At 64.4% G+C, this 113808-nt stretch carries 111 protein-coding genes (2 of these 111 running past the window's edge); 62 read left to right on the top strand and 49 right to left on the bottom strand.

The genetic code is table 11. The features are described 5' to 3' along the window. From AC07PT_RS19645 to AC07PT_RS19625, 5 genes are all read right to left on the bottom strand, one after another. A protein-coding gene (locus AC07PT_RS19645; RefSeq protein WP_492349318.1) for a CheR family methyltransferase crosses the window boundary here: on the bottom strand, positions 1-298 show its start. Its footprint begins 539 nt before the window's first position; only the first 298 of its 837 coding nucleotides appear in the window; the start codon lies at positions 296-298; its stop codon lies off the left edge, out of view. Positions 299-440: 142 nt separating this feature from the next. Beyond that, on the bottom strand, positions 441-926 hold the full coding sequence (locus AC07PT_RS19640; RefSeq protein WP_027476347.1) for a chemotaxis protein CheW: 486 nt from the start codon (positions 924-926) through the stop codon (positions 441-443). Between the two features lie 27 nt (positions 927-953). Continuing rightward, positions 954-3122: a chemotaxis protein CheW gene (locus AC07PT_RS19635; protein ID WP_494657792.1), complete on the bottom strand. Its 2169-nt coding sequence runs from the start codon at positions 3120-3122 to the stop codon at positions 954-956. Between the two features lie 39 nt (positions 3123-3161). After that, positions 3162-3524 (bottom strand): response regulator, encoded by a 363-nt coding sequence (locus AC07PT_RS19630; protein WP_027476349.1) that lies wholly within the window; start codon positions 3522-3524, stop codon positions 3162-3164. A gap of 55 nt (positions 3525-3579) precedes the next feature. Then, positions 3580-4026, bottom strand: a complete 447-nt coding sequence (locus AC07PT_RS19625; protein ID WP_492349169.1) for a hypothetical protein — start codon at positions 4024-4026, stop codon at positions 3580-3582. Between the two features lie 204 nt (positions 4027-4230). Between AC07PT_RS19625 and AC07PT_RS19620 the strand changes: the two genes are divergently transcribed. Together AC07PT_RS19620 and AC07PT_RS19615 are read left to right on the top strand one after the other, a co-directional pair. Beyond that, positions 4231-5358 (top strand): hybrid sensor histidine kinase/response regulator, encoded by a 1128-nt coding sequence (locus tag AC07PT_RS19620; protein WP_492349170.1) that lies wholly within the window; start codon positions 4231-4233, stop codon positions 5356-5358. Beyond that, positions 5355-5984 carry a response regulator gene (locus tag AC07PT_RS19615; protein WP_492349171.1) on the top strand — a complete coding sequence of 210 codons (630 nt, stop codon included), beginning with the start codon at positions 5355-5357 and terminating at the stop codon, positions 5982-5984. The genes AC07PT_RS19620 and AC07PT_RS19615 overlap by 4 nt, the downstream gene beginning before the upstream one ends. 37 nt (positions 5985-6021) lie before the next feature. Here AC07PT_RS19615 and fliR read toward each other — a convergent pair whose 3' ends face one another. From fliR to fliF, 13 genes are all read right to left on the bottom strand, one after another. Beyond that, positions 6022-6789: a flagellar biosynthetic protein FliR gene (gene fliR / locus AC07PT_RS19610; protein ID WP_492349172.1), complete on the bottom strand. Its 768-nt coding sequence runs from the start codon at positions 6787-6789 to the stop codon at positions 6022-6024. Between the two features lie 2 nt (positions 6790-6791). Continuing rightward, positions 6792-7061, bottom strand: coding sequence for a flagellar biosynthesis protein FliQ (gene fliQ, locus AC07PT_RS19605; protein WP_492349173.1), 270 nt, complete (start codon positions 7059-7061; stop codon positions 6792-6794). A gap of 23 nt (positions 7062-7084) precedes the next feature. Further along, complete coding sequence (gene fliP / locus AC07PT_RS19600) at positions 7085-7795, bottom strand: flagellar type III secretion system pore protein FliP (RefSeq protein ID WP_492349319.1); 711 nt, start codon at positions 7793-7795, stop codon at positions 7085-7087. A gap of 85 nt (positions 7796-7880) precedes the next feature. Beyond that, positions 7881-8231 (bottom strand): FliO/MopB family protein, encoded by a 351-nt coding sequence (locus AC07PT_RS19595; RefSeq protein WP_494657791.1) that lies wholly within the window; start codon positions 8229-8231, stop codon positions 7881-7883. A gap of 4 nt (positions 8232-8235) precedes the next feature. Further along, complete coding sequence (gene fliN / locus AC07PT_RS19590; protein WP_492349175.1) at positions 8236-8676, bottom strand: flagellar motor switch protein FliN; 441 nt, start codon at positions 8674-8676, stop codon at positions 8236-8238. Then, entirely contained in the window at positions 8666-9670 is a 1005-nt protein-coding gene (fliM, locus tag AC07PT_RS19585; RefSeq protein ID WP_027476357.1) for a flagellar motor switch protein FliM, read from the bottom strand. Before fliM ends, fliN begins: the two co-directional genes overlap by 11 nt. 9 nt (positions 9671-9679) lie before the next feature. Further along, positions 9680-10237 carry a flagellar basal body-associated FliL family protein gene (locus AC07PT_RS19580; RefSeq protein ID WP_494657790.1) on the bottom strand — a complete coding sequence of 186 codons (558 nt, stop codon included), beginning with the start codon at positions 10235-10237 and terminating at the stop codon, positions 9680-9682. A 189-nt stretch (positions 10238-10426) separates the two neighbouring features. Next, positions 10427-11842 carry a flagellar hook-length control protein FliK gene (locus AC07PT_RS19575; RefSeq protein WP_494657789.1) on the bottom strand — a complete coding sequence of 472 codons (1416 nt, stop codon included), beginning with the start codon at positions 11840-11842 and terminating at the stop codon, positions 10427-10429. Positions 11843-11853: 11 nt separating this feature from the next. Beyond that, positions 11854-12306: a flagellar export protein FliJ gene (gene fliJ / locus AC07PT_RS19570; protein ID WP_492349178.1), complete on the bottom strand. Its 453-nt coding sequence runs from the start codon at positions 12304-12306 to the stop codon at positions 11854-11856. A 15-nt stretch (positions 12307-12321) separates the two neighbouring features. Continuing rightward, positions 12322-13698, bottom strand: a complete 1377-nt coding sequence (fliI, locus tag AC07PT_RS19565) for a flagellar protein export ATPase FliI (protein ID WP_494657797.1) — start codon at positions 13696-13698, stop codon at positions 12322-12324. Between the two features lie 31 nt (positions 13699-13729). Continuing rightward, complete coding sequence (locus AC07PT_RS19560; protein WP_494657788.1) at positions 13730-14452, bottom strand: FliH/SctL family protein; 723 nt, start codon at positions 14450-14452, stop codon at positions 13730-13732. Then, positions 14433-15428, bottom strand: a complete 996-nt coding sequence (gene fliG, locus AC07PT_RS19555) for a flagellar motor switch protein FliG (RefSeq protein ID WP_492349180.1) — start codon at positions 15426-15428, stop codon at positions 14433-14435. The genes AC07PT_RS19560 and fliG overlap by 20 nt, the downstream gene beginning before the upstream one ends. 24 nt (positions 15429-15452) lie before the next feature. Next, positions 15453-17147 carry a flagellar basal-body MS-ring/collar protein FliF gene (gene fliF, locus AC07PT_RS19550; protein WP_494657787.1) on the bottom strand — a complete coding sequence of 565 codons (1695 nt, stop codon included), beginning with the start codon at positions 17145-17147 and terminating at the stop codon, positions 15453-15455. Between the two features lie 169 nt (positions 17148-17316). On the opposite strand from fliF, the gene fliE reads away from it, so the two are divergent. Next, entirely contained in the window at positions 17317-17649 is a 333-nt protein-coding gene (gene fliE / locus AC07PT_RS19545; protein WP_492349182.1) for a flagellar hook-basal body complex protein FliE, read from the top strand. Positions 17650-17778: 129 nt separating this feature from the next. Here fliE and AC07PT_RS19540 read toward each other — a convergent pair whose 3' ends face one another. Both AC07PT_RS19540 and fliS read right to left on the bottom strand, forming a co-directional pair. Then, a complete protein-coding gene (locus AC07PT_RS19540; protein ID WP_492349183.1) occupies positions 17779-18081 on the bottom strand; it encodes a flagellar protein FliT in 303 nt (100 codons plus the stop codon). 18 nt (positions 18082-18099) lie between these two features. After that, positions 18100-18489, bottom strand: a complete 390-nt coding sequence (gene fliS / locus AC07PT_RS19535) for a flagellar export chaperone FliS (protein ID WP_492349184.1) — start codon at positions 18487-18489, stop codon at positions 18100-18102. A gap of 375 nt (positions 18490-18864) precedes the next feature. Between fliS and AC07PT_RS19530 the strand changes: the two genes are divergently transcribed. The 15 genes from AC07PT_RS19530 (at position 18865) to AC07PT_RS19460 (ending at position 41235) form a co-directional block, all read left to right on the top strand. Beyond that, a complete protein-coding gene (locus tag AC07PT_RS19530) occupies positions 18865-19713 on the top strand; it encodes a flagellin N-terminal helical domain-containing protein (RefSeq protein WP_494657786.1) in 849 nt (282 codons plus the stop codon). A gap of 139 nt (positions 19714-19852) precedes the next feature. Next, complete coding sequence (gene fliD / locus AC07PT_RS19525; protein WP_494657785.1) at positions 19853-21292, top strand: flagellar filament capping protein FliD; 1440 nt, start codon at positions 19853-19855, stop codon at positions 21290-21292. Between the two features lie 292 nt (positions 21293-21584). Continuing rightward, positions 21585-22436, top strand: a complete 852-nt coding sequence (locus AC07PT_RS19520; RefSeq protein ID WP_494657784.1) for a flagellin N-terminal helical domain-containing protein — start codon at positions 21585-21587, stop codon at positions 22434-22436. Between the two features lie 249 nt (positions 22437-22685). After that, positions 22686-26321: a glycosyltransferase gene (locus AC07PT_RS19515; protein WP_494657783.1), complete on the top strand. Its 3636-nt coding sequence runs from the start codon at positions 22686-22688 to the stop codon at positions 26319-26321. 120 nt (positions 26322-26441) lie between these two features. Continuing rightward, complete coding sequence (gene rfbF, locus AC07PT_RS19510; protein WP_492349189.1) at positions 26442-27212, top strand: glucose-1-phosphate cytidylyltransferase; 771 nt, start codon at positions 26442-26444, stop codon at positions 27210-27212. Beyond that, on the top strand, positions 27197-28264 hold the full coding sequence (rfbG, locus tag AC07PT_RS19505; RefSeq protein WP_494657782.1) for a CDP-glucose 4,6-dehydratase: 1068 nt from the start codon (positions 27197-27199) through the stop codon (positions 28262-28264). Before rfbF ends, rfbG begins: the two co-directional genes overlap by 16 nt. Beyond that, positions 28261-29625 (top strand): lipopolysaccharide biosynthesis protein RfbH, encoded by a 1365-nt coding sequence (gene rfbH, locus AC07PT_RS19500; RefSeq protein WP_494657781.1) that lies wholly within the window; start codon positions 28261-28263, stop codon positions 29623-29625. The genes rfbG and rfbH overlap by 4 nt, the downstream gene beginning before the upstream one ends. Positions 29626-29635: 10 nt before the next feature. After that, a complete protein-coding gene (locus AC07PT_RS19495; RefSeq protein ID WP_494657780.1) occupies positions 29636-30880 on the top strand; it encodes a methyltransferase domain-containing protein in 1245 nt (414 codons plus the stop codon). Further along, positions 30877-32658 carry a thiamine pyrophosphate-binding protein gene (locus tag AC07PT_RS19490; protein ID WP_494657779.1) on the top strand — a complete coding sequence of 594 codons (1782 nt, stop codon included), beginning with the start codon at positions 30877-30879 and terminating at the stop codon, positions 32656-32658. Before AC07PT_RS19495 ends, AC07PT_RS19490 begins: the two co-directional genes overlap by 4 nt. 12 nt (positions 32659-32670) lie before the next feature. Next, positions 32671-33777: an FkbM family methyltransferase gene (locus AC07PT_RS19485; RefSeq protein WP_494657778.1), complete on the top strand. Its 1107-nt coding sequence runs from the start codon at positions 32671-32673 to the stop codon at positions 33775-33777. Beyond that, positions 33767-34873, top strand: coding sequence for an N-acetylneuraminate synthase family protein (locus AC07PT_RS19480; RefSeq protein ID WP_494657776.1), 1107 nt, complete (start codon positions 33767-33769; stop codon positions 34871-34873). The genes AC07PT_RS19485 and AC07PT_RS19480 overlap by 11 nt, the downstream gene beginning before the upstream one ends. A gap of 20 nt (positions 34874-34893) precedes the next feature. Then, on the top strand, positions 34894-35946 hold the full coding sequence (locus tag AC07PT_RS19475) for an NAD-dependent epimerase/dehydratase family protein (RefSeq protein WP_494657775.1): 1053 nt from the start codon (positions 34894-34896) through the stop codon (positions 35944-35946). 2 nt (positions 35947-35948) lie between these two features. After that, entirely contained in the window at positions 35949-39011 is a 3063-nt protein-coding gene (locus AC07PT_RS19470; protein ID WP_494657774.1) for a glycosyltransferase family 2 protein, read from the top strand. A gap of 37 nt (positions 39012-39048) precedes the next feature. Continuing rightward, positions 39049-40065, top strand: a complete 1017-nt coding sequence (locus AC07PT_RS19465; RefSeq protein ID WP_494657773.1) for a glycosyltransferase family 2 protein — start codon at positions 39049-39051, stop codon at positions 40063-40065. 60 nt (positions 40066-40125) lie between these two features. Continuing rightward, positions 40126-41235, top strand: a complete 1110-nt coding sequence (locus AC07PT_RS19460) for a DegT/DnrJ/EryC1/StrS family aminotransferase (protein ID WP_494657772.1) — start codon at positions 40126-40128, stop codon at positions 41233-41235. Between the two features lie 26 nt (positions 41236-41261). Here AC07PT_RS19460 and AC07PT_RS19455 read toward each other — a convergent pair whose 3' ends face one another. The 10 genes from AC07PT_RS19455 to AC07PT_RS19410 are packed head-to-tail and all read right to left on the bottom strand — an operon-like array spanning position 41262 to position 50249. Beyond that, positions 41262-42230, bottom strand: a complete 969-nt coding sequence (locus AC07PT_RS19455; RefSeq protein WP_494657771.1) for a transketolase family protein — start codon at positions 42228-42230, stop codon at positions 41262-41264. Further along, positions 42223-43047: a transketolase gene (locus AC07PT_RS19450; RefSeq protein ID WP_492349201.1), complete on the bottom strand. Its 825-nt coding sequence runs from the start codon at positions 43045-43047 to the stop codon at positions 42223-42225. The genes AC07PT_RS19455 and AC07PT_RS19450 overlap by 8 nt, the downstream gene beginning before the upstream one ends. Before the next feature lie 13 nt (positions 43048-43060). After that, positions 43061-43813 (bottom strand): SDR family NAD(P)-dependent oxidoreductase, encoded by a 753-nt coding sequence (locus tag AC07PT_RS19445; RefSeq protein ID WP_494657770.1) that lies wholly within the window; start codon positions 43811-43813, stop codon positions 43061-43063. Further along, positions 43810-44238: a gluconate 2-dehydrogenase subunit 3 family protein gene (locus AC07PT_RS19440; protein ID WP_494657769.1), complete on the bottom strand. Its 429-nt coding sequence runs from the start codon at positions 44236-44238 to the stop codon at positions 43810-43812. The genes AC07PT_RS19445 and AC07PT_RS19440 overlap by 4 nt, the downstream gene beginning before the upstream one ends. After that, positions 44232-45842 (bottom strand): GMC family oxidoreductase, encoded by a 1611-nt coding sequence (locus tag AC07PT_RS19435; protein ID WP_494657768.1) that lies wholly within the window; start codon positions 45840-45842, stop codon positions 44232-44234. The genes AC07PT_RS19440 and AC07PT_RS19435 overlap by 7 nt, the downstream gene beginning before the upstream one ends. 9 nt (positions 45843-45851) lie before the next feature. Then, positions 45852-46319 carry a 3-hydroxyacyl-ACP dehydratase FabZ gene (gene fabZ / locus AC07PT_RS19430; RefSeq protein WP_492349205.1) on the bottom strand — a complete coding sequence of 156 codons (468 nt, stop codon included), beginning with the start codon at positions 46317-46319 and terminating at the stop codon, positions 45852-45854. A gap of 13 nt (positions 46320-46332) precedes the next feature. Further along, positions 46333-47547, bottom strand: coding sequence for an acyl-CoA reductase (locus AC07PT_RS19425; RefSeq protein ID WP_494657767.1), 1215 nt, complete (start codon positions 47545-47547; stop codon positions 46333-46335). Beyond that, the gene (locus AC07PT_RS19420) at positions 47528-48589 is read right to left on the bottom strand and encodes a LuxE/PaaK family acyltransferase (protein ID WP_492349207.1); all 1062 of its coding nucleotides are present in this window, start codon (positions 48587-48589) and stop codon (positions 47528-47530) included. The genes AC07PT_RS19425 and AC07PT_RS19420 overlap by 20 nt, the downstream gene beginning before the upstream one ends. Beyond that, on the bottom strand, positions 48589-50007 hold the full coding sequence (locus tag AC07PT_RS19415; protein ID WP_494657766.1) for an AMP-binding protein: 1419 nt from the start codon (positions 50005-50007) through the stop codon (positions 48589-48591). Before AC07PT_RS19415 ends, AC07PT_RS19420 begins: the two co-directional genes overlap by 1 nt. Beyond that, positions 50004-50249 (bottom strand): acyl carrier protein, encoded by a 246-nt coding sequence (locus AC07PT_RS19410; RefSeq protein ID WP_492349209.1) that lies wholly within the window; start codon positions 50247-50249, stop codon positions 50004-50006. The genes AC07PT_RS19415 and AC07PT_RS19410 overlap by 4 nt, the downstream gene beginning before the upstream one ends. A 700-nt stretch (positions 50250-50949) precedes the next feature. Here AC07PT_RS19410 and AC07PT_RS19405 point away from each other — a divergent pair. From AC07PT_RS19405 to AC07PT_RS19350, 12 genes are all read left to right on the top strand, one after another. Beyond that, positions 50950-52623, top strand: coding sequence for a B12-binding domain-containing radical SAM protein (locus AC07PT_RS19405; RefSeq protein WP_494657765.1), 1674 nt, complete (start codon positions 50950-50952; stop codon positions 52621-52623). Between the two features lie 10 nt (positions 52624-52633). Next, on the top strand, positions 52634-53302 hold the full coding sequence (locus AC07PT_RS19400; RefSeq protein ID WP_494657764.1) for an acetyltransferase: 669 nt from the start codon (positions 52634-52636) through the stop codon (positions 53300-53302). Positions 53303-53454: 152 nt separating this feature from the next. Continuing rightward, positions 53455-54534 (top strand): FkbM family methyltransferase, encoded by a 1080-nt coding sequence (locus tag AC07PT_RS19395; protein WP_492349212.1) that lies wholly within the window; start codon positions 53455-53457, stop codon positions 54532-54534. Between the two features lie 167 nt (positions 54535-54701). Next, positions 54702-55562: a flagellar motor stator protein MotA gene (gene motA / locus AC07PT_RS19390; RefSeq protein ID WP_027476382.1), complete on the top strand. Its 861-nt coding sequence runs from the start codon at positions 54702-54704 to the stop codon at positions 55560-55562. A 25-nt stretch (positions 55563-55587) separates the two neighbouring features. Next, a complete protein-coding gene (gene motB, locus AC07PT_RS19385) occupies positions 55588-56535 on the top strand; it encodes a flagellar motor protein MotB (RefSeq protein ID WP_492349213.1) in 948 nt (315 codons plus the stop codon). Positions 56536-56595: 60 nt separating this feature from the next. Next, a complete protein-coding gene (cheY, locus tag AC07PT_RS19380; protein ID WP_492349214.1) occupies positions 56596-56982 on the top strand; it encodes a chemotaxis response regulator CheY in 387 nt (128 codons plus the stop codon). Positions 56983-56989: 7 nt separating this feature from the next. Further along, positions 56990-57625, top strand: a complete 636-nt coding sequence (locus tag AC07PT_RS19375) for a protein phosphatase CheZ (RefSeq protein WP_492349215.1) — start codon at positions 56990-56992, stop codon at positions 57623-57625. A gap of 215 nt (positions 57626-57840) precedes the next feature. Beyond that, positions 57841-58989, top strand: a complete 1149-nt coding sequence (locus tag AC07PT_RS19370) for an EscU/YscU/HrcU family type III secretion system export apparatus switch protein (protein WP_492349216.1) — start codon at positions 57841-57843, stop codon at positions 58987-58989. Continuing rightward, positions 58986-61070 (top strand): flagellar biosynthesis protein FlhA, encoded by a 2085-nt coding sequence (gene flhA, locus AC07PT_RS19365; RefSeq protein WP_492349217.1) that lies wholly within the window; start codon positions 58986-58988, stop codon positions 61068-61070. The genes AC07PT_RS19370 and flhA overlap by 4 nt, the downstream gene beginning before the upstream one ends. Next, positions 61067-62572 carry a flagellar biosynthesis GTPase FlhF gene (gene flhF, locus AC07PT_RS19360; RefSeq protein ID WP_492349218.1) on the top strand — a complete coding sequence of 502 codons (1506 nt, stop codon included), beginning with the start codon at positions 61067-61069 and terminating at the stop codon, positions 62570-62572. The genes flhA and flhF overlap by 4 nt, the downstream gene beginning before the upstream one ends. Continuing rightward, on the top strand, positions 62565-63359 hold the full coding sequence (locus tag AC07PT_RS19355) for a hypothetical protein (protein ID WP_492349219.1): 795 nt from the start codon (positions 62565-62567) through the stop codon (positions 63357-63359). Before flhF ends, AC07PT_RS19355 begins: the two co-directional genes overlap by 8 nt. Further along, complete coding sequence (locus AC07PT_RS19350) at positions 63359-64075, top strand: RNA polymerase sigma factor FliA (protein ID WP_492349220.1); 717 nt, start codon at positions 63359-63361, stop codon at positions 64073-64075. Before AC07PT_RS19355 ends, AC07PT_RS19350 begins: the two co-directional genes overlap by 1 nt. A 98-nt stretch (positions 64076-64173) precedes the next feature. Here the strand turns inward: AC07PT_RS19350 and AC07PT_RS19345 are convergent, their stop codons facing one another. From AC07PT_RS19345 to flgA, 3 genes are all read right to left on the bottom strand, one after another. Beyond that, on the bottom strand, positions 64174-64542 hold the full coding sequence (locus AC07PT_RS19345; RefSeq protein WP_492349221.1) for a hypothetical protein: 369 nt from the start codon (positions 64540-64542) through the stop codon (positions 64174-64176). Positions 64543-64572: 30 nt separating this feature from the next. Next, entirely contained in the window at positions 64573-64881 is a 309-nt protein-coding gene (gene flgM, locus AC07PT_RS19340; protein WP_494657763.1) for a flagellar biosynthesis anti-sigma factor FlgM, read from the bottom strand. Positions 64882-64993: 112 nt separating this feature from the next. Further along, complete coding sequence (flgA, locus tag AC07PT_RS19335; protein ID WP_494657762.1) at positions 64994-65764, bottom strand: flagellar basal body P-ring formation chaperone FlgA; 771 nt, start codon at positions 65762-65764, stop codon at positions 64994-64996. A gap of 192 nt (positions 65765-65956) precedes the next feature. Here flgA and flgB point away from each other — a divergent pair, with 192 nt between their 5' ends. The 12 genes from flgB to AC07PT_RS19275 are packed head-to-tail and all read left to right on the top strand — an operon-like array spanning position 65957 to position 77870. After that, positions 65957-66412, top strand: a complete 456-nt coding sequence (flgB, locus tag AC07PT_RS19330) for a flagellar basal body rod protein FlgB (protein ID WP_494657761.1) — start codon at positions 65957-65959, stop codon at positions 66410-66412. 28 nt (positions 66413-66440) lie between these two features. Beyond that, a complete protein-coding gene (gene flgC, locus AC07PT_RS19325) occupies positions 66441-66848 on the top strand; it encodes a flagellar basal body rod protein FlgC (RefSeq protein ID WP_492349225.1) in 408 nt (135 codons plus the stop codon). 24 nt (positions 66849-66872) lie between these two features. Continuing rightward, entirely contained in the window at positions 66873-67598 is a 726-nt protein-coding gene (locus tag AC07PT_RS19320; protein ID WP_494657760.1) for a flagellar hook assembly protein FlgD, read from the top strand. Positions 67599-67634: 36 nt separating this feature from the next. After that, positions 67635-68900, top strand: a complete 1266-nt coding sequence (flgE, locus tag AC07PT_RS19315; protein ID WP_494657759.1) for a flagellar hook protein FlgE — start codon at positions 67635-67637, stop codon at positions 68898-68900. A gap of 43 nt (positions 68901-68943) precedes the next feature. Beyond that, the gene (locus tag AC07PT_RS19310; RefSeq protein WP_494657758.1) at positions 68944-69684 is read left to right on the top strand and encodes a flagellar basal body rod protein FlgF; all 741 of its coding nucleotides are present in this window, start codon (positions 68944-68946) and stop codon (positions 69682-69684) included. A gap of 26 nt (positions 69685-69710) precedes the next feature. Continuing rightward, positions 69711-70493: a flagellar basal-body rod protein FlgG gene (flgG, locus tag AC07PT_RS19305; protein ID WP_494657757.1), complete on the top strand. Its 783-nt coding sequence runs from the start codon at positions 69711-69713 to the stop codon at positions 70491-70493. A 38-nt stretch (positions 70494-70531) separates the two neighbouring features. Then, the gene (locus AC07PT_RS19300) at positions 70532-71242 is read left to right on the top strand and encodes a flagellar basal body L-ring protein FlgH (protein ID WP_494657756.1); all 711 of its coding nucleotides are present in this window, start codon (positions 70532-70534) and stop codon (positions 71240-71242) included. A gap of 20 nt (positions 71243-71262) precedes the next feature. Then, positions 71263-72417 carry a flagellar basal body P-ring protein FlgI gene (locus tag AC07PT_RS19295; protein ID WP_492349230.1) on the top strand — a complete coding sequence of 385 codons (1155 nt, stop codon included), beginning with the start codon at positions 71263-71265 and terminating at the stop codon, positions 72415-72417. A gap of 1 nt (position 72418) precedes the next feature. Continuing rightward, positions 72419-73339: a flagellar assembly peptidoglycan hydrolase FlgJ gene (flgJ, locus tag AC07PT_RS19290; protein WP_492349231.1), complete on the top strand. Its 921-nt coding sequence runs from the start codon at positions 72419-72421 to the stop codon at positions 73337-73339. Further along, a complete protein-coding gene (gene flgK, locus AC07PT_RS19285; RefSeq protein WP_494657755.1) occupies positions 73336-75354 on the top strand; it encodes a flagellar hook-associated protein FlgK in 2019 nt (672 codons plus the stop codon). Before flgJ ends, flgK begins: the two co-directional genes overlap by 4 nt. A gap of 33 nt (positions 75355-75387) precedes the next feature. Then, the gene (gene flgL, locus AC07PT_RS19280) at positions 75388-76608 is read left to right on the top strand and encodes a flagellar hook-associated protein FlgL (protein ID WP_494657754.1); all 1221 of its coding nucleotides are present in this window, start codon (positions 75388-75390) and stop codon (positions 76606-76608) included. An 8-nt stretch (positions 76609-76616) separates the two neighbouring features. After that, positions 76617-77870, top strand: a complete 1254-nt coding sequence (locus AC07PT_RS19275) for an HDOD domain-containing protein (protein ID WP_494657753.1) — start codon at positions 76617-76619, stop codon at positions 77868-77870. 28 nt (positions 77871-77898) lie between these two features. Here the strand turns inward: AC07PT_RS19275 and AC07PT_RS19270 are convergent, their stop codons facing one another. Continuing rightward, positions 77899-79338, bottom strand: a complete 1440-nt coding sequence (locus AC07PT_RS19270) for an aminotransferase-like domain-containing protein (protein WP_494657752.1) — start codon at positions 79336-79338, stop codon at positions 77899-77901. Positions 79339-79436: 98 nt separating this feature from the next. Between AC07PT_RS19270 and AC07PT_RS19265 the strand changes: the two genes are divergently transcribed. From AC07PT_RS19265 to AC07PT_RS19210, 12 genes are all read left to right on the top strand, one after another. After that, complete coding sequence (locus AC07PT_RS19265) at positions 79437-80042, top strand: LysE family translocator (protein WP_494657751.1); 606 nt, start codon at positions 79437-79439, stop codon at positions 80040-80042. Next, a complete protein-coding gene (locus AC07PT_RS19260) occupies positions 80039-81007 on the top strand; it encodes a DMT family transporter (RefSeq protein ID WP_492349237.1) in 969 nt (322 codons plus the stop codon). Before AC07PT_RS19265 ends, AC07PT_RS19260 begins: the two co-directional genes overlap by 4 nt. After that, positions 81004-82200 (top strand): aminotransferase-like domain-containing protein, encoded by a 1197-nt coding sequence (locus tag AC07PT_RS19255; RefSeq protein WP_492349238.1) that lies wholly within the window; start codon positions 81004-81006, stop codon positions 82198-82200. Before AC07PT_RS19260 ends, AC07PT_RS19255 begins: the two co-directional genes overlap by 4 nt. 78 nt (positions 82201-82278) lie before the next feature. Beyond that, positions 82279-83235, top strand: a complete 957-nt coding sequence (locus tag AC07PT_RS19250; RefSeq protein WP_492349239.1) for a PhzF family phenazine biosynthesis protein — start codon at positions 82279-82281, stop codon at positions 83233-83235. Then, positions 83232-84215, top strand: coding sequence for a threonine dehydratase (locus tag AC07PT_RS19245; protein ID WP_494657750.1), 984 nt, complete (start codon positions 83232-83234; stop codon positions 84213-84215). The genes AC07PT_RS19250 and AC07PT_RS19245 overlap by 4 nt, the downstream gene beginning before the upstream one ends. A 101-nt stretch (positions 84216-84316) precedes the next feature. After that, positions 84317-84985: a histidine phosphatase family protein gene (locus AC07PT_RS19240; RefSeq protein ID WP_492349241.1), complete on the top strand. Its 669-nt coding sequence runs from the start codon at positions 84317-84319 to the stop codon at positions 84983-84985. A gap of 92 nt (positions 84986-85077) precedes the next feature. Next, complete coding sequence (locus AC07PT_RS19235) at positions 85078-86097, top strand: TGL-type protein-glutamine gamma-glutamyltransferase (protein ID WP_494657749.1); 1020 nt, start codon at positions 85078-85080, stop codon at positions 86095-86097. A 44-nt stretch (positions 86098-86141) separates the two neighbouring features. Further along, a complete protein-coding gene (locus AC07PT_RS19230; RefSeq protein WP_494657748.1) occupies positions 86142-87794 on the top strand; it encodes a sigma-54 interaction domain-containing protein in 1653 nt (550 codons plus the stop codon). A gap of 216 nt (positions 87795-88010) precedes the next feature. After that, complete coding sequence (locus AC07PT_RS19225; RefSeq protein ID WP_492349244.1) at positions 88011-88574, top strand: OsmC family protein; 564 nt, start codon at positions 88011-88013, stop codon at positions 88572-88574. Between the two features lie 53 nt (positions 88575-88627). Beyond that, a complete protein-coding gene (locus AC07PT_RS19220; RefSeq protein WP_494657747.1) occupies positions 88628-89767 on the top strand; it encodes an acyl-CoA dehydrogenase family protein in 1140 nt (379 codons plus the stop codon). After that, complete coding sequence (locus tag AC07PT_RS19215) at positions 89764-91059, top strand: FAD-dependent oxidoreductase (protein WP_494657746.1); 1296 nt, start codon at positions 89764-89766, stop codon at positions 91057-91059. Before AC07PT_RS19220 ends, AC07PT_RS19215 begins: the two co-directional genes overlap by 4 nt. A gap of 135 nt (positions 91060-91194) precedes the next feature. Further along, positions 91195-91800, top strand: coding sequence for a hypothetical protein (locus tag AC07PT_RS19210; protein ID WP_494657744.1), 606 nt, complete (start codon positions 91195-91197; stop codon positions 91798-91800). A gap of 8 nt (positions 91801-91808) precedes the next feature. Here AC07PT_RS19210 and AC07PT_RS19205 read toward each other — a convergent pair whose 3' ends face one another. The 8 genes from AC07PT_RS19205 to AC07PT_RS19170 all read right to left on the bottom strand — a co-directional run bounded on the left by AC07PT_RS19205 (position 91809) and on the right by AC07PT_RS19170 (position 99254). Further along, positions 91809-92864 (bottom strand): RNA methyltransferase, encoded by a 1056-nt coding sequence (locus AC07PT_RS19205; RefSeq protein WP_494657743.1) that lies wholly within the window; start codon positions 92862-92864, stop codon positions 91809-91811. A 68-nt stretch (positions 92865-92932) separates the two neighbouring features. After that, the gene (cynS, locus tag AC07PT_RS19200) at positions 92933-93376 is read right to left on the bottom strand and encodes a cyanase (protein WP_492349249.1); all 444 of its coding nucleotides are present in this window, start codon (positions 93374-93376) and stop codon (positions 92933-92935) included. A 109-nt stretch (positions 93377-93485) separates the two neighbouring features. Then, the gene (locus AC07PT_RS19195) at positions 93486-94355 is read right to left on the bottom strand and encodes an ABC transporter ATP-binding protein (RefSeq protein ID WP_492349250.1); all 870 of its coding nucleotides are present in this window, start codon (positions 94353-94355) and stop codon (positions 93486-93488) included. After that, complete coding sequence (gene ntrB / locus AC07PT_RS19190) at positions 94345-95241, bottom strand: nitrate ABC transporter permease (RefSeq protein ID WP_494657742.1); 897 nt, start codon at positions 95239-95241, stop codon at positions 94345-94347. Before ntrB ends, AC07PT_RS19195 begins: the two co-directional genes overlap by 11 nt. Positions 95242-95244: 3 nt before the next feature. Further along, positions 95245-96663 (bottom strand): CmpA/NrtA family ABC transporter substrate-binding protein, encoded by a 1419-nt coding sequence (locus AC07PT_RS19185; RefSeq protein ID WP_492349252.1) that lies wholly within the window; start codon positions 96661-96663, stop codon positions 95245-95247. 155 nt (positions 96664-96818) lie between these two features. Next, the gene (locus AC07PT_RS19180; RefSeq protein ID WP_492349253.1) at positions 96819-97523 is read right to left on the bottom strand and encodes a response regulator; all 705 of its coding nucleotides are present in this window, start codon (positions 97521-97523) and stop codon (positions 96819-96821) included. Beyond that, on the bottom strand, positions 97520-98725 hold the full coding sequence (locus tag AC07PT_RS19175; protein WP_494657741.1) for a sensor histidine kinase: 1206 nt from the start codon (positions 98723-98725) through the stop codon (positions 97520-97522). The genes AC07PT_RS19180 and AC07PT_RS19175 overlap by 4 nt, the downstream gene beginning before the upstream one ends. A 61-nt stretch (positions 98726-98786) precedes the next feature. Further along, complete coding sequence (locus AC07PT_RS19170) at positions 98787-99254, bottom strand: nuclear transport factor 2 family protein (protein ID WP_494657740.1); 468 nt, start codon at positions 99252-99254, stop codon at positions 98787-98789. A 107-nt stretch (positions 99255-99361) separates the two neighbouring features. Between AC07PT_RS19170 and AC07PT_RS19165 the strand changes: the two genes are divergently transcribed. Beyond that, positions 99362-99973 carry a TetR/AcrR family transcriptional regulator gene (locus AC07PT_RS19165; protein ID WP_494657739.1) on the top strand — a complete coding sequence of 204 codons (612 nt, stop codon included), beginning with the start codon at positions 99362-99364 and terminating at the stop codon, positions 99971-99973. A 16-nt stretch (positions 99974-99989) separates the two neighbouring features. Here AC07PT_RS19165 and AC07PT_RS19160 read toward each other — a convergent pair whose 3' ends face one another. After that, positions 99990-101309 carry a sulfatase family protein gene (locus tag AC07PT_RS19160; RefSeq protein ID WP_494657738.1) on the bottom strand — a complete coding sequence of 440 codons (1320 nt, stop codon included), beginning with the start codon at positions 101307-101309 and terminating at the stop codon, positions 99990-99992. Further along, a complete protein-coding gene (locus AC07PT_RS19155) occupies positions 101306-102292 on the bottom strand; it encodes a Bug family tripartite tricarboxylate transporter substrate binding protein (protein WP_494657737.1) in 987 nt (328 codons plus the stop codon). Before AC07PT_RS19155 ends, AC07PT_RS19160 begins: the two co-directional genes overlap by 4 nt. 219 nt (positions 102293-102511) lie before the next feature. On the opposite strand from AC07PT_RS19155, the gene AC07PT_RS19150 reads away from it, so the two are divergent. From AC07PT_RS19150 to AC07PT_RS19120, 7 genes are all read left to right on the top strand, one after another. Next, the gene (locus AC07PT_RS19150) at positions 102512-103471 is read left to right on the top strand and encodes a GSU2403 family nucleotidyltransferase fold protein (protein WP_494657736.1); all 960 of its coding nucleotides are present in this window, start codon (positions 102512-102514) and stop codon (positions 103469-103471) included. After that, on the top strand, positions 103468-103995 hold the full coding sequence (locus tag AC07PT_RS19145) for a MarR family winged helix-turn-helix transcriptional regulator (protein WP_494657735.1): 528 nt from the start codon (positions 103468-103470) through the stop codon (positions 103993-103995). The genes AC07PT_RS19150 and AC07PT_RS19145 overlap by 4 nt, the downstream gene beginning before the upstream one ends. Positions 103996-104082: 87 nt before the next feature. Further along, on the top strand, positions 104083-105315 hold the full coding sequence (locus tag AC07PT_RS19140) for a CaiB/BaiF CoA transferase family protein (protein ID WP_494657734.1): 1233 nt from the start codon (positions 104083-104085) through the stop codon (positions 105313-105315). A gap of 8 nt (positions 105316-105323) precedes the next feature. Beyond that, positions 105324-106232, top strand: a complete 909-nt coding sequence (locus AC07PT_RS19135) for a hydroxymethylglutaryl-CoA lyase (RefSeq protein ID WP_494657795.1) — start codon at positions 105324-105326, stop codon at positions 106230-106232. Between the two features lie 124 nt (positions 106233-106356). After that, on the top strand, positions 106357-106749 hold the full coding sequence (locus AC07PT_RS19130; RefSeq protein ID WP_492349262.1) for a VOC family protein: 393 nt from the start codon (positions 106357-106359) through the stop codon (positions 106747-106749). A gap of 42 nt (positions 106750-106791) precedes the next feature. After that, complete coding sequence (locus AC07PT_RS19125) at positions 106792-107772, top strand: Bug family tripartite tricarboxylate transporter substrate binding protein (RefSeq protein ID WP_494657733.1); 981 nt, start codon at positions 106792-106794, stop codon at positions 107770-107772. A gap of 82 nt (positions 107773-107854) precedes the next feature. After that, positions 107855-108316: a GNAT family N-acetyltransferase gene (locus AC07PT_RS19120; protein ID WP_494657732.1), complete on the top strand. Its 462-nt coding sequence runs from the start codon at positions 107855-107857 to the stop codon at positions 108314-108316. Positions 108317-108338: 22 nt separating this feature from the next. Here AC07PT_RS19120 and AC07PT_RS19115 read toward each other — a convergent pair whose 3' ends face one another. From AC07PT_RS19115 to AC07PT_RS19095, 5 genes are all read right to left on the bottom strand, one after another. Continuing rightward, on the bottom strand, positions 108339-109664 hold the full coding sequence (locus tag AC07PT_RS19115) for a cadherin-like beta sandwich domain-containing protein (RefSeq protein WP_494657731.1): 1326 nt from the start codon (positions 109662-109664) through the stop codon (positions 108339-108341). A 106-nt stretch (positions 109665-109770) separates the two neighbouring features. After that, on the bottom strand, positions 109771-110025 hold the full coding sequence (locus AC07PT_RS19110; protein WP_492349266.1) for an acyl-CoA-binding protein: 255 nt from the start codon (positions 110023-110025) through the stop codon (positions 109771-109773). 123 nt (positions 110026-110148) lie between these two features. Continuing rightward, positions 110149-111489, bottom strand: coding sequence for a glutamate carboxypeptidase (locus AC07PT_RS19105; RefSeq protein WP_494657730.1), 1341 nt, complete (start codon positions 111487-111489; stop codon positions 110149-110151). A 40-nt stretch (positions 111490-111529) separates the two neighbouring features. After that, on the bottom strand, positions 111530-112624 hold the full coding sequence (locus AC07PT_RS19100) for a M14 family metallopeptidase (RefSeq protein WP_494657729.1): 1095 nt from the start codon (positions 112622-112624) through the stop codon (positions 111530-111532). Between the two features lie 2 nt (positions 112625-112626). Continuing rightward, positions 112627-113808, bottom strand: partial view of a M20 aminoacylase family protein gene (locus AC07PT_RS19095; protein ID WP_494657728.1) — the 3' portion only. It continues 21 nt past the right edge of the window; 1182 of the gene's 1203 nt are visible here — the last part of the coding sequence; the start codon falls outside the window, past its right edge — the gene reads right to left on this strand; its stop codon occupies positions 112627-112629.

Here is a 113808-nt window from a genome sequence, read left to right as displayed (position 1 = left end):
CAAAAATCTCGAAATGGTGTTGTTCACGGAAGAACGCCGTCAGATTGGTCGTCAAGGCATTGACGAACTCCTGCCATTCGGGACCATCATGCGTTTCCAACCAACTCAGGTAGTCACGAAAACTAGTGTGCCCGGTTTCGCGCAGGCGCCGCGAGAGACGGCTATAGACCATCGCATGCTTGCCATCGTGAAGGTTGATGCCAGCGCGCTGGTAGATCAGCGACTGCACCCGCGAGAAGTCCGCATCGGTCCAGACGAACTCTCGTCCTTGCATGACCGGGCCATTGGTGGCGGGCATGGCCGGCGCCTTGTCTTTGACAGAGGAACTTCCGGCATCAACTCGGTGCATGCTGGACATCATTGGGCATCCTTATCTGCGAGCACACCCCAAGCGGGAAGATGACTCGCCGAGGCAGTCTCAAACGGGAACAAAGAAAGGCTCAAATGGCCGCCACCAAACCCATGTCCACACCCGACATCAGCTTCTCGATGTCCAGCAGGATCAGCATCCGCTCACCCACCGAACCCAGACCCAGAATGCAACCGTTGTCGATCACGCTCTCAATGTCTGGTGCAGCCTTGATGTTGTCGGGCGACAACTCCATCACATCGCTCACCGAATCCACCACGATACCCACCACACGGGTGCGCAGGTTCAGGATGATCACCACCGTGAAGTTGTTGTACTCAGCGTTGGCACAGTTGAACTTCAGACGCATGTCCACAATGGGCACGATCGTGCCGCGGAGGTTCACAACACCCTTGATGAATTCAGGGGCATTGGCAATGCGTGTCGGGGGCTCATAGCCCCGGATTTCCTGCACCTTCAGGATGTCGATCCCGTACTCCTCCTGATCCAGGCGAAAGGTCAGGTACTCACGAGCACCGGCCGGGGCACCTTCAGAAGTTTTACCGATCACACTCATGATGTTCTCCTTCAAAGACTCACAGACTCAATGACGAGCGCGCCGCACCAGGCCCGCCGTATCCAGGATCAAGGCCACCTTGCCGTCGCCCAGGATGGTGGCACCCGACACGTTTGGAACCTTGCGGTAATTGGTTTCCAGGTTCTTCACCACCACCTGATGCTGGCCCAGCAGTTCATCCACCAACAGCGCCACACGGCTGCCCTCGGCCTCGACCACCACCATGATGCTGCTGCTCTTCTCGAAATCGAAGCGCGGCACCTGGAAAACCTTCTCCAACTCGATCACCGGCATGTACTCTTCACGCACCTTGACCAGCTGCGAGCCCTGCGCAACGGTGCTGACAGAGTCGTCATTCACCTGGAAGGACTCCACCACCGACGACAAGGGCAGGATGTAGACCTCGTCGCCGACCCCCACCGACATGCCATCCATGATGGCCAGCGTCAGCGGCAGACGCACCGACACCTTCATGCCGTAGCCTTCGGCCGAATCGATCTCCACCGTGCCATTCAGGGCCAGGATGTTCTTCTTCACCACATCCATGCCGACGCCGCGGCCAGACACATCGGTCACCACCTCAGCGGTCGAGAAGCCCGGGGCAAAAATCAGCTGCCAAACATCGGCATCACTCATCTGGTCGGAAACATCCAGGCCACGCTCACGCGCCTTGCCCAAAATTTTCTCGCGCGACAGGCCTCGTCCGTCATCGCGCACCTCGATCACGATCGAGCCACCCTGGTGTGCCGCAGACAATGTGATGGTGCCCTGAGCCGACTTGCCTTTGGCCAGACGCTCCTCGGGCAACTCGATGCCATGGTCGCAACTGTTGCGAACCAGGTGGGTCAGCGGATCAGTGATCTTTTCCACCAGTCCCTTGTCCAGCTCAGTGGCCTCGCCCTGGGTGATCAGGTCCACCTTCTTGCCCAGTTTGTTGGCCAGGTCACGCAACATCCGCGGGAAGCGGCTGAACACGATGGACATGGGGATCATGCGGATCGACATGACCGATTCCTGCAGGTCGCGGGTGTTTCGGTCAAGATCGGCCAAGCCGGCCAGCAACTGCTGGTTGAGAGCCGGGTCCAGGCTGCGGCTGTTTTGCGCCAACATCGCCTGAGTGATCACCAGTTCGCCCACCAGGTTGATCAGTTGATCCACCTTGTTCACCGCCACACGGATCGTCGCGGCCTCCAATTGAGCCTGCGTATGGGCTTTGGGCTCGGCAGCCTTGGCAGGCACAGATGACTTGACCACCTCGGTCTCGACCACCTTCGCCACCGGTGCTGCAGCCGCTTCCGGAACACCGGGCGCGCCGGCAAAGAAACCGAAGCCCGAAGCGGGTGCCGGCGAAGCCGATGCGGACGGCACCACGGCCGGGGGTTCTACCGGATCGAACAATCCAAAGCCAGGGATTTCCGGCGCAGGTGCCGCCGCAGGTGCTGCGGCCAAGTCACGGATCTTGACCTGATCCTTGGCCACATGGAAGACAAACAAATCCAGCAACTCGTCATCCGATGAAGCTGTTTCCACGGCAAAAACGCGCAGGTCCGCCTGCGAGCTCGGGCGTGCCTCGATGGTGCCCAAACCAGGGATATCGCGGAACAACTCCGGGATGGCGTCGGCCTGTTCCGGACGACCCAAGGGGCCGATCACGATCTCAAGCGAACGGATCCCACCCGCTGCTGCGGTCGCAGGGGCTGCAACAGGTGCCGGCGCCGCCACGGGTGCTGGCGCCGCTGCGGCCACCGGTGCGGGCGCGGGTGCCGCAGGTACACCACCCGAGGCCAGTTCACTGATACGCCGCACCAAGTCTTCGGTGGACGGAGGCGTTCCTTCTCCACCCGCCTGATGCACTGCCAACAGCCCGCGGGAGGCGTCAGCCGACTCCAGCAGAACGTCCACCATCTGGGGAATCGGCTTCAACTCACGCCGGCGCAACTTGTCCAGCAGAGATTCCATGTGATGGGTCAACTCGGCCACATCGGAGAAACCGAACGTCGCAGCCCCCCCCTTGATCGAATGGGCGCAACGGAAGATGCCGTTGAGCTCTTCGTCATCGGCACTGGCCAGATCCAACTCCAGAAGCATCTGCTCCATCAAGTCAAGATTCTCACCAGCTTCCTCAAAGAAAATTTGATAAAACTGACTAAGATCAAAGTCCGCACCAGAACTTCCACCGTCATGCACTTCAGCCATGCCTTGCTCCTGAAAACGTCAACTGAAGAAAGTGTCCGGTCATCGAATGACCTTCTGGATGACTTCGATCAAGCGATTGGGGTCAAATGGTTTGACCAACCAGCCGGTCGCGCCTGCACTGCGCCCCGCCTGTTTCATCTGGTCACTCGACTCGGTGGTCAGAATCAAGATAGGAATGGTCTTGAATTTGGGATGCTCACGCAACTTACGCGTCAGGCCGATGCCATCCAACCGGGGCATGTTCTGGTCGGCCAGAACCAGGTCGATGTGGTGGGTTTGAGCCTTTTCAAAAGCGTCTTGACCATCCACGGCCTCCACCACGTTGTACCCAGCACCCGTCAAGGTGAAGGACACCATCTTGCGCATGGACGGAGAGTCATCAACGGCGAGAATCGATTGCATTTAAGGCTCCAGCAACTATATTTATCAGCTTGGTTAGGGGGAACAGGCGCGGGCGTCAGAAAAGGTCGATCGACCCTGCGTCCATTTCGCTCTGAGTGACGGGATTTGGCCGCTCCGGCATCTGATCGGCATAAGGCGCAGCTTCTTCGCCCTCGTCATTGCCCATGGATTCGGAGGCCAGTCGGAATGCGCATCCTTGCAGGATCTTGGTGGTGTGCGTGATCAACTGGGTCGCCATGTCATGGAACTGCAGTTCCGTGACCGCACTTTTCAGTGCATCTCGCACCCGACCTATCGATTCCGAACTCGCCACATCCAACTCGGACAGACTCTGATTGGCCACACCAAAGCGATCCAACAGATTGTCAGCCGCATGGTTGAGCAAGCCTTCAAGGCGGTGTAGGTCATGCATCACCACCAACAATGAATCTTGTATCTCGGCCACCGCCATGACGGGGAGGTGAACAGCCGGTTCGTTGGAATTTTCTAGCGCTGGTTGCATTTTTTCTCCGTCGCCACGACACACTTTCTAGCGTTTGCAATTCACCGTTACTGCCAAAGCATTTTGCAATAGGCGCATGACCTGCGCCCGATCAAGACCACAAAAAAGCCAGGCGGCAGCCCTGATTTTGCGAAAAAGCTGCGCAAACTGCACCCCGGACATACACCCATGAAGATGATCATGCGTGCTCTATCATATTGAGCTATGCCTCACGAATCGACCGGCCCATCGCTGCGCATCCTTCATCTGGAAGACTCCCCAGTCGACCATGACCTGGCTCGACTGGCCCTGCAGCGCGCCGGCCTGCAGTTTTCCATTGAGCGCGTCGACACCCTGGAAGACTTTGACCGGGCCCTGGCCTCCCGCCCCGACATCGTTCTGGCTGACTACCAATTGCCTGGCTTCAACGCACTGGATGCCTGGCAGCATGTGCAAAAAGCAGGCCTGGCCAGTCAGATGCCGGTGATCCTGCTTTCAGGCGCCATCGGTGAGACAGCCGCCGTGCAAGCCATTCAACAAGGCATCAGCGACTACCTGCTCAAGGACAGCATCGGCAAGCTGGCGCACACCATCACCCGGGCACTTGAAATCCACCAGGCCCATCGCGAACGAGAACATGCGGCACGCGAATTGGCGGCCTCGCAGCAAAGGCTGGCCGAGTTGGCGGAACACTTGCAAAGCTCGATCGAACAAGAGCGCAGCGCGATCGCGCGCGAGATCCACGACGACATCGGCGGCGCCCTCACCGCCGTGAAGTTCGACTTGGCCTGGCTGAGCCGACACAGCACCAGCGAACCCATGGACGCCCATATCCGAGCGGCCTCGGACATGCTCCAGCACGCCCTGGGCGCCAGCCAGCGCATCATGCTGAACCTGCGCCCACCCATCCTGGATCAAGGTTTGGTGCCTGCCCTGCAATGGCTGGCAGACAGTTTCTCCCGCCGCACCGGCATTCCGGCACGCCTGCAGGCACGCCTTGAGGGAGGCACCAGCAGCCGGGCATCGCGCGACGTCCAGTTGGTGGCCTACCGAACCGCCCAGGAATCCCTGACCAACATCACGAAATACGCTCAATGCAGCCGGGTCGACATCGATATTGCCGAAGACCGGGCTGCCTTGACCCTGGAAGTCTCGGACAATGGCCGGGGCATTCAGGGCGACGAACTCGAAAAGCCCAAGTCGTTCGGCCTCAAAGGTTTGCAGGAGCGCGCCAGAATGGCCGGTGGCTGGCTGGACATCAGCAGCCAGCCCGGGCGTGGCACCGCGATCACGCTCACGGTTCCCATGGACGATGCGCCCGACCAGCCCCCCAACGAAGAGGACAACCCATGATCCGCGTGATGCTTTGCGACGACCATGCCATGCTGCGCCGCGGCATCCGCGACACACTGGCAGAGGCCGTGGACATCCAGGTCACGGCCGAGGCCGGAAGCTACCCTGAATTGCGCGAAGCCCTGCGCAACTCCCCTTGCGACGTGCTGCTGCTGGACCTGAACATGCCGGGCCGAGGGGGCCTGGAGGTGCTCGCCAGCCTGAAGGAAACCCACCCTGAGATCAAGGTGCTGATTGTCTCGATGTACCCGGAGGATCAGTACGCGCTGCGATGCCTCAAGGCCGGGGCCCAGGGCTACCTGAACAAGGCGGGCGACCCTGAAGACCTGATCAAGGCGGTGCGCACCGTGATGGAGGGTCGCAAGCACCTCACGCCCGAAGTGGCCCAGTTGCTGGCCGACAGCCTGTCGCGCCCCGCCCATGAGGCGCCCCACGCCACCTTGTCCGAGCGCGAGCTGCAAACCCTGTTGAAGATTGCCTCGGGCAAGCGCCTGTCTGACATTGCCGAAGAGCTGATGCTCAGCCCCAAGACCGTCAGCGTGTACAGAACCCGGGTGCTGGAAAAGCTGAGCCTCAGCAACAATGCGGAACTGACGGTCTACGCGATACGCAACAACCTGGTCTGACCCACCCCGCAGGCTCGGCGGTGGATCCGCAAGCGCCCTAATGCACCCCGAACAGGTCCATGACGCGCTCCAGCAAGGCCAGCACCGGTTGATCCAGCATCGGGGTGATCAGCGATACGCCCAGCAAACCGATGCTGAGCGTGACCGGAAACCCCACCGAGAAGATGTTCATCTGGGGCGCCACGCGCGAGATCACCCCCAGCATCAGGTTGACGAACAACAGCAACCCGATCACCGGCAAGGCAATCCACAGAGCGCTCGCAAACAGATCCGCCCCGAGTTGATACAGCTTCAATTGCGCCAGGGCCTCCAGGAAGTTGCCATCGGCCGGGAACGCCTCAAAGCTTTTGATCACCGCCATCAACAGCATCAAGTGCCCGTTGATCACCACAAACAGCAAAGTGGCGATGTTGCCCATGAAAGACGACACCGCGCTGGATTGCCGACTGGTCATGGGGTCAAAGAAAGACGCGAAGCTCAGGCCCATCTGCAGGCCAATCAGTTCACCGGCCAACTCGACACAGCCAAACACCAGGCGCGCCGCAAAACCAATCGCCAGGCCCACCCCCACCTGCTGCAGCACCGCGCCCAGTGCCTGGGAGCTGTTGACCGAGATCATGGGTTGATCCACCAACACGGCCTGGGCTGACAAAGCCACCAAAAAAGCCAGCCCGATCTTGGCCCGCATGGGGATCGAGCGCACCGAATAGACCGGCGCCACCGAGAACATGGCCAGGACGCGCAGAAAAGGCCACAGGATCGGGGATATCCAGGCGACGATCTGCGCCTCGGAAAACGAGATCACGCCTAGCCCGCCATGGTCGGGATCGACTCGATCATGCGTCGCAGATAGTCCACCAGCGTGGTCAGCATCCAGGGCCCGCCCACCAGAAACACCGCCACCGCTGCCAACAACTTGGGGACAAAGGTGAGCGTGGTCTCATGGATTTGCGTGATGGCCTGAAACACACTCACCACCAGGCCCACCACCATCACCACCAACAAGATAGGCAGCGACACCAGCAACATCAACTCCATCGCTTCGCGCCCGATGGTCAGCACCATTTGAGAATTCACAAACGTCCCTCTCTGTTGGCGCGTCAGTTCGCAAAACTGGCCGCAAGCGAGCCAATCATGAGGTTCCAGCCGTCGGCCAACACGAACAGCATCAGTTTGAACGGCAAGGCCACCAGCACGGGGGACAGCATCATCATGCCCAGCGACATCAGGATGCTGGAGACCACCATGTCGATCACCAGGAAGGGGATGAAGATCATGAACCCGATCTGGAACGCGGTCTTGAGCTCACTGGTGGCAAAGGCGGGCACCAGAATGCGCAAGGGCGCCGTCTCGGCCGTGACGCTGGGGTCCAGCTTGGCCAGACGGGCGAACAGCGCAAAATCAGACTGTCGAGTCTGCTTCAACATGAACTGCCGGATGGGCGGGTCAGCCTTGGCCATGGCTTGCTCAAAACTGATGGCATTGGTGCTGTAGGGCTGGTAGGCCTCTTCGTAAATGCGATCGAAGGTAGGCCCCATCACAAAAAAGGTCAGGAACAGCGACAAACCCACCACCACCTGGTTCGGTGGAGCGGATTGCGTTCCCATCGCCTGCCGCAGCAAGGACAGCACAATCACAATGCGCGTGAAGCCCGTCATCATCAGCAGAATGGCTGGCAGGAACGAGAGCGCCGTGAAAAACAGCAAGGTCTGGATGGGCACCGAAAAACTGGTGCCGCCACTGCCGGACCCCACCAACAGCGGTAACTGCCCGGCGGGCTGCGCCTGCGCGCACCAGGGCAACAAACCCATCAACGCCAGCGCCACGCTCGCCAACACCCCCACCCGGCCCAGACATGAAGCCCGCAGGCGCTGGGCGCGGATCAAGCCCTTCCAATCAATGCCCATCGTTCGCCGATCCAGCAGGTGAAGCGGCGAGTGCCGCGGCAAAATTGGCAGGCGCAGCCGCATTGGATGCAGTTCCTGACGCAAGCACCGGAAAGCTTTGCAGACAGGTGACTTGCTGGGCGGTCACGCCCAGCACAAGCCAGGTCCGCGCGTGGCTTGGACCGACCTCAACCGTCACCACCCGCTGCTGAGGCCCCACGGCCACGCTGGAGATCAGGTCCGAGGACAGCCAAGCCCCACCAGCCTTGCCACGTTGCAGGCGCTGCAACCAGCGCAGCCCCCAGGGGAGCAAAGCCAGCAAGCCCACCAGCAAGGCCAAAGGCCCGATTGATTGCCACATGTCTCTATCCCTTGCTCACGCGACGCAGGCGCTCGGACGGCGTGACCACGTCGGTCAGGCGGATACCGAACTTGTCGTTCACCACCACCACCTCGCCCTGCGCAATCAGGTAGCCGTTCACCAACACGTCCATGGGCTCACCCGCCAAAGCATCAAGTTCAACAACCGACCCCTGGGCCAACTGCAGGATGTACTTGATGGGCACCTTGGTGCGGCCCAACTCCACCGACAACTGCACAGGGATGTCCAGCACCATGTTGATGTCGTTGAGCGAGCCATCGCCACCTGTCGAGCCGCCGTAGGACGAACGCATGGGCTCGCCACCCGACAAGGGACCGCCGGGCTCATGCACCGGGCCGTCATCGGCACGCTTCTGCTCTTCCAGCGCCTCGGCCCAGCCGGCCATGGGATCGTCGGCTGGATCCTGGTTTTCTTCAGACGACATTCTTATCTCCAATCCAGTTCAGATCGTGGCTGCGCAGGCATTCCTCGATCCGGATCGCATACTTTGAGTTGTGAGTGCCGTATTGACACTCGAAAATCGGCACACCGCCAATCGAGGCGCGGATGCGCGGCTGGCGGTCCAGCTCGATGAAATCACCCGGCTTCATGGCCAACAATTGTTCCACGGTAGCGTCGGCCCGCGCCAGCTCGGCCACCAGAGTCACTTCGGCCGCCTGGATTTCTCGTGTCAGCACCTTCACCCATCGGCGGTCCACTTCAATCGAGTCGCCCTGGGTCGAGGAATACAGCACGTCACGAATCGGCTCCAGGGTCGCATAGGGCATGCACAGGTGGATGGCCCCCGACAGCTCGCCGATTTCCAGTTGGAACGCGGTGGACACCACGATCTCACTGGGCGTGGCGATGTTGGCAAACTGGGGTTGCATTTCCGAACGCTGATACTCCAGCTCCAGCGGGTAGATGCCCTGCCAGGCTTTCTTGTATTCCGTGCAGATCACATCCACCAGCCGATTGATCACGCGCTGCTCGGTCGGGGAGAAATCCCGCCCTTCGATGCGGGTCTGGAACTTGCCGACCCCGCCATACAGGGTGTCGATGATGCCAAACACCAACGCCGGCTCGCACACGATCAAGCCGCTGCCACGCAAGGGGCGGATGGCCACAATGTTGAAATTGGTGGGCACAGCCAGCTCGCGCAGGAAGGCGCTGTAGCGTTGCACGGCCACGGTGCCCACCGAAATCTCGGGGCTGCGGCGGATGAAGTTGAACAGGCCGATCCGGAAGTTGCGGGCAAAGCGCTCGTTGACGATTTCCATCGTCGGCATGCGCCCACGAACAATCCGCTCCTGGCTGGAGATGTCGTAGCTGCGAACCGCCCCCGCTTCGGGGATGTCCTCGACAATCTTCTGGCTCTCGCCCGTGACACCTTCCAGAAGCGCATCGACTTCTTCCTGGGAGAGAAAGGATTCGCTCATGAAGGCTCCTTACTGGACGATGAAGTTGGAAAACAGCACGGCTGTGAGCGGGCTCTCAGGTCGTTTAGCCTTCTTCTTTTTCTTGGCCTTGGGAGACTCCTCCTCTTCGTCCTCAGGCTCGAAACCCAGGATGCGCGAGGACTCCTTGAGGACTTCGCCGGCCAATTTTTCCTTGCCATCGGTGGTCAGCAACTCTTCCGACGTGCGCTGGGAGGTCTGGCGCAAAATCATGTCGCGGATCTTGGGCAGATAGGCCTTGACCTGATCAGCCGCGTGAGCGTCCTCGATCTCGAAAGTGACACCGATCTGGGCAAACCTGTCGCCCCCCGGGTCGGCCAGGTTGACCACCATGTTCTCGAGCGGCAGATAGGTGGGCGCCACCTTCTTGGAGTCGTGCGAAGCCGACGCGGCTGGCTTTTCGTCGCCGTCCTCGTCCACGTTCTTTTTCATGAGCAAAAAGTAACCGGCACCACCACCGCCCAGCAACAGCACGGCCGCGGCGATGATGATGATCATCTTTTTGCTTTTGGGCTTTTCCTTGGCATCGGCTGCGGGAGCATCAGACACGTTGTTTCCTTCCGGCGATCACCCCACTGCACGCCGGGACGGCTCACAGTAGATGCATGTTGGGGATTATTGGGTCAATCGAGCCCAATAATAGCCAGAATAGAAGCCCAAAAATGGGGTTAAACAGGTTCAAGCCACGGTGTCAGGGCACCTGATTCGACCTGCGGCAGGCCAAACCTGGCACCAGACTCAAACAAACAGATCGAGCGTGCGGTTGGTACTGACGGATCGCCGCACCACGGTGGCCGGGCCGTCATCAGCCGGCGAGGCCGCGCCTCGCGCGCCCACTCGACGGATGCCCGAGGTGGCGCTCCCGTCTTGACGGGGCGACGACGGAGAGCTGTCCGACTGGGCACTGCCCGCGCCCACGGACGCGCCGGCCAAGACCAGGCCCTCGCCCTGCAGCAGGGTTTTCAGCTCTGGCAAGGCCCCATTGAGCATGTCGCGCGTGGCGGCCTGGTCGGAACGGAAGGCCACGCTGGCCTCATTGCCATTCATGGAAATGCTCACGGCCACGGGCTGTCCGTTTCCACCATCCAGGGTCAACTCGGCAGACTGGCGCTTCTGGTGGATCCAGTAGCTGACCTGCTCAGCAACCACCTCCTCCGAGCTGCGCGCATTGGAGTCGTTCAGGCCCCCCCCCGCCGCACCGGCCGTGGCAGCACTCACCCCCAGGTTCTGGCTTCGGTCCTGCCCATCAGAAAAAGGCTGCAGACTGGCACTTTGCCGGTCATCCTGCGCCTGCACCGATTTGTGCTCGCTGGATGAACTCTGATCCGCCCCGGTCAGGCGGCCCAGCAGTTTGCCAGCCTCCTCGGCGGCAGCCGTCAAGGGGGTGTTGTCCATCAGGCGGGTGGCCATGTCTTTGAAATCAACATCGGCTTTGGCCAAGGGCACCAGGTTGCCAGCGCTGCCGGCATCCGTGGTCAAGGCAGCCTTGCCGACCTCCGTACCGCCACCGGCCTGCGCCTGCAATTGAGCCAGCATGTCGCGATGCCCCTTGCGCGCCAGAGCACCCGACTCCAGCGAAACCCGCCCCGCGTCACCCACCGCACTGCCTCCGGTGGCGGAAGCCCCCGCCACGCCAGCGTCCTTTTGCGCCGCCGCAGCCATTTGCGCCAACACGGCCGGGTCGGTCGTGGCCTTGGTCACATCGGCCCCAGCCGCCATGCCCCCAGGCAGCCCCGCGCCGGCACCCGTCCCGTTCGCCACGGTCTTGGCATCCGCTGTGGCGCCTGTCGCAGCCTGGCGAGCAGATTCGGCCAACAAAGCCATTTGAGAAACCAGATCCGTGGGCAAAGCCCCATCCGTTGGGGTCAAGGCGTCGGTGCCGTCATCCACCCCTTTCACTCCGGGCTTGCGCCGGGCCTGGCCTGGCCCACCCGCCAGCAGCGCCCCAAGATCACCGGCCCCATCCATCCCCGAGGCCGCCGACGCATCTGTGCCATCGGTCAAGGCCGTCGAAAAATCATCGAGCAGTCCGGTGAATCCGGCACCAGCGCCTGCTGCCAACTTGCCATGCCCTCTGGCGTGGCTGGCACTGGCCGATGCGTTAGCCGGTGCATTGGCCGACGTGCTGCTGGATTTGACTTGTTCTACGCTCATGGTCTACCTCGTCAGGCTGTGGGCTGAATCTTCAGGCGGTGGCGTGATGCAGCCAACTCATCCACCTCTTTCTGTTCACGGCGCTGCAAAAGCAGCGCCGCATCGTGCTGACGGCGCTGCACCACCTGGCGCAGGCTCACGAGGCGCAATTCGGCCTGGGTCAGCTCGCGCTCGGCGTCCTGCACCATCTGGTCATGGCGCGCCATCTGGCTTTTCTGCAATTCAATGGTCTGGTCGAGCCGGGCCATGAACTGCCGGTGATGAAACATCACCTCCGGCGCGATGCCCAGTTGGCCCCGGATCAACCACCGCTGCTCGGTCTCACCCGAGTAGCCGGTCAGTTGGTCCATTTGCTGCTGTGCCCGCAGTCGGGCCTGGCGAGCCTGGGCCAGGCGCTGGACGGCGGCATCACGCAAACGCGTCGCCTGTTCCATGGCCACCTGCAATCCGTGAGACGCTGCCATCGTGTTGCTCCTGGGTCAGGGGTTGATCTGCAGGCCCAGGCTGGCGGCCATTTGGTCCAGCGCCTGCTGCAAATTGACGGCCTCGTGCATGTCCTGCTGCAAAAAGCTGGCCATGCCCCGCTGCAACTGAATGGCTTCGTCCAGATCGGGATCACTGCCTTGCACATAGGCACCGACCTGGATCAGATCGCGGCTCTTCTGATAGCGCGAATACATCGCCTTGAAGCGCCGGGCCACCTCGATGTGGATCGGGCTGACCACGTTGTGCATCACCCGCGATGCCGATTGCTCGATGTCGATGGCAGGGTAGTGGCCGGCCTCGGCCAGGGTGCGGGACAACACAATGTGACCATCCAGAATGGCCCGGGCTGCATCGGCGATCGGGTCCTGCTGATCGTCCCCTTCGGACAGCACCGTGTAGAAAGCCGTGATCGACCCCACACCATTGAGACCATTGCCACTGCGCTCCACCAACTGGGGCAGCTTGGCGAAACACGAAGGGGGGTAGCCCTTGGTAGCCGGCGGTTCGCCGATGGCGAGCGCAATCTCGCGCTGCGCCATCGCATACCGGGTGAGGGAATCCATCAACAACAGAACGTGCTTGCCCTTGTCGCGGAAGTGCTCAGCCACCGCGGTGGCGTACGCGGCCCCTTGCATGCGCAGCAGCGGCGGCGCGTCCGCGGGCGCCGCCACCACCACCGAGCGAGCACGGCCATCGTCGCCCAGGATGTCCTCGATGAACTCCTTCACTTCGCGCCCACGCTCGCCGATCAACCCAACCACGATGACGTCAGCCTGGGTGTAGCGGGCCATCATGCCCAGCAGCACACTCTTGCCCACGCCCGAACCCGCAAACAAGCCCAGCCGCTGGCCACGCCCCACGGTCAGCAAGGCATTGATGGCGCGCACGCCCGTGTCCAACGGCTCCCGCACGGGGTCGCGGTCCATGGCATTGATCTGACGCCGGCCCGGGGGTTCGGCCACCACATCGAGCACCGGACCCTGGTGATCCAGGGGCTGGCCTGATGCATCCACCACCCGCCCCAGCAAGCCGTCGCCCAATGGCAGGCGCAGCACGCCCAAGGACAAGGCCGAGGCCGGCAAGGGCTCGTCACCCAAGCGAGGCACAGGCACAAAAGGCAAGGCCGGCGTGACCACCGCACCACTCGACAACCCATGGATGTCACCGGCAGGCATCAGAAACGCGCGCTCGCCCGAGAAGCCCACCACCTCGGCCAACACCGGCTCGGAATCCTTCTGGGTGATCCAGCACTGCGAGCCCACCGGCACGCGGATGCCTGTGGCCTCCAGCACCAGACCGGTCAGCCGTGTCAGGGTGCCACGGCTCTCCAGGGCCATGCCCCGCGAGACCCGCTGACGCAGGTCCTGCATGAAAACGTCCCAGCGCGGCGGGCTGTCGTGCTCAGTCGACATCGGCCACCTCCGCATCATCGGCCCAGGGGCGGTCCAGGCCCAGGTTGGCCACCGCGCGCGCCCAGCGGCGCGCCAGGCTGCCATCCACCTGAGCACCCGCTGCCTCCAGCAGGCAGTCGCCGGGCTGCACGGCGGGATCCGCCACCCATTTGATCTCCACGCTGCCGAATTCACCGGCCGGGGCGTTGGCCAGCACCTCATGGTCGAGCGGGTTCAGCCGGACCACGGCGGTGCGGGCGTCTGCCGACAACAAACCCAGGGCCTCCCGAATCACGGGGCGCAGTGCGCCCGGGTCCTGAGCCAGTTCCCGGCGCACCACCTGGCGGGCCAGCTCACAGGCCACGTCCAGCACGCCCTGCGCCACCACCTGCTCAGCATCGGCGAAGCGCTGCTCCAGCGAGGCCAACAAAGCGTCTATGCGCTGACGCGCCTCGGCCCCCTGCTGGGCAATGTATTCATCAAGGCGGCGCTGGCCCTCAAGCGAGGCCTCCAATCGCCCTTGCTCCAGGCCCTGCTGAAAGCCTTGCTGGTGCGAGTCGTCCAGCATGGCAGGGCTGATCACGGGCTCGGCGGGGGTCTGGGCGGCCAGCATGGCCGCCACGCGCCGGCTTTCATCCACCTCGGTGAACTGCCACTGGGCGACGTCGCCAATCTCCTCGCTTGGGATGAAGCGGGCGTACTGGCGGGAGCGATTAGACGAGTTGGTCGTCACCGCCGCCTCCGATCACGATCTGGCCTTCGTCGGCCAGACGCCGCACGGTCTTGAGAATCTCCTTCTGCTGGGCCTCGACCTCGGACAACCGCATCGGGCCACGGGATTCGAGGTCTTCGCGCAGCGTTTCGGCAGCCCGCGAAGACATGTTTGACAGGAAACGCTCCTTGAGTTCGGGCGCGGCCCCCTTGAGAGCCACGATGAGGGTCTCCGACGCCACTTCCTTGAGCACCATCTGGATGGCCTTGTCGTCGAGCTTCATGACATCGTCGAACACGAACATCTTGTCCATGATCTTCTGGGCCAGGTCGGGGTCATAGCCCCGGATCGACTCGAGCACCGTGCCCTCGACATTGCTGCCCATCAGGTTGATGATTTCGGCCGCCGTCTTGATGCCACCCAGCGAGGTCTTGCGAATCTTGTCGCCGCCAGCCAGCACCTTGAACAACACCTCGTTGAGGTCTTTCAGGGCCGTCGGCTGAATACCCTCCAGGGTGGCGATGCGCAGCACCACCTCGCCGCGCTGGCGCTCGGTCAATTGGGACAGAACGGATGCCGCCTGGTCGTAATCCAGGTGCACCAGAATGGCTGCCACGATCTGCGGGTGTTCGTTGCGCAGCAGCTCGGCCACCGACAAGGGATCCATCCACTTCAGGCTTTCGATGCCAGAGACATCGCCCCCCTGCAAGATGCGATCGATCAGCAACGAAGCCTTGTCGTCGCCCAGGGCACGACGCAGCACGGCCTTCACATAGTCACCCGTGTCGGACACCAGCAGGCTTTGCTGCGCAGCGGCCTCGGTGAACTTGTTGACCACGTCGTCCACCCGGTCGCGCGAGACAGACCGGGTGCGGGCGATGGTCTCGCCCAGTTTTTGCACCTCTTTGGGCGACAGGTGCTTGAACACCTCGGCCGCCTCTTCCTCACCCAGCGACATCAGAAAAATCGCCGCGTCGTTCAGACCTTGTTCGTCCATATCATCTCTCCGAAGAGTGCCTGATCATGCCGGCGCTTCGCCGTTGACCCAGGTCTTGATGATATTAGCCACCGCAATCGGGTTCTGCTTGGCCAATTGGCGGGCATCTTCCAGGCGCAACTGCTCCTTGGTCGGCGGGACCGGCGAGTTGTCCACGACCGGGGCGGCCAGCAATTCAGGCCGGTTGGGCGTCTCGGACTCGATGGCATCCAGTTGGGTCCCTGCCACGGTGGGCACCACCGGCGCCACTTTGGGCGCATTCATGGCCTTCACGGCCGGGCGCACCATGCCCAGCAACACCACCAGGCCAAACAGCACCATGCCCACCGGCCAGGCAAAGCTCTTGGCCAACTCCAGCATCTCAGGCTGCTTCCACAACGGCACCGGCGTATTGTCCGAAGCGATCGCCATGAACGGCGTGTTCATCAGGTTGACGGAATCGCCACGCTCCTTGCTGTAGCCGATCGTGTCGCGCACCAGCGCCGTCATCTGCTCCAACTGCTCAGGCGTCAGTGGCTTGTTCACGGGCTTGCCCTTTTCCTCTGGGCCACTCTGGTAGTTGACCACCACCGCGGCGCTCAGGCGCTTGACGGCGCCCGTGCCGCCCTTGACCACCTTGACGGTCTTGTCCACCTCGTAGTTGGTGACAGACTCCTTCTTGGTGGGGGTGCTGCTGCCAGGGCCCGAGGCGCCCGCCGAAAGGGTCGGCGCAGCGCCGTTGATGGGGGCATTGGCCTGGGCGGCAGGCTGATTGCTGGTGGCACCCGGCACACCGGTGGGTGGGGTGGCGGCGGCACCACTACCGCTTTCCACCACCTGCTGGCTGCGCACGGCGGCCGAATCGGGGGTCTGGTTGGGTTTGTGCAACTCCGAGGTCGATTCGGTCTGCGAAAAATCAATTTCAGCCGTCACCTGGGCCTTGACGTTCTGCCGGCCCACCACAGGCTCCAGGATGTCGATGATGCGCTTGCTGTAAAGCTGCTCGATCTGCTGCACATACTGCAGCTGTTGAACATCGCCACCTGCACCGGCCGCCTCGGGGGTGGCCGACAGCAGCTTGCCGTTGTCATCGATCACGCTCACGGCAGTCGGGTTCATGTCCGGCACGCTGGAAGCCACCAGGTGAACAATGCCGGCCAGTTGTGCACGGTCCAGAATGCGGCCCGGGTAGAGGGTGACCAGCACCGAGGCCGAAGGCTTGAGCTGCTCGCGGAAGAATCCGTTCTGATTGGGCAACGCCAGGTGCACCCGGGCACTCTGGATGGCGGCTACAGCCTGGATCGAGCGGGTCAGCTCCCCTTCCAGACCACGCTGGAAGTTCAGCCGCTCCTGGAACTGGGTCACGCCGAAGCGGTTGCCCTCCATCAACTCAAAGCCGGTCACGGACCCTTTGGGCAGGCCCTGCGAGGCCAGTCGCAGACGCAGGTCGTGCACTCGGTCCGAAGGCACCATGATGGCCCCGCCCCCCTCGGAGTACTTGTAGGGCACATTCATCTGGGCCAGTTGCGCCACCACGGCACCACCATCCTTGTCGCTGAGGTTGGCGTAGAGCACCTTCCAATCGGCCTGACGCGTCATGAAGGTACCGGCCAAGGCCACGACCACCAGCAAGGCAATGCCCAGCGCGAGCTTGATCTTCTGCGACCGATCCAGCTCGGCGAGCTTCTGTGTCCACGATGGGGCCACTGGGGTAGCGTTAATTTCAGCGACGGCAGACATCTTGTTTCCAGGTCAAAGGGGTGGCAATACACCTCAGGTTGGAGCCGATTATTCAGCCAGACCGCCATGCCATCGCCGGGATAAACCAGCTCTTTGGACCTCAATTCAAGGGTCTGCCTCACGGCCAAGCCCCTAACATCGGCGCCAATGATCTCACCGGAGAAGCGCCATGGATCTGCGATTCCCCTCAACCGCCACCCTCAGCCCACTCAGCACCCGCACCCCGCAAATCGGCAAGGCAGCCACCGGTGCGGCAGGCCAGACCTCGTCCACCGGCAGCGCCGGCTTTTCGGGTGAGCTGAGCAACGCCCTCAAATCCGTGAGCGCCGCCCAGAACAAGGCCACCCAGATGCAGCAGGAAGTGCAGATGGAGAACCCCAGTGTCAGCCTGGAAGACACCATGATCGCCATCCAGAAGGCCCAGATCGGCTTTCAGGCCACCATGCATGTGCGCAACCGCATGGTTCAGGCCTACACCGACATCATGAACATGCAGGTCTGAGCACCCCGTCTACACACGCCCCCAAAGCAAAAAGCCCGCTTCGGTGATCGAAGCGGGCTTTTTGCCACGAGGCCCCACGTTCCAGGGCCCCCAGTCGAGGAAGAGGCCCGCCACGGCAGGCCTCCCGCATCAGTGGAGCAGTCGCGAGCCCCCATCCAGCAGGCGCTGGATGTCCGACAGCCGAGGCTCGGCCAGATTGCGGATCAGGGCGTCATTGCGCAGGATGCGCAACATGATCTTCCCCTTCTCACTGCGATCTTCGCAGGCCAGAGGCTCCACCTGGGACTGATGGTGCAATTGCTCGATCAGCACCGCGCAGGCGCCCTCGAGTTGCATGACTTGCTCCCAGTCTTCACGCTGTGCAGCCATCAACATGCGCTGGCTAGCGCCTTCGATGGCCTTGTAGTAATCAAGCAGAGATTGTTGCTGCACGTTATGCCCCCTTGCTATTCAACGTGTTTGAGGTCTGATGGCCTTCCAGGCCTCAGCGACGGGTCGGATCAGTTCGATCACGGATTGGACAGCCTCGGGACTGTTGCTCAAATTGGCCTTGGTCAGTTCAAACACCGCGTAGCTGTAGAGCGAATCCAGGTTCTTGGCCACATCGCCCCCTTCCTTTTCGTTGAGAACACCTCGGAGGCCATCCTGAAGAATCTGGATGGCCTTGTTGAGATACCGGGATTTCTCCTGGATATCGCCGCGGCTCATGGCACCCGAAACCTTCGAGAGGCTGTCCAGCAAGCCGTCAAACAACAGAACCACCAGCTGATGGGGGTCCGCTCCAGTGATACTGGTTTCGACGCCAACACGTTGATAGGCAGATGCAGCTCGGGTACTCACGGGTGTAAACATTCTTTTGGCCTCGCAAATTGTCGCACGGTACAAATGGTGTATCGGCAGCGCAGCCCGGTTCTGAAGGCCTCAATAGCAAGACATTTGGCAGGCTATTCCCAGAGGGGCCCGCAAACCCCGGAACAAGCCGGATTCCCACTCTATATAGAACGATCAAACGCCCGACCAGAGACGCCGGGGCGATGCCCTCCGCACGCAAGATGCCAACTTGTTTGCATCTCCACCCACAAGTAGACCTAAAGTTTTCCCGGCCCGACCCGAAAAACAATGCAACGGGCTTCAAGAAGGGTTCGTTGCCAAGCCTGCGACACCGCAGGTTTGACATCAGCGATAGGCTGATTTTTAACTTGAAGGAGCTTCAAAATGGCAATGACCATCAACACCAACGTCAACTCGCTGACGGCGCAACGCAACGCAGCCACCAATCAGTCGAGCCTGTCCACCTCCATTGCACGCCTGTCTTCGGGTCTGCGCGTCAACAGCGCCAAGGACGACGCGGCCGGCCTGGCCATCGCCACCCGCATGGACGCCCAGGCCCGCGGCATGAGCGTGGCCATCCGCAATGCCAACGACGGCATCTCGATGCTGCAGACCGCTGAAAGCGGCATGCAGACCGTGTCCGACATGCTGCAGCGCATGCGTGAGCTGGCTGTGCAGGCCACCAACTCGACCAACACATCGTCCGACGTGGCCTCGCTGAACCAGGAATACACCCAGCTGGCTTCGGAAATCGGCCGGACCATCAGCGCCGTCCAGTTCAACGGCACTTCGGTGTTGACCACCACGGCCGGCTTCGACTTCCAGGTCGGCGCCAACTCCGGTCAAACCATCACGATCGCCTCGGGCACCCTGAACCTGGACCAAAGCACCAACGTGTCGGCCATCGTGGGCGGCTCCACCAGTGCGCTGACCACAGCCGCTGGCAGCAACAGCTCCAACGCAGCGAACATTGATGCGATTGACAAGGCTCTGCAAACCATCAACGACAGCCGCGCTTCCTTGGGCGCCGCCCAAAGCCGCTTCCAGAACACGGTCAACTTCCTGCAAAGCGCCGTGGAAAACCAGACTGCTGCCAAGGGCCGCATCATGGATGCCGACTTCGCCTCTGAAACGGCCAACCTGAGCCGCGCCCAGATCCTGCAACAGGCCGGCACCGCGATGATCGCCCAAGCCAACCAGTTGCCGCAGGGTGTGTTGTCTCTGCTCCGTTAAGCCTCCTCCCGCTTCAAGTTGAACCTTCGAACCCCGGCATAAGCCGGGGTTTTCTACTGGAGTTGTGGCTTTTCAATTGGAGATTCGCTTGCTAGAGTAGAAGAGCGCAGCCTCTCTGTCTGCACCAGGGGATACCAAAATGACCATTTCTTCACCCGGCATTGGCAGCAATGGCTTGGATGTCAACGGGATCGTGACCAAGCTGGTCGCCGTCGAGAGCCAACCCGTCACCCTGCTGCAGCAAAAGGGCAGCAAAATCCAGAGCACCATCTCGTCTTGGGGCTCGGTCAAGTCACAGCTGTCGGCCATCCAGGACGCTGCTTCGGCCTTGCTGGACAAGACCACCTGGGCCTCACGCACCGTCAGCTCCAGCAACAGCAGCGCCGTAACCGGGTCCGTGACCACAGGCGCACTGGCCGGCAACTACAGCGTGTCGGTCACCCAGTTGGCGCAATCGCAAACCACCTTGTCCAGCGGCATCACCTCCGGCAGTGCCTTCGGCTCGGACGGACGACTGGACATCCAGGTCGGAACCTGGAACGGCAACACCTTCACTCAGGGCAGCGGCTCCACCGTGAGCGTCACAGTGAACGCCACCGACACCCTGAGCGACATTGCGACCCGCATCAATGGCTCCAACTCTGGCGTCAGTGCCTCGGTCGTCACCTCGGGCGGCCAGGACAAGCTGGTCGTGCGCGGTGCGAACACCGGCGAGAGCAATGGTTTTCAAATCCAGGCCTTTGACAGCACCGGCACGGCCATCACCGATGGCAGCACAGGCACGGGCAAGCTGGCCTATGCCAGCACCGGTAGCGCCATCGTTGGCATGGGCTTGTCACAGGCGGCCAAGAATTCAGCCGCCACCGTGGACGGCGTGGCCGTGAGTTCGGCCAACAACCAGATCACCGGCGCAGTCACCGGGTTGACCCTCAATCTGCAGCAGGTCACCACCTCGCCCGTCACCATGAGCGTGGCGGCAGACACCACGACCACCACCAACAAGGTCAATGCCTTCGTGACCGCCTACAACCAGGCGATCGCGGCCATGCGCAACCTCACCAAGTACGACCCCGGCACCAAGACGGCCTCCCCCCTGCAGGGCGACAGCACGGCCATCGGCCTGCAAAATGCCTTGCGCCAGATGGTGGTGGGCAACGGCCCGGCCAGCAGCAGCTACAGCAGCCTCAGCGCCGTGGGCATCTCCATGCAGCAAGACGGCACACTGTCGGTCAACAGCTCCAAACTGAGTACCGCCATCACGACCAACCCCAGCAGCCTGGAGTCCCTGTTTGACGCCAACGGCGGCAGCACCACCACCAACGGCATTGCCCGCCGCATCCGAGACTTCGCCATGGCGGCCAACAACGTGGGCGGCACCGTCAACAATCGCACCACGGCACTGCAGACCGCCTTGAGCCGCAACAGTGACGACGTGACCAAGGCGCAGGACCGGATCGCCGTGATCCAGGCCCGCCTGTACAAGCAATACAACGCCCTGGACACCAACCTGACCAGCCTCAACAGCCTCAGCAGCCTGGTGAACCAGCAGATCACCACCTGGAACAAATCGTCCGCCTGACCCCGGCTCCACCCCCCTTCTCCAGCCACGGCGGCAACAGCCCGCCTGCGCTTCGCTTCTTCAGCCCCATCGCCCGATCTGCCCCAGGCGACGTGTGGACCATGCCCTCAGCAGACGCCGACATCCGGTAAAAGTCCTGAACTGAGCGGCCAGAAGCCCGCTTATTCAGCCTTCTGTTTTTCGCCCAAGCCGAATAATTTTCCTAACACTCGGCTGGGATCGGTCGCTGTATTTCGTACAGACATCGCACCGTGTGGATCGTTCATCTTGCATTCATTGAAGGAGCCGTCCCATGGCAATGACCATCAACACCAACATCAACTCACTGAACGCCCAGCGCAATGCTTCGGCCACCCAGATGAGCCTGTCCACCTCGATCCAGCGCCTGTCCTCAGGTCTGCGCGTCAACAGCGCCAAGGACGACGCGGCCGGCCTGGCCATCGCCACCCGCATGGACGCCCAGGCCCGCGGCATGAGCGTGGCCATCCGCAATGCCAACGACGGCATCTCGATGCTGCAGACCGCTGAAAGCGGCATGCAGACCGTGTCCGACATGCTGCAGCGCATGCGTGAGCTGGCTGTGCAGGCCACCAACTCGACCAACACATCGTCCGACGTGGCCTCGCTGAACCAGGAATACACCCAGCTGGCTTCGGAAATCGGCCGGACCATCAGCGCCGTCCAGTTCAACGGCACCTCGATCCTGACCACCACCGGCAGCTATGACTTCCAGGTGGGTGCCAACTCGGGCCAGACCATCACCGTTGCGTCGGGTACGCTCAACCTTGACCAGGCCGGCAACGTGTCTGCCGTCTTCGGCGGCACCACCAGCGCGCTGACCACAGCGGCCGGCAGCAACAGCTCCAACGCGGCGAACATCGATGCCATCGACAAGGCGCTGCAGACCATCAACGACAGCCGCGCCCAACTCGGTGCCGCCCAGAGCCGCTTCCAGAACACCATCACATTCTTGCAAAGCGCCGTGGAAAACCAGACCGCTGCCAAGGGCCGGATCATGGATGCCGACTTCGCCACGGAAACCTCGAATCTGAGCCGTGCCCAGATCCTGCAGCAGGCAGGCACCGCCATGATTGCCCAGGCCAACCAGTTGCCGCAACAGGTTCTGTCCCTGCTGAAGGGCTGAGTCTCGATCACCCTCCGGGTGATTGAGACCTGGATCCTCACCAGATCCCCCCCTGCCCCTTCCAGAACACCATGCGCCACGCCCCTGACTGCCGGTGCACCAAGGCAAGCTTAAACTCACCAGCCAAGGCTGCGAGAATTGCCTGGCCACCCGCAGGCCGGCTCACCGCCTCATGGATGCCAGCCAGTTGCCTTGACGAACGCCTTGCCCAGGCTGCCCATGGGCTCAAGCAGAAAGTGTTCACCCACCATGCATGCGCACGGAACCTCACGCCCCGCCGCCGAAAAGCACCCCTATTACATTGCCACCGCTGATTACGACAGCAGCCAGATCCACATCCGGCAACTGCATCAGTTGTGCCATGAGCTGAACACCCGAGGTTTCGAGGCCTTTGTCTGGGGCGCCAAGACCCTCAATGGTCATTTATGGACCCCCCAACTGTCGCTGGAACAACGGGCGGCGCACTACAAGGCGGGCAAAAAGCCCGTCTGGATCCATCTCGCTTTCGACAAGATACTGCGCCAGCAATCACACTGGACGCTGGCCTACACCCCCGAAATCCATGCCAGCGAAAAGACACAGCTCGGCAAGGGTCGCATCGAGTTCGCCCAGGGCGACAAGGCCGCCAGCATCACCCTGCCCCTGGCGCTGCCCTGGGTGGACAGCACGGTGTTCGCCCCCGCGGCGATGCGGCCCGACGGTCCTGCCCTGGTCTATGCCGACAAGTACCTGAAAGCCGGTGGCAGTCTGCAGGACAGCCATGCCCATCTGGAAAACCTGGGCGCCCCCTCCAGCGGGTATGCAAAAGCTGAAGATCGTGCCGAGATCCTGCGCTCAGCCAGCCGAATCTACTGTTATGAGGCCGGGGTCATCACCGCGGAGGCCCTGCTGTGCGGTTGTCCCGTCGTCTACATCCAGAATGACCGCACCTTGGCCCTGCCGGCCGCCTCTCCCTGGTTGAGCCTGGCCACGGCCTGGGGTGACAACGCGGCCGAAATGGCCAAAGCGCAACACGAGCTTGCGGGCTACCAACAACAACACCTCGCCAATTTCCGCGACAGCGCAGTCGAACTCGATCGCTTCATCGAAGACACCCAGCGTGCACTGAGAGACATGCCATTCGAGGCCGCTTGGTCAGAAGAGTCTGTCACCCTGATGGGTGAACTCGTGATCGATGGCAAGGACCTGGCCAAACATGCCGACCAGTCCAAATACATCCGCTTGCAGCGTCAATTTCAAAGCTGGAGCAAACGCAGCACCCTGCGGGAGATCGACGGCGAGATTTATGCCGAACACGTGACCCGTGGCGATCTGCCCGCCCTGGCCGTCTACGTCTATGTTCGAAAAGGCGACCTGGACGGCCTGGCCCAAACCCTGGACAGCCTGGAGCAGAACTTCTATCAGGCCAGCCAGTTGCACATCCTGGCTGACTTTGAATGCCCGATCAGTCCTGCCGACCTGGGCCCTCAGTGCGTTTGGCACCAGTTGCCGGCCCAACACGACCCTTTCGGGCACGCATTACCGCAATGGCTGTTGCTGATGGAATCCGGCACCACACTGGCGCCCCACGCACTGGTCGAGTTTGCACTGGCGGCCAAAGCGCCAGAGGCCCGGCTGGTCTATGCCGACGAGGCCTTCATCGCTTCCAATGGGCTTGAAACACCTCATTTCAAACCCGACCTGAACATCGAGTGGCTTCGCAGCACCAATTACCTGGGTTCTGCCGTGGCCGTGCGCTCGGCTGATTGGCGCCAGCATGGGCAAATGCTGGATTTCGATCACATCTACGGCCTGGCGCTGAACCTGTCGTCCAGCAAAGTCAGCATCCGCCACGTCGATACCGTGCTGCTCAAGAGCGATGGTCATGTGTCGCCAGCCCGTGAACTGGCCGAACTGCAGCAACTGCAAGCCCACCTGAACAACCAGTCATTGCCCGCGCGCGTGCAGGCCCAGAAGATTGCCGGATGCCGGCAACTCGACTACCAGGGCCAACAGCCACGACGCGTCTCGGTGATCATTCCGACCGGGTACCAACTCGGCTACCTGCGCTGTCTGCTGAGTTCATTGCAGCTCTATGCCGAGCCGGAACTGCACGAGATCATTCTGGTCACCCAGCCTGAACACGAGGCCGCGGCACACAACGCGGCGACATCGGTCACTTTGCCAGTCCCGCTGCACGTGGTGTCCACCCCGGCGGGCCCTTACCAACACGGCGTGGCCCTGAACACCGGGGCCGCGATGGCCACCGGCAACGTGCTGCTGTTCGCCGATGATGACACCGAGGCCATCCAGCGCCCCTGGCTGAGCAGCCTGACGGCCTACCTGGACCAAGCCGATGTCGGGTGCGTGGCCCCACGCCTGGTATTGCAAATAGGGGACAAACCCACCTTGCAGAGCGGCCCGATGACCCTGGGTATCGGCGATTGGGCCGCTTGCTACAACGGCGAGCGTCGCTTGCTGGACGAGCAGGGCGTCTTCTCTCGCCTGCAGACATCGCAGGACGTGTCCACCGTGGCGGGGCACTTCTTCCTGCTGCAGCGCACTCTGTGGCAGACGCTCGGCGGCTTCAACACCGACGACTGCCACACCTTCACCACGGTGCATGATTTCTGCATCCGTGCCAGCCAGGCCGGGTATCGGCACATCTGGACCCCGGTCAGCAGCGTGCTGCACCAGGGCGGCAAGACGGTGGAGGCACTGGGTCGTGAAGCCGGCCGCGCTTACGAGATCAAGTCAGCGGCGCTGCGCGAAAAGCAGTCTTTCCTGACCCGTTGGGTCAAGCACATCGCCCAGGACAAAGGCTACAACCGGCACCTGTCATTGCAGACCCCTTACGACGTCGAAGCGGATCTGGTGGTCGACTGGATGAGTTCGCGCAAGGACAGGCCACGGGCCATGGCCTTCCCCATCTCAAGCGGCTCGGGCCAGTACCGGGTGGTCGAGCCCCTGAACGCACTGCAGCACGCGGGCCTGGCGCAGTCGTGCATCGTGTTTCCGGTCACCCACAGCCTGTACCGCACCCCGACGGCGCTTGAGATCACGCGAGTGAACCCGGACCGCATGATTGTTCAGCACTCGATCGGTGACGCCCATCTGCAACTGCTGCGCGACTACCGCAAGACCAACCCGGACCTGTTCACCATCCAGACGGTGGACGACCTGTTCCACGACCTGCCGCAAAAGCACCACCTGCACAATTACCACCAGCGTGAAGGCTATGTGCGCATGCGCGAGGCCATGAGCCTGTGCGACCGCGTGATCGTCTCCACCCAGCCCCTGGTCGACGTCTACGGGGACTATTGCCGCGACGTGCGCGTGATGCCCAACTGCCTTGATGACCGCGTGTGGGGTGAGTTCTACAAGACGCCCACGCCACGTTCACGCCTGCGCGTGGGCTGGGCCGGCGCAGCGCAGCATCTGGGCGATCTGGAAATGATCGGCGAGGTCGTGGCCCGGTTCAAGGACGAGGTCGACTGGATCTTCATGGGCATGTGCCCCGACAGCCTGCGCCCGTACATCAAGGAGTACCACCCCTTCGTGTCGTACGTGGACTACCCCGCCAAGCTGGCCTCGCTGGACCTCGACATCGCGATCGCCCCGCTGGAGGACAACCCGTTCAACCGCTGCAAGAGCAACCTGCGCCTGTTGGAGTACGGCGCCATGGGCTGGCCAGTGGTGTGCTCGGACGTCTACCCCTTCCGCACCGCCAATCCGCCTGTGCTGCACGTGCCCAACGAGAAAGAGGCCTGGATCGAATCCGTGCGGCGTCTGATCGACGACAGCACGCTGCGCCATCAGATGGGCCAGCAATTGAATCAGTGGGTGCGCGAAAACTTCTACTTGTCCAAAAACACGGACAAATGGTTTTCAGCCATTTTTGATTGACCCATTTGCACGGGGAATCCGCCCCTCCATTCGGAACGAAGTCTGGAAGGGCCCCCTAGAATTGATCAAAGCGCTGCCGCGGCGGCGCTCTTCAATTTCCATCTGCCTGGAGCATCCGACATGAAAGCAGTCATCCTGGCCGGCGGTTTGGGCACCCGCATCAGCGAAGAGACGCTGACCCGCCCCAAACCGATGATCGGCATAGGCGGCAAGCCCATCCTCTGGCACATCATGAAGATGTACTCCAGCCACGGCATCCATGATTTTGTGATCTGCTGCGGCTACATGGGTTATGTGATCAAGGAGTACTTCGCCAACTACTTCCTGCACACCTCAGACGTCACCTTTGACATGACGACCAACCAGATGGAAATCCACGAACACCATGCCGAGCCCTGGCGCGTGACGCTGGTGGACACAGGCGATACCACCCAGACCGGGGGGCGCATCCGGCGCATCCGCCGCTATGTCGAAAACGAGCCCTTCTTCTGCATGACCTACGGCGACGGCGTGTCCGACATCGACATCAGCGCCGAGATCGCCTTTCACCGCAGCCATGGCAAGCTGGCCACCGTGGCCGCCGTGGCCCCGCCGGGCCGCTTCGGCACCCTGGAGATCACCGATGGCCAGGTGCAGGCGTTCACCGAAAAGCCCCTGGGTGATGGCAACCTGATCAACGGGGGCTTTTTTGTGCTCTCCCCCCAGGTGCTGGACCTGATCGACGGCGATGAATCCATCTGGGAAGACAAGCCTGTGAACGCCCTGGTGCGCCAGCAGCAACTGGCCGCCTACCAACACACCGGCTTCTGGCGCCCCATGGACACGCTGCGCGACAAGACCTACCTCGAAGAACTGTGGGCCAGTGGAGCCGCGCCGTGGAAGAAGTGGTGAACCCCGGCTTTTGGGCTGGCAAACGCGTCTTTCTGACCGGCCACACCGGTTTCAAGGGCGGTTGGCTCAGCCTGTGGCTTCAGGCCATGGGTGCCGAGGTCTGGGGCTTTTCCCTCCCCCCAGCGACCTCGGTCAATCTGTTTGAAGTGGGCTCGGTGGCCCAAGGCATGCATTCCACCTTCGGGGACATCCGCCACCTCGAGGCCCTGAGCCAGGCCATGGCCCAGGCCCGACCGGACGTGGTGCTGCACCTCGCCGCACAGGCCCTGGTGCCCCTGTCGTACGAGCAGCCGCTGGACACCTTCTCCACCAACGTGATGGGCACGGCCAACGTGCTGGAGGCCGTGCGCCGCACGCCGGGCGTGCGGGCGGTGGTGGCCATCAGCAGCGACAAGTGCTACGAGAACCAGGAATGGGTCTGGGGCTACCGTGAAACCGACCCCATGGGCGGATACGACCCCTATTCCGCCAGCAAAGGTTGCACCGAACTGGTGGTGGCCTCTTACCGCCGATCTTTCCTGAACGCGGCCCAGGTGCCCTTGGCCAGTGCCCGGGCCGGCAACGTGATCGGCGGCGGTGACTGGACCCCGACGCGGCTGGTCCCCGATGTGCTCGCGGCTTTCACGGCACAACAGGCGGTAACCTTGCGTCAGCCTGGTGCGATCCGGCCCTGGCAACACGTGCTGGAGCCCCTGAGCGGCTACCTGGCCCTGGCCCAGCGCCTGCACGAGCAAGGCCAGCCCTGGGCCGAGGGCTGGAACTTCGGCCCCCACGAATCAGACGCCCGCACCGTGGGCTGGGTGGTGCAAGAACTGGCGCGCCGCTGGGGCCCGGACGCACGCTGGCAAACCGAGACCCAGGCCCAGCCCCATGAAGCCCACACGTTGAAGCTGGACTGCAGCAAGGCCCACAGCCGCCTGGGCTGGCAGCCCCGCTGGCGGGCCGACACCGCCTTGCAATACACCCTGGACTGGCACCGCGCCTGGCAGACCGGGGCGGACATGCGTCAGCTGACCCTGGACCAAATCACCGAATTCGAAAGCGCCGCATGAGCCTGACCCGACATCAACTGACTGCCGCCGCCGATGGCCAGGTCCAACTCAACCTGCCCGAATTGGCCGGCCAGGCGCTTGAGATCATCGTGCGCCCGGCACGCCCAGCCCCCACGGCCCAGCCCTGGCGCCCTGGCATCGATGCCATCCCGCCCTCGGGCAAAGTGGTCGGCGATCCTGAAAAGAACGCCATGATCGATGCCGCGCTCGACGCGTGGCTGACCACGGGCCGCTTCAACGATGCTTTCGAGAAACGCCTGGCCGATTTTGTGGGCGTCAAGCACGCCCTGACCGTCAACTCGGGCTCCTCGGCCAATCTGGTGGCCTTCTCTACCCTGACCTCGCCACGGCTGGGCATCCGCGCCATCCGACCGGGTGACGAAGTCATCACCGTGGCGGCGGGGTTTCCGACCACCGTCAACCCCATCATCCAGAACGGGGCCGTGCCGGTGTTTGTCGATGCGGTGCTGCCCACCTACAACATCGACGTGTCTCAGCTGGAGGCGGCCCTGTCGCCCCGCACCAAGGCCATCATGATTGCCCATACCCTGGGCAACCCCTTCGATCTCGACGCGGTGTGCGCCTTTGCCCAGGCCCACGGCCTGTGGCTGGTGGAAGACTGCTGCGATGCCCTGGGCTCGACCTGGAAGGGCCGCAAGGTAGGCACCTTCGGGCACCTGGCCACGCTGTCGTTCTACCCGGCGCACCACATCACCATGGGCGAAGGCGGTGCCGTGCTGACCAGCGACCCCGAACTGCGCCAGATTGCGGAATCCTTCCGCGACTGGGGCCGCGACTGCTGGTGCAAGCCCGGCTGCGACAACACCTGCGGCAAGCGTTTCAACTGGCAGTTGGGCAGCCTGCCCGCCGGCTACGACCACAAGTACACCTACAGCCACCTGGGCTACAACCTCAAGATCACCGACATGCAGGCCGCCTGCGGCTTGGCCCAACTGGATCGCCTGGAGGGCTTTGTGCAGGCGCGCAAAGACAACTTCGCCTACCTCAGCGGGCAACTGCAGGACTGCGCCGATCTGCTGGTCCTGCCCGAAGCCACCCCAGGCAGCGCCCCCTCCTGGTTCGGCTTTCCGATCACCCTGCGCCCCGAGGCCGGCCTGAATCGCCAGTACCTGCTGCAATACCTGGACGAGCACCGCATCGGTACCCGCCTTTTGTTTGCCGGCAACCTGATCCACCAGCCTTACATGCAGGATCGCCAGTACCGCGTCGTGGGCTCGCTGAAAAACGCCGACCAGATCATGAACGACACCTTCTGGATCGGCGTCTGGCCAGGGTTGAGCCGCGCGCAGCTCGACTACATGGTGGGCCACCTCAGGCAGGTGCTGGGCCTCAACTTCTGAGCATCAGGCCATGCCCACCCTCGACCGCGCCCCGACATCGCAAGCAGCAGCAGCCCCCGGTGAAGTCACTCCCTGCGCACGGCCCTGCCCGGTCTGTGCCAGCCCTCAGGCGCGTGCCCTCAAGACACTCTCCCTGCCCCAGCCTTCGGGCTCGCCCCTGCCCGGCGGCTACCGGCTGATGGCCTGCGCCCACTGCGATCTGGTGTTTGCCGAGACACCGGCCCCGCAGTCGGCCTACGACCTCTATTACCAACGCTGTGCCAAGTATGGCGGCCCCACCGGCACCGGTGCTGGGCTGCACAGTGCCGACCAAGCCCGGCTGGAACAACTGGCAGACCGCTTGCAGCACTGCCTGCCGCAAGGCCAGGGCCGGGTGCTGGACCTGGGTTGTGGTGCTGGCGGACTGTTGGCGGTGCTGCGGGCACGGGGGCTGTCCCAGGTCGAAGGTCTGGACCCGGATCCCGGCGCGGTGCAAGCGGGCCGGGCCCGAGGCCTTCATCTGCACGAGGGCCTGATCCAGGATGCCGCAACCCTTTGTGCCGGTGAGCGCTACGACCTGATCGTGCTGTCCCATGTGGCCGAGCACCTGCGCGACCTCCAGGGCCTGCCGGCCTTGGCCGAGCTGTTGACGCCCGAAGGCAAGCTCTACATCGAAGTGCCCCACCCGGCGGGTTACGCCTGTGGCGAGCGCCCCCCTTACTACTACTTCGACAGCGAACACATCAACCACTTCAGCGCCCAGGCCTTGGGCCGGCTGCTGGCCCCGGCAGGGCTGCCACTGCACCGTGCCGAGGCCGTGACCCTGACCCTGTCCGATGGCGGCCACTACCCGGCACTGGCCGTGGTCGCCGGCCGGGGAGCCGCCCCCGCACTGCCCCACCAACCCTCGACAGTGCAAGCGATTGAGCGCTACCTGGCCGACTGCGCCCAGGGCACAAGCCGTGTGCCCCAGCCGCCCCTGCCCACACAAGGCCCGGTGCTGGCCTGGGGCGCAGGCTCGTGGGCCCAGCGCCTGCTGGGTCAGGGGCAATTGCCGCGCGACCGCCTGGTGGCGTTTCTCGACAGTGACCCCAACAAACAAGGCCTGCAACTCGACGGCCTGCCCATCCTGGCGCCTGCGCTGGGGCTGCAGCAGTACCCGCAGGCGGCCATCCTCGTCTGTGTGGCCATCGATCCTCAGCAGATTGCCGCCGCCCTGGACAACCTGGCCCCGGGTGCCCGGCAACGACTCCACTTTCTGAGTGAACCGCTATGAACCTCTCCGAACGCATCGCCGACTGGCTGGTCCAGCAAGGCATCACCCAAGTCTTTGCCGTCACGGGCGGTGGCGCCATGTACCTCAACCAGGCCCTGGGGGCGCACCCCGGTCTGCAATGCACCTACCTGCACCACGAACAGGCCTGCGCCATGGCCGCCGAAGGCTATGCCCGCATTGCAGGCAAACCGGCGGTGGTGATGGTGACCACCGGGCCTGGCGGCATCAATGCGCTGAACGGCGTCTTTGGTGCCTACACCGACTCGATTCCCATGCTGGTGATCAGCGGCCAGGTCAAGCGCGCCACCTGCCTGGATTACACGCCCGTCCCTGGTCTGCGCCAACTCGGTGACCAGGAGGGCCCGGTGCTGCAGATGGCCCGCCCGGTGACCAAGCTGGCCGAAGGCGTGGGCAGCCCAGAGGCCTTGATGACGCTGCTGCCGCAAGCCCTGGCCACCGCCGTGGGCGGCCGGCCCGGGCCGGTCTGGCTGGACATTCCACTGGATGTGCAATCGGCCGAATGCGGCCCCATCCCGGCCCCGGTCTTCACGCCGCCACTGCAGCCAGAGACCTTGCAAGCCGATTGCGAGCAGATTGCCCTGCGCCTGGCCCAGGCCCAGCGCCCGCTGATCCTGGCCGGGACAGGCGTACGCCTGGCCCGGGCCGAGCAAGACCTGCTGGCCTTTGCAGAAGCCCACGGCATTCCGGTGGCCACGGCCTGGACCCACGACCTCATCGCCAGCGATCACCCCCTGTTTGCTGGCCGCCCCGGCACCATCGGCACACGCCCCGGCAACTTCTGCCTGCAGGCGGCCGATCTGGTCATCGTGGTGGGTTCGCGGCTGAACATCCGCCAGGTCAGCTACAACTGGGACACTTTCGCCAAGCATGCCTTCGTGGTGCAAGTGGATGTCGATCCCGCCGAGCTGACCAAGCCCCTGGTGCAGGCCGACCTGAAGATCACGGCCGACGCGCACGCTTTCCTGCAATCCCTGCGCACGTGCTGCGAAGGTGGCTTGCCCAGCTATGCGGCCTGGGTCAGTTGGTGCCAGGACATCCGTCGCCGCTACCACCTGGAGGCCCCCAGCGGAACGGGCACCGCCATTCACCCCTATGCAATGGTCGATCGGGTCTGCGCCCAGCTGCGCGACGACGACATCCTGGTCTGCGGCAATGCCTCGGCCTGCATCCTGCCCTTCCAGCTTGCCCAGCTCAAGCCAGGCCAGCGCCTGTTCAGCAATTCGGGCTCGGCCTCCATGGGCTACGACCTGCCCGCCGCCTTGGGTGCGGCCATGGCCGCCCCCCATCGCCGGGTGATTTGCTTCGCCGGCGACGGCAGCCTGCAGATGAACCTGCAAGAGCTGCAAAGCCTCAAGAGCCTGGGTCTGAACGTGCTGGTGGTGGTGATCGACAACGGCGGCTACCTGTCGATACGGCTCACGCACGACAACTTCTTCGGTCGCGTCGTGGGGGCCACGCCGGCCTCGGGTGTGGCCTTCCCAGACTTCGCACGACTGGCCACGGCCTTTGGCTTGCGCACGGTCGACGTGCGCAACAGTGGCGACCTGCCGGCCCTGGACGCAGCCTTGCAACAAGACGGCCCGCAATTGCTGGCCGTGACGGTGGACCCGGAGCCCGGGTTCGAGCCCCGCATCAAGTCGCGCGCCTTGCCCGAGGGGGGGTTTGCCACCCCCGAACTGGATGACATGTTCCCCTTCCTGCCTGCCGAGGAAGTGGCAGCGGTTCGCGCCGAGGCCGCTCGCCTCGTCTCTCATTGAGGGCTCTGACCCATGCAAACAACCTCATTCCCGTCCCTGGATGCTGTGGGTCAGGTGGACCTGGAGACAGTGCGAAAACAGGGGCTTCTGATTTTCGGATACGGCTCGTTCGCCCATGACCTGGCAGCGGCCGCACAGGAAAGCGGCCTGCCGGTGCTGGGCTTTGTCGTTTCAGGCTCGCCTCCTGCAGCGCGCAGTGGCCTGCCGGTCTGGCAGATCAGTCAATTACCCGAGGCCTACAAGGACAAACCCCTTTGGGTCGGGGTCTACAACCACCTCGCCCATTCCGACTACGCGCTGATTGACCAGACCTGTCGCGCGGCTGGATTTGCAGCATCATTTCCTCAGCAGTATTTTGAGGTGGTCGCCGACGCGCTGGGATGGCGTTACTGGCTCACGCCCCGGGCAGATTACGCGGCCCATGCCCACGAATTGAGCACCGCATTCGATCAATTGCACGACGAACCGAGCCGACAAGCCATGGCGCAAACCTTGGCCTTTCGGCTGGGGCAGACCTTGGCAGCGCCCTTGCCCGACGCCGAGGTAACGCACTACTTTCCGGACTTTGCCGTGGCGGCCTGCCAGGCGCGCGAGCAAGGCGCGCAGGTTTTTCTGGACGGGGGCGCCTACAACGGCGACACGCTGGAGGCCGCACTGAGCCAGTTGCCTTTCCAGCAGGTCTATGCCTTTGAGCCAGACCTCGGCAATTACGAGCACCTGGCCCAACGCACCCGGCAGCTGGGGCTCAGGGCCGTCAACTACCCTTGTGGTCTGTCAGGGCGCAACGAACAACTTCGTTTTGCCACGGGCCAGGGCGAAGCCAGCGCGGTCAAGGATGACGGCGACAGCATCATCCAGGTGGTTCGCCTGGACGACTGCCTGCAAAACACCCGTGTGGACTACCTGAAGCTGGATGTCGAGGGACAGGAAATCCCCACCTTGCAGGGGGCCCGGGATTTGATCCTGAAAAGCCGGCCTATTTTGGCCATCGCGGCCTACCATCGCTGGGATGATCTGTGGCGTATACCGGCCTTTGTCGCCGAACTGGCCTTGAACTACAGGCTCGCGTACCGCAGCCACTCCAGAAACTCATTTGACGGGGTTTTTTATGCCTATTAACACCAATCCCAACAGCATTTTCGAAGACCTTTTCATTCTGGAACTCGCCAACAACCACTGGGGGCGGCTGGACCGGGGCCTGCGCATCGTGAACGACTTTGCCCAGGTGGTGCGCTTCAACAATGTGCGTGCGGCCATCAAGCTGCAATTCCGCGAAGTGGACCATTTCATCCACAAGGACTTCCGCGGTCGCGAAGACATCCGCTACATCAAGAAGACCGAGGTCACCAAGCTCAGCAAGGCCGAATACAAGACCCTGACCCGCACCATCAAGGAGCGTGGCTGCATCCCCATGGCCACCGCCTTCGACGAGCGCTCGGTCGATCTGTGCGAAGAACTGGACCTGCCCCTGATCAAGATCGCCAGTTCGGACATCAACGACTGGTTTTTGATCGAGCGCATCGCCGAAACCAAGAAACCCGTGATCGTCTCCACCGGCGGCTCCAGCCAGAAGGACATCGACGACATGGTGACCTTCTTTGCCAACCGCAACATCCCGCTGGCCATCAACCATTGCGTGTCGCTCTACCCCAGCGAAGACGACGAACTGGAGATCAACCAGATCGACTACCTCAAAAAGCTCTACCCCAAGAACGTGATCGGGTTCTCCACGCACGAGTACACCGACTGGACCTCGTCCATGCTGCTGTCCTTTGCCAAGGGCGCGCGCACCTGGGAACGCCACATCGACATCGAGGAAGGGGGCATTCCGGTCTCGCCCTACTGCTCGCTGCCGCACCAGATCGACGCCTGGTTCAAGGCCTACCACAAGGCTGTGGCCATGTGCGGCGGTTCAGGCCAATCCAAGCGCCTGCCCAAGAAAAAGGAAACCGAGTACCTGGATGGGCTGGTGCGCGGGGTCTACGTCAAACGTGACCTGCCGGCCGGCTACGAATTCAAGCACCCGGGCAATGAAGAGGACTTCTACCTCGCCATTCCGCTGCAAAAAGGCCAGCTCTCCTGCCGCGAAACCATGAACGGCCTGAAGCTGACCCGCCCTGTCTCGCGTGACTCGGCCCTGACCATCGACGACGTGGACAGCCCCTACGCCCAGCACGAGTCCCTGCGCCAGGCCATTTACGACCGAGGCCTCTGACCCCCGGCAACGGCTGTCCCGTGAGCAAGCCCTACCCCGCCCCCGGCCTGCCCGCCATCCAGGGGCGGCTGGCCCAATTGCTGCCGCACCTGGACGCCTCGGCACTGGACGGCAAGACCCTGTTCATCACGGGGGGCACCGGCTTTTTCGGCTATTGGCTGCTCAGCCTGCTGGATCTCCTGCAGCAGCGCGGACACCGGTTTCAGGTGCGACTGCTTACGCGCGACCCGAAGCGTTTCCAGACGGTGGCCCCCTTCTTTGCAAACCAAGCCTGGATCGAAACCATCACCGGTGACGCGCGCCACTTCACGGACACGCGGCCCGCCGATTGGTTGATCCATGCTGCCACAGACACCCATGCCCAGGCCCACACCCGGCCGCTGTCCATCATGGACGATGTGCTGCTCGGCACGCGCAACACCTTGCAGCAGGCCCTGGCCCAGGGGGTGAAACGGGCGCTGTTCGTCAGCTCTGGTGCGGTCTATGGCCCGGCCGCGCGTGCCAGCAGCCACACGGCTGAGGCGACCCCGCTGCAGCGCAGCCTGGACCAGCCCGACCCCTATGGCGAAGCCAAGGCCACGGCCGAGTTGTGGTGCCAGCACTTTGGCCAGGCCCACGGCCTGTGCATTCCGGTGGCGCGCTGTTTCGCCTTTGTAGGCGCAGGCCTGGATCTCGAAGGGCACTTCGCGATCGGCAACTTCATCCGCGATGGTCTGGCCGGTCAAGGCGTGCGGGTACAAGGCGACGGCACGCCGGTGCGCAGCTACCTCTATGGGGCCGACCTGGCCGTGTGGTTGCTGCAGATGTTGCTGCACGGTGAGCACGGCCGCGCCTACAACGTCGGATCAGACCAGGCCATCACCATTGAACAACTGGCCCGCCTGATCAACCACCAGCTCAGCCCCGGCCAATCCGTCACGCTGGCGCGCCAAGCTGTCGACAACCCTCTTCGCTCCTGCTATGTGCCCGCCATCGAACGCGCCCGTCAGGAGCTCAAGCTGGATGTCTGGACCCCGCTGGCCCAGGCCATTGCGGGCACGGCCGACCCCAGCCAGCCTCTTGCCCAGGATTGACCATGCCTCAACTGTACGAATCGCAGCGCCGCCCTTATTACATCGAGACGCCGCCCTACCGCCGCTCCTCGGCCGGGATCCGGGTGATGCACATGCTCTGCCATGTGCTCAACCGCCTGGGCGAAGAGGCCTATGTCTTCACCTCCGAGGTGAACCCTGAGCTGAACACCCCCACCGTCACGGAAGACGTGGTGCGACGCCACCTGCAGGCCGGGCGTGAACCCATCGTGGTCTACCCCGAAATCGTCAGCGGCAACCCGCGCCGGGCCAAGTCAGTGGTGCGTTACGTGCTCAATGTGCCAGGCCTGATCGGGGGCGACAAAACCTTTGCCGACACCGAACTGATTTACGCCTATGGCCAGAGCCTGCTGCCCGCCAACGCACCGCCGGGCAATGTGCTGTTCTTCCCCTCGGTGGACACCGGCCTGTTCAACAACCGCGACAACCCGCTGGACACACAACGCCAGGGCATCCTGGTCTACCCCGGTCGGCACCTGAACGCACTCAAGGAGCACCCCGAGCTGGCCCACGGCACGGTGATCACCTCGACCTGGCCCGCCAGCCGCGCCGAGCTGGCGGCCCTGATGCGGCGCAGCGAGACGCTGTATTGCTTCGAGTCCACCGCCATCGCCCTGGAGGCCGTGCTGTGCGGGTGCCCCGCGGTGGTGCTTCGTTCGCCCCTTTTTGACGGCCATGCCATCAGTTCGGCAGAGCTGGGCCGCGAGGGCCTGGCCTTCAGCGATGCGCCCGATGAGGTCGCCTATGCCCGCCGCACCGTGGGCCAGATGCAGGCCACGTACCAGCGGCTGGAGGAGCAGTTCTGGGTCAAGTTGCAGCAATTCATCCGCGACAGTCAGGCCCTGCCCTTGATCGAGCCCACGCCCCAGCCCGCGCTCTACCAGCCCAGTGCCGCCGACCTGGCCTTTGCCCAGTGGCGCCAGGGCCAATCGCTCAATGAGTTCACGGCCCAGGCCCTGGCCGAACGCATGATGGTGGACTGGCAGCACAAGCCCCGCTTTCACCTGCTGGTGAGCAGCCTGCCGGGCGAGCAGGAACAGATGCAGGCCTTGCTGAGCAGCCTGGACGCCCAGCTCTACCCCGAGTGGATTCTGACGGTCCTGAGCACCGCCGATGCGCCCAGCGCCATCGCCACCAACCCGCGGCTCCAATGGCTGTGCCTGCGCGAGGCCAGTTCCGCCCCCATCGTGCTGCAAGCCCTGGCCGAGGCCTCGCCGGCCGACTGGCTGGGCCTGTTGCCAGCGGGCGTGGTCCTGGCCGAGCCGCAATCACTGCAGGTGCTGGCCGACCAGATCAATGCACAGCCGGCCTGGCGCCTGGTCTATGGCGACGACGCGGTGCAGCAGGCAGGCCACTCACCCGACCCGCACTTCAAGCCCGACTTCAACCTGGACCTGCTGCGTTCCAGCGCCTACATCGGTCGTGCGGTGTTCGTCGAAAAGCAGGCCTTGCTGAGTTGTGGTGGCCTGGGCACACAGACCGGAGCCACGGCCTACGACGTGGCCTTGCGCCTGCACGACCAGGCCGGCGCCGCCGCCATCGGCCATTTGAGCGAACTGCTGTGGCTGCTGCCAAGCGCCAGCAGCCGGCACGGCGAGGTCGCAGCCGAGCGCGTCGCCCTGGGCGAGCATCTGGTCCGTCAAGGGCTGGCCGCCGAGGTCTGGCCCGGTTTGAGCCCACACACCCATCAGGTGCGTTATGCAGCCCCCATGGAAAGCGATGTCACCGCCTTGATCGCGGTGCGCCATGACCGCCAATACCTGCAGCCCTTGCTGGCCAGTTGGCAACAACTGCGCCCAGGCGACCGCACCCCGATCCTGCTGCTGGACCTGGGCTGCGAAGACCCCGACGAGAAGGCCTACCTGGACAGCCTGGCGCACGATGCGTTCTGGCAAGGGCGCCTGCAACGGCTGGACGCATGGGGTCTGACCCCCGCCCAGGCGCTGAACCTGGGCCTGCGCCACAGCAGCGCCGAACACCTGCTGTGCGTGGATGTGCGCAGCCACCTGATCCAGGCCGACTGGCTGGAGCGTCTGCTGGGCATCGCCCAGCGCCCCGAAGTGGGTGCCGTGGCCCCCCGCCTGGTCAACCCGGCCAACTCACTGCTCATCGAGAGCTACTGGGTGGGGGGGCTGCAGGGCTTGGCCGGCCCGGTCTTCAAAGACCTGGCGCTGGATGAGCCTGGCCAGCACGAGCGCGCCCTGTGCGAGCAGAGCGCTCTGGCCGTGAATGCTTCGGTGCTGCTGATCAAGCGCTCCGCACTGGTCGGCTCACCGTGGTTGAGCGAAGACCTGCCTGAGCGGGCTGCCTGGGCTGAACTGGGCCTGCGCCTGCGCGCGCAGCAGCGCTTGCTGGTCTGGACACCGCACGCGGTGGTACTGCAACACCCGCGCGCCGCTGCCGAGGGGCCCGCCCTGAACCAAGCCCCGCCCGTCTGGCCCGCCCTGCCCTTGCGGGCCTTGGCCGAAGACCCGAATTACAACCGTCACCTCAGCCTGAGCCAGCCCGGCCTGCCAGAGACCGCGCGACAAGCGCACTGGGTGGGTTCACACGCCCGCCGTCTGCGCTGGCTGCTGGTGGGCCCCGCTGCCAGCCCCTTGTCGACGTGGCAGCGCGTGCAGGAAAGCCTGCGTGCGGCCGACGATGCCCAACTCAGCCGCTTCGAGATCGGCGCCCAGCCCGGACCGCTTGCAGAGTGGCTGATGGACGTGCTGCGCGCCGCCCCTGACCGGATCCTGTTTCATGGCATCCACCTGCCGCTGGTCCAGGCCTTGCTGGCCACCCTCGCCGAGCACCAACCGACACGGCCCTGCCTGGTGTTGCTGGACGAGCCCGACAAGCTCAAGCAGCCCGACAACTTCCTGTGCCCCCCCCACCCGGCCCTGCTGCGCAGCCGCCTGCGCCCCCTGCTGGCCCCGGCCCACACCGTGCTGCTGAACCAGGTCAGCGACGCAAGCACGCTGGAGGGCGTGCACCCCCGTTTGCACCTGCTTCAAGCCAATCCCAACCGCTTTGGTCAATTACAAACTGACGGGTGGCTGAACTGAGTCCCACTGCACCCTGATTTCAAGAACGAGCTGCACCATGACACACGCCGTCGACATCCTCATCACTTCCTACTACCAGCCGGAATTCCTGGACGAATGCCTCGAATCGGTTGCCCGGCAAACCTGGCAGGACTTCAGGGTCCATGTGGTGGATGACAGCCCGGGCAACCCGGTACAAGCCGTGATCGACAAATGGCGAGGGCTGGGCCTTGCCATCGATTTCACCCAAAACGAGAAAAACATCGGCGCCGTGCGCAGCCTGCAAAAGATCTACGCCCAGACGCAAGCCGAGTACGTGGTCTGGCTGAACCACGACGACGTGATCAAACCTCGGTTTCTGGAGCGACTGGTGTTGAACGGCATGATGCAGCACCCCGAATGCGGCTTCGGCTATAGCCTGTATGACAGGTTCCAGAATGGTCAGATCTCACCCGACATGGGGGTTTATCGACCTGACTTGCCCACCGGGCCGCATCAGTTGATCAACTCGCTGTGCATCACCAACTGGATCATCACCTCGTTTGCCGTGATCCGGCGCTCCGCCTTTGACGAGGTGGGCGGCCTGTTGCGCCACATCGCCCGCAATGAACTTGTCGGAGAACCGGCCTACGGTTACGTGGATCTGTATATCTTTGCCCGACTCGCGGCTCGCTCGGCAGCCTATGTGCTGAACGAGTCGCAGGGCGTCTACCGGATTCACAACTCGAGCAGCACCGCACAGACCGTGGGTCTGTCCAGACGGGCCGAAGAGACCGTTCGCACCTACGACTTCATCTTTGACGAGCACACCTTTTTCACGAAACCTCAGCGCTACCTCAGCAAAGCCAACTGCACGGGGCGCCTGCTCAGCGACATGGGCGTCATTCAGGCCGTGCTGACCATGCTCCAGTCCAGTGAGCTGGGTCGGGAATTGCGCCCCATTGCCAAAGAGTTGCTGCAATGCACCTACGAGGCCCTGAGCACCTTGATCTTTGATCTGGCCGATCGGGGTCGCCCTCTTGTGACACCCCATGCGCATCTGGAAGAATTGCGAGGATTGATTCAAAAGTTATAGGCTGGTTACCAGCAGTACCAAAGCAGGCCAGAAGGCAGGCGACACCGACAAGGCTTGACGATGAGCAACAAGAAGATTTACGTCACCCGCCCCTTCCTGCCCCCCCTGGAGGAATTGATTCCCCATCTGCAGGAAATCTGGACCAGCGGCCAACTCACGAATGGTGGCCCGTATCATCAACAGCTTGAGGCCGAGCTGGCCCGCTACCTGGGTGTGCCCCATGTGGCGCTCTTTGCCAACGCCACCATTGGGCTGGTCACGGCACTTCAATCGCTGCGCATCACCGGGGAAGTGATCACCACCCCCTATTCCTTCGTGGCCACGGCCCATTCCCTGCTCTGGAACGGGATCAAGCCCGTGTTCGTGGACATCGACGAAAAAACACTGAACCTCGACCCGAGCAAAATCGAGGCCGCCATCACCCCCCAGACCACGGCCATCTTGCCCGTGCACTGCTACGGCCACCCCTGCGACGTGGAAAGCATCCAGAAGATTGCTGACGACTACAACCTCAAGGTCATTTACGACGCAGCCCATGCGTTTGGCGTGAAAACCGGAACGGGCAGCGTGCTCAACCACGGCGACCTGTCTGTCCTGAGTTTTCATGCCACCAAGGTCTTCAATACCTTTGAGGGCGGCGCCATCGTCTGCCCGGATGCCAAAACCAAAGAACGCATCAACCACCTGAAAAACTTTGGCTTTGCCAATGAAACCACCGTGGTGGCCACGGGCATCAACGGCAAGATGAGCGAGTTCAACGCCGCGCTGGGTCTCTTGCAGCTGAAGTATGTCGAGCAGGCCATCGATCGCCGGCGGGTCATTGATCAGCGATACCGTCAGTTGCTGAGCCCCTGCCAGGGCATCCAGTGTGTCGACGGGGTGGCCTTGGAGACGGCCAACTATGCCTACTTCCCCATCCTGGTTGGCAGTGAATTCCCGCTCAGCCGCGATGCGCTGTATGAGCGCCTGGCCGCCCATGGCATCCACGCCAGGCGTTACTTCTACCCCTTGATCAGCGACTTCCCGATGTACAAAGGTCTGGCCTCGGCACAACCCCATCTGCTGCCCGTGGCCCGGAGAATGGCCAGCCAGATCCTGTGCCTGCCGATCTACCCGGATCTCAGCGATGACGAGGTGGACACCATCGCCGGACTCATCACACAGGCCTGAACCTCAGGCCAGCTTCCCACACGCGCTCAGGCCAGGAAATCGCGCACCCGCGCCGCAATCGAGGCCGCGACCAGGCCATGCCTTTCCAACATGAAGCGATAGTCGGCGGCGGCCACGAACTCATCCGGAAGCCCCAGTGAAAGCTGCGGCGGGCTGTGCCGCAGAGGGGCTTTGTACTGCGCCACGGCGGCACCCAGGCCCCCGATGAGCGAATGCTCTTCAACCGTGACAAGGGCCCGCGAGCCTGCCAGGGCCTTGTCCAGCGCGTCGGTGTCCAGCGGCTTGAGGGTGTGCATATTGAGCACCGCGGCCGACACCCCCTCGGCCTCCAACAGTTTGGCGGCCTCCAGCGACTCGTAGACCATGGTGCCGTGGGCCACCAAGGTCACATCGCTCCCCTCCCGCAACCAGATGGCCTTGCCAATCGTGAATTCATAGTCTTCAGAGTAGACCACCGGGTTGTTCACCGCGCCCGTGAGCCGGATGTACATCGGCCCCTGGAAGCGGGCGGCGGCCTGCACCGTTTTCACGATCTCGGCGCAATCCGCAGGACACACCACCGTCAGGTTCGGAATGGCACGCATGACGGCCGCATCTTCAATGCCGTAATGGGAGTTGCCCAGAAAGGCCATGGCCAAACCACTGCCGATTGCGACCGCCTTCACATTGAGTGCCATGTAGCCCAGGTTCATGCGCACCTGCTCGGCGGCCCTCATCGAGATGAAGGGGGCAAACGAGGTCACAAAAACGTTGTAGCCCTCTTTGGCCAGCCCCCCGGCCACCCCGACCAGGTTCTGCTCGGCAATCCCGATGTTGAGAAACTGATCCGGAAAAGAAGCCTTGAACCGGTCCAGACCCGAGGAGTTTCCGAGATCGGCCGACATCACCATCAAATCAGGGTGATCTGCCCCCAAGGACAGGATGGCTTGACCAAACACGCCGCGGGAACCGAGGCGAGACCATTGCCGTGCATTGCTGGGCGTGATTTCAAGCATGTCCAACGTCTCCCAGTTCAGCCAATGCACGCTCGTAATTGGCCTTGGTCAAGCGGTTGTGGTGCCATTCATTGTTGTTTTCCATGAAGGAAACCCCTTTGCCTTTCACTGTGTGCGCAACCAGGACCTTGGGCAGCCCGGACGGAGAAGGTGCAGCAAACGCTGCCTGCAAGGCAGGCACATCATGGCCATCGACCTCCAGGGCATGCCAGCCAAAACTGCGGAACTTGGCCGCCAGGTCCTGCAGATCCAGGATGGCGCGGCTGTCACCATCGCTTTGCAGCTTGTTGTAGTCGACCATGGCCACCAACGAATCCAGACGCAATTGGGCGGCCGACATGACCGCTTCCCAGACCGAGCCTTCGTTGCATTCGCCGTCGCCCAGCATGACGTAGGTCTTGTAAGCCAAGCCCCTCTTGCGCCCCGCCAGAGCCAAGCCGACGCCCATGGACAGGCCCTGTCCCAGGCTGCCGTTGGAGGATTCGATGCCCAGGTCCAGGTTCATCACAGGGTGGGCAATGAGGTCGCTCTCATTGGTCTGAAACGACTGGAACTGCGTCTCGGTGATGAAACCAGCCGCCAGCAATGCGCTGAAGAACCCCAGCACCCCATGCCCCTTGCTCAGGATGAAACGGTCGCGCTCGGGCCATCTGGGACGGGCCGGGTCGACACGCAACACCGATCCATACAGGGTGGCCATGATGTCCACCATCGACAGCCCACCGCCCAGATGGGCGCTCAGGTTGCAACTGTGGCTGATGTCCAGGATCTTGCGCCGCATCAGGCGGGCCATCTGCTCGATGTGCTCGGTACTCATAAGGTTTCCAGGTTCAAACCAGGCCTCCGTCTGCACGGATGACCTGACCGGTCACGTACGAAGACAGATCGGAGGCCAAAAACAAGGCCACATTGGCAATTTCGTCGGGCGATGCAGCTCGCTTCAAGGCACTGGCCGCCAGCAGCCCTTCGCGGGCGTTGGGGTCCATCTGCTCGTACATGTCTGTTTTTGTGAGGCCTGGGGCGATGGCATTCACACGCACGCCCGCAGCGCCCAACTCGGTGGCCATGCTCTGGGTCGCCCGGGCCAGCGCGGCCTTGCTGCTGCCGTAGGCCAGGGTCCCCGCGTCAGCCACAAAGGCCGCCGTCGACGCCAGGTTGATGATGGAGCCGCCGCCCTGGCGCGTCATCCAGCGAGCCAGGCCCTGACTGAACTGCAGGGGACCGAACAGATTCACCTCGAAAGTGCGGCGCATGTCGGCCATTGAGGTCATCTGGAACAGCGCACCACTGGCGGTGCCGGCGTTGTTCACCAGCACATCGATTTTCCGTTTGTCAGCCAGGATGCGGCGGGAGGCCTCACGAATGGAGGTCTCATTGGACAGGTCAAGCTCCACCCATTCAATGAAGCCGGCATCAGCCTCCGGCAACGGATCGACCGTCAAGTCGGGTCGCGCATCCAATTTTCGGGCGCAGGCATAGACGCTGCATCCATGGGCGCGAAAACACGCCACGATGGCGCGGCCAATGCCGCGATTGGCCCCTGTCACGACGGCCACCTTTCCTGTCAGCAACTGGGTGTTCATTTCAAAGAGTGGTCCACAGAACGGTAGATGGGGCCTCGTACATAGACGGGTTCAAGCAAAGACCAATCGTCGGCCGGCATCGGATTGCCGGCCGGAAACGGTGGCACAGCGCCAGACGAAAGACCGCGCAACACCCGCTCGCTCGAATAATAGGCGCGCAGACAATGGGTGACCATGCCGGTGAACAGGCGCAGATCCTGCCGACGCAGTGCATCGACCAGTTTCAGTCGTTGTTCGGTGTCCAACGACTCAAAACCCTGCCCATGCCGCTGTTCAGCCAGATCGCGCAAGGCCTGCAGAAAATCGGCAACCTGCTGCTGGATGCCAAAGCGGGTCTGATAGGCCTCGAAGTCGATCGAGGACCCAGGCGGGGCTTGAAGCGACTCGTCGCCAGGCAGCAGGGTGTCAAGCACCAGATTCAACATGGCTTTTCACCCAACCCATTGAGGTGCTGTTTGATGTGGTCGCAGAGGTACAAGGTGAGTGCCTGAGAAGTGGCCACCGGATTCACCGCGGCAGCAGTGACGAAAATGCTGCTGTCCACGATGAACAGGTTCTTGACCGCATGGGCCTGCCCAAAGGGGTTGACCACCGAGGTGGCGGGATCCTTCCCCATGCGGGCCGTACCCATGATGTGCCAGCCGGCATGTCGCACGGGTGCAAAAGAAGCACTGATCCTGGCGCCTGCGGCTGTCAGCAGTTGCTTGCTGGCCTCCACGCCGTGCTTGAGCATGCTGCGGGTGTTGTCGCTGAGGGCGTAGTGCACCTTGACCCCCGGCATGCCGCTGCTGTCGCGGTGCTCGGGGTCCAGAACGATGCGGTTGTGCACCTCGGGCAGGTCTTCGGTGATCACCGCCAGCCCGGCCGTGTGGTTGTAGGTGCGCATGAATTCGCGGTGATGGTCCGGTCCCAGCGGGATGCGGCGCATGAAGTACCCATTGACGGCCGTCTCCACGGGCGGGGCACCGCGCAGGGCCTGCAAGGTGTAACCCCGCACAAAGCCACGCTGAGGATCGGTTTCATAAAACTGCTGACTCAGCAAACAGCAACCGTGCGGGCCGATGCTGGAGCGCAGATCCTGCTCGAACACCCCCTCGACATAGGCCAGCGGGTGCAGCATCAGATGCGTGCCCACCAGCCCTTGCTCGTTGAGCAGGCCATCCGGGAACGCTGTGGACACCGAATTCAGCAGCAAGCGGGGTGTGCCCAGACCGCTGGCTGCCACGACCACCACGCGGGCCCGGCAACGGTGCATCGCCCCCTTGTCATCCAGATAGAGGGCCCCATTGGCGGCGCCGGCGCCGTCCAGGGAAATCTCCACGACACGGCAACCAGTTCGGACCTCAACCCCTTGACGCAGGGCCTGTGGCCAGTAGGTGACATCCACACTGGATTTGGCGCCCTGGGCACAGCCGGTGTTGCAAGGTCCCAGATTGACACAAGAGGCCCGATTCAGATGCCGGTGGGTATTGATCGCGCTGTAGGCCGGCCACCAGTGCCAACCCAGTTGGTTGAAGCCCCGGGCCAGCGCCCTGCCCATCTCGCCCAGCGGCACCGGCGGAAGCAGGGACTCATAGTCGGGATAGGCCGGATCGCCCACCAGGCCGGCAACCCCCATCTGCTTTTCGTTCTCAGCAAAATACGGCTGCAGTTGCTCGTAGCTCAGCGGCCAATCGTCAGCGACGCCATCGAGGGATCGCACCTTGAAATCAGAGGGGTGAAAACGCGGAAAATGGCCGGAGTACAAGATCGTGCTTCCGCCGAAGCCATTGAAATTGGCCAGCGAAATGGGCGACTGCGAATCGTCGACAGGGTAGTCGCCTGGCCGCTGCCGCACGTTGGGATTGGGGCTGAAATCGCCTTGCCGGCTCAACTCCCAGCTCGCCGTGTGCGAAGGGTAGTCTTCAGGGGCCGACGCCAATCCCTGCTCCAGGCAGACGATGCGCAAGGCCGTCCCCTGACTCAGGCGCCACGCTGCCGCCGCTCCGCAGGCACCAGAGCCGATGATCAGGACGTCAGCCTCTTGCACCACGCCGCCTCAGGCCGGTCGACCCGGCAGGTATTGCTTCAGGATGTCCGGGATGGTGATCATCATCTCGGCTTCACAGGCCACCTCTTGATCAACATAGGCCACCCCCTTGCCCTTGCAGATGCCACGCTTCCAGGACAGGACCTCCGTGTGGATCTCAAATTTCTTGCCGGGCAGAACCTCTTTGCGATAGCGCACCGTGTGGGACAGGGCATGGGTCACCTTGCCCTGCAAGCCGGGCAAGGTGGTGATCGCCACCGTCAACATCTGGGCCAAGGCCTCCAGTTGCAGGGCCCCCGGCATGTTGGGCGCGCCCGGGAAATGCACCGGGAAATACCACTCGTTGAGGCTCAGATTCTTGTAGCCACGGGCGTATTGGCCTGGAACCACCTCGTCGACATGGTCGATCATCAGGAACGGATAACGATTGGGCTGATAGGCCTGCAACTGCACGCAATCAAGACTGAATTTTTCCACGCAAAACCTCATTTCATTGAATATCGACCCAGCGGGACAAGGATGACAACAGGTCGTAGCCATCCCATTGCATCCCCATGTCCAAGGCGCGCCCGACGGGAACCACCCGGTCGATCCCTCGCAGCCGATGGCGCACGAGGAACGACCTCAACAGGGCCACGTCCAGACCAAAGTAGGTGAGTGTCTGAAAGCGCGGATCCACCCACGGGGCCACCGCATCGATTGAATCCACTGCGAGCTCGTACACCATGCCGTGGTGTCCACGGCGCGTGGTGGGTGAGGAGTCCAGGCCGCTGAGTGCCAACCGATACAGGCCATTGCCGTGCCGATGGATGCGCTGCACGGCCTCATCGTTAACGCTTCGGGTGCATGCTTCGACAAACTTGTCCATCGCGGCAATCGGCGCCAGGGTGTAGCGCGCCAGCACCTCGACCTCGAAAGCCGCCCACAAACGTGCCTGGGCCGACTCGATCTCGGTGGCCGCCCCCACCCAGACCAGCAGATGCGGTGACGAGCAGGCATTTTGATCCATGAGGTACAGGTCATTGAACAAGCGGGTGCACAGCCCCTTCAGGTCGGCCTCGGGCAAGGCGTTCAAGGCTGAGGCCCCCAAAGCGCCGAATGAATATCGGTCGGCAAAGGCCACCTCGCGTGAGCGCGCCGGGGTGGCGAAGCCACGCATGTGGGCCACCGTGGCATCGCCGCCCCAGATCACACGACCATCTGCCTGAGACATCCACCAGGCGTTGACTTCATCGTCATGGGGATAGCGCAACAGCGCCACGGCCGAACGCATCGCCTCGTGCTCGGGGCGAGCCAGCGTGGCCGCCATCGCCGCCAACAAAATATCCTGCGTCAGCGTCGGGGAAGACGGAAGGCGCAACACGCAACTGTTGCCGCTGAGCAGGCCGAAGGCCAGCGAAAACGCCGCGTTCACCGGCACATTGGACGGGCAGATGTGAAAAACAAGGCCCAGGCCAACGCGCAAACGCTCATCCTGAGCGGCCAAGGCAAGGCGGGCCAGGTTGGCCTTGCGACACCAGAAGGCAAATGTGACCAGGTCCGGCAGATCCAGGTGGCGCACGTCCTGCATCAATTGGCTCGACAGATCGGCCAGAAACGCCATGCGCGCTGGATCGAACACGGGCACAGGCAGGTCACTCAGCCTGTCAGGCTCCCCGATCAGGAAGTCGATCCTGGCACGCAACTCAGCGGGTATAGGTGTCACTGCAGCCCCTGACTTCGGCCTGCTGAATGCGGCCATGTACCTTGAAATAGCGCCCCATGCGACCGCAGGGACAGTCGTCCTCCCCGCACCACTCGCCCAGGTCTTCGCTCAACAAGGCATGCCCGGGATAGCTGCGGGGGATCACCGACAGCAACTCAATCAACCCCGGTTGGCCCGGGCCGAGCGGCGAAAAATCATGAGGGTCTCGGATGATGACCTCGGAGAACGACGAAGCATGCAGGTGGCCCGCCTCGCATTCCATGAAGATCGAGCCGGTCTGCTCCACCATGCCATAGTAGTTGTGCACCCGGTTCAGCCCGGCCACCCGGGCCAGTCGGGCCTTGAAGACCGACGCATCGACGGCCTGGGAAAGCATTTGCTTCCACCCTCCGCCATGGATCAACACCCCACGCTCCAGGGGCAGACACTGCGCTGCCCCCTCCAATGCCAGCACCAGGTGCTGCCAGATCATGAAAGTGAAGCCGAACAACAGGATCGGACCCTCCGGGTACTTGTCGAGAAAGCGCGTCACCCGCGGCAGGTTCAGTTGCATGTCGTCGTCCAGCGCAAACTCGACCTCGCGACCAAACATCGAAAACCCCAAGATCCCCGCGGTTCGTGCCGAGAACTTGAGCCGGTCCGACACGGTGGAACGGCTGTCAATCACCAGCATGGGCAAACGCTGGGGACCGATGAAGTCTGCCATGATCTTGGCCAGCACCTTGATCTGCAAGGCCGCCGTCGATTTGTCCAGGAAGATCTGGGACACCCGCCCGCCCGTGCCCGACGACGTCATGGTCTTGACAACGTCACTCCTGGGCACGCTCAGAAGCTCCATGTCCTTGAACAGCCGAACCGGCAGAAAAGGCAGATCCTCCAACGCTGGAGCCGGCGCCATGGGGGACCACAACCGATCGAGCACTTTGGCATAAGGCTCACAGTGCGCACGGTGCCAATCAAGCAATTGCTGCAGTTGCTCGCCCAGGAACTCGCGCTTTTCCGCCGAGGCCAGGCCAAAGGGGGGGATCGACGACAGGTCCATCAAACAACCGCCATCAGGCGTGGATAGTCAATCTTCCCCGAGTCCAGGCGAGGCAACTCGGCAAGCGCCTGCAATGACAAGGTCGAACGATTCACATTCAGCAGCCCCGCCAACTCCTCACGCAGCGCCTGCAAGGCCGAGGCATCCTGGGTTTGAACCGAAATGCAGAGCCGATCATCCTCACCCCAGGCAGCCGCGGCCACGCCGCGCTGCTCCAGCAACTGCTCCACCGCGGCCAGCGACACACGCACGCCATGGATCTTCAGAAAGCGGTGCAGACGGCCTTCGATGTAGAAGCACCCGTCGGCATCGAAGCGGGCCAGATCGCCCGTTCGCAAAACGCCGTGGTGGCGATCACCGCATTGGAGATCGGCCCGGGACTCGGCGTAGCCCAGACTGACGTTGGGGCCCTGGTAAATCAACTCGCCCGTCTTGCCAGCCTCCAAAACCGCCAGTCCCTGCTCATCGATCAAACCCAGGTGACCACCGGGAATGGCCCGTCCGATGCTGCCGGGCTTGAGCCCGACCTGCGCCGGCGACAGGTAGGCCATGCGCGCCGTGGCCTCGGTCTGACCATACATCACATAGAAGTCGATCCCCTTGGCCAGACATTGCTGATGAACCTGCAACACACGCTCGGGCGCCAGGCGGCCACCGGCTACGGTCATGGAGCGCATGCAGCCCAAGTCGAGCCGTTCCAACCGCAGCTTGAGCAGCATTTCATACGTGAAGGGCACCCCTTGGAAGCGGGTGACCTGCTGCTGCTTCAGCAGGGGCCAGAACGCCCCGTCGAACAGGCCCAGACGCGTCAACACCACACTGGCCCCCACGCGGAGATGGCTGTTGATCACCGACAGCCCGTAGGAGTAATTGAACGGCAGCGTGGTGATCGCCCGGTCCTGCTCATCGAGCTGAAGGTACTGTGCAATCGCATCGGCGTTCGACAGCAGATTCCGGGTGGACAGGCGGACCAATTTAGGCGTCCCGGTGGACCCCGACGTGGCCAACAGCAGCGCCAGATCAGGGTGCAGCGGCTCCGGCGTCGGCACCATGGCCTGGCGACGCCGCAACAAACCATAAACGCCAAGCGACTGCACGGCCTCGAAGTCTGGCAACTCGGCCTGACGCGAGGCGGGTAACCAGACACACTCAGGCTGGTAGCGATCGAGCAGGCTGCGCAAGGCATGCGCCGGCAGGCCTGCCCCCAGCAGCAAGGGGACGGCACCGGCGTCCAAGGCAGCCAGATAAGCCACCATGGAGCTCAGGTCGTTGTCCAGCAACAAAAAGACCAACTCACGGGCTTGCCAGTGCAACTTGAACGATTGCACGGCCTCCTGCAACTCCGAATAACTCAGCACCGCCCCCCCGTCCAGCACCAGCGCTGGCCGCTGCGGAAAGCGGGGGCAAAGCAGGTTCATGCCGAGATGTCGACGCCGTATTTCTTCAACTTGTCGATGCCCACGGTGTAAGAGCCAAACTCAATGATGTCTTCCGTGTCCATCATGATGTTGAATTCCTCTTCCAGGGCTGCGATCAAACCCATGTGCCCAACCGAATCCCAGGCCGGAATGCAGTTGTAGACAAATTTCTCATCCAGCACACTGGGCTGGACGGAGAAACACTTCTCGAACACTTGGTCGTACCGTTCTTTGTTGGACATGGTCCACCTCATTTCATTTGAAAACCACGCGATCGATGCGCATGCGCCCGGGCTCACCCCGGCTTGATCGCTTGGATGCTAGCAGAGCGGCCCAGCCCGTAAGAGACGTAATGACACCGATTTGCCTCGCAATTTGAACCCAGAAGGCGTGCTTCAAAATCGGGGCGCAGGGAGCTTGAAAGAGAACCCGTCACCGGCGTGGAAGTCACCCCATGCAGTGACGCAGGGCACGCCAGCCCAAAGGCCAAGTCAGCCACGCAGCCCGGTCAAGACTTCTGGCCACAGGGGCATTCCGCCTGGAATGCCTGTACCGGCGCTTCCGCGCGTAGCATCTTGCCCACTGACAGGGCCTTTTCTGCGAACAGCCTGCCGTTCCCCCCCTAATTTGCCCCTTTTAAGATCAAATCCATCATCGATACTGGCTTGGCCGAATGAGCCCGATTGGATACGCTGACATGCCTGACCTGACACATCCCTCTGGCCAGGCCCCTGATGGTGGGGCAGCCGTTCACGACCGGAAGAGGCGTGCGGCCCGAATTGCACTGAGGTGGCGGATCAGAGGCCCCCGATCCAGCGACTCTGACAGCACGGGCCCGACAGCCCCCAGGGCGTTGGAATCTGAAGGCAGGCCTCGTTTTCTCAGCCGTTGAAACAATAACCAACCCACTCCCGAACAACCACACCGCCACGGAGACCCGTCATGCTTCAACAAATTTCCCCGCAGATCATCTTCCACAACCCTTCGACGCAGCACATCAAACAGCACGTCAAGCACAAGGTGACTGCCAGCGGAATATGCTTTACGGATCTGCGCGAACAGATTGAAGATCTGGACACCTTGCCGTTGATCGATCGGTCCCTGATTGACTACAAAAAGTACCATCAATACATCGGGCAAAGTGGCATTCGAAATTGCATGACGATTCAAGGGGGGCGTGGTTGCCCCTACCGTTGCTTTTATTGCGACGTTCAGAAACTGACCCCCAATTTGTACCGTCGAACTTCCGAAAACATCTATGCGGAAGTAGAGCATCTGGCATCGCTTGGCGTGCGCGACATTGAATTTGTCGACGACATCTTCAACATCAACAAGAAGGAATTCATCAATTTCTTCAAGATGGTGAAAGACAACCGCTTGAACATGAACTTCTACTTCCAAAGTGGATTGCGCGGCGATGCACTGGATGCGTCTGCGGCCGACGCCATGGTGGAAGGCGGCGTCAAGAGCGTGAACATCTCCCTGGAAAGTGCGTCGCCGCGTCTCCAGAAGATGATGAAGAAGTTCCTGAACATCGACAAGTTCCTCAAGAATCTTCAATACATCGCCACGCAGTACCCGCATGTTGTTCTGGGTTTGAACGCCATGCACGGATTTCCGACCGAAACCGAGGAAGAAGCACGCTCCACCGTCGACTTCATCAAGGACATCAAGTGGCTGCACTTCATCGGCTTCCACAATGTCAGAATCTTCCCCGGCTCTTTGCTGGAAAAAGTTGCGCTTGAAAATGGCGTGACCCCGGAACAGATCAATGAATCATTGACCATCCCCTACCACCTGATGCCGACCACGATGCATTTCGACCCGGCATTCTCGATGAAATTGCGCTTGGATCTGGTGAGAAACTATGTTCTCAACAAGGATCGCCTGAAATACATCATTCAGAAGCAATTGTCGACATTCAACGAAGACGAACTGATCTTCAAGTACCAGTCGTATTTTCCAAGCCAGATCAATACGATGGACGACATCCTGCGACTGGCCAAAATCGATCGTTCTGAAATTGATTTTTCAGTTCAACCCAGCCCGAATCCCTCTCGGATTGATTACGAGACGATGCAAGGCAAGCCCGTCGAGAAAAAGCCCGACGCACTGAATGTTCTGTTCATCGATGCCACGCAGTTTTATTCAAAAGACGACAATGCCGAACTGAAGATCGTGGAAGCACCTTTGGGCATGCTGGCGCTCTTGTCATACATCAACAAGGATTTTGGCGACAAAGTCAACGGCAAAATCATCAAATCCTATGTCGACTTTGACAGCGATGAAGGCCTGAAGACCATTCTTGCCGACTTCAAGCCCGACCTCATTTGCGTCCGGACCATGTCGTACTACAAGAATTTCTTCGTTTCCGTGGTCAAGGCAGTCCGCGAATTCGACTCTGCAGTTCCCATCATCGCTGGCGGCCCGCACCCCACCATCGCGGCGGAAGACGTCTTGCTGAACAACAACATCCAGGCCGTTTGCATTGGCGAAGGCGAACTGACCTTGGCTGAACTGATCAAGCGGATGCTGGAACGCGACAAGCACTTTCCACCTGCAAGCGAACTCAAGGACGTCAAAGGCATTGCATTTCCCTGGAAGCAAACCCATTAAAATCATCAACATGCATTTGATGATTTATGGCTCAGGCAGTACCGGGCGCGAGATTGCCGACATCGCGCAACTGATCAACAGGGCAGAGAACAGATGGGACACCATTCATTTTCTGGATGACCTTCGCCAAGACCAGGCACATTATGGCCTGGGCATTCTAAAAATGGCGGATCTGGATACTTGGCCTGCGCCCTTTGAATGCATCATTGCCATTGGCGAACCACAATTTCGCATGGAGATGCATCAACGGTTGAAGCAAAAAAAATTCTCGCTCGCAACCCTCGTCGATCCCAGCGCCCGCATTTCACCCACCGCCCAAATTGGACCCGGGTGCCTTGTTGGCCCTGGTTGCTTTGTCTCCAGCAACACCGTTCTCGAAGAAAATGTAATGCTGGAAATCAACACCATCGTGGGCCACGATATTGTGATCGGCATGCATTCGGTGGTGTCGAGTTGCTCAGTTCTGGGCGGAGGCACAAGGATTGGAGAACAGTCGTTCATCGGGCTGAACAGCGCCGTCAAAGAGAGAACGTCGATTGGCAGCCGAGTGGTCATCGGAATGCAGTCGGCCGTGTTCCATGATGTACCGGATGATGTGATCGCCATGGGCAATCCCTGCAGGGTTCTGCGGAAAAATGAGTCTGGCCGCGTTTTCAAACCCTCGCCCGCGGTTGCGTGAAGTCGTCAAGCCCTGACCGTCGATCTGAGCAAGGGCGGTAAAGACAGGGATTCGCCCCACTGTTGCGAACATCAAGGGGCGTGCGCTCCCGATACATTAGTGCCAAGCCTCGGCGTTTTCCGATGGCAATGGCCACTACAGGAGTCGCCCCCATGTTCAACGCTCTTCCGACCACCAGCCAGGATTTCTACGTTTCCATTCTCTCAGCCTCCATTCAGGCTTTGAAAATGAACACCTATTTCGATAATTTCGACAAGCAACGCTATAACTCCGATGGCGTTGATCGATCTGGTGTTTTTGAAGTGGGTCAGCGAACCTTTTATTTTGATTGGTTCTACCGACACCACAATGATTTGTACCAAGCCTATTCAGCCTTGGGCAATGATGATTCCAAACTCTTGTATCTGTTCTTGATCGGTTACCGCCTGGCGGGTCACCACAGCGTGAAAATACCGGTGGATTTCCTGTTCAAGCCCCAGGAATATGCAGCCTTTCAAGCACTTGAACAAGGAACGGAAAGCCAACTCGCCTTGACCGGCATGTTTGGCAAACTGAAGCATTTCGACTTTCAGTTTGAGGGGCACCAATACAAGATTGACTGCCTGGGGCTCGAGTATTACTTGTTCAGGCGCCAGTATTTTTACGAGAAAAACGGCGTTGTGATTGCCCCCCAAACCGGGGACTACGTCATCGACGGTGGCGCCTGCACGGGCGACACAGCCCTGGTGTTCTCGAATGCGGTGGGCCCCACCGGCCGGGTTTTCGCCTTCGACCCGGTCGCCGAACATCTGGAGCTGATGGCGCACAATCGCCAGCAATTCCCGCTCGCCAACGTTGAATTGATGCCTTACGGCTTGTCCAACATCGATGTCGATTGCGCACCCATTGTGGTGAACAAGTACTCGCCGGGCTTTCGCATCGATCAGCAAAAAGTGCCCCTGCGAACCATCGACAGCCTGGTGAGGTCGGGGGATATCGCTCGCGTCGATTACATCAAGATGGACATCGAGGGCTCAGAAATGGATGCCTTGCGTGGCGCCCACGAAAGCATCATGCGCTTTCAGCCCAAGCTCGGGATTTCGCTCTATCACAAGCCCAACGATCTGTTCGAGATCGTTCTCTACCTCCAGCAGAGCTACCCCTTCTATCAACTCTACGTGGACCACTACACCATCCACCAAGAGGAAACGGTTCTGTATTGCGTGGCCCCGCAACGCGTGTCGCAGGCCTGAAATGCCTGGCTGAAAGGGAGAAAGGCCCCGTTTCGGCCTCTGTTGCCACCCTGATGGCCACAGCAATCCGATACATTTAGAGTTGTCAATGGCCCCATCCGCTGTGTTCGGTGGATGGGCAAAACCCGATCAACCGGCCCTGTCTAGCCGCAAACACCTGACCCCGCATGTTCGTCATCATCGGCTACGTCGTCTGTCTAGGCTGCATCTTCGGCGTCTACATTGCCCACGGCGGCAATATCGGCGTGATCTTGCATGCCCTGCCCTTCGAGATGATCACCATCTTTGGAGGCGCTCTGGGCGCCTTTGTGGTGAACAACCAACCCAAGGTGCTCAAGGCCACCATGAAGGCGCTGCCCGATGCCCTCAAGGGCTCGAAATACACCAAGGCGCGCTACATGGAGTTGCTGACCATGCTCTATGAAATTCTTCAGAAGGCGCGCAAAGAGGGCTTGATGGCGATTGAAAAAGATGTCGAGTCGCCTCACGACTCGCCCATTTTCAGCAAATTCCCCGTGGTGGGCCATGACCACCATGTGATCGAATTCACCACCGACTACCTGCGGATGATGGTGTCGGGCAACCTCAATGCCCACGAGATCGAAGCGCTGATGGACTCCGAAATCGACACCCACCATGCCGAAGCCCACGCCCCGGTGGCGGCACTGGCCCGCCTGGCGGGCGCCCTGCCGGCCTTCGGGATTGTGGCGGCCGTGCTGGGGGTGGTGAACACCATGGGTTCGGTGGGCCAGCCGCCCGCGGTGCTCGGGGGCATGATCGGCTCGGCGCTGGTGGGGACCTTCCTGGGCATCTTGCTGGCCTACGGCGTGATGGAGCCCCTGGGTGGCCTGCTGGAGCAGAAGATGGAAGATGCCGCCAAGGAACTGCAGTGCATCAAGACCACCTTGCTGGCCAGCATGCAAGGCTACAACCCGACCACCGCGATCGAGTTCGGGCGCAAGGTGCTGTTCTCGACCGACCGACCCAGCTTCTCTGAACTGGAATCGCACGTGCGCGGCAAGAAATAAATAGCAGGCAGACAAGCGCACCACCATGGCAGACGCCAAAAAGCTACAGCCCATCATCATCAAGCGGGTCAAGAAAGGCGGCCACGCTGCGCACGGGGGCGCCTGGAAGATCGCCTATGCCGACTTTGTGACGGCCATGATGGCGTTCTTCCTGCTGATGTGGCTGCTGGGCTCCACGGCCAAGGGCGAGCTGCAGGGCATTGCCTCGTACTTCGCCTCGCCCATGAAGGTGGCCATGGCGGGCGGCTCAGGGGCCGGCAACAGTTCCAGCATCATCCCGGGCGGGGGCACCGATCTGAGCAAGTCAGTGGGACAGGTGATGAAGGCCGACCAGGCCGCCGACGCCAAGTCGGCCGCCAAAAACCACCCGGAGGCCGTGCGCGCCGAACTGGCCAAACAAGATGCCAAGCGCATGGCCAACCTCAAGAACAAGATTGAGGCCTTGATCACGGACAGCACCAAACTCAACGAGTACAAGTCACAGATCAAGCTGGAGATCACACCCGACGGTCTGCAGATCCAGATCGTCGATGATCAAAACCGCCCCATGTTCGACAGCGGCAGCGCACTGGTCAAACCCTATATGCGCGACATCCTGCGCGAGATCGGCAATGCCCTCAACGGGGTGGAGAACCGCATCAGCCTGGCCGGCCACACGGACGCCGCGCCCTATGGCAATGGCGAACGGGGCTACAGCAACTGGGAACTCTCAGCCGATCGGGCCAACGCATCGCGCCGCGAATTGGTGGCGGCAGGCATGCCTGACGACAAACTGGCCCGGGTGGTGGGCCTGGCAGCGGTCGATCTGATGGACAGGAACAACCCCCGCGCCCCAGTCAACCGGCGCATCAGCATCACGGTGATGACCCGGGAGGCTGAAGAACGACTGCTGAGTTCAATAAAAATGCCTGCCAGCACAACAGAAACCGAGAACGGGAAAGAAACTGAGGTTTTGAGCGGAAAAAAACCTTAACATCCCGGTAGCGCTCCTAAAGACTTTTTACACAGAATTTCAAGATCGAAAGGGTCACCTGTGGCAAACACCCTTCGCTTTCTCATCGTCGACGACTTCTCGACGATGCGAAGAATCGTGCGGAACCTGCTCAAAGAAAGCGGGTACACCGAAGCTGACGAGGCCGAAGACGGCGTCGCGGCATTGAATAAATTGCGCAACAGTCGCTTCGACTTTGTGGTCACGGACATCAACATGCCGAACATGAACGGTTTCCAGTTGTTGACCGAAATCAAGTCGGACGAAAAACTCAAGCACCTGCCGGTGCTGATGGTGACGGCGGAAGCCCGCAAGGAAGACATCGTGGCAGCCGCCCAAGGCGGGGCGGCCGGATACATCGTGAAGCCTTTCACGAAAGCCACTCTCGAAGAGAAGGTGGCCAACATCCTCAAGAAAATGGGCCTGTGAGATCACCATGGATACCAGCGACTCCACCCAGTCTGCGAGCCATGGCGACGCCACCGACGTCCATCAAAAAATCGGTCACCTGACCCGGCAGCTGCACAACGCACTCAATGAGCTGGGTTACACCGAGCGCCTGCGGGGCACCATGGGTGAGCTGCCGGATGCCAAAAGCCGCCTGTCCTACATCGCCAGGCTCACCGGGGAAGCCGCCGAGAAGGTGCTCAATCGCGTGGAACTGGCCAAGAGCGAACAGGACGAGCTCGCCAGCGACACCCAGGCCGTGAAAGCCGCCCTGATCAAGGACCCGGTTCGCGCCGTGGCCAGCGGGCGCCTGCTCAACTACCTGGCGGATGTGGAAAAGCGCACCCGTGAAGCCGACAGCCACCTGACCGAAATCATGATGGCGCAAGACTTTCACGATCTGACCGGTCAGGTGATTGCCCGCGTGGTCAGCTTGGCCGCCACCATCGAAGAACAGCTGGTTCAGCTGGTGATTCAGACCGCCCCCAACCCGGTGGCCCTGCAAACACCGGCCGTGGCGCCACGCGAACACCTGGCAGGGCCGGTGGTGGACCCCGAACACACACCCGACATCGTCACCGATCAATCGCAGGTGGACGATCTGCTGGCCAGCCTGGGCTTCTGAGCCCTTCTGGGCCGGTGGGGTACGGCTGGCCGCGGCGGGTCAGCCCAGCACCATGGCACGCCCAAACGGCAGCAATACCATTTCTGCCATTCAAAATGGCCTCGGAGCGAACATCCGTTCGCCACACTGGGAACAGGCCTGAATGGCCCCTCTTTTCAGACTTTAGATTTCCCGCCGGCCTTTCAGAATGACGGTTACAGCCTCGTACCGTCACCATGGACAACCAAGACCGCCCCCTACCAGCCTCACAGCGCAAGCTCAGCCAAGCGCGCGGCGATGGCCAGGCCTCGCGCTCCAAGGACTTGTCTCACATGGTGGTGCTGGGAGCCGGTGCCGCTGCCCTGTGGGTCATGACCCCACCGCTGGTGCAGCACCTCAAGCAGGCGCTCGTCCAGCAACTGACTTTCAATGCCGAGACCCTGCTGCGGCCGGCCAACATGATCAACCAGTTGCAGCACATGACAGCGATCGCTGTCGGGGCGTCGCTGCTGTTCGCCGCCGTCATCGCCTGCGCAGCCATCGCCAGTGAGGTGGCCTCGGGCGGCTGGGTCATGAGCTTCAAGCCCATGATGCCCGACCTGAACCGGCTCAACCCCATCTCGGGCATCGGCAATCTTTTCTCCAAGCAGCAGGCTGTCAACGTCCTCAAGCTGATGCTGCTGTCCACCATCATGGGCTGGACGGGCTGGCACTACCTGTCGAGCAGCTTTCAAGAAATCGCTTCCTTGCTGATGCAACCCTCCGCGTCCGCCGTGATGCACCTGGTCAACTGGATCGTCAAGGGTCTGTCCTTGTTGCTGCTGACCGTGTTTGCCGCTGCGGTGATCGATGTCCCGCTGCAAAAGCACTTCTTCATGGACAAGCTGAAGATGTCGCACGACGAAGTCAAGCGCGAGAACAAGGATGCCGAGGGCAACCCGCAAGTCAAGAGCAAGCTGCGCGCCAAGCAGCGCGAACTGGCCCAGCGCCGAAGCATCGCCAACGTGCCCAAGGCCGACTTTGTGGTGATGAACCCAACCCACTTTGCCGTCGCCCTGAAGTACGACGAAGCCACCATGGCCGCGCCACAGGTGATCGCCAAGGGCGCCGACCTGCTGGCCTTCAAGATCCGCGAAGTGGCCAACAGCCACTCGGTGCCGGTGCTGCAATCGCCCATGCTGGCCCGCGCCCTGTATGCCCACGCCGAGCTGGACCAGACCATCCCCTCCAGCCTGTATGCCGCCGTGGCCCAGGTGCTGGCCTATGTGTACCGCCTCAAGGCGGCCATGCGGGGTCAGGGCCCGATGCCCCAGCAGCCCGATCCGCACGTGCCGCCTGAACTCGATCCGCTCAACAAGCCCACCCGGGCCGGAGCTGACGCATGAACGATCTGCTCAAAACACTGCAACAACGCCTGGGCCCGCACGCTCACCTGATCCAGGGCCTCTCCGCGCCGCTGCTGGTGGTGATGATCCTGTCCATGATGGTGCTGCCCATGCCGGCCTGGCTGCTGGACACCTTCTTCACCCTGAACATCGCAGTGGCGCTGATGGTGATGATGGTGGCGGCCTACATGGTGCGCCCACTCGACTTCATGGCCTTCCCCTCGGTGCTGCTGCTCACCACGCTGATGCGCCTGTCGCTCAACGTGGCCTCCACCCGGGTGGTGCTGCTCGAAGGCCACACCGGCGCCGGCGCAGCGGGCGCCGTGATCGAGGCCTTTGGCCACTTCCTGATCGGCGGCAACTTTGCGGTCGGTCTGATCGTGTTTGCCATCCTGGTCGTGATCAACTTCGTGGTGGTGACCAAGGGCGCCGAGCGGATTGCCGAAGTGTCGGCCCGCTTCACCCTGGACGCCATGCCCGGCAAGCAGATGGCGGTGGATGCCGACCTCAATGCCGGCCTGATCGACGAAGCCGAAGCACGTCGCCGCCGTCTCGAAGTGGGCGAAGAAGCCAACTTCTTCGGGGCCATGGACGGTGCCTCCAAGTTTGTGCGCGGCGATGCCATGGCAGGCATCCTGATTTTGCTCATCAACATCGTCGGAGGCTTCACGGTGGGGGTGGTGCAGCATGGATTGAGCGCCGGTCAGGCCGCTGACTCCTACATCCTGCTGGCCGTCGGCGACGCGCTGGTGGCCCAGATTCCCGGCCTGCTGATCTCGGTGGCCGCCGCCATGGTGGTCTCGCGCGTGGGCAAGGAACACGACGTCAGCAAGCAGATCATGAGCCAGATGCTGGGCTCACCCCGCGTGCTGGGCATCACCGCGGCCATCCTGGCGCTGCTGGGCATCGTGCCGGGCATGCCCCACGTGGTGTTCCTCAGCATGGGCTCTGCCATCGGCTATGGGGCCTGGCGCCTGTCGCGCCGTCTGGAACGCGAAAAGAATGTGCCGCCGCCGCCGCCGCCCGCCACCAACGACGGCGAGGCCAGCTGGGACGATCTGCAGCCCATCGACTTGCTGGGGCTGGAACTGGGCTACCGCCTGATCTCCCTGGTCGACAAGAAGCGCCAGGGCGATCTGCTGACCCGCATCAAGGGGGTGCGCCGCAAGTTCGCCCAGGAGGTGGGCTTTCTGCCCCCGGCCGTGCACGTGCGCGACAACCTTGAACTCAAGCCCAGCGCCTACCGCATCACCCTGCGTGGCGTGATGGTCGGCGAGGGCGAAGCCTTCCCCGGCATGTTCCTGGCCATCAATCCGGGCGGCATCACCACGCCCTTGATCGGCACCGCCACCACCGACCCGGCCTTTGGCCTCCCAGCACACTGGATCGACGATCGCCAGAAGGAAGCGGCGCAAATGGCAGGCTTTACCGTGGTTGATTCAGAAACCGTGGTGGCCACTCATTTGTCACACTTGATGCAAACACAGGCCGCCAGGTTGTTGAGCCGGACAGAGACCCAGCAACTGGTCGAGCATGTGAGCAAACTGGCCCCGAAACTGATTGAAGAAGTCGTCCCCAAAATGGTCACCATCGCCAACTTCCAGAAAGTGCTGCAGCTGCTGCTGGAAGAGGCTGTGCACATCCGGGACATCCGCACCATCATCGAAACCCTGGCCGAGTTCGCCGGCACCATCACCGACCCGGTCGAGCTGGCCCGCCGCGTGCGCATCGCCTTGTCGCCGGCCATCGTGCAACAGATCTACGGCCCGGCGCGTGAACTCAATGTCATCGCCATCGAGCCCGGCCTGGAACGCCTGCTGGTGCAGGCCCTGGGCAACAACAACGGCACCGCCCTCGACCCGGGTGTGGCCGACGCGCTGACCCGCAGCGCTGCCGAAATCGCCAACAAGCAAGAAGAGATGGGCTTGCCCGCCTGCCTGTTGGTCCCGGACCAGATCCGCGGCGCCATGGCTCGCCTGGTACGCCGGCTGGCGCCCCGCATGCAAGTCCTGGCGCACAGCGAAATCCCTGAAACACACACGATCCGCATTGGTCCCATCCTGAGAGGTGCCGCATCATGAACATCAAGCGCTTTCACGCCGCAACGTCCCGCGAAGCACTGGCCAAGGCACGAATGGCTTTTGGTGAGGGAACCCTGATCCTGTCCAACCGCCCCACGGCCAATGGCGTCGAGGTGATGGCCACGGGCGAAGATGCCCTGTCGGCCCTGGAGCAGCACACCGAAGGCGCCCCGTCGCAAGGCCACGGCCTGACCCAGGTGCCCGGCTCCAGCCTGAGCCGCAAGCTGGCAACCATGAACCCGCCCGAACTGGGCCCACGTGGTGTGCGCGAAGACACCGCCGAGCTGGCCATGAGCACCCTGTCCTTCCAGGACTATGTGCGCGAACGCATGCTGCGCCGCCGCCAGGAAGCCATGGCCGCCGAAGACCAGGCCCCCATGGCCCAGATGGCCCCGCGCACCCAGCGCGAGATGCCCGCCCCCGCCCCCAGGGACATCCAGCCGATCGCCTTCAAAAAGGCCCCGGCTCCTCGCCCGGCCGTCACCCGCCCGGTGTTCGAAGACGTCACGCCGGCCCGCGCCAAGGCCCCGGTGGCCCAGGCCGCCGCACCGGCCGTGAACCAGCAGGGCATCGTCAATGAACTGCAGGCCATGAAGGAGCTGATCGAAGAGCGCTTCAACACCTTGGCCTGGCTGGGCCAGGCCAAGCAGGACCCGATCCAGTCCAACCTGATGCTCAAGATGATCCGCGCCGGCTACTCGCCCGCCCTGGCCCGTGCCATCCTGGAACGCCTGCCGGCCGAGACCGGCCCGGCCGAAGCGGTGCGCTGGCTGATGGAAGTGCTGGAGCGCAACCTCAAGACCGACGCCGACAGCTACCCCCTGTATGAAGAAGGCGGCATTTTCGCCCTGGTGGGGGCCACCGGCGTGGGCAAGACCACCACCACCGCCAAGCTGGCCGCCTTGTGCGCACGCGTGCATGGCCCGGGCAGCGTGGGCCTGATCACCCTCGACACCTACCGCATCGCCGCGCACGAACAACTGCGCACCTACGGCCGCATGCTCGGCGTGGTGGCCCACCTGGCCCATGACCGCGCCGCCCTGCAAGACCTGTTGGGTCTGCTGGGCAACAAGAAGATGGTGTTGATCGACACCACCGGCCTGGCCCCGCGCGATCCCCGCAAGCGCGAGATGCTCGATGTGCTCGACCTGCCCGGTATCCAGAAGCTGCTGGTGGTCAATGCCGGCAGCCATGGCGACACCATCGACGACACCCTGTCGTGCTTCAAGACCACTGGCGTGCAACAGACCATCCTGTCCAAGGTCGATGAAGCCGTGAAACTCGGCCCGGCCCTCGACGCCCTGATCCGCCACCAGGTGGTGCTGCGCGGGGTCACCAATGGCCAGCGCGTACCCGAAGACTGGGAAGCCGCAGACGCCGGCAAGCTGGTGCGCGCCTCCATGCGCACCCCGGGCAAGTCCGCGTTCGACCCCAAGGCCGTCGACCTGAACTACTTCTTCTCCAACAGCAACATGGCCGTCTCGGAGAGTGCCCATGTTTGAAGCGGGTCTTGATCAAAGTGCCGGTCTGCGCCGGCAGATGCCCCAACCGGTGCTGCGCCTGGTCCCGGTGATCCGGCACAGCAGCGGCGAGCCCGAACTGCGCCTGTTGTGGCAACTCTGCCAGGGCTTTGTCGAACAAGGTCTGTCGGTGGCGGTGCTGGACACGGACAGCCCCGAAACCGACGAGACGCCCGGCCTGCTGCAGATCCTGAGCGACCAGTGCAGCCCCTCCGAGGTGGCCGATCTGGCGTTGCCCTGGACCATCGTGCCCGCGGCCCTGGGTTGGCGCGAACTCACCCGCACGGGCCAGCTCGATGCCCACGGGCGCGAGACCCTGGGCGAGCATTTCAGCCCCTTTGGCATGCTGCTGGCCTATGGCAGCGCGGCCAGACTGGGTCCCGCGCTGGCCAACACAGGCGTACGCCCCCTGGTGCCGGTGGCGCCCGAGCCGCGTCACATGCTCAGCGCCTACCAGGCCATGAAAGTGCTGATGGAGCAGGCATTGCTGATGCCCTCCGTGGCCATCATGGTGACGGAACCGACACAAACTGTGGTCATGCGCGCCTTGCAGGCCCGCAAAACACTGCAGAATTGCTTCACCCGTCACATGGGTTGCTACCTCGATTCAATGACAGTAAAGTCTTTCACTGACGATGAGGTGGCAGGGCGCGATATCCAGATGCTGGCCCTGCGACTGATGGAGAATGCGATTCCCCTTGGCGCAGCCCCGGCCTCCCTGCTTCACCGCCCTGCAGACGAAGAGGTTCATTTGGTTCGGAGCCATTGATGTACACGGCAAAAGGTCAGCTCAACCGGGACGCACTGCTCAAGCAGTACGTACCCCTGGTGCGCCGGCTGGCGCACCACATGATTGCGAAGCTGCCCCCCAATGTTGAGGTAGACGACCTGATCCAGGTCGGCATGATCGGCTTGACCGAGGCCCTGACACGCTACCAGGCCAGTCAGGGCGTGCAGTTCGAGACCTTTGCCACCCAGCGCATCCGCGGGGCCATGCTCGATGAACTGCGCGAAGGCGACTGGATGTCGCGCGGCTCGCGCAAGAGCCAGAAAGACATCGAGCATGCCGTGCACCGGCTGGAGCAAAAGCTGGGCCGCAGCCCGATCGAATCCGAAATCGCCGCCGAACTCGAGATGAGTCTGGCCGACTACCAGAGCCTGCTGGGCAAGGTCCGTGGCACGCAACTGGTCTACATCGAAGACATGACCGGCGGGCATGACGATGACGACAGTTTTCTCGACCGCCACGTGGCCGACGACGAGGCCAACCCACTTGAGTTGCTGCGCAACCAGCGCCTGCGCCAATCCCTGGTCAGTGCGATCGAAGGTCTGCCCGAACGCGAGCAGTACATCATGAGCATGTACTACGAGCAGGACATGAACCTCAAGGAAATCGCCGCCGTGCTCGGCATCACCGAGTCGCGTGTTTGCCAACTGCACAGCCAGTCAATCGCCCGGTTGCGCGCCAAGATGCGCAGCCACTGAGGCGACGACAACAAGCCCCCCGCAAGACGCCCACGGCGCACCGACGCGATTCAGGCCACGCCTGAACGGGTTTGCACCCGAGCGCGCACCCTCGAATTTCAGGATTTATAGGCTTTGGCCAAGCCCGCGCCACCTCGGCCCAGGGATTTGCCGTAGGTGGCACCGTCACCCGCACGGGGCAGCAAGGTGGTCACAGCCCGATCTGCGTGAACGGCCAGACGCTGCAGACTTTCCCGCAACACCGCCAGGCGAGCGCTGATGGCCTGAACACGCTGGCGCAACTCCGGGCTTGTGTCCTGCGCAGACGGCAGGGCAATCCGGGTCAACTGCAGGGTGACATCGCGCAAGGCCTGCGAACCGGCTTCCAGCTCATCGGGGTTTTGCCCGCCCAAGGCCTGGGCAATCGCGTCCAGTTGCAACTCCACACCGGAGAGCAAGGCCTCAAACGCAACCCGATTCGTCACCATGACTCCAATTCAAATTAAGTAAGCGCGTGCTTACTGGGAAGTTCCACGCTGCAGGACTTCCTGCGCGTTGGACAACAGCTTGTCTGCAATGGCGCCAGCATTCACCTTGTACGTGCCATTGTCGATCGCCGAACGCACGGCGTTGACCTTGTCCATGTCCATGTCGCTGTCGGTCGAGCCAGAACCCAACGTCTGGGCCAAGCTGGACACCGAAACCGAGGTGCCTGCTGTCGAATTGCTGGTCTTCTTGACCGGTGGGGCCGCCGACCCCTGACCTGTGACTTGCGTCCCTGTTGATGTGACTGCAACAGGGATGTCTGGCGTTTGACCAATTTTCATCGTTCTCTCCAAGACCCCTATTGATGGAGTACCGTGGCCTTTTCTTCGACCTGCGGCAGAGAAACTTTAGCCCAATTGCAAAAATTGACTCAAAAAAGAGTGCGCAACACACTCAGATCTCGACCTGAACGGTGTTTCGATCCAACACTGTGCCATTCATGATACGACCGTTCTCCATGCGCACGCGGACCAATTGCCCCACCACGCCGGCACCCAGGGCCTGGCCGTCGGCCGTGACCTGAAAACCCGGGCCCTGGGCCACCACGCGCACCTGGGTGCCTGCGGCAAAGGCCTGCGGCGGCTTGACCATGGACTGGCGCAGCGCCTGCCCAGGCAGCAACATGCGGGCCGCCACCTGGCCCACCCACTGCGCAGGATCGGAAACGATGGCCGCGTTCTCGGCAGCCCAGTCCACCTCGGCCTCCATCGCGTCGCCCTGGTTGAGCACGGCGCCCGAAGCCACATTGCCCTTGAGCACCCAACCCGGCCCGAAGGCCTTGACCTGCACCGGCAGGAACACATTCCAGCGCACGCTGCCTTCGGTGCAACGCAAACCCAGGCGGGTGCGCCCCCAAAGCCGCTGCCCCGCCGGCAGATAGGGCTCCACCTTGGCGCAGGGCGCCAGGCGCAGGCGCTCGTCCAGCGAACCCACCACCACCTCCATGCGCAAAGGCATGGCCTGGGTGGACTGGCTGCGCGCCAACTCCTGATCGATCCACTGCTGGGTCAGGCGGGTGGCCTCGCTGTCCAGGTTGGCCTGCTGGGCCACGACCGGGGCGCTCCACGTGCCCAGCAACAGGCCGGCCACGGGCAGCACACAGGCCGCCAACCGATGCAAACGGCTGCGGATGGCTTGGGGGATGCGGGCTTGGGATGGGTTCATGGCGTTCTCCGGACACGGCCTGACGGCCTTTTGACATGGGCAACTGTAGGGCGCCGCCCCGACACGGATCGATCAAACAACCGGTCTTTCCGCGGCTTCATCGGCTGATCGGCAACAGGCCGGATTTCCATAATCGACAGCAACCCGGAGAACCCACCCGCCACCCAGACCGCCAGCCCCGCGAGACCCGACATGCTCAACAAGATCACCCAACCCATCGACTTTCAGGCCAAGGCGTTGTCCCTGCGCGCCGAACGTCAGCGGACGATCGCGAGCAACATCGCCAACGCAGACACCCCTGGCTACGTGGCGCGCGACTTCAAGTTCGCCGATGCCATGCGTGACGTCAATGCCCTGTCGGACCTGACGCTGAAGATGAGCCCGTCCAGTGACGCCTCGACCAGTGCCGGCAGCTCCGCTGCCGCCGCGGGCATGAGCCAGCCCGGCCACATCCCGTTGCCGGTGCTGTCGACCACCTCGCTGCAACAAGGCTACGCGGTGGCCTCCCAGCCCGCCATGGACAACAACACGGTGGACCTGGATCGTGAACGCGCCAACTTTGTCGACAACTCGGTCCGGTACGAGGCCACGCTGCGTTTCATCAATGGTTACACCAAGACCATTCTGAGCGCCATCCAGGGCCAGTGAACGGCTGAACAGAACAGGAAGGCCCCCCATGTCGATGTTCTCGATCTTCAATGTCTCCGGCAGCGCCATCAGTGCGCAGTCGCAGCGCCTCAACGTGGTGGCCAGCAACCTGGCCAACGCCGACGCCGTGGCCGGCCCCGATGGCCAGACCTACAAGGCCAGGCAGGTGGTGTTCCAGACCGTGCCCATGGCCGACAACGGCACCACCGCAGGCGTCAAGGTCACCGCCGTCACCGAGAACAACACCCCGGGCCGCAAGGATTTCGACCCCTACCACCCGATGGCCGACGCCGAAGGCTTTGTCGCGCACTCCAACGTCAATCCGGTGGAGGAGATGGTCAACATGATCTCGGCCTCGCGCGCCTACCAAAACAACGTGGAAGTGATGAATACCGCCAAGTCATTGCTGCTCAAGACCCTGCAGATGGGCTCCTAACTACCGGCCAACAGGACTTTCACCATGACCATCTCCTTTGACGCCACCAACGGCTACTCCTACACCACCAGCACGGGGGCCAATGCCACCAGCGGCGCCTCCAGCACATCGAGCAGCACCAGCGCCAATGGCATCGGCACCACCAGTGCCGCCGACCAGCAGGACCGTTTTCTGAAACTGCTGGTGGCCCAGATGACCCACCAGGACCCGATGAACCCGGTGGACAACGCCCAGATGACCTCGCAGATCGCACAGATCAACACCGTCACCGGCATCCAGCAGCTCAACACCACCATGCAGACCATGGCCAGCCAGTTCTCCTCCATGCAGCTGATGCAGGGTGGCGGTCTGATCGGCCACGAGGTATTGACCGCCGGGAACACGATGACGATCACCGCCGGCACAGGCACAAGCGCAGGCAAGGCCACCGCCACCGGCACCTTCGATCTGCCCAGCAATGCTGCTGACGTGAAGGTGCAGATCACTGATTCCAGTGGCTCGCTGGTCGCCACCGTGCCCATGGGCACGCAGAGCGCCGGCCGCCACGACGTGACCTGGGATGCCTCGTCCTACAAGGGCACCGGGCCGCTGAAGTTCTCGGTCACGGCCAAGAACGGCAGCGCCAGCGTCACCCCCACCACCTACTCGCATGACGTGGTCAGCTCAGTGGGCACCAGCAACGGCGCCCTGGCCATCTCGCTGCAGAACGGCGGCACGGTGAGCTACGACAAGATCGTTTCGGTCTATTGATCCACGTCCCCTTCTCTCGCATCCAAGGAGCACAACATGGGCTTTCAAGCAGGACTCTCGGGACTCAACGCCTCTTCCAAGGGCCTTGACGTCATCGGCAACAACATCGCCAACGCCAACACCTACGGCATGAAGGCTTCACGCGCCGAATTCTCGGAGCTGGTGTCTTCGGCCATTGGCGTGGCCGGTGGCGACAACGCGGGCATCGGCGTCACCGTGGGCGCCGTGTCCCAGCAGTTTTCGCAGGGTACGCTGAACATCACCGGCAACAACCTCGATGCCGCCATCAATGGCAACGGCTTCTTCCAGTTGCAGGAGGCCGATGGCTCGGCCGGCTACACCCGCGCCGGCAACTTCAAGCTCGACAAGAACGGCTACATCGTCACCAACAATGGCGCCAAGGTGCTGGGCTACCAGACCAACCCCACCACCGGCAAGCCCCTGAGCACCAGCCCCACCCCGCTGACCCTGCCCACCTCGGGCTCGATCGCAGCCAAGGCCACGGCGGACGACACCACCACCTCGCCCACCACCTATGGCGCCACGGCCCAGTTCAACCTGCCGGCCAACGCCACGGTGGACACCACACTGACCGCAGCCGACCCCCTGCTGGGCCAGTACAGCACCACCTTCAATGCCTACGACTCGCTGGGCAACACGGTGCCTGTCTCTGTCTACTTCCAGAAGACCGCCACCGCCGGCACCTGGAACGTCTACACCAAGACCGACACCGGTGCGATCACCGCGGCCACGCCGGCCACCCTGAAGTTCACCGCCAGCGGTGCGCTGGACACCACCGTGGCCGGCAACGGACAGATCAGCATCAGCGGCCCGGCCACCCCCACTGACGGGGCCAATCAGGTGCAGTTCACGCTGGATCTGACCGGCACCACCCAGTTCGCATCGGCCTTTGCCACCAACAACGTGGCCCAGACGGGCTATGCCGACGGCAAGCTCACGGGCGTGAAGATCGGCGCCGACGGCACCCTCACGGCCAGCTACTCCAACGGCACCACCCAGTCGGCTGGTCAACTGGCGCTGGCCAGCTTCCGCAACAACCAGGGCCTGATGCAGGTCAATGGCGGCGACTGGAAGGAAACCTTCGCCTCCGGCCCCCCGACCCAGGGCACACCCGGCAGCGGCAACTTCGGCGCACTGCAGGCCGGTGCCCTGGAAGAGTCCAACGTCGACCTGACCCAGGAACTGGTCAACATGATGACGGCGCAGCGCTCCTACCAGGCCAACGCGCAGACCATCAAGACCGAAGACCAGATCATGAACACGCTGGTCAACCTGCGCTGATCCTGAACTCAGCGCTGCCACCCCGAACCCCTGAGAGCACCCCATGGACCGTTTGATCTACACCGCGATGACTGGCGCCAACGCGGCCACGCAGTTGACCAGCGTGCTGTCCAACAACCTGGCCAACGCCTCCACCAACGGCTTCCGGGCCGAGATGACGGCGTACCGCTCGGTGCCTCTGGAAGGGTCGGGGGCCAGCACCCGGGTGTTCGCCCTGGAGGCCACCACGGGCTACAAGAACAGCGCCGGCCCGGCCCAGCGTACCAACAACACCATGGATGCCATGACCCAGGGCAATTCATGGTTCTCGGTTCAGGGGCTCGATGGCACCGAGGCCTACACGCGCAACGGCGCCATGCAGATCTCGTCCACCGGCACCCTGGTCAACACAGCTGGCCTGCCCATCCTGTCCGATGGCGGGGCGCCCATCGACGTGCCCCCGAATGCCGAACTGTCGATCGGCAACGACGGCACCATCACCGCCAAGACGGCCGGCCAGCCCCCCAACACGTTGGGCCGGCTCAAGTTGGTCACCCCCACGGCGGACGACCCGCTGCGCCGCGGGGCCGACGGCCTGTTTCGCGCCGCCTCGGGCAACCCGCTGAACACCGATGCCACCGCCAAACTGCAGACCGGCGCCCTTGAAGGCTCCAATGTCAACTCGGTGGAAGCCATGGTGGGCCTGATCCAGGCCGCCCGCCAGTTCGAAAACAACATGAAGCTGCTGACCAGCGCAGAGAGCAACGACAAGGCCGCCAGCCAGTTGCTCAACGTGCAAGGTTGAGCCGACAGCGCCCCAGGAGAACCCTCATGATCAACTCGCTCTGGATTTCAAAGACCGGCATGGAAGCCCAGCAAACCCAGCTGGACGTGATTTCCAACAACCTGGCCAACGTCTCCACCAATGGCTTCAAGCGCGCCAATGCCGTGTTCGAGGACCTGATGTACCAGAACCTGCGCCAGGTCGGTTCCAACAGCACCGAGCAGTCGCAACTGCCCACGGGCCTGCAGGTTGGCCTGGGGGTGCGCACGGTGGCCACCGCCCGTTCCTTTGCCCAGGGCAGCATGCAGCAATCGGGCAACTCGCTGGACGTGGCCGTCAAGGGCAATGGCTTCTTCCAGGTCACCATGCCCGACGGCACCATCGGCTACACCCGCGACGGCTCGTTCCAGCTCGACTCGCAGGGGCGTCTGGTCACCTCGGCCGGCCTGCCCATTGCCAACGGCATCACCATCCCGGCCACGGCCCAGAGCGTCTCCATCAGCGCCGACGGCATCGTCACCGCCACCATCCCCGGCAACACCGCGCCCCAACCCATGGGCACCATCGCCCTGGCCAACTTCGTCAACCCGGCCGGCCTGGAGCCCAAGGGCGGCAACCTGTACGCCGAGACTGCTGCCTCGGGCCAACCCGCCACCGGCACCCCGGGCGCCAACGGGCTGGGCACCGTGATGCAGGGCTTTGTCGAAACCTCGAACGTGAACATCGTGCAGGAGCTGGTCAACATGATCCAGACCCAGCGTGCCTACGAAATGAACTCCAAGGCCGTGCAGACCTCGGACCAGATGCTGCAAAAGCTCAGCCAGATCTGAGCCTGACCCGGGACTGAGCTCTCGACTGAAGGATTGCCATGAACACCTCACTTTCCGTCTGGGTTGCCCGCCCTGTCGTGCGACTGACCTTGCTGGCCTGCGCGACCGCCCTGTGCACCGCCTGCGAAACGCTGGCCCCCGTGCCCAAGGTCGACGTGCTGCCCACCACCCCGCCCGACCTGGCCCCGATGACCCACGCTGCACCGGCTTCGGCCGGCAGCCTGTTCCGCACCTCGGCCTACCGCCCAGCCTTCGAAGACCGGCGCGCCCGCCTGGTGGGCGACGTGGTCACCATCCAGATCGTGGAAAGCGTCACGGCCAGCACCAAGGTGTCCACCGACACGGCGCGCACCACCGCCACCTCGTCAGGCATGACCGCGTTTCCGCTCCTGTCGGCGGCCACCGCGGCCAAACTCAACCTGGGCGCTACCACCGGCAACACCTTCTCGGGCAAGGGCGATGTCGAGGCCGCCAACACCTTCGCCGGCGCCATCACCACCACCGTCATCGAGGTGCTGCCCAACGGCCACCTGGTGGTCAGTGGTGAAAAGCAGATCGGCCTGAACCAGACCGTGGATGTGATGAAGTTCTCGGGCACGGTCGATCCGCGCTCGCTGCAGCCGGGCTCCATCGTGGCCTCCACCCAGGTGGCCAACGTGCGCATCCACTCCCGGGGTCGCGGCGGCGCCGACGAAGCCCAGACAATTGGCTGGTTGTCCCGATTCTTTTCGACGCTTAGCCCGTTCTGAAAGCTTCCAGAATGTGAAGCATGAACTCCATGCTCGCATTCACAAGCGCCAGGCAAGACACCCGCCCCTGGGTCCGGTGCCTGGCGACCCTGGTCCTCATGGCCCTGGCACTGACCGGCACGCCTGCGCAGGCGATCCGCATCAAGGAAGTGGCCGCCATCCAGGGCGTGCGCAGCAACTCGCTGACGGGCTATGGCCTGGTGGTGGGACTGGATGGCACGGGTGACCAGACCACCCAGATGCCCTACACCACCCAGAGCCTGTCCAACTACATGCAGCAACTGGGCATCACCCTGCCCGTCGGCTCGGCCCAGCTGCAGCTCAAGAACGTGGCCGCGGTGATCGTCACCGCCCAATTGCCAGCCTTCGCCCAGCCCGGCCAGACCATCGACATCAACGTTTCCTCGATCGGCAACGCCAAGTCCCTCAAGGGCGGCACCCTGGTCACCACCCCCTTGCGCGGCGTGGATGGCGAGATCTACGCCCTGGCTCAGGGCAACCTGGTCGTGGGTGGCGCCGGTGCCTCAGCCGGCGGCAGCAAGGTGCAGATCAACCACCTGAGCGCAGGCCGCATCCCGGCCGGTGCCCAGGTCGAGCGTTCGGTGCCCACACCGCTGCAGGAGGGCGACACCATCAGCCTGGGCCTGAACGCCTCCGACTTCCAGACCGCCCGCCACGTGGCCGCTGCCATCAACAACAAACTCGGCAATGGCATTGCCCGCGCCTTGGATGGCCGCACCGTGCAGGTCAAGGCCCCCAACGACCCGAACGCCCGGGTGAACTTCATTGCCGACCTGGAAGAGCTGCCCATCGAAGCCATGGTGCCAGCAGCCAAGGTGGTGATGAACACGCGCACCGGCTCCATCGTGCTCAACCAGGCCGTGACCCTGGGGCCCTGCGCCATTGCGCACGGCAACCTCTCGGTCACCATCAGCTCGACCCCGGTGATCAGCCAGCCCAATGCCCTGTCGGGCGGCCAGACCGTGGTGGCCCAGAAGGCCGATATCCAGATCAAGCAGGATCCGGGCATCATCATGAACCTGCCGGCCTCGCCACAACTGGCCGATGTGGTGCGCGCCCTGAACGCGCTGGGCGCCACCCCGCAGGATCTGCTGGCCATTCTTCAGGCCATCAAGGCTGCAGGCGCTCTGAACGCGGAGCTGGAGGTGATCTGACATGGCACTCTCGCCGCTGGTCAACAACCAGCTCGCCACGGACTCGAGGTCGCTCGACAACCTCAAACTCCAGGCCGGGCAAAAAGATCCCGCCGCGATCCAGGAGGCGGCCAAGCAGTTCGAATCGCTGTTCATGCGCGAGATGCTCAAGAGCATGCGCGAGGCCACCATGAAGTCGGGCATGCTCGACAGCGCCCAGGAAAACATGGGCACCGACATGCTCGACCAGCAGTTCTCGGTGCAGATGTCAGGCAAGCCCGGCGGCCTGTCCGACCTGATCGCCAAACAACTGTCGCGCCAGATGGGCGTGCCCGAAACACCGGCCTTCGAGACCCCCAGCACGCTGTCGCTGGGCAATCGACTCAGCACCGTGCTGCCCGCCAAGTCGCAGGCCACCCCCGCGGCCACATCGGCCACGCCGGTCAAGACCACCGCCAGCCAGGCCGCCTTTGTGCAGCGCCTGCAAGGCGCCGCCGCCAAGGTCGAGCAGCAAAGCGGCATCCCGGCCAGCTACATGCTGGGCCAGGCCGGCCATGAGACCGGATGGGGCAAGCACGAGATCAAGAATGCCAACGGCAGCCCCTCTTACAACCTGTTCGGCATCAAGGCCGGGCCGGGCTGGACGGGCAAGGTCGCCACGGTGACCACCACCGAGTACGTGAACGGCGAAGCCCGCAAGACCACCGCCAAGTTCCGCGCTTACGACAATTACGAGCAGTCGTTCCAGGACTACGCGAAGCTGATCAACCAGAGCCCTCGCTACGCCAATGCCCGCCAGCAGACCGGCTCGGTGGTCGCGTTTGCCAATGAACTTCAGCGCGCCGGCTACGCCACCGACCCGTCCTACGCCAGCAAGCTCAGCAAGGCCATCAACACCACGCAGCAACTGCAGCGCAACCAACCCTGGCGAGGTGTCGCATGAGTGGCGGCCTGCTCAACCTGGGCGCGCGCGCCCTGATGTCCAACCAGGTGGCCCTGCAGGTCACCGGCAACAACATCTCCAACGTCAACACCCCTGGCTATTCGCGCCAGACCGCGGTGATGAGTGCGGTGCAGGGCGACTTCACCGGCAGCGGCTACATCGGCAAAGGCGTCGAAGTCTCGACCGTGCAGCGCGTGTACGACGAGTTCCTCACCAAACAGGCCACCGCCACCGCGTCCATCAAGTCGCTGGACGCTGCACGGGCCGACAAGGTGGCCCAGATGGAGAACATCTTCCTTGGGGGCACCAATGGTCTGGGACAGTCCATCAACAACACCATCAACGCGTTCTCGGACGTGGCCAACGCGCCCACCGACCTGACCGCACGCACCGTGGCCATCACCCAGGCGCAGGAAATGACCTCGCGCTTCCAGAGCGCCAGCACCCAGCTCAGCGACCTGCAGCAAAACACCCAGCTGCAGCTCAAGGACGACCAGACCGTGATCAACTCGCTGGCCCAGCAGCTGGCCAGCCTGAACGCACAGATCTCCTTCGCTCAAAGCTCGGGCCAGCCGCCCAACGACCTGCTGGACAAGCGGGACAACCTGCTCAGCCAGCTCAACCAGAAGGTGCAGACCACCACCGTCAAGGTGAACGACGGCACCCTCAGCATCTTCCTGGCCAACCAGCCGCTGGTGCTGGGCGCCCAGGCCGCGACCGTCAACTTCTCCCAGCCGATTGAATTTCCGGGCGATGGCAACACCCTCAAGCTCACGATCACCCAGGCCGGGAACGGTCAGACCACAGAGGTTGACGAGAACGCCCTGGGGGGCGGCGAAGCCGTGGGCCTGCTGCGCTTTCACAACACCGACCTGGCCGAAGCCCGCAACCTGCTCGGGCGCATGGCGGTGGCGGTGACCACGGACATGAACGAGCAGCACTTTGCAGGTGTCGACCTGAATGGCAACACCGGCAAGGCCTTGTTCGCACCGATCAGCATGACCGCCATTGCCGGCGCCACCAACAGTGCCCCCGCAGCCGCTCTGGGGGCCTATGTGGCCAACGACCAGGCCCTGGACGTGGCCACCTACACCATCACCCTGGGGGCGCCCTCGGGCGGCAGCCCGACCATTGCGAAGGTGATGGCCAACACGGCCAACGGGCCCATCGACGTCACCAGCAGCATGGTCACCACCGCCGGGCCGCCGCCCTCCTACACCGTGGGGGGCCTGTCCATCAATGCCCTGCCCAGCAGTGCCGGTGGCGCCGCTGGCGACACCTTCTTGCTGCGCCCCTACGACACGGCCGCCAGCACCATGAGCGTGGCCCTGTCGTCGCCGGCGTCGCTGGCCATGTCGAACCCGGTCGTGGCCACACCGGCGGCGGCCAACCAGGGCACGCTGTCCGTCAAGGCCATTGCTGCCGCACCGGCATCGCCCGCCAGTTGGGCCCTGCAGACCGGCAGCCCGGCCACCTACTACGCCAACAACGCCAACCTGAACGACACGGTGCAGATCACCTTCACCAGTGCCAACCAGTACAACGTGGTGGACACCACCACCAGCACCACACTGGCCACAGGCGCCAACTACACGCCAGGCCAGGCCATCAGCTGGAATGGCTGGAACCTGACCCTCACCGGCACACCGCAGACCGGTGACAGCGTCACGGTGAAACAACCCACCACGGGCATCCAGAAAAACGACGGCGGCAATGCCAAGTCCATGCTGGGCCTGGCCTCGCGCAGCGTCACGGCCGACCAGACCCCGATGTCCGACCTGTACGCCGGCCTGATGGCCCAAGTCGGTGTGCGGGCCCAGAGTGCCCAGTACGCGGCCGATGTCTCGGGCTCGATCGCGGCCAACGCCGAAGCCGCCCGCACCTCGGTCTCGGGGGTCAACCTGGACGAAGAAGCCGCCCACCTGCTTCAATACCAGCAGGCCTACCAGGCTTCGGCCAAGATCGTGTCGACCGCCCAGAGCATCTTCGACACCTTGCTGCAGGTCATGCACTGACCCAACCCATTGAGTGGCTGAAAGGCAGACCCCATGTCCAACTTCTTCGCCCGCGTCGGATCGGCCGACGCCTATGCCTCCGCCATCAACAACATTGGTGGCCGCCAGTCGCGGCTGACCCAGTTGCAGGGCAATCTGACGTCCGGCAAGCGCGTGCTCAAACCCAGCGACGACCCCACAGCGGCCGCCCAGGCCGAGCGCGCCATCACCCGCTCGGCCCAGGTCACCATCCAGCAACGCGCGCTGTCACTGCAAAAAGACAATATGTCGCACGCAGAAACCGTGCTTGGCCAAGCCAGCGATGCGATCCAGTCCTTTCGTGAACTGCTGGTGCAGGCCGGCAATGGCGCCAACACCGCCAGCGACCTGGGCACCATCACCTCGCAGCTGACCACCCTGCGCAACCAACTGCTGACCTACGCCAACACCACCGATGCCAACGGGCAGGCCCTGTTTGGCGGCCTGGGCAGCACCAACACGCCCTTCATCGAGCCCAATGCCACGGCGGGCGTGGTGTTCGCAGGCCTGGGCGGGCAGACCAATGGCACCGACCTGACCATTCCCAACACCATCGATGGTCAGGCGGCCTTTGCCAATGTCAGCCCCACCACCGGTGCCTTCGCCATCAGTGCACAGTCGGCCAACACGGGCACGGCCACCGCCAGTGCCGGCACCATCCTGGTCCCCACCTCGCCCAATGTGCTGGCCGGCAACAACTACCAGATCAATTTCACCTCCGGGACCACCTACACCGTCACCAACCTGTCGGCCACCCCACCGACCACCTCGGGCAGCCTGACCATGTCCGGCAGCACCGTGACCTTTGGCGGCGCCGGCAACGCCGATCAACAGATGACCTTGACCGGCACCCCCGCGGCCGGTGACAGCTTCACGGTCAAGCCCAAGGCCTCGATCTTCGACGTCATGGACAGCGCCATCGCGGGCATCAAGAACGCCAGCAGCGGCACCAGTGCCCAGGCCTCGGTCAGCGGCTCACTCGCCTCGCTCGACAACGCCTACGTCTCGGTGCAGGCGGCACGGGGCCTGGCCGGCGACTACCTGAACCAGGCCGACGTGATTGACTCGAACCAGCAGACCAAGGCGGTCCAACTCGAAGGCGACCGCTCAAGAGCCGAAGATCTGGATATGCTTCAGGGGATCTCGGACTTCCAGAACCAGACCACGGGCTACCAGGCGGCTCTGAAGTCCTATGCTCAGATCCAGAGCATGTCCCTGTTTGATTTCCTGAAGTAGCACATCGAATGGTCCAATCCGTCCTGGGCAGCATCACCCTCGGCTACCGCCCTCTGTGGGGTCGCAACCGCGAACTGGCCGGTGTCCAGCTGCGCGTGGCCCCCGAGCCGGCCATGCCGGTCGACGCCCCCCACCTGCTGCGCACGCTCGACGAGCTCTGGACCGCTGACGCGCCACCCTTGCTGCTGTGTGCCGAGACCCCGGCCCTGCTGGCAGGCCTGCTGGAACACGGCGACGCCCAGTCACCTCAGATCGAGGTGCCCGGTGACTGGCTGGAGGCCGACGGCGGCTTGCAGAGCCGGGTGGTTCAAGCCCATCGACGTGGCCTGCGTGTGATCTGGCGCGGCGATGTGCGCCACATGCCGCCGCCGGCCCCAGACCGCCCGGTGCACCGCTGCCTGCTGAGCCTGCAGCCTGAGGATGCCGCCGCCGCCCTGCAGGCCGCACTGCAGCAGAAACGCCAGCCCAACGCGCCTTCCACCGCCTTTTTGCGCAGCCCGGTGCAGCCTGGGCACTACTACGAGAACATCGCCAGCGCCGCCCTGATCGACCACTGCCTGGACCAGAAACACGGCCTGGCCTTGCTGGGCTGGCCCGACGACGACGTTCTGTACGGCCACCGCGGGCGCGAACTGGCCCCGGCACGCAGCATCATCGAGCGCCTGCTGCGTGCCATCGGGCAAGACCAGTCCATGGACGTCATCGAAGACATCCTGAGCGAAGAACCCATTCTGAGTTACCGCTTCCTGACCCTGACCAATTCGGCCGCTTTAGGCCTGCGCACCGGCATCGACTCACTGCGCCGAGGGCTGATGATGATGGGCTACACCCAGCTGGAGCGCTGGCTGGTCGGCCAGTTGCCCCACGCCGGCACCGACCTCAACCTGCAACCGGTGCGCCAGGGCATGGTGCTGCGGGCCCGCCTGATGGAGCACATTCTGGACGCCGGCATCGAAGAAGACCTGCGCCGCGAGGTCTACCTGTGCGGCCTGTTCTCGCAGCTCGACGTGTTGATGAACGAGCCTCTGGGCAACATCCTGCACCGCCTGCCGCTGTCCGAACGCATCTACTCGGCCAACGTCACCCAGTCCGGCCCCTACCTGCCGGCACTCGATCTGGCCCGCGCCATCGACAGCGCCGACACGGCCACCGTGCGGGCGCTGCGCCACGCCCATGAGCTCGACACCGAAGACCTGAACCGCGCCCTGCTGCACACCTTGCTGAGCCAGCACGTGCCGGCCAACGCGGCCACCCGCAGCTGAGGCGTCAGCAAGCCGGCGGCCCGCCGCCTCAGCGGCCTTCGCCCACCACCCGGGCAAATACCTTCCAGAACGCGGCGTCCTGCGCCGTGGCAAAGTTGATGCGCATCAGCGTGCCCGGTTTGCGGCTGGCGTGGAACAACGCGCCCGGTGCCAGCAGATAGCCCTCGTCCAGCATGCGCTGCGCCAGCACATCGGTGTCCACCCCGGTGTCCACCCAGCCGAACATGCCGGCCGGTTCGGCCACAAAGGTGCAGCCGGCCTGCAGCGCCAGCTTCACCGTGCGGGCCCGGGCGGCATCCAGCCGGGTGCGGATGCGATCGGCATGGCGGCGCAGTTGCCCCTGCTCGATGCACAGGGCCAGGGCCTTTTCCAGCAGCGAGGGCGTGGTCAGCGTGGCCAGCAGCTTGGTGTCCAGCAAGCGCTCCACCAGATCGGGTGGCGCCGCCAAAAATCCCACCCGCCAGTTGGGCGCCAGGATCTTGGCAAAGCCACTGACGTAAATGCTGCGCTGCAGGCCATCGAGCACGGTCAGCCGGGTGGCATGGTCGGGTGCAATGTGGCCATAGGTGTCGTCTTCGACGATGTGAAAATCATGCTGGGTCGCCAGTTGCAGCACCCGGTGAGCACTGCCCGGGGTCAGGCAGTGACCGGTCGGGTTGTGGAACACGCTCACACTCACGAACAGCTTGGGGGCGTGCACCTCGCAGTAGCGCTGCATCACCGCCAGGTCCGGGCCATCGGCCAGGCGCGGCACGGGCAGGATGCGCATGCCCAGGGCATCGAGCCGGGCAAATTCGACCGACCAGCCCGGCTCCTCCACCATCACCGGATCACCCGCCTTGAGCAGGGTACGGCTCACGATGTCCAGGGCGTGCGTGGCCCCCACGGTGGTGATGAGCTGTTGCGGCTGCGCCCGGATGTTGAGGCCGGCCAGGCGCTGCGCCAGCACCCGGCGCAGCTCGGCGTCGCCCATCGGATCGCCGTAACGCAAGGAGCTCTCCTGCAGCGCCCGTGTGCTGGTCACCTTGCGCACCGCCGCCGGCATGAAGGTGGTCTCCAGCCAATCCGGCGGCAGCACCCCCGAGCCGGGCTGTGGCTTGTTCGAGGCCTGGTGGAACATGCCCCGGATCAGCGCCGCAGCGTTCACATGCGAGCCCGAAGGCAGGGCATGAAGGGCCTCGCCCAGCACCCCGGCAGCGGCACTGCGCTGAGGCGTCGGGCCCGGCGGCTCGGGGCTGACCAGATCGCGCACAAAGAAACCTCGTTGACGCCGCGCCTCCACCAGTCCCTGGGCCAGCAACTGGTCGTAGGCCGCCACCACGGTGTAGGCGCTCACGCCTTGCTGGCGGGCGCATTCACGCACCGAAGGCAGGCGTGCCCCGGGCGCCAGCAGACGGGCCCGGATGCGTTCGGCAAAGCGCTCGGCCAGTTGTTCGGTCAGGGATTGTTGGGCGTGACGCGTCAGCATGGGCAAAACTGTATTGAAGGTTTTGCCAATACAGATTGTGAAAATGTCGAACAAACTGTATTGGCCCTGTGTTGGTCAAAAACTATAAAGTGACCGACATGAGCTGGCAAGAATTTTCCGCATTGCTGCTGCTGGCCACGGCCAGCAGCTTCACCCCCGGGCCCAACACCACGCTGTCGACCGCCCTGGCGGCCAACTTCGGCCTGCGCCGGGCGATGCGTTTCGTGCTGGCGGTGCCGGTGGGCTGGTCGCTGCTGCTGGCGCTGTGCTCGGCCGGGGTGGGCGCCGTGATCCTGGCCTTGCCAGCTTTGCGCTGGGCCATCCTGGCGACCGGTGTCGCCTACCTGCTGTGGCTGGCCTCGCGCCTCATGAACAGCCGCCAACTGGCCCAGGCCGATGCCTCGCGCTTGCAAGTCACCTTCGGCCAGGGCGTGATGCTGCAGTTCCTCAACATCAAGGCCTGGATGCTGGCCCTGTCCATCGTGGCCGGCTTTGTGGCCGGCCAGGCGGAGCCAATGCAACGCTTTTTGCTGATCCTGCCGGTGATGCTGTGCTTTGCGTTCTTCAGCAACCTGGCTTACGCCCTGGTGGGCTCGATGCTGCGGCACTGGCTGGCCCATGGCCAGCGCCTGCTGGTGTTCAACCGCGTCATGGCCGCCGCCCTGGCGGGCACGGCGGCCTGGCTGCTCTGGAGCGCACTGTGAACAACCTCAGCACGGGATCCGACCCTCTGTTGCGCCGCGGCCTCTGGCTGGGTGCCCTGGGAGTGGCCATCTTCGCCCTGACCCTGCCCATGACCCGGCTGGCCGTGGGCAGCCCCGAGGCTCCCCTGATGTCAGGCCTGTTCGTGGCCATGGGCCGCGCCGTGGTGGCGGCGATCCTTTCGGCCGGCTACCTGCTGGCCACCCGGGCGCACTGGCCGACCGCCGCGCAGCGTCTGCCCCTGCTGCTGACCGCGCTGGGCGTGGTGTTCGGCTTTCCGTTGTTCACCTCGCTGGCCATGCGCCACGTGCAGGCCGTGCACGCCAGCGTGATCGTGGGCCTGTTGCCCCTGGCCACCGCCGCCGTGGGCGCCGTGCTGCATCGCCAACGGCCTTCGTGGCAGTTCTGGGCCTGGGCCGGCCTGGGCAGCGCCCTGGTGGTGGTGTTTGCGCTGACCCATGCGGGGGGGACGGGCCTGGGCCTGAGCCCGGCCGACGGGCTGCTGTTGCTGGCCATGGCCTGCGCCGCCGTGGGGTACGCCTATGGCGGGCGCCTGTCACGCGAGATGCCGGCCGAGCATGTGATCTGCTGGGCACTGCTGCTGGGCCTGCCGTTGACGCTGCCGCTGGCCTGGGGCAGCCGCCCCGAACAGGCCTTGCCTGCCTCGGCCTGGCTGGCCTTCGGCTACGTGGCCCTGTTTTCGATGTGGCTGGGCTTTTTTGCCTGGTACCGGGGGCTGGCCCTCGGGGGCACCGTGCGGGTCAGCCAGGTGCAACTGCTGCAACCCTTTTTGTCCATGCTGTTTGCCGTGCCCTTGCTCGGCGAGCGACTGGACCTGGGCACCGCGCTGTTCGCCGCCGCCGTGGTGCTGACCGTGTTCCTGGGACGCAAGTCGCCGGTGAACGCGCCCACAAACACCGACAATCACGTTTTGAGCTCCCTGCCAACGAAAGGAAACGCCTCATGAGCACCCCCAGCTGGACGCTGTCCACACGCGCCCAAAAGATGAATCCCTCGGCCATCCGTGAAATCCTGAAGGTCACGGAAAAGCCCGGCATCATCAGCTTTGCGGGTGGGCTGCCGTCGCCCAAGACCTTCCCGATCGAGGCCTTCGCGGCCGCCAGCGCCAAGGTCTTGCGCGAAGATGGCGCCGCCGCGCTGCAATACGCCTCCAGCGAAGGCCTGCCGGTGCTGCGCCAGTTCATCGCCGACCACCTGCCCTGGAACGTCGATCCCGACCAGGTGCTGATCACCACCGGCAGCCAGCAAGGTCTGGACCTGGTGGCCAAGATCCTGATCGACACCGGCAGCCGCATCCTGGTGGAAACCCCCACTTACCTGGGCGCCCTGCAGGCCTTCACGCCCATGGAACCCCGGGTGGCCAACGTGGCCTGCGACGAGCAAGGCCCGGATCCGGAAGACCTGGCCCGCCAGGCCATCGGTGACGGCAGCGCGGCCGACCGCGCCCGCTTCGTCTACCTGCTGCCCAACTTCCAGAACCCCACCGGCCGCACCATGACCGAGGAGCGCCGTGCCGCGCTGGCCGCCAAGGCCGCCGAGATCGGTCTGCCCATCGTCGAGGACAACCCCTACGGCGACCTGTGGTTCGACGCCCCGCCGGCCCTGCCCCTGGCCGCGCGCAACCCCGAGAACACCATTTACCTGGGCTCGTTCTCCAAGGTGCTGGCGCCAGGCCTGCGCCTGGGCTACATCGTGGCGCCCAAGGCCATCTACCCCAAGCTGCTGCAAGCCAAACAAGCGGCCGACCTGCACACCCCCACCTTCAACCAGCGCATGGTGGCCGAGGTGATCAAGGACGGCTTCCTGGACACCCACGTGCCCAAGATCCGCGCCCTCTACAAGGCCCAGTGCGAGGCCATGCTGGCCGCCCTGGACCGCGAGTTCGCTGGCCTGGGTGTGCAGTGGAACCGCCCCGTGGGTGGCATGTTCCTGTGGCTGCGCCTGCCTGAGGGGCTGGACAGCGTGAAGCTGCTGCCCCTGGCGGTGGAGAACAACGTGGCCTTCGTGCCCGGTGCCCCCTTCTATGCCGACCACGGAGACCCGCGCACCCTGCGCCTGTCCTTCGTGACCGCCAGCGTCGAGCAGATCAACATCGGCGTCGCTGCCCTCGCCAAGACCCTGCGCCAGGCGCTGGGCTGACGCGACCACCTGGCCTCGGGGATGAAGCCCCTGCCCCGAGGCAGGCGCCCTCTCACCCCAAGAATCCCCGAGTGCCCCATGAGTCAACGCCCTTTCCAACAAGTCGACGTCTTCACCCAAACGGCCGGTTACGGCAACCCCCTGGCCGTGGTACTGGATGCCAGCGGCCTGGACGATGAAGCCATGCAGCGTTTTGCGCGCTGGACCAATCTGTCCGAAACCACCTTCCTGCTGCCCCCCACCGAAGCGGGCCGCGCCCAGGGGGCCGACTACCAGGTGCGCATCTTCACCCCCGGCGGTGAGCTGCCCTTTGCCGGCCACCCCACGCTGGGCAGTTGCCACGCCTGGCTGCGTGCCGGCGGGCAACCGCGCTCGGCCGCCCACGTGGTGCAGGAATGCCGCGTCGGCCTCGTGCGCATCCGGCGCGAAGGCAGCGGCGCCGGGCAGCGCCTGGCCTTTGCCGCCCCCACGCTGCGGCGCAGCGACCCCAGCCCCACCGTGCTGTCCCAGGTGGCCAAAGCCCTGGGCCTGAAGCCCCAGCAGGTGCTGGCGGCCCAGGTGCTGGACAACGGCCCGGTCTGGATGGGCCTGCTGCTGGACCACCCGCAGACGGTGCTGGGCCTGCAGCCCGATCACCTGGAACTCAAGGCCCTGGGCCAGAAGGTCGGCGTGGTGGCCATCGACCACCCCGAGGTGCGCACCGGCCTGATCGCACGCTCCAACCGCGAGGCCCGGGCCTTCGGCGCCACCCCGCGCAGCAGCAGCGCCCCCGCCGGAGATCCCACCGCCCCGACGCTGGAGGTGCGCGCCTTTGCCGCGCCCATCGGCATCCTGGAAGACCCCGTCACCGGCAGCCTGAACGCCAGCCTGGCCCAATGGCTGATCGCCGACGGCCATGCCCCCCGCCACTACGTGGCCGCCCAGGGCACCTGCCTGGACCGCGCAGGCCGGGTGCACATCGACTGCGACGACCAGCAACAGGTCTGGGTCGGCGGCGCCAGCGTCACCTGCATCGAAGGGACGGTGGACCTGTGAGCACCGCACTGCCCCAGGCCAGCCTGCCCAACCTGGCTGACATCGAAGCCGCCGCCGAGGTGGTCTACCGCGCCTTCCCGGCCACCCCTCAATATCAGTGGGGCCTGCTGAGCGAGCGCCTGGGCACTACCTGCTGGCTCAAGCACGAGAACCACACCCCGGTGGGCGCGTTCAAGATCCGCGGCGGCCTGACCTACTTCGACCAACTCGCCCGGCGCGGCGAATTGCCGCGCGAGGTGATCAGCGCCACCCGGGGCAACCATGGCCAAAGCATCGGCTGGGCCGCCAGGTCGCATGGCGTGCCCTGCACCATCGTCGTGCCGCACGGCAACTCCACCGAAAAGAACGCCGCCATGCGCTGCCTGGGGGTGAACCTGATCGAGCACGGCGACGACTTCCAGGCCGCCCGCGAGCACGCCATCGCCCTGGCCCAGACCCGTGGGGCCCACATGGTGCCCAGCTTCCACCCCGATCTGCTGCGCGGTGTCAGCACCTACTGGTGGGAGTTCCTGCGCGCCGTGCCCGAACTCGACGTGGTCTACGTGCCCATCGGCCAAGGCTCGGGCGCCTGCTCGGCCATTGCCGCCAAACAGGCCCTGGGCCACCGCGCACGCATCGTCGGCGTGGTCAGTGCCCATGCCACCACCTACGCCGACTCCATCGCGGCCGGCCGCGTGGTCGAAGCCCCGGTCAGCACCGTGCTGGCCGACGGCATGGCCTGCCGCGTCGCCGATGCCGCCGCCCTGGCCGTGCTGGGCCCCGGCCTGGACCACCTGGTGCAGGTCACGGATGCCGAAGTGGCCCAGGCCATGCGGGCGCTGTTCACCGACACCCACAACGTGGCCGAAGGTGCCGGCGCCGCCGCCCTGGCCGCCGCGCTGCAAGAGCGCAGCGCCCTGCGCGGCCAGACCGTGGGCCTGGCCCTGTCGGGGGGCAATGTCGATGCGGGCGTGATGGCAGGGGTGTTGGCGGGCGCCTGAGGCACCCAAGCCACCCAGTGCCGTCACCCATGTGACGGTTTTCCGACGAATCGGTCGCCGCGGCGACTGTGCGGTCTGTGGGCGCTTGACAGAATCCGCCCATGGGAACCCTTTACCTTGTGCGCCATGGCCAGGCCTCGTTTGGCGCCGATGATTACGACCGACTCAGTGAGCTCGGTCACCGCCAGAGCGAACGCCTGGGCGAGTACTTCAAAGGCAAGGGTCTGGAGTTCCAGGCCGTCATCACCGGCACCTTGCGCCGCCACCAGGAAACCTTTGCCGGCATCGCCCGGGGCCTGGACTGGCAGGCCCAGCCCGTTCTGTGGCCCGGCCTCAACGAGTACGACAGCGAGGCGGTGATCCAGGCCATCCACCCCATGCCCCTGCCCAAGCCGGACACCCCCGAACTGTATCGGCACCACTTTCGCCTGCTGCGTGACGGCCTGACGCAATGGATGGCTGGGGTGGTCAGCCCCCGCGGCATGCCCAGTTACAACGATTTCGTGCACGGTGTGAGCAGCGCCCTGGACCACGTGCGCCAGAACTGCGAGGGCAACGTCCTGCTGGTCTCCAGCGGTGGGCCCATCTCGACTGCGGTGGGCCACATCCTGGGCACCACCCCTGAAGCCACGATCGAACTCAACCTGCGCATCCGCAACAGTTCGGTGACCGAATTCCACTTCAACCCCAAGCGGCATTCGTTGGTCACCTACAACACCCTGCCCCATCTGGACCACCCCGACTACGCCAGTTGGATCACCCACGCTTGAGCATGGGCTTCGGGTTTCCAGGGGGGATGCCGGTGCTCGGCGGCGGGTTTTCACGGTTGTATGGCTGCGATCAGCCTGTCGATACTGAGGACATGCTGAGCGCGCCCACCCAACTCCACCCTCCGCCCTCCGGGCAGCCTCCCCTGGCGTCACCGCCCGGGGCCTGCGGCGTGGTGTTTCAGGGAAGCAGCAAGGCAGCCTTGCAGCAAGGCCACTGGCAGTTGATGGAGCAGTTGCAGCAGCTGGGCCTGGCCAGCCTGGTGGATGTTCAATTGTTGGCGGGCGATGCCACCACGGCACCCGCGATGCAGGTGGCACTGCAGCCGACCCTGATCGAGCACTGGGCGCCGGGCCATGACACCCGGGCCCTGTCCAGAACCCTGGCCCTGGACCCCCGGCACGCGGACGATCTGGCGCGCGAGATCGTGGTGGCGCTGCTGCTCAGCCCGGTGGCGTTCACGTTTCCCAGCCATGCCGAATGGGCGGCCGCCGTGCGGGTGCGCCAGGGCATTGTGCAGGCGGCACGCGACACCCGGCTCCACCCCGACCCGACCGGGCCGCGCCATCCGCCCGAAGATTGGCAGCTGCAACCGGGCCACCCCCCACTGCTGCGCCCCGAGCGCCCCCTGACGGCGGCCTTGCAGGCCCTGCTGCAACCCGCCCAGGGCCCGGGGTTTGCACTCTCGCCCTACCGCGCCTCGGAGTATGTGCTGCTGCTGGGTCTGGCCGAGGAAACGCGCCGCCACCACCCGGCGTTGTACAGCCGCTTGCAGGCCCGCTTCCAGCACCGACCCGTGCGCGATTGCGAATTCCATCAGGCTCTGATGCGCCAGATCGGCAGCCCTGAAGCCCCCTTGCCCTCGGGCTTTGCGGTGCCGGGCGACCGCGTCTGGCTGCGCCCACCGCCCAGCCCCGGGATGCTGGATACCCGGCGGCCCATCGGCGGACGCTGGGCCATCTACCTGGGCCAGGGCCAGTACCGCGAATTCGAAACACCGCCGGACCTCAGCCGCCAGCCCCCCTGGCACAGCCCGGAGCACACCGCTGCCTGGCTGCCCATGCGCGAATTTCCGCGCCTGCTGTGCCCGGGCAGCAGCGACATCCTGCTCTGACCCCACCTCGGACACCGCCCCCTTCGGGCTGGCACGGCAACTGCATGGCCGCCGGCATGGCCCAGCCCCCTGATCAGAACCCGCCCTCCGCCCGGATGCCGACCACCGACTGGCGCGCCCAGGAGCTGCTGCTGATGCACGAAGTGATGCGCCTGGTCGGCCGCAGCCTCAGCCCCGAGACCGTGTTGCGCGAGATGCTGCACTTGATGAGCGAACTGCTGGGCCTGAACCGGGGCCGCATCGTGCTGCGCGAGCCCGAGTCGGCCCAGGCCCGCATCCAGCATGCCTATGGCCTCACACGTGCCGAAGCCCAGCGCGGCCGATATGCGGTGGGCGAAGGCATCACCGGGCGCGTGCTGGCCACCGGGCAACCCGCCCTCGTGCAGGACATCGACAACGAGCCTTTGTTTCTGTTCCGCTCGGTACGCCGGGCCGAGCTGCCGCCCGAAACCGTCGCCTTCATCGCCCTGCCGATCACGGCCAAGGGCCAGACCCTGGGCGTGCTGGCCTGCCACCGCATCCGCAGCCGGCAGCGCCACCTGAACGACGACCTGGCGCTGCTGCGCGTGCTGGCCACCCTGGCCGGGCAACTGCTGCAGTTGCAGCAACTGGTGAGCGAGCAGACGAGCCAGCTTGAAGCCCGCAACACCCAGCTGGCACACGCCCTGCAAACCCATGCGGCACGCTATGGGCTGATCGGCAGTTCGCCCGCCCTGCTGCAGGCCCTGAGCGAGCTTGAGCAGGTCTCTCAGGCCAGCGTGAGCGTGCTGCTGCTGGGTGAATCGGGCACCGGCAAGGAGCTGTTCGCTCGCGCGGTGCACCTGGCCAGCGGGCGACGTGACCACCCTTTCATCAAGGTGAACTGTGCCGCCATCCCCGAGACGCTGTTCGAGTCCGAGCTGTTCGGGCACGAGAAGGGGGCCTTCACCGGCGCCGTGGCGGCCCGCCCGGGCTGGTTCGAGCAGGCCGACGGCGGCACCCTGTTTCTCGACGAGATCGGCGAGCTGCCCCTGGGCCTGCAATCCAAGCTGCTGCGCACGCTGCAAGAGGGCACGCTGGTGCGCCTGGGTGGGCGCCGCGAACAACGGGTGGACGTGCGCCTGGTCGCCGCCACCCACCGCGACCTGTCGGCCGATGTGCAGGCAGGCCGCTTCCGCCAGGACCTGTATTACCGGCTCAACGTGATCCCGATCCGCCTGCCTTCGCTGCGCGAGCGGCGCGAGGACATCCAGGCCCTGGCCCTGCATTTCGTGAGCCGGGCCAATCAGGCCCACCAGCGCAATGTGAACCTCACGCCCGAGGCGCTGCAAGCCCTGACGCACCAGGATTGGCCCGGCAACATCCGCGAGCTGGGCAATTTCATCGAGCGCCTGGTCCTGTTGAGCGAGCACAGTGCCGTGACCCAGCCCCATTTGCTGCGCCTGCTGCGCCAAAGCCAGAACAGTGGCCAGGCCGGCGCCCCGCCGATGCGGGTCAGGCCGCCGGGCCCTGCGGGCTGGCCCGAGGCCGCCGCCGCCGCCGATGAGGCCTCACCCGCCCCGCTGGTGCGCGATTACCAGAGCGTGCACGCCCACCCGGTGGCCCAGTTGCAACAAGCCCTGCAACAACACCACGGCAACCAGTCCCGCGCGGCCCAGAGCCTGGGCCTGACCCTGCGCCAGTTTGCCTACCGTCTGCGCAAGGCCGGCCTGCGCTGAACAGGTCGACAAATTGTCGACATTAGGTCGACACAAGCGGCCTGGCCGATTCGCAATCGCCGTCCAATTTGCTCTCATATCCAGAGCAAACAATTCAATCAGGATATTGGTTTCAAGCGTTCTGATCGTGTCAAACCGGTCTTGGCACGTGGGTTGCAATGAAGCAGGCAGGCCGGGGCCGATGGCCCTGCCCCCACCCCATCAAGGACCCACCCCATGACCGACGCTTCCGCCCTCGCCACCCCCACCACCGTCAAGGCCTACCTGCGCCCCATCGACAGCGAGGGCCTGGCCGCCTTCGCCGCCAAGGGCCGGGCCAACCCCGCCAGCCGCGGCACCAACAAAGTCCACACGGTGATGGAGGGCCAGTACCGCTCGCTCAGCACCGTGGGCACGCACACCCCGGTGGTGGTGGACGAGCCCCTGCACCTGTTCGGCCAGGACACCGCCCCCGCGCCGGGTGAGATCGTGCTGTCGGGTCTGGGCGGCTGTCTGGCGGTGGGGATCACCGCCGTGGCCACCTGGAAGCAAATCAAGCTGAGCAAGCTGGAAGTGTTTCTGGAGGGCGACATCGGCAACCCGGCCGCCTGGGGCGCCGGTGGCGCGCTTGAGAAGACACCGCCTGAAATGGGCTTCCAGGCCATTCGCGTGAAGGTGGTGATCGAGGGCGACGCCCCACGCGAGGTGCTGGACGACATCGTGCAGCACGCCAACTTCTACTCGCCGGTGGCCAACACCTTGCGCAACCCGATCCCGTTCACCATCAGCCTGGCTGACTGACGGTTTGAACCGGCCCGCTCCGCAGCCCCTGCAGCCACCTCAAGGACTTGAGCATGAACCCCGCTGACCTGCCCCCCGAAATTCGAGCCGGCGACCTGCTGGCGGCCACCCGCGCCGTGGCCCAGGGCCCCCTGCGCGAGCAGGTGCAGGCCATTGATCGAGAGGGCCTGTACCCGCGCGACGTGCTGCGGGCCCTGGCCGGCGCTGGCGCCATGAGTGCCCACCTGGACAGCGAGCACGGGCCGGGCGACTACGCGCTGGCCATCCAGGCCATGGCCGAGGTGTCCCGGGTGTGCGGCGCCACCGGCTTCATGATGTGGTGCCAGGCGGTGGCCGGCCTGTACCTTCAACAGTCGGGCCAGCCCGCGCTGGGTGGCGAGGTGCTGGCCGCCCATGTGCGCGGTGAACGCCTGGGCGGCACCGCCCTGTCCAACCCGATGAAGAGCTTTGCGCAAATCGAAAGCCTGTTGCTCAAGGCGACCCCGGTGGCCGGCGGCTACCGGGTCAGTGGCACCCTGCCCTGGGTCAGCAACCTGGGGCCGGACCACTACTGCGGCGCCATTGCCGCCGTATCGCCCCAGGACGGCGCCGCCCCGGCGCACGAGATCATGTTCCTGTTGCGCTGCGACGCGCCCGGGGTGGAGCTGCGCGAATGCCCCTCGTTCTCAGGCATGGAGGGCACGGCCACCTATGCCCTGCGCGTGAAAGACCTGTTCGTGGGTGAGGCCGAACTCATGGCCGATCCGGCACGCCCCTTCATTGCCCGCATCCGGGCCGCCTTCGTGATGCTGCAATGCGGCATGGCCGTGGGCATCACCCAGGGTGCCATCGACTCGATGTGGGCGGTGGAACCTCAGTTGGGCCACGTCAACCAGTACCTGGAAGACCGGCCCGACGCCTTGCAGGCCGAGCTCGACGAGCTGAGCGCGCGCGTCATGCAGCTGGCCCGCACCCCCTACAGCACCGACAAAGACTTCTTCATCGACGTGCTGGACGCCCGCGCCCACGGCGCAGAACTGTGCCTGCGTGCGGCCCAGTCGGCCCTGATGCACCAGGGCGCACGGGGCTACCTGATGAGCTCGGAGGTGCAACGCCGGGTGCGTGAATCGCACTTCGTGGCCATCGTCACGCCCGCCATCAAGCACTTGCGCAAGGAAATCGCCCGCCTGAGTGCCGAGGAGCTGCCCGCATGAACACCCCAAGCCGCCAGCCCGATACCCGCCCCAGCCCCGTGGGCCTGGCGGTCGACGCCCTGGCCCCGGCCTGGCAAACCTACATCTGCCACGCCTGCGGCTACCTGTACGACGAAGCCCTGGGCGACCCGGACAGCGGCCTGGCCCCGGGCACCCGCTTTGCCGACATCCCAGAGGACTGGGCCTGCCCCCTGTGCGGCGTGACCAAGAGCGACTTCTCGCCCTACACGCCCCCCGGCCTGGGCACCGATCGACAGCCCTTGCCCAACACCTCGGCGCCCCTGGTGCGTGTGCGCCGGGGCGATGCGGGCGTTGTCATCGTGGGCGCTGGCAAGGCCGGCTGGCAACTGGCGGAAAGCCTGCGCCAGCACGATGCCGGGCTGCCCATCACCCTGGTCAGTGCCTGCAGTGGCGACCGCTACGACAAGCCGCTGCTCTCGGTGGCACTGGCACGCCACCTGGCCCCCGAGAGCCTGGTCAAGGAAAGCGGGGCCGAAGCGGCCCGGCGACTGAACCTGCGCCTGCTCCCGCACACCCACGCGGTGCGCGTCTGCATCGAGACGCGACAACTGCGCACCACCCGGGGCAACCTGCCCTACCGTCAACTCGTGCTGGCCCATGGGGCCGAGGCCGCGCTGCCGGCGGGGCTGTCGCCCGGTCTGTGCTGGCGCATCAACCACCTGGCGGCCTACCAGCGCCTGCGCCAGGCCCTGGGCGACGGCCCGCGCGACGTGCTGGTGCTGGGCGCCGGGCTGATCGGTTGCGAACTGGCCAACGACCTGGCCCTGGGCGGCCACCGGGTGCGCCTGCTCGACGCGGCCCGCGAACCCCTGGCCCGCTGGCAGAGCCAGGCAGCCGGGGCCCAATTGCTGGCCGCCTGGAAGGGCCTGCCCATCACCTTCGAGGGTGCCCAGACCGTGGCCCAGGTGACCCGCTCGGCCACCAGCGGGCGCTACCAGGTGCACACCGCTGGCGGCCAGCACCACGAGGTGGACCAGGTGGTGGTGGCCGCAGGCCTGCAAACGCCCGGCCGGCTGGCACGCAGCGCCGGCTTGCATTGGCGCGACGGGATTGCAGTGGACCCGGCCACGCTGGCCACCAGCCAGCCCGGCATCCACGCCCTGGGCGACTGCATCACGGTCGACGGGGCGGCCAGCCGCTACATCGAACCGATCGCCCGCCAGGTCAGCACCTTGACGGCGGCCCTGCTGGGCCGGACGTCCGTGGGCTACGAAGCCCGGCCCGCGGTGGTGCGGGTCAAGACCAGCTCACAGCCGCTGACCCTGCACTGAACGCCCACCCGCTCGGGATTCGATCCAGATCAAGGAAAGGCCATGTGACATCGCCCGGTCACCCCGCTGTCAATTCACTTTCATGCGGGCCGGTCACGCTGCGGTCATTCCTTTTTCATGACCTAGGAGTTTGCCGTGCGTGATTTCCTGCAGAAAGTCGACACCCTGCGCTGGAACGACCACCGTTATTACCACCAGTGCCGCATCAACCAGACGCTGCACCTGATCAGCGCGATCAGCTTTCTGTGCGCCTACGGCCTGCTGTTCGTCGACCCGGCGGCGGCCGCGATGGTGGGTTGGCTGGTCGGCATGGTGACGCGCCAATCGGGGCACATCTTCTTCGAGCCCCGCGGTTACGACACCGTGAACCAGGCCAGCGATGCCCACAAGGAAGCCATCAAGGTCGGCTACAACATGCGCCGCAAGGCCATCCTGATCGGGGTGTGGCTGGCGCTGCCGGTGCTGCTGGCCCTGCGGCCTGACCTGTTCGGGCTGATCCACCCGGGCGCTGGCCTGGCCGGCCATGCCCACGACGTGGGCCTGTTGTGGCTGGCCCTGGGGGTGACGGGGCTGCTGCTGCGCACGCTGCACCTGTTCGTGCTGCGCAGCCCGGCCTGGGGCCTGGCCTGGGCCTTCAAGATCATCACCGATCCGATCCACAACGTGCAGATCTACTGGCGCTCGCCCCTGGCCCTGCTGCGCGGCGAGCGGCTGGACCCGATGCAGTCATCGCGCCACTGAGCAGGCCTTCAGAACGTGTTGACGTTCTCAGGTCGGGGCGCCCAATGCACAGGCTGCTGCGGCGCTTCAGCCTGGCTGCGCGCCCGCAACTGGCCACAGCCCCCCTCCACATCCTGCCCGGCCGACTGGCGCAGCTTGGTCAACACACCGCGCCGATGCAGGTGGCGGGCAATCTCGGCGGCACGCTCCCAACTGGGGCGTTGAAAGGGCAGATCGGGCACGCTGTTGTAGGGGATCATGTTGAGCACGCCGTACTTGCCTTGCAGCAGGCGCACGATGCCATCGAGTTCCTCCTGGCTGTCGTTGACGCCGTCAATCAGTGTCCACTGGTACTGGATCGGGTAGCCGGTGGCGCGGGCATAGCGCTCACCCTGGTCCACCAGTTCATCGGGGCTGATGCGCGGGGCGCGCGGCAACAGTTGCTCGCGCAGCTCGGCGCGCGTGGTGTGCAAGGACAAGGCCAGCGCCGGCTTGACCCGCCCCTGGGGCAGGCGCTCGAACACCCGCGGGTCGCCCACGGTGGAGAACACCAGGTTCTTGTGGCCGATGTTGCCCACCGTGCCCAGCAGGTCGATGGCTTCGAGCACGTTGTCCAGGTTATGGGCGGGCTCGCCCATGCCCATGAACACCACTTTCTTGACCGGCCGCAGCGTGCGCGCCAGGGCGACCTGGGCCACGATCTCGGCGCTGCCCACCTGGCGCAGCAGGCCCTCGCGTCCGGTCATGCAGAACACGCAACCCACCGCACAGCCCACCTGGGTGGACACGCACAGGCCGTCGCGCGGCAACAGCACGCTCTCCACGGTCTGACCATCGGCCAGCGCCACCAGCAGGCGGGCCGAGCCGTCTTCGCCCGGGTGTTGCGAACGCAGCGTGGCCAGGCCGGCCAGCTCGGCGCTCAAGGCTGGCAGCAACTCACGCACCGTCGTCGGCATGAAGTCTTCCAGCCGCCGCCGGCCGCTGTCCTGCGGCTTGGCCTGGGCCCACAGGCGCAGCACCCGCTGCTCGTGGGCGGGGCCGGCGCCATGGGCGCGCAGTTGCTGGCGGATGGATTCGATGCGCATGGAGAAAACCGGGGCCTCAGAGGAAAACGGCCCCGAGCTTAACGCCTGCGCCCGCCCCGCGGGGCGCCTCAGTAGGTCTTGTAGGGCAGGAATTTGCCCGACAGCACCACGTTCACGCGGTCGCCCTTGGGGTCGGCCTGGCGCTGGATGTCCATGCTGAAGTCGATGGCGCTCATGATGCCGTCGCCGAACTCCTCATGGATCAGCTCCTTGATGGTGCTGCCGTAGACGCTCACGATCTCATACCAGCGGTAGATCAGCGGATCGGTGGGCACGGGGGTGGGCAGCGAGCCCTTGTAAGGCACCACGCACAGCCATTTCTGCTCGTCGGCGGTCAAGCCGAAGATCTTGCCCAGCACCTTGGCCTGCTCGGGTGTGGCGGTCATCTGGCCCAGGCACAGGGCGGTGGTCCACTCTTTGGACTGGCCCAGCTTCTTGGCCACGGCCTCCCACTTGATGCCTTTTTGCACCTTGGTGGTGATGATTTTTTCAGTGATGTCGTTGCGGTTCATGTTGGCTCCTTTGAAGAACACGGGGAAACAGTTTGGAAGTCCCGGGCCGAGCGCTGCCCCGCCGCGACCGGCAGGCCGCGGCTTGAAGCACCCGGTTCGGGGTGGAAGCTCAGTGCGCCCGGGCGCGGCTGACGAGGAAATCGACCACGTGGTTGCGCAGTTCGTAGTAGCCATCGAGGTGGTGCAGGCTGGCCCGGCTGCGCTCACGCGGCAAGGGGTTGACCACCACCTCGGCCAGCCCACCGGGGCGGTAGCCCTGGGGGGTGTCGTTGCCGTTGCTCATGAGCAGGATGCGGTCGGCCAGCAGAATGGCCTCGTCCACATCGTGGGTGATCATGAACACGGTCTGCTGGGTCTGCCGCACGATGCCCATCAACTCGTCCTGGATGGTGCCGCGGGTCAGTGCATCCAGCGCCCCGAAGGGCTCGTCGAGCAGCAACATCTTGGGGCTGATGCTGAAGGCCCGGGCAATGCCCACGCGCTGCTTCATGCCCCCCGACAGGGCCGAGGGTTTCTTGTCGATGGCCGCGCTCAGGCCCACCATCTCGACGAACTTCTCGAGGTGCACGTTGACCTTGGCGGCATTCCACTCGGGCCAGCGCGACTTGACCGCGAAGGCGATGTTCTGGCGCACGGTGAGCCAGGGCATCAGGGCATGGCTCTGGAACACCACGCCCCGCTCCAGGCTGGGGCCGGCGATCTCGCGCCCGTCCATGTAGGCATAGCCCGAGCTGGCCTGGTCCAGGCCGGCCAGCACGTTCAGGATGGTGGTCTTGCCACAACCCGAATGGCCGATGATGCAGACGAACTCTCCCCGCGCCAGCGAGAAGGACACGTCCGAGAACACCGGGCGGGCCGGATCGTAGGCCTTGCTCAATGCTTCGACTTTCAGAAATCCGTCCACCTTGGGGTTCCTTTCTGCTGCTTGGGGCCCGGCAAGCCCCGCCTGCGCGACACGGCTGCCGAGATCACTCCACATAGGTCACCGCCTTCTGCAGCCGGCCAAAGGCCAGGTCCAGCAGCATGCCCACGACACCGATGACGAGCACGGCGAAGATGACGCTGGTGAGCGACAGGTTGTTCCACTCGTTCCAGACGAAGTAGCCGATGCCGGTGCCGCCCACCAGCATCTCGGCCGCCACGATCACCAGCCAGGCGATGCCCATGCTGATGCGCATGCCGGTGAGGATGGTGGGGGCCGCAGCCGGCAGGATCACCAGCAGGGCCCGGCGCAGCGGGTTGACCTCCAGGGTGGCCGACACGTTGAGCCATTCCCGCTTGACCGAAGCCACGCCGAAGGCGGTGTTGACCAGCATGGGCCAGATGGAGCAGATGAAGATCACGAAGATGCCCGAGATCGACGAGTCCTTGATGGTGTAGAGCGCCAGCGGCATCCAGGCCAGCGGGCTGATGGGCTTGAGCACCTGGATGAAGGGGTCAAAGGCCCGGCGCAGCAGGGGCGACATGCCGATCACGAAGCCCAGCGGGATGGCCACCAGGCAAGCCAGGCCAAAACCCAGGCCGACCCGCGCCAGCGAGTAGGCCAGTTGGATGCCGATGCCCTTGTCGTTGGGACCCTTGTCGTAGAACGGGTCACGCAGGTGCTGCCAGGCCGCGGTGGCGGTCTGCAACGGGGTCGGAAAGCCCCCCGACTTGGCGCTGCCGCCGGCTTCGGCCGGGGCTGCGGCCGCCGGGTCCTTGCCCATCATCTTGAGGTACTCGATCTGTTCGGCGCTCAAGGCCTTGGTCGGTGCCGCCGCCGGCGCATCGGGCAGGGTGGCGGTGCGCCACACCGCCAGCAGGACCAGCAGCATCAGCACCGACAGCACGCCGGCGCGGAAGCCCAGGGATTTGAAGGGGCTCATGGCTCAGGTCCCCTTGCTGATGGCAAAGCTCTTGGCATAGGCCTCGGCCTTGGCCGCGTCGAACTCTTTGCCCATGATGTTGAACTTGGGGTAGGCGCCGCCTTCGGGCACCTTCTGATCCAGGGCCTTCATCTGCTTTTTGGCATCGGTCAGCAGGAACACCTTCTCGGCGATCTGCTTGTAGTTGACCGCCCCCTTGATGTAGCCCCAGCGCTGCATCTGGGTCAGCATCCAGACGGCCATGCTCTGCCAGGGCATGGGGTCGAAGTCGGCCCGGTCGGGCACGTTGCGGATGTTGCCCAGGCCGTCGGCAAATTTGCCGGTCAGCACCTGCTGCAGCACCACCTCGGGTTGGTTCAGGTAGGCCTGCGGGGCAATCACCTTGGCAATCAGTTCGCGGTTCTTGGGGTCGCGGGCCATGGCCGCCGAAGTCAGCACTGCACGGTACAGGGCGGCGAAGGTGTTCGGGTTCTTCTGGATGAACTCGGCACTGGTGCCGAAGGCACAGCAGGGGTGGCCGTTCCACAGGTCCTTGGTCAGCAGGTGGATGAAGCCGGCCTCTTCGTACACGGCGCGCTGGTTGAAGGGGTCGGGGCCCAGAAAGCCATCGATGTTGCCGGCCCGCAGGTTGGCCACCATCTCGGCCGGCGGCACCACGCGCAGCTGCACGTCCGTGTCGGGGTTGAGGCCGGCCTCGGCCAAGTAGTAGCGCAGCAGGAAGTTGTGCATGCTGAACTCGAAGGGAATGGCGAACTTGAAGCCCTTCCAGTTCTTCGGGTCGCGGTTGTCCTTGTGCTTCAGGGCCAGGGTGATGGCCTGGCCATTGATGTTCTGGATGGTGGCCACGTTCATGGGGGTGGCGTTCGAGCCCAGGCCCAGCGACATGGCCAGCGGCATCGGGCTGAGGAAGTGGGTGGCGTCGTATTCCTTGTTGATGATCTTGTCGCGGATCAGCGCCCAGCCCGCGGTCTTGGTGACCTCCACATTCAGACCCTGCTGTTTGTAGAAGCCCAGGGGGTGGGCCATGATCAGCGGGGTGGCGCAGGTGATCGGGATGAAGCCGATCTTCAGGTCTTTCTTTTCGAGGTTGGTGCCGCCCTTGCCGGCCTCCTGGGCCATGGCCTGCAGGCTGGCCACAGGCAGCACGCTGCTGATGGCGGCCATGGCCGTGCCCTTGCCCACCGCGCGCAGGAAGCGGCGCCGCAAGGCATCCTGCGGAAACAAGGCCTTGACCAGGGTGGCTTCGATGAACTCGTTGCTGTAGGCCTCGAACTCGCTGCTCAGGCTGCGCTGGCGCAGTGTGGCGGCGGCCGCTTCGGCAGTGACTTCTGCTTGATGGTCGGCCACCGTGTGCTCACGCCCGCAGCTGCACTTGAGCATCAGGGGGCGGTCGGCATCGTAGGGCGAAAAGAACTCGGACATGGCACACCTCGTTGATCAGGATGTGATGCGCTACGCAAAGCGCGGGCCAAGTTGCCGCCCAAGTGGCGCGTTGACGGGGATCCACTGCATTTCGTGCCCGGCATGTCGACACCCTGTAGGGCCAGCCCTACAAATCGATTGCAGCCGACGGCTTTTCAGGCTCCAGAAGCGCTGCGCGCCAGCAAGGCCAGCTCGACATCGTTGCGGGCCCCGGTCTTTTCGAGGATGCGGGCCCGGTAGGTGCTCACGGTGTTGGGCGCCAGCTTGAGCTGTGCACCAATTTCGCTCACCGAATGCCCGCTGGTGAGCAGGCGGAACACCTGGTGCTCGCGGTGTGACAGGGCATCGATGGCGGCCATGACCGCGGCCGGCGTGCTGGGCGCCAGGGTGGTGCGTGACAGGGCTCCGGCCAGGGCTTCGGCCGTGGCCTCGCTGAGGTAGCGGCCACCGGCGGCCACCTTGCGCACCGCGACCACCATGTCGTCGGGGTCAGCACTCTTGTTGAGGTAGCCGGCCGCCCCCAGCTTGATGCAGCGCACGGCGTACTGCTTTTCGGGGTAGGTGCTGAGCATCAGCACCGGCAAGGCGGGCCATTGGCGGCGCAATTGCTGCAGCACCTCCAGCCCGTCGAGCCCGGGCATGGCGATGTCCAGCAGCACCAGGTCCAGCCCGGCCGGGCCCTGCAGGGCCTCGATCTGGGTCAGGGCCTCGGGGCCGGTGGCGGCCTCGGCCAGCACCGTGATCTCGGGCTGACCATTGGCCGGATCGCCGAGCACCTGCTTGAGCCCCTGGCGCACGATCAGGTGGTCATCGGCCAGCAACAAGCGGATCGGGGCGGGGGCGGTCGCAGCCAGGTTCATGGCGTCTCCAGCGGAATCTGCAAGTGAAAACACGAGCCTTCGCCCGGTGCGCTCTGGATCAACAGCAGGCCGCCCAGGTGGCGCGCCCGCTCGCGCATGCCCATGACGCCGTAGGCAGTGGGTGACTCCAGGGCCTGCGGGCTGGCGCCCACGCCGTTGTCCTGCACGCGCAGGTGCAGTTGGGCATCGCGCTGCTCGATCAGGATGTCGATCGCGCTGGCATGGGCATGGCGGCCCACGTTGCTCAGCATCTCCTGGAAGATGCGGAACACCGCCATCGCGGCCGGCTCAGGCAGGCTCAGCGTTTCGGGCACGCTCATGCACCACTCCAGCGCCAGCTCGGCCGACTGGGCGAACTCGTGGGCCTGCCATTCCAGCGCCGCCCACAGGCCCTGGTGGTCCAGGATGCTGGGGCGCAGGTCGGTGATGATGCGACCCACGTTGTCGACGGCGTTCTCGATCAGGCGGCTCATGTTCTGGCATTTGCAGCGCATCTGGCCGCGCATGTCCTGCGCCGCCTCGGGCTCGCGGGCCGCCTGCTCACCCAGGCGCTTTTGCAGCCAGTTGACGTCCATCTTCAGGGCCACCAGCAGGCTGCCCAGTTCGTCGTGCACCTCGCGGGCGATTCGGGTGCGCTCGTCCTCCCGCACGCGCTCGGAGTAGGCCGAGAGTTCGCGCAGGCGCACCAGGGCCTCGCTGAGCGCCAGGGTGCGCTGTTGCACGCGCTGCTCCAGCACATCGTTGCTGCGCTGCAGGGCGTCGTGGGCACGCTGCAAGGCCTGGGCCGCACGGCGCCGCTCGGTGATGTCGACAAAGGTGATGACCGCACCGCGCACCTCGGTCCCGTCAAGGATGGGCTGGCTGGAGTACTCGACCGGGAAACTGCTGCCGTCGCGTCGCCAGAACACCTCGGAGTCGATGCGGCAGGGCAAGCCCTGGCGGAAGGCGTTGAAGATCGGGCAGTCGCGGTCCGGGTAGGGCCGGCCATCGGCATGGCTGTGGTGGGTCAGCGCATGCATGTTGCGCCCCAGCAGTTCGGCGGGCTCGTAGCCGATCAGGCTGGCCCCGGGCCGGTTGATGAAGACACAATCGCCCTGCAGGTCAATGCCGAACATGCCCTCGTCGGTCGAATCGAGCAGCAGGCTCAGGCGCTGCTGCCACAAGGCATCGGTACCGGGGGGGATGTTGAAGCGGGCGACCATGCCCCGGCATCAAGCAACGCCTGTGCCAGTTTGGTGCATGGCCGCTTGACCTCTTGCCTGCTCAGAGGCCCAGCTCGCTCAGGCCCGGGTGATCGTCAGGCCGGCGGCCCAGTGGCCAGTGGAACAGGCGTTGGTCCGCCCGGATCGGCATGTCGTTGATGCTGGCAAAGCGCCGCTGCATCAGGCCCTGGGGGTTGAACTCCCAGTTTTCATTGCCGTAGCTGCGGTACCACTGGCCGGAATCGTCATGCCACTCGTAGGCAAAGCGCACGGCTAGGCGCTCGCCGGTGAACGCCCACAGCTCCTTGATCAGGCGGTAGTCCAACTCGCGAGCCCACTTGCGCTCCAGGAGCTGGCGGGCCTGCTCACGCCCGACCGGAAACTCGGCCCGGTTGCGCCACACCGTGTCCTCGGTGTAGACCTGGGCCACGCGGGCCGGGTCGCGGGAGTTCCAGGCATCTTCGGCCAGGCGGACTTTTTGCACCGCCGTCTCGGCGGTGAAGGGGGGCAGCGGGGGCTTGGTTTCCATGAAAGGGCTCCGTCAAAGGAAGGTTGGGGCAGAAAATCCTGCATGTAGACAGATCTGTCTACCCGCAACTCTAATCCATGTAGACAGACCTGTCTACAATCATCGACATGACAGAAGATTCTTTTTCAGCGCCCTTCGTGCTCGACCCCAGCTTGCCGGCCCGCGAGCGCATTCTGCTGGCCGCCCATGAGCTGTTCTACCGCGACGGCCTGCGCGCCACCGGGGTGGACCGGGTGATTGCGGCGGCGGGGGTCACCAAGGTCACGTTCTACCGGCACTTTCCGGCCAAGGACGAACTGATCCGCGCCTTTCTGGCCTATCGCCACGAACGCTGGATGGGCTGGTTCCAGGCCGCCCTGGCGAGACACCGGGAGGCTCAGAGCCCGGCAGAACGCCTTCGCCACCCCCTGCACCCCCTGGCAGCGGCCCTGGGCGAATGGCTGCGCGAGCCAGGCTTCCGGGGTTGTGCCTTCATCAATGCGGTGGCGGAACTGGGTGGGGGGCTGGGCGATGCGCTGGCCATCTCGGCCGCCCACAAGCAGGACATGGTGGGCGCGATAGAAACCTTGCTGGTCGGGCGCCCCGACGCCCACGCCCTGGCCGAGGCGGCCGGCCTGGCGGCGGATGGGGCCATCGTGCGCGCCCAGACCGGCGGTGTGGCCGTGGAACAGGCGCTGGCGGGGCTGGAGCGCTTGCTGACAGCCCTCACCCCAAGCTGAAGCGCAGGCCGGTCGCTCAGCGCTGGGGCATGTCCTTGGCGCCGTAACCCAGGCTGACCGTGGCGTCGTCGGGGATGGGGGGCATGGTGGCCTCCCAGGCCGTCCAGGCGGCACGCAGTTCGGCCAGGCGTTCGGGCTGGCGGCTGGCATGGTTGGCGCGTTCGCGCTCATCGGCCGGGATGTTGAACAGGTAGTCGTGCCCATCCACGCGCAGGTACTTCCAGTCGCCCAGGCGGGCGGCCCGCTGGCCGCGGTGGTTCATGCGCCAGAACATGGGCCGCTCGAAGGCCGGGGCCTCATCGCGCAACACGGGCAACAGAGAAACCCCATCGAGCGGGTAATCCGGGTGCGCCGCCACGCCAGCCGCAGCCAGCATGGTGGCCGACCAGTCCATGGTCAGGCAATGCTGGTCGCTGACGCGCCCCGGGGCGATGGCTGCGGGCCAGTGGGCGATCCAGGGCACACGGATGCCACCCTCGGTGAGGTCCATCTTGCCGCCCACCAAGGGCCAGTTGTCCGAGAAGCGCTCGCCGCCGTTGTCGCTGGTGAAGACCACCAGGGTGTTGTCCGCCAACCCCTGCGCGCGCAGCGCGGCCATCACGCGGCCGATGCCCTCGTCCATGTGGTGGATCATGCGGCGGTAGGTATGGATGTTGCCGCCATGCAGGTGGAACAGGTTGTCCTTGACCTCTTGCGCCAGGGCCTCGTCGTCGCGGGTCTCCCAGGGCCAGTGCGGCGCCGTGTAATGCAGGCTCAGGAAAAACGGCTGACCGGCCTGGGCTGCCGGGGCCATGCGGTTCACCCAGTCCACCGCCCGGTCAGACAGCAGATCGGTCAGGTAACCCTCTTGCTGGTGCTCCTCTTCGCCGAACCACAGATCGTGGGTGCCGCGCGAATCGCAGTGGGTGAAATAGTCGACGCCGCCCGACATGGGCCCGAAGAACTCGTCGTAACCCGAACGCAAAGGGCCGAATGCGGGTGGATAGCCCAGATGCCACTTGCCGATCAGCGCGGTGTTGTAGCCGCTGGCCTTGAGCAGAGAGGGCAGCGTGGGGTGCTCGGTGGGCAGGCCCAGGGTGGTGCTGCCGCGGCTCTTGCTGTTGATGGGCTCTTCGGCGGCGCCGCGCAGCCGGTACTGGTAGCGCGCCGTGATCATGGCAAAGCGCGTGGGCGAGCACACCGGCGAGTTCGAGTAGCCCTGGGTGAAGCGCAGGCCCTGCTCGGCCAGGCTGTCGAGCACCGGCGAGACGGGCTCACGGCCGCCATAGCAGCCGAGGTCGGCGTAGCCGAGGTCGTCGGCCACGATGAAGATGATGTTGGTGCGTTGGGAGCTCATTCGACGGTCATTCCGGTGGATTGGATGATGCGGGCATAGCGCGCCGACTGGCGCATCAGGCGATCGCGCAAGGCGTCACCGCTGTCTTTCTCGGCTTGCAGATCCAGCTGTTGCATGCGGGCTTTCGTCTCGGGGCGGCCCATGGCCTCGACCCAGCCCGCCTGCAGCGCCTGCAAGGCATCTGCCGGCGTGGCGGCCGGCACCAGGGTCAGGTAAAGCACCTCCTGCTCCAGGCCCGGCAAGCCGAGCTCGGCCACAGTGGGCACCTCGGGGGCAAGGGCAGAGCGTTGGCGACTGGTGACGGCCAGCGGTGTGATTTTGCCCGCTTTCACATAAGGCAGCATGCCTGGAGTGGCCAGCACGCCCGCATCCACCTCGCCGGCAAGCACAGCAGTCACCGCAGGCGAATTGCCCTTGTAGGGGATGTGCTGGATCTTCATGCCGGTGGCTTCGCTCATCACCGAAACCGCCAAGTGCCCCGGGCTACCGCTGCCGCCCGAGCTGAAGTTGAGCGTGCGCTTCTTTCCCTGCGCCACCAGTTCGGCCAGGCTCTTGATGCCGGTGCCCGGGTGCACCCCGATCAACAGGCCCGATGAGGCCAGGGTGAGCAAGGGCTTGAAATCAGCCAGTTTGACCGGCATGGACTTGTAGATGTGCGGGTTGACGGTGAACAGGCTGTCAATGCAAACCAGCACCGTGTGCCCATCAGCAGGGCTTTTGGCCACCACGTCGGCGCCCAGATTGCCGCCCGCCCCAGGCCGGTTGTCCACGATCACGGGCTGGCCAAAGCGCTGCTGCAGCACATCTGCCGCACCCCGCGCCAGGATGTCGGAAGGACCACCTGCCGGAAAGTTGTTGACCAGTTTGATGGCACGGTTTGGAAAAGCTTGCGCTTGGGCGCCTCCCCAGGCCAGCCCGCTCAGGGCCAGATACTGGCGGCGATTCAGAACGGATCGAGACAAGGTGCAAGGTGAGGGCGACATGACAGAACTGGGCTGGAACAACTTCACGGGGTGTGAAACCACATGCAGAGACTGTAGGGTGCAGCCCATCAGTTGTTGAAATCAATCCATGCCCCGGAAAACCCTGAGGTCCATAAATCCAGCGTCACGCCGCTCTCGAAGACCTCTTTCAAAAACAATTAAGCTATTGATTTATATAAGATTTCGGTATATTTTCAAATTTTCTGATTTTTAACCGAAATGCGCGAACTCAATGCTTCTCAGGCACGCCAGTACATCGACGCGCTGGCCGTTTTCGAGGCGCATGAAGAAGCACGGTCACAAGCAGACCAGTTGCGCGGCGGGATGTACTGGCACAAAGGCCCAGCCAGGGCGCCCGAGTCGAGCTATCTGGTTCGCACGCAGACCGGCGGAGGCGAGAAAAGCCTGGGTCCACGCAATGCAGAGACGGAGCAGATCTATCGGCAGTTTCAGGACCGAAAGGCGGCATCCACCGCGCGCCTGAGCGCCCTGAAGACCAAGTTGACCGAACAGCAACGGCTAAACCGGGCCTTGCGTGTGGGGCGGGTAGACCCCCTGGTGGTGGCGGTGCTGGACCGACTGGCCCACACCCATTTGCACGACTTTTTCAGGGTGGTGGGTACCCATGCGCTGTATGCCTATGAAGCCGCGGCGGGTGTGATGGTGGACAGCGACGCCGTGGCCACGCGCGACATCGATTTGCTGTGGGATGTGCGGCGACGCCTGCGGTTTGCCACCGCCCTGGCCCGGGTAGACAGCTCCATGCTGGGCGTGCTGCAAAAGGTGGACCCCAGCTTCCAAATCCGGAGCCTGCAGCGCTACACCGCCGTGAACCAAGATGGCTTCGAGGTGGACATCCTGCGTCGCATGCAGGCCGGAGACGACCCCCACCCACTGCGATTGAGCGACGACGAGGACGATTTCTGGGTCACACAGGCTCGACGCGCTCAGGTGCTGATGGACAGCCCGCCTTTTTCAGCCGTCATCGTGGCCAGCAACGGGCGGATGGCCCGCATGAACACCATGCACCCGGCCACCTTCATCCAGTTCAAGCGCTGGATGAGCGAACTGCCCGAACGAGACCCCCTCAAACGCCGCCGGGATGCCTTGCAGGCCACCGTGACAGCCACACTGCTGCAGCACTACCTGCCCCACCTCGCTACGCTGAACGCACCATGATCCATCCCCCCTCCCGCCTGCGCCAGCCCCAGGCCATCGACGACATGTTGCTGTTTCGCCTGAGCCGCTTGTTGGCGGTCGGGGGCGCGGCGGTGGTGCGACTGTGCGAAGGGCGCTATGGCATCACCCGGCGCGAATGGTCGGTCTTGTCGCTGCTGTGGCAGCAGCAGGGCCTGGGCCCGTCCGAACTGGCGGACCGGGTACAACTCGACCGGGCGCGCACCTCCAAGGCGCTGGGGCAGTTGCTGGGCAAGCAACTGGTGCGGCGCGAGCCCCGCCCCGGCGACCACCGCCGCGCCCTGCTCTGGCTGACGCCTGCAGGCGAGGCCCTGGTGACGGAACTGATGCCCCAGGTGCGCCTGCTCAACACCCAGTTGCTGCAGGTGCTGAGCACGCCCGAGGTCGATGCCCTGGATCAGGCCTTGGCCCGCCTGCAGCAGCAAGCCCTGGCGCTGAACCAGGCCCAGGAACCCGACAGCCCCAAGGCCGCCCGGCACCTGGGCCGGCGACGTCCCCCGGGCTGACGCCCACCCCTGACTTCGCAAAATGCGAACAGGGCTTGCGGCAACAGAAATGGACAGGCGGGCGCGGACAGCGGCAAACTGCCCGCCATGACAAGCCCCTCTGAATTCCTCCCGGCCACCGGCCCGCTCGCCGGCTTGAAGGTGCTGGAGCTGGGCCAGTTGATCGCCGGCCCGTTTGCGGCCAAGACACTGGCCGACTTCGGCGCCGACGTGGTGAAGATCGAACCCCTGGGCAGCGGCGATCCGCTGCGCAAATGGCGTCTGCTCAAGGACGGCACCTCGGTGTGGTGGCAGGTGCAGTCGCGCAACAAGCGCTCGCTGGCCCTTGATCTGAAAGCGGCCGAGGCCCAGGCCATCGTGCGCCAACTGGCCACCGAGGCCGATGTGCTGATCGAGAACTTCCGCCCCGGCGCCATGGAAGGCTGGGGCCTGGGGCCGGACGAGTTGCTGGCCTTGAACCCGCGTCTGGTGATGCTGCGCATCAGCGGCTACGGCCAGACCGGCCCCTACCGTGACAAGCCCGGCTTCGGCGTGGTGGCCGAGGCCATGAGCGGGCTGCGCCACCTCACCGCCGAACCCGGCCGCGTGCCGGTGCGCGTGGGGGTGTCGATCGGCGACACGCTGGCCTCGCTGCATGGCGTGATCGGCATCCTGATGGCCTTGCAGGAACGCCACCGCAGCGGACAGGGCCAGGTGATCGACGTGGCCCTGTATGAGGCGGTGTTCAACTGCATGGAAAGCCTGCTGCCCGAGTACAGCGCCTTTGGTGCGGTGCGGGGCCCGGCCGGCAGCGCCCTGCCGGGCATCGCCCCCAGCAATGCCTACCGTTGCGCCGACGGGGGCTACGCCCTGATCGCGGGCAATGGCGACAGCATCTTCAAGCGCCTGATGCACGAGATGGGGCGTGACGACCTGGGCCAGGACGCGGCCCTGGGCGACAACGCCGGCCGAGTGGCCCGGGTGGCCGAGATCGACGCGGCCATCGGCACCTGGACGGCGAAGCTGACGGTGGACGAGGTGCTGGCCGCACTCGACCGGGCCTCGGTGCCGGCGGGCCGCATCTACACGGTGGCCGACATCGCCGCCGACCCGCATTACCAGGCCCGCGGCATAATCGAACAGGTGCAGATGGACGACGGCAGCACACTGGCCGTGCCCGGCATCATCCCCAAACTGTCGCGCACCCCCGGCGGACACCGCCGCAACGCACCGCTGGGCATCGGGCAGGACACCGACGCCGTGCTGCGCGACATCGGCCTGAGCGCCGATCAGATCCAGGCCCTGAAAGACCGGGGCATCGTCGCCGGAGAACCCACATGACACGCCCCATGACACGCATCCACTTCAACGAGGTCGCCACGCGCGACGGCTTCCAGATCGAGCCCGAATTCATCCCCACCGACACCAAGGTGGCCCTGGTGGACGCGCTCAGCGAGTGCGGCTACGCCAAGATCGAGGTGACCTCGTTCACCTCGCCCAAGGCGATCCCGATGCTGCGCGACGCCGAAGAGGTGATGGGCCGCATCCGCCGTGTGCCAGGGGTGGAGTACACCGTGCTGGTGCCCAACTTGCGCGGGGCCGAACGTGCCCTGGAATCGCGGGCCGACGAGCTGAACCTGGTGATGTCGACCTCGGAGACGCACAACCTGGCCAACCTGCGCATGCCGCGCGAGCACAGCCTGGCCGCGCTGACCGAGGTGGTGTGGCGGGTGGACGGGCGCACGCCGATCAATGTCTCGTTGTCGACCTGCTTCGGCTGCCCCATGGAGGGCGAGGTGCCGCTGGCCGAGGTGCTGCGTTTTGCCGACCGCTTTGCCGAGCTGGGGGTGCGGGGCCTGACGATCTGCGACACCACCGGCATGGCCCAACCGGCCCAGGTGAAGGCGGTGTGCGAGGCCCTGCAGGCGCGCTTTGCGGATCTGCAGCTGACGCTTCACTTTCACAACACCCGCGGCATGGGCCTGGCCAATGTGCTGGCCGCCGTGCAAAGCGGCATCACCCGCTTTGATGGCTCGCTGGGCGGCCTGGGCGGCTGCCCCTATGCCCCGGGTGCCAGCGGCAACATCAGCAGCGAAGACGCCATCCACATGCTGGACGCCATGGGCTACGACACCGGCATCGACCTGCCACGCCTGCTGGCCGTGGCGCGCCAGATGCCCACCATCGTGGGCCACGAGGTGCCGGGCCAGGTGGCCAAGGCCGGCCGCATCACCGACCTGCACCCTGCCCCGATATGAGTGGCCCCCACGCTCCCTCACTTCGTGTGGTCGCTGCCCCCCGAGGGGGCCCCTGCCGCCTTGGGGCGGCCCGGCGGCGGCAGACGCACCAACTTGACTTCAACCTGTGACTGAAGAGGACAGCATGATCGACCACCTGGACCACCTGGTACTGACCACCCACGACGAGGCCGCCTGCGTCGACTTCTACACCAGGGTGCTGGGCATGCAACTGGAGAGCTTCATCGGCGGCACCCCACCGGTCGAACGCAAGGCCTTCAAGTTTGGCCTGCAGAAGATCAACCTGCATGTGCGGGGCCGCGAATTCGAGCCAAAGGCCCACCTGCCGGTGCCCGGGGCGCTGGACCTGTGTTTCATCGCCACCATGCCGCTGAGCCAGGTGATCGAGCGGCTGGAAGCTGCCCGCTGGCCCATCATCGAAGGCCCGGTGATGCGCACCGGTGCCACGCAGAAGATCCGCTCGGTCTATGTGCGCGACCCGGACCTGAACCTGATCGAGATTTCCGAACTGGCCTGAAGAGCCAGGCCTCGACCCCCCAATTACAACGGAGACAACACCATGCAACGACGTCAGCTTCTGGGGCAGCTCGCCTCACTCGCGGCTGTATCGGGCTTGGGCCGAGAGGCCTGGGCCCAGGGCAAATTCCCGCAACGCCCCATCACCCTGGTGGTGCCCACCGCCCCCGGCGGCACCACCGACTTCACGGCGAGGCTGATCACCGAACCCCTGGGTCGGGCGCTGGGCCAACCCGTGATCGTGGACAACAAGCCCGGCGCCTCGGGCAACATCGGCAACCAGATCGTGGCACGGGCCAAACCCGATGGTTACACCCTGCTGGTGTCGTACAGCGGCTACCACGTGGGCAACCCCCACCTGTTCAAGCAGGCGGGCTGGGACCCGATCAAGGATTTCACCCCCGTGGCGATGATGACCCGCGCACCCCAGGTGATCGCCATCAACCCCAAGCTGCCGGTGAACAACCTCAAGGAACTGATCGCCTACGCCAAGGCCAACCCGGGCAAGCTGAACTTTGCGTCCTCGGGCAACGGCTCGATCCAGCACATTGCGGGCGAGTTGTTCAAGCAGCTCACCGGCACCTTCATCACCCACATTCCCTACCGGGGCTCGGGCCCCGCGGTACAAGACCTGATGGCCGGCCAGGTGGACATCTTCATCACCACCCCCGCCGGCGTGGTGAGCCAGATCCAGGGGGGCCGCCTGAAGGGTGTGGGCGTGACCAGCAAGAAGCGCCTGAGCTCGCTGCCCGATGTGCCCACCACCATCGAGGGCGGGCTGCCGGGCTATGAGCTGGACTCCTGGTTTGCGCTGTACGCCCCCGCCAACACGCCGTCCGACGTGGTGCAGACCTTGAACACCGAGATCAACCGCATCCTGGCCAGCGGCGACACCCGCAAGAAGGCCGAAGAATCCGGCACCGATGTCGAACAGATGAGCCCCCGTCAATTGGCCGAGTTCACCCAATCCGAACTCAAGCGCTGGGGCCAGATCATCCAGACCGCCCACATCACGCTCGAATGAGCCCGCCCCGGCCCCCTGCCGGGCCATGGCTTAAAGTCCAGGCCAGTGGCCCGCCCCGGGCCGCCCCAGCCGGAGCACCTCCATGGTTTTCGAGATCCGTCAGGACGACCTCAGCGGCCCCGAGATCCAGGCCTTGCTGCGCGAGCACCTGGCCGGCATGCAGGCCGACACCCCACCCGAGAGCGTGCACGCGCTGCCGCTGGCGGCGCTGCGCCAACCCGGCATCACGCTGTGGTCGGTCTGGCGCGGTGACCGCCTGTGCGGTTGCGGCGCGCTCAAGACGCTGGATGCCCGGCATGGCGAGCTCAAGTCGATGCGCACCCACGGCGCGTTCTTGCGCCAGGGCGTGGGTCAGGCCGTACTCGACCACATCCTGGCGCAGGGTCGGGCACGTGGCCTGCTGCGCCTGAGCCTGGAGACCGGCACCGCACCCTCGTTCGCGCCGGCCCATGCGCTGTACCGGCGCAACGGCTTTCTGCCCTGCGGGCCATTTGCAGACTACCGCTCCGACCCGCACAGCCTGTTCATGAGCCGGCACCTGTGAGGTACGGGTGCCAAAGCGGCGCTCAGGCGATGGTGATCGTCATGTTGGCGCTGTAGCCAGCACTGATGTCACCGCTCAACGTGAGCATCTCGGTGCTGGTGCCGTCACTGAACACGTTGTCGGCCGAGAAACTGGTGATCGACGTGTTCTGCCCCTTGGTGTAGAGCGCGCTGTTGTACACCGCCGTGGTGATGGTCTGCGGAAAGGCCAACTGGGTGGTGGCCGTGGCCGAAACCGCCAGGTTGTCGTTGAGGTACACCTGCACGTGGATGTGGGTGATGCGGCCCGCATACCAACCGGGGTAGATCGTGGTGAAAGTAACCTGTCCGTTGCTGTCGGTCACCTGGATGCCGCGCAGATAGGTCAGGCCACTCTGACCTGCGTTGGTGCTGGTGCTGTAGCCCGAATACAGCCCATCCTTGTCGCAATGCCAGATGTAGATGCCCGCACCGCTGATGGGTGCACAGCTGCTGCCTGCGCTCAACACCGTGAGGGTGAGCGTCAACGGGATGCCGGTCTTGCTTTCGCGGATGTCGCTGCGCGCGATGGCCGAATTGGTCAGGATGGCGTACAGCGGGTAAGGACCATCGGTTTCGGTAGCGGTCAGCGTGCAACTGCCGGCCGCCGAGCGGGTGACCGTCACGGTGTAGGTCTGGGTGCTGACGCCATCGGCCGCCGTCACCAGCACCGTGATGGTATTGCTGCCCACCGAGAGTGCCACGCTGCTGGAGGCCGCGCCACTGCTGGTCGTGCTGCCGTTGACCTTGAGCGTGCCCGCCCCCGCCAGCGTGGCGCTGACCGTGAGGCTGCTCACGCTGTTGGCCACGGTGGCCGTGTACGCCGTGGTGGCACTGGCAAAGGCAGGCGACAGGCTGCCCGCAGACAGGGTGAGCGCGCTGAGCGTCGCATCGGACGACAAAGTGGCCGCCGCACGGGTCACCACCACCGTGTAGGTCTTGGTGGTGCTGCCATCGCTGGCGGTGACCACCACCGTCACGGTGTTGGTGCCCACGCTGAGACTGATCGCGGCCGAAGCGCTGCCGCTGGCCACCGTGCTGCCGTTGACCTGAACGGTGGCGCCGCTGTCGGTGGCCGTAGGGCTGACGGTGAAGCTGCTGACCGCGTTGCCAACGCTGGCGGCGTACACCGCGGTGGCACTGGCAAAGGCCGGTGACAGGCTACCGGCGGACAGGCTCAGGCCGGCCAGCGCGGCCACCGAGGAGGTGGTGCTGCTCGTGCTGCTGCCTCCGCCGCCACAGGAACTCAAGGCCAGGGCACCGAGTGTGCCCACCAGGGCAAAGGCGTGGCGACGGCCCAAGGGGTTGGAATGGGACGAATGAAGGGACATGGGCACCTCGGAAGAGAACGGCTGAGGCATTGTGTCCCGCCCCTGCGACCGGAGTACCCCGCGAATGTCACCACTTGGTGAAGCAGCTCCCTGGGCTGGGTACCGCTCAGCTCAGCGACTGGATCAGGTCGATGTAGAGCTGCTTGGCCTCGTCCTGGGTTTTGCCCTTGAGCTTTTCCCAGGCGTCCCACTTGAAGCGGCCCACCTGATCGGTGAAGCCGGGCTTCTTCTCGGTGTTGTCCCCCTGGGTGGCCTGCTTGTACAGGGCGTAGATCTTCAGCAAGGTGGGATTGTCAGGGCGCTCGCTGAGGTTCTTGGAGTTGGCCACAGCGGCTTCAAACAAGGTGTTCAGGTCGGACATGTCTCGGATTTCCTGGTTAAGGGGGTCTTCATGGGCTTGGCCCGGTCAGCACCCATCTTAAGCGGCGCACGCCCACGCCGACGGGCTGGACAGCCCATCCGCGTCCACAGTGTCGCCAACTGTTCAATCTGCGCCCGCCACCCGGCCTGCGGCAAAGTCGGCGATCAGGCGCAGCCCCAGGTAAAGCCGCGGCTGGATGGAGTCGAGCAGCACGTATTCGGCCTTGTCGGAGTGCGCGCCAAAGCCCTGCAAGCCCAGGCGTTCCAACACGGGCGCCCGGGTGTCGAGTGCGGCAAAAGCGGCATCGGTGCCGCCGCCCTCCGGTCGGTCGTCGATCTGCAAGGCATGGCCAATCTCGCGGTAAAGCTGCTGGGCATGGGCCCCCACGCGGCGCGCGGCATCGGTGGGCTCCAGGGGCGGACGACGGTTCTCCAGCGTGACGCTGACCTCCGAGCCCGGCAACAGGCGGCGCTGGGTGCGCAACTGCAACTCTTTGTCCAGGGCCTGCAAATCACCCACGCGCAGCAGGCGCACATCGGCCTGGGCACTGGCCTCGGGCGGGATCATGTTGCGCACTACGCCGGCCTTGGCGATCGTCCAGTTGACCTTCAGGCCACGCTCGGGCACCGACAGATCCCGCAATTGCAGCAGCTGGTGCGACAGCTCATACAGCGCGTTGACGCCCGCCTCAGGGGCGCCGCCCGCGTGCGAGGCCCGCCCCACCACTTTGAGCGAGGCCATGGCAATGCCGCTGGTGGCCAGCGACAGTTTGTCGCCTCCGACACGGGTGGCTTCGTACGAGAGCACCAGATCGTGCTCGCGCCCCAGGCGCGCCAGGGTCTTGCGCGAGGCGGGCGAGCTGATCTCCTCGTCGCCGTTGATGAGCACGGTCAACTGGCCGTAATCGTTCACGCCCAGGCGCTTGAGCAGGGCCACGGTGTGCAACACGGTGGCCACGCCCTGCTTGTCGTCGGCAATGCCCAGGCCATAGGCGCGGTTGCCTTCCACACGGTACGGTTGCTGGGCCAGCATGCCCCGGGGATAGACCGTGTCCATGTGGGCAATCAGCAGGATGCGGCGCTGCCCGGCCCCCTTGAACACCGCATGCACCATTCGGCCTGGCCGGGGGGGCGTGTCCTCCATGCGGTACAGGTCGGCCGGTGCGGCGTCGATGAAGTTCACCTCGCCCCCCAGTTCGCGCAAGCGGCCGGCGATCAGCTCGGAGATCTGGTCCAGGCCTTCGCGGTCGCTGCTGCCGCTTTCGATACCGACCAAGGCGCGCAAGGTCTCCAGCAGGGCGGGCTGCTCCTGGCCGGCAGCCGCCCACAGCGGGGCCTGGGCGGCAGGTGGCATCGCGGTATCGGCTTGCGCCGAAGGGCTCAGCCATTGGGCGGCCAGCAGGCTCAGGGCCAGCAAGGCTGCCCGGCGGGTGGCATGAAGGCCACCAGGGTTCATCAGGTTCATGGCGGATCAGGGCGGTGAAGGTGAAAGGCGGGCGCTCGGCTCAGGCCAGACCATCGACAGCCTGGAACAAGGCCTGGCGGGCCTGGCTGATGATCTGGCCTTTCCAGGCGTCGGTGTCGGTGTAGAAGGCTGCCAGCACCTGCTGGCGGATGGCCTCGGCCAGGGGCGCCGGGGCCTCGGGGTGCCCGTTCAGCCAATGCTCGGCACGCAGGGCGTGCAGCACCTGCAACACCGGTTGGGTGCCGTACTCCAGGGCGATGCCGGTGATCTCGGCCTGCGGGCATTCCTGGTAGGCACTCTCCCACATCAGGCCGGTGAGCAAGGGCGAGCTGGAGGAGCCGTCGTAGATCGAGGTGACCGGCGTGGCGCCGGCGCCGCCCCACCAGGCGCGGGCCCGGGCCACGGCGGCCGGGTCGTTGCGGCCGGCAAAGATGCGCTCGCCCACGCCGCTGGGCCCCAGGCCGGTGTGCAAGTCGATCCAGCCCAGGCGGCCAGCCTGACGGCCGTGCTGGCGCAGCACGTTGCGCAGGGTCTGGTGGCTCCAGGTGGGGGCCTGGCCGCCGAAGAACAGGCCCTGGGGAAACTCGTGCTGACCTCGCGCCACCGCGGCCTGGAAGGCGGCCTCGCCGCGCCGGGCCATGAAGTCGGCAATGGCCGCCTGATTGGCGGCATCGGGTGGCCACACCTCGGGCAGCAGCAAGGGGGCCAGTTCGCGGTAGGCCTCGTTGAGCGGCAGAGGCTGGCTGAAGTCTTGAAAATTGCGGTTCAGGTCGACGTTTTCATGCGTGACCCGACGCAGGTGCGAAAAACCGTAGGGGTTGAGTGCGTGCACATACAGCACGGCCACGCCGGCCGCGTGGGCCCGCTCACGCCATTCGGCATCGTGCAATGCGAACACCTGGACACCTGAGCCACAAAAGCCTTCCAGCCCGTGGCAGCCGCTGCTGACGATCAACAGGGCCTGGGCGTCCGCCGGGCCGTCACGCACCACGTCCATGGCCAGGGCTTCGCCATCGCGGCCCGGCAAGGGGTGAGGGTGTGACTCGATCGGCAGGCCGGCCTGGGCCGCAGCCTCCAGAAACCGCACGCGCGCCTCGGCGTAACGGCTGGCAAAGGCCTGGGGCACCGCCAGCATGGTCAAACCCCTTCAGGCTGCTGGGCAAACCACTTCTGGACCAGCCGCACCCACAGCGAGCCACCCAAGGGGATCAGGTCGTCATTGAAATCGTAGCTGGGGTTGTGCAGCATGCAGGGGCCGCCACCATGGCCCATCTCACGGTGCGTGCCGTCGCCGTTGGCAATGAAGAAGTAGGCGCCTGGCTTGGCCTGCAGCATGTAGGCGAAATCTTCCGCCCCCATGGTGGGCTCTTGCGGCAACACCTTGTCGGCACCGACCAGGTCGACCATGACGCTGCGGGCGAACTCGGCCTCGGCGGGATGGTTGATGGTGGGCGGGTAGTTGCGCACGAATTCGAAATGGCACTCGGCCCCGAAGGCCGCCGCCACGCCCTGCGAGATCTCGGACATGCGGCGCTCGATGAGATCCAGCACCTCGGTGGTGAAGGTGCGCACCGTGCCCTGCATCTCGCAGCTGTCGGGCACCACATTGGTGGCCTCACCCGCGTGGAGCATGGTGACCGAGATCACGCCCGCGTCGACCGGCTTCTTGTTGCGGGTGATGATGGTCTGGAAGCCCTGCACCATCTGGCAGGCAATCGGCACCGGGTCGATGCCGGTGTGCGGCAGCGCGGCATGGCCACCCTTGCCTCGCACGGTGATCTTGAATTCGCTGGTCGAGGCCATCACCGGGCCGGGACTGACCGCCATGGTGCCCACCGGCATGCCGGGCCAGTTGTGCATGCCGAACACGGCCTGCATGGGAAACTGCTCGAACAGGCCGTCGTTGACCATCTCGCGGGCGCCGCCACCGCCCTCTTCGGCCGGCTGGAAGATCAGGTAGACCGTGCCATCGAAATCACGGTGGCGGGCCAGGTGCTGGGCCGCCGCCAGCAGCATGGCCACGTGGCCATCGTGACCGCAGGCGTGCATCTTGCCGGCGTGCCGGCTGGCATGGGCAAAGGTGTTGAACTCCTGCATGGGCAGCGCGTCCATGTCGGCCCGAAGGCCGATGGCGCGCGGGCTGTCACCGCCCTTGACGATGCCGACGACACCGGTCTTGCCCAGGCCGCGGTGCACCGGGATGCCCCATTCGGTGAGCTTGGCCGCGATCAGGTCGGCGGTGCGCAGCTCTTCAAAACACAACTCGGGGTGAGCATGGATGTCGCGGCGCACAGCCGCGATGCCGGCCGCCTGGGCCAC

The organism is Curvibacter sp. GW821-FHT09D12 (genome assembly GCF_059416245.1).
The sequence above is the reverse complement of the archived record's forward strand: the minus strand, read 5'-3'. Positions and strand labels throughout refer to the sequence as shown.

Excerpts from the sequence above, each read along its gene's own strand:
- AC07PT_RS19640 (WP_027476347.1), bottom strand. The coding sequence starts at position 926 with ATGAGTGTGATCGGTAAAACTTCTGAAGGTGCCCCGGCCGGTGCTCGT.
- AC07PT_RS19635 (WP_494657792.1), bottom strand. The coding sequence starts at position 3,122 with ATGGCTGAAGTGCATGACGGTGGAAGTTCTGGTGCGGACTTTGATCTT.
- AC07PT_RS19630 (WP_027476349.1), bottom strand. The coding sequence starts at position 3,524 with ATGCAATCGATTCTCGCCGTTGATGACTCTCCGTCCATGCGCAAGATG.
- AC07PT_RS19625 (WP_492349169.1), bottom strand. The coding sequence starts at position 4,026 with ATGCAACCAGCGCTAGAAAATTCCAACGAACCGGCTGTTCACCTCCCC.
- AC07PT_RS19620 (WP_492349170.1), top strand. The coding sequence starts at position 4,231 with ATGCCTCACGAATCGACCGGCCCATCGCTGCGCATCCTTCATCTGGAA.
- AC07PT_RS19615 (WP_492349171.1), top strand. The coding sequence starts at position 5,355 with ATGATCCGCGTGATGCTTTGCGACGACCATGCCATGCTGCGCCGCGGC.
- fliP (WP_492349319.1), bottom strand. The coding sequence starts at position 7,795 with ATGGGTTTGTTGCCCTGGTGCGCGCAGGCGCAGCCCGCCGGGCAGTTA.
- AC07PT_RS19595 (WP_494657791.1), bottom strand. The coding sequence starts at position 8,231 with ATGTGGCAATCAATCGGGCCTTTGGCCTTGCTGGTGGGCTTGCTGGCT.
- fliN (WP_492349175.1), bottom strand. The coding sequence starts at position 8,676 with ATGTCGTCTGAAGAAAACCAGGATCCAGCCGACGATCCCATGGCCGGC.
- fliM (WP_027476357.1), bottom strand. The coding sequence starts at position 9,670 with ATGAGCGAATCCTTTCTCTCCCAGGAAGAAGTCGATGCGCTTCTGGAA.
- AC07PT_RS19575 (WP_494657789.1), bottom strand. The coding sequence starts at position 11,842 with ATGAGCGTAGAACAAGTCAAATCCAGCAGCACGTCGGCCAATGCACCG.
- fliJ (WP_492349178.1), bottom strand. The coding sequence starts at position 12,306 with ATGGCAGCGTCTCACGGATTGCAGGTGGCCATGGAACAGGCGACGCGT.
- fliI (WP_494657797.1), bottom strand. The coding sequence starts at position 13,698 with ATGCAGGACCTGCGTCAGCGGGTCTCGCGGGGCATGGCCCTGGAGAGC.
- fliG (WP_492349180.1), bottom strand. The coding sequence starts at position 15,428 with ATGGACGAACAAGGTCTGAACGACGCGGCGATTTTTCTGATGTCGCTG.
- fliF (WP_494657787.1), bottom strand. The coding sequence starts at position 17,147 with ATGTCTGCCGTCGCTGAAATTAACGCTACCCCAGTGGCCCCATCGTGG.
- fliE (WP_492349182.1), top strand. The coding sequence starts at position 17,317 with ATGGATCTGCGATTCCCCTCAACCGCCACCCTCAGCCCACTCAGCACC.
- AC07PT_RS19530 (WP_494657786.1), top strand. The coding sequence starts at position 18,865 with ATGGCAATGACCATCAACACCAACGTCAACTCGCTGACGGCGCAACGC.
- fliD (WP_494657785.1), top strand. The coding sequence starts at position 19,853 with ATGACCATTTCTTCACCCGGCATTGGCAGCAATGGCTTGGATGTCAAC.
- AC07PT_RS19520 (WP_494657784.1), top strand. The coding sequence starts at position 21,585 with ATGGCAATGACCATCAACACCAACATCAACTCACTGAACGCCCAGCGC.
- AC07PT_RS19515 (WP_494657783.1), top strand. The coding sequence starts at position 22,686 with ATGCATGCGCACGGAACCTCACGCCCCGCCGCCGAAAAGCACCCCTAT.
- rfbF (WP_492349189.1), top strand. The coding sequence starts at position 26,442 with ATGAAAGCAGTCATCCTGGCCGGCGGTTTGGGCACCCGCATCAGCGAA.
- rfbH (WP_494657781.1), top strand. The coding sequence starts at position 28,261 with ATGAGCCTGACCCGACATCAACTGACTGCCGCCGCCGATGGCCAGGTC.
- AC07PT_RS19495 (WP_494657780.1), top strand. The coding sequence starts at position 29,636 with ATGCCCACCCTCGACCGCGCCCCGACATCGCAAGCAGCAGCAGCCCCC.
- AC07PT_RS19490 (WP_494657779.1), top strand. The coding sequence starts at position 30,877 with ATGAACCTCTCCGAACGCATCGCCGACTGGCTGGTCCAGCAAGGCATC.
- AC07PT_RS19485 (WP_494657778.1), top strand. The coding sequence starts at position 32,671 with ATGCAAACAACCTCATTCCCGTCCCTGGATGCTGTGGGTCAGGTGGAC.
- AC07PT_RS19480 (WP_494657776.1), top strand. The coding sequence starts at position 33,767 with ATGCCTATTAACACCAATCCCAACAGCATTTTCGAAGACCTTTTCATT.
- AC07PT_RS19470 (WP_494657774.1), top strand. The coding sequence starts at position 35,949 with ATGCCTCAACTGTACGAATCGCAGCGCCGCCCTTATTACATCGAGACG.
- AC07PT_RS19465 (WP_494657773.1), top strand. The coding sequence starts at position 39,049 with ATGACACACGCCGTCGACATCCTCATCACTTCCTACTACCAGCCGGAA.
- AC07PT_RS19460 (WP_494657772.1), top strand. The coding sequence starts at position 40,126 with ATGAGCAACAAGAAGATTTACGTCACCCGCCCCTTCCTGCCCCCCCTG.
- AC07PT_RS19455 (WP_494657771.1), bottom strand. The coding sequence starts at position 42,230 with ATGCTTGAAATCACGCCCAGCAATGCACGGCAATGGTCTCGCCTCGGT.
- AC07PT_RS19450 (WP_492349201.1), bottom strand. The coding sequence starts at position 43,047 with ATGAGTACCGAGCACATCGAGCAGATGGCCCGCCTGATGCGGCGCAAG.
- AC07PT_RS19445 (WP_494657770.1), bottom strand. The coding sequence starts at position 43,813 with ATGAACACCCAGTTGCTGACAGGAAAGGTGGCCGTCGTGACAGGGGCC.
- AC07PT_RS19440 (WP_494657769.1), bottom strand. The coding sequence starts at position 44,238 with ATGTTGAATCTGGTGCTTGACACCCTGCTGCCTGGCGACGAGTCGCTT.
- AC07PT_RS19420 (WP_492349207.1), bottom strand. The coding sequence starts at position 48,589 with ATGGACCTGTCGTCGATCCCCCCCTTTGGCCTGGCCTCGGCGGAAAAG.
- AC07PT_RS19415 (WP_494657766.1), bottom strand. The coding sequence starts at position 50,007 with ATGAACCTGCTTTGCCCCCGCTTTCCGCAGCGGCCAGCGCTGGTGCTG.
- AC07PT_RS19410 (WP_492349209.1), bottom strand. The coding sequence starts at position 50,249 with ATGTCCAACAAAGAACGGTACGACCAAGTGTTCGAGAAGTGTTTCTCC.
- AC07PT_RS19405 (WP_494657765.1), top strand. The coding sequence starts at position 50,950 with ATGCTTCAACAAATTTCCCCGCAGATCATCTTCCACAACCCTTCGACG.
- AC07PT_RS19400 (WP_494657764.1), top strand. The coding sequence starts at position 52,634 with ATGCATTTGATGATTTATGGCTCAGGCAGTACCGGGCGCGAGATTGCC.
- AC07PT_RS19395 (WP_492349212.1), top strand. The coding sequence starts at position 53,455 with ATGTTCAACGCTCTTCCGACCACCAGCCAGGATTTCTACGTTTCCATT.
- motA (WP_027476382.1), top strand. The coding sequence starts at position 54,702 with ATGTTCGTCATCATCGGCTACGTCGTCTGTCTAGGCTGCATCTTCGGC.
- motB (WP_492349213.1), top strand. The coding sequence starts at position 55,588 with ATGGCAGACGCCAAAAAGCTACAGCCCATCATCATCAAGCGGGTCAAG.
- AC07PT_RS19375 (WP_492349215.1), top strand. The coding sequence starts at position 56,990 with ATGGATACCAGCGACTCCACCCAGTCTGCGAGCCATGGCGACGCCACC.
- AC07PT_RS19370 (WP_492349216.1), top strand. The coding sequence starts at position 57,841 with ATGGACAACCAAGACCGCCCCCTACCAGCCTCACAGCGCAAGCTCAGC.
- flhA (WP_492349217.1), top strand. The coding sequence starts at position 58,986 with ATGAACGATCTGCTCAAAACACTGCAACAACGCCTGGGCCCGCACGCT.
- flhF (WP_492349218.1), top strand. The coding sequence starts at position 61,067 with ATGAACATCAAGCGCTTTCACGCCGCAACGTCCCGCGAAGCACTGGCC.
- AC07PT_RS19355 (WP_492349219.1), top strand. The coding sequence starts at position 62,565 with ATGTTTGAAGCGGGTCTTGATCAAAGTGCCGGTCTGCGCCGGCAGATG.
- AC07PT_RS19350 (WP_492349220.1), top strand. The coding sequence starts at position 63,359 with ATGTACACGGCAAAAGGTCAGCTCAACCGGGACGCACTGCTCAAGCAG.
- AC07PT_RS19345 (WP_492349221.1), bottom strand. The coding sequence starts at position 64,542 with ATGGTGACGAATCGGGTTGCGTTTGAGGCCTTGCTCTCCGGTGTGGAG.
- flgM (WP_494657763.1), bottom strand. The coding sequence starts at position 64,881 with ATGAAAATTGGTCAAACGCCAGACATCCCTGTTGCAGTCACATCAACA.
- flgA (WP_494657762.1), bottom strand. The coding sequence starts at position 65,764 with ATGAACCCATCCCAAGCCCGCATCCCCCAAGCCATCCGCAGCCGTTTG.
- flgB (WP_494657761.1), top strand. The coding sequence starts at position 65,957 with ATGCTCAACAAGATCACCCAACCCATCGACTTTCAGGCCAAGGCGTTG.
- flgC (WP_492349225.1), top strand. The coding sequence starts at position 66,441 with ATGTCGATGTTCTCGATCTTCAATGTCTCCGGCAGCGCCATCAGTGCG.
- AC07PT_RS19320 (WP_494657760.1), top strand. The coding sequence starts at position 66,873 with ATGACCATCTCCTTTGACGCCACCAACGGCTACTCCTACACCACCAGC.
- flgE (WP_494657759.1), top strand. The coding sequence starts at position 67,635 with ATGGGCTTTCAAGCAGGACTCTCGGGACTCAACGCCTCTTCCAAGGGC.
- AC07PT_RS19310 (WP_494657758.1), top strand. The coding sequence starts at position 68,944 with ATGGACCGTTTGATCTACACCGCGATGACTGGCGCCAACGCGGCCACG.
- flgG (WP_494657757.1), top strand. The coding sequence starts at position 69,711 with ATGATCAACTCGCTCTGGATTTCAAAGACCGGCATGGAAGCCCAGCAA.
- AC07PT_RS19300 (WP_494657756.1), top strand. The coding sequence starts at position 70,532 with ATGAACACCTCACTTTCCGTCTGGGTTGCCCGCCCTGTCGTGCGACTG.
- AC07PT_RS19295 (WP_492349230.1), top strand. The coding sequence starts at position 71,263 with ATGAACTCCATGCTCGCATTCACAAGCGCCAGGCAAGACACCCGCCCC.
- flgJ (WP_492349231.1), top strand. The coding sequence starts at position 72,419 with ATGGCACTCTCGCCGCTGGTCAACAACCAGCTCGCCACGGACTCGAGG.
- flgK (WP_494657755.1), top strand. The coding sequence starts at position 73,336 with ATGAGTGGCGGCCTGCTCAACCTGGGCGCGCGCGCCCTGATGTCCAAC.
- flgL (WP_494657754.1), top strand. The coding sequence starts at position 75,388 with ATGTCCAACTTCTTCGCCCGCGTCGGATCGGCCGACGCCTATGCCTCC.
- AC07PT_RS19275 (WP_494657753.1), top strand. The coding sequence starts at position 76,617 with ATGGTCCAATCCGTCCTGGGCAGCATCACCCTCGGCTACCGCCCTCTG.
- AC07PT_RS19270 (WP_494657752.1), bottom strand. The coding sequence starts at position 79,338 with ATGCTGACGCGTCACGCCCAACAATCCCTGACCGAACAACTGGCCGAG.
- AC07PT_RS19265 (WP_494657751.1), top strand. The coding sequence starts at position 79,437 with ATGAGCTGGCAAGAATTTTCCGCATTGCTGCTGCTGGCCACGGCCAGC.
- AC07PT_RS19255 (WP_492349238.1), top strand. The coding sequence starts at position 81,004 with ATGAGCACCCCCAGCTGGACGCTGTCCACACGCGCCCAAAAGATGAAT.
- AC07PT_RS19250 (WP_492349239.1), top strand. The coding sequence starts at position 82,279 with ATGAGTCAACGCCCTTTCCAACAAGTCGACGTCTTCACCCAAACGGCC.
- AC07PT_RS19240 (WP_492349241.1), top strand. The coding sequence starts at position 84,317 with ATGGGAACCCTTTACCTTGTGCGCCATGGCCAGGCCTCGTTTGGCGCC.
- AC07PT_RS19235 (WP_494657749.1), top strand. The coding sequence starts at position 85,078 with ATGCTGAGCGCGCCCACCCAACTCCACCCTCCGCCCTCCGGGCAGCCT.
- AC07PT_RS19230 (WP_494657748.1), top strand. The coding sequence starts at position 86,142 with ATGGCCGCCGGCATGGCCCAGCCCCCTGATCAGAACCCGCCCTCCGCC.
- AC07PT_RS19225 (WP_492349244.1), top strand. The coding sequence starts at position 88,011 with ATGACCGACGCTTCCGCCCTCGCCACCCCCACCACCGTCAAGGCCTAC.
- AC07PT_RS19220 (WP_494657747.1), top strand. The coding sequence starts at position 88,628 with ATGAACCCCGCTGACCTGCCCCCCGAAATTCGAGCCGGCGACCTGCTG.
- AC07PT_RS19215 (WP_494657746.1), top strand. The coding sequence starts at position 89,764 with ATGAACACCCCAAGCCGCCAGCCCGATACCCGCCCCAGCCCCGTGGGC.
- AC07PT_RS19205 (WP_494657743.1), bottom strand. The coding sequence starts at position 92,864 with ATGCGCATCGAATCCATCCGCCAGCAACTGCGCGCCCATGGCGCCGGC.
- cynS (WP_492349249.1), bottom strand. The coding sequence starts at position 93,376 with ATGAACCGCAACGACATCACTGAAAAAATCATCACCACCAAGGTGCAA.
- AC07PT_RS19195 (WP_492349250.1), bottom strand. The coding sequence starts at position 94,355 with ATGTGGAGTGATCTCGGCAGCCGTGTCGCGCAGGCGGGGCTTGCCGGG.
- ntrB (WP_494657742.1), bottom strand. The coding sequence starts at position 95,241 with ATGAGCCCCTTCAAATCCCTGGGCTTCCGCGCCGGCGTGCTGTCGGTG.
- AC07PT_RS19185 (WP_492349252.1), bottom strand. The coding sequence starts at position 96,663 with ATGTCCGAGTTCTTTTCGCCCTACGATGCCGACCGCCCCCTGATGCTC.
- AC07PT_RS19180 (WP_492349253.1), bottom strand. The coding sequence starts at position 97,523 with ATGAACCTGGCTGCGACCGCCCCCGCCCCGATCCGCTTGTTGCTGGCC.
- AC07PT_RS19175 (WP_494657741.1), bottom strand. The coding sequence starts at position 98,725 with ATGGTCGCCCGCTTCAACATCCCCCCCGGTACCGATGCCTTGTGGCAG.
- AC07PT_RS19170 (WP_494657740.1), bottom strand. The coding sequence starts at position 99,254 with ATGGAAACCAAGCCCCCGCTGCCCCCCTTCACCGCCGAGACGGCGGTG.
- AC07PT_RS19165 (WP_494657739.1), top strand. The coding sequence starts at position 99,362 with ATGACAGAAGATTCTTTTTCAGCGCCCTTCGTGCTCGACCCCAGCTTG.
- AC07PT_RS19160 (WP_494657738.1), bottom strand. The coding sequence starts at position 101,309 with ATGAGCTCCCAACGCACCAACATCATCTTCATCGTGGCCGACGACCTC.
- AC07PT_RS19155 (WP_494657737.1), bottom strand. The coding sequence starts at position 102,292 with ATGTCGCCCTCACCTTGCACCTTGTCTCGATCCGTTCTGAATCGCCGC.
- AC07PT_RS19150 (WP_494657736.1), top strand. The coding sequence starts at position 102,512 with ATGCGCGAACTCAATGCTTCTCAGGCACGCCAGTACATCGACGCGCTG.
- AC07PT_RS19145 (WP_494657735.1), top strand. The coding sequence starts at position 103,468 with ATGATCCATCCCCCCTCCCGCCTGCGCCAGCCCCAGGCCATCGACGAC.
- AC07PT_RS19140 (WP_494657734.1), top strand. The coding sequence starts at position 104,083 with ATGACAAGCCCCTCTGAATTCCTCCCGGCCACCGGCCCGCTCGCCGGC.
- AC07PT_RS19135 (WP_494657795.1), top strand. The coding sequence starts at position 105,324 with ATGACACGCATCCACTTCAACGAGGTCGCCACGCGCGACGGCTTCCAG.
- AC07PT_RS19130 (WP_492349262.1), top strand. The coding sequence starts at position 106,357 with ATGATCGACCACCTGGACCACCTGGTACTGACCACCCACGACGAGGCC.
- AC07PT_RS19125 (WP_494657733.1), top strand. The coding sequence starts at position 106,792 with ATGCAACGACGTCAGCTTCTGGGGCAGCTCGCCTCACTCGCGGCTGTA.
- AC07PT_RS19120 (WP_494657732.1), top strand. The coding sequence starts at position 107,855 with ATGGTTTTCGAGATCCGTCAGGACGACCTCAGCGGCCCCGAGATCCAG.
- AC07PT_RS19115 (WP_494657731.1), bottom strand. The coding sequence starts at position 109,664 with ATGTCCCTTCATTCGTCCCATTCCAACCCCTTGGGCCGTCGCCACGCC.
- AC07PT_RS19110 (WP_492349266.1), bottom strand. The coding sequence starts at position 110,025 with ATGTCCGACCTGAACACCTTGTTTGAAGCCGCTGTGGCCAACTCCAAG.
- AC07PT_RS19105 (WP_494657730.1), bottom strand. The coding sequence starts at position 111,489 with ATGAACCTGATGAACCCTGGTGGCCTTCATGCCACCCGCCGGGCAGCC.
- AC07PT_RS19100 (WP_494657729.1), bottom strand. The coding sequence starts at position 112,624 with ATGCTGGCGGTGCCCCAGGCCTTTGCCAGCCGTTACGCCGAGGCGCGC.